The sequence below is a fragment of the Silvanigrella aquatica genome, from assembly GCF_001907975.1.
GTDB lineage: Bacteria > Bdellovibrionota_B > Oligoflexia > Silvanigrellales > Silvanigrellaceae > Silvanigrella > Silvanigrella aquatica.
On the sequence record NZ_CP017834.1, the window covers coordinates 2,103,365 to 2,218,707 of the forward strand.

Annotated in this window: 101 protein-coding genes, 1 tRNA gene and 4 pseudogenes (2 of these 106 running past the window's edge); 47 read left to right on the forward strand and 59 right to left on the reverse strand. The window is 32.6% G+C overall.

Annotation, left to right across the window (positions count from 1 at the left end; genetic code table 11):
• Positions 1-74, reverse strand: the start of a protein-coding gene (locus AXG55_RS08775) for a hypothetical protein (RefSeq protein WP_148697749.1). It extends 574 nt beyond the left edge of the window; only the first 74 of its 648 coding nucleotides appear in the window; its start codon is at positions 72-74; the stop codon falls past the left edge of the window.
• A gap of 238 nt (positions 75-312) precedes the next feature.
• Here AXG55_RS08775 and AXG55_RS08780 point away from each other — a divergent pair, with 238 nt between their 5' ends.
• A complete protein-coding gene (locus AXG55_RS08780) occupies positions 313-1,569 on the forward strand; it encodes a protoglobin domain-containing protein (protein WP_148697750.1) in 1,257 nt (418 codons plus the stop codon).
• On the opposite strand, the gene AXG55_RS08785 is transcribed toward AXG55_RS08780, so the two are convergent.
• The 3 genes from AXG55_RS08785 to AXG55_RS08795 all read right to left on the reverse strand — a co-directional run bounded on the left by AXG55_RS08785 (position 1,562) and on the right by AXG55_RS08795 (position 5,382).
• Positions 1,562-2,020: a hypothetical protein gene (locus tag AXG55_RS08785; RefSeq protein WP_148697751.1), complete on the reverse strand. Its 459-nt coding sequence runs from the start codon at positions 2,018-2,020 to the stop codon at positions 1,562-1,564. The genes AXG55_RS08780 and AXG55_RS08785 overlap by 8 nt on opposite strands.
• Before the next feature lie 315 nt (positions 2,021-2,335).
• A complete protein-coding gene (locus AXG55_RS08790) occupies positions 2,336-4,489 on the reverse strand; it encodes a hypothetical protein (protein ID WP_148697752.1) in 2,154 nt (717 codons plus the stop codon).
• Positions 4,489-5,382 (reverse strand): hypothetical protein, encoded by an 894-nt coding sequence (locus AXG55_RS08795; protein ID WP_148697753.1) that lies wholly within the window; start codon positions 5,380-5,382, stop codon positions 4,489-4,491. The genes AXG55_RS08790 and AXG55_RS08795 overlap by 1 nt, the downstream gene beginning before the upstream one ends.
• A gap of 333 nt (positions 5,383-5,715) precedes the next feature.
• On the opposite strand from AXG55_RS08795, the gene AXG55_RS08800 reads away from it, so the two are divergent.
• The gene (locus AXG55_RS08800; protein WP_148697754.1) at positions 5,716-7,248 is read left to right on the forward strand and encodes a hypothetical protein; all 1,533 of its coding nucleotides are present in this window, start codon (positions 5,716-5,718) and stop codon (positions 7,246-7,248) included.
• A 5-nt stretch (positions 7,249-7,253) separates the two neighbouring features.
• On the opposite strand, the gene AXG55_RS08805 is transcribed toward AXG55_RS08800, so the two are convergent.
• The 7 genes from AXG55_RS08805 to AXG55_RS08835 form a co-directional block, all read right to left on the reverse strand.
• Entirely contained in the window at positions 7,254-8,345 is a 1,092-nt protein-coding gene (locus tag AXG55_RS08805; protein ID WP_148697755.1) for a dipeptide epimerase, read from the reverse strand.
• Positions 8,342-8,623: an HU family DNA-binding protein gene (locus AXG55_RS08810; RefSeq protein WP_148697756.1), complete on the reverse strand. Its 282-nt coding sequence runs from the start codon at positions 8,621-8,623 to the stop codon at positions 8,342-8,344. The genes AXG55_RS08805 and AXG55_RS08810 overlap by 4 nt, the downstream gene beginning before the upstream one ends.
• Before the next feature lie 120 nt (positions 8,624-8,743).
• The gene (locus AXG55_RS08815; RefSeq protein WP_233231100.1) at positions 8,744-10,687 is read right to left on the reverse strand and encodes an Lnb N-terminal periplasmic domain-containing protein; all 1,944 of its coding nucleotides are present in this window, start codon (positions 10,685-10,687) and stop codon (positions 8,744-8,746) included.
• Positions 10,650-11,147: a DUF3015 family protein gene (locus AXG55_RS08820; protein WP_148697758.1), complete on the reverse strand. Its 498-nt coding sequence runs from the start codon at positions 11,145-11,147 to the stop codon at positions 10,650-10,652. Before AXG55_RS08820 ends, AXG55_RS08815 begins: the two co-directional genes overlap by 38 nt.
• A 179-nt stretch (positions 11,148-11,326) precedes the next feature.
• A complete protein-coding gene (locus AXG55_RS08825; RefSeq protein WP_148697759.1) occupies positions 11,327-11,824 on the reverse strand; it encodes a DUF3015 family protein in 498 nt (165 codons plus the stop codon).
• A 107-nt stretch (positions 11,825-11,931) separates the two neighbouring features.
• Complete coding sequence (locus AXG55_RS08830; protein WP_148697760.1) at positions 11,932-12,780, reverse strand: MnmC family methyltransferase; 849 nt, start codon at positions 12,778-12,780, stop codon at positions 11,932-11,934.
• Complete coding sequence (locus tag AXG55_RS08835) at positions 12,771-13,268, reverse strand: Fur family transcriptional regulator (protein WP_148697761.1); 498 nt, start codon at positions 13,266-13,268, stop codon at positions 12,771-12,773. The genes AXG55_RS08830 and AXG55_RS08835 overlap by 10 nt, the downstream gene beginning before the upstream one ends.
• A gap of 124 nt (positions 13,269-13,392) precedes the next feature.
• On the opposite strand from AXG55_RS08835, the gene AXG55_RS08840 reads away from it, so the two are divergent.
• The 11 genes from AXG55_RS08840 (at position 13,393) to AXG55_RS08890 (ending at position 27,578) form a co-directional block, all read left to right on the forward strand.
• The gene (locus AXG55_RS08840) at positions 13,393-13,971 is read left to right on the forward strand and encodes a ZrgA family zinc uptake protein (protein ID WP_148697762.1); all 579 of its coding nucleotides are present in this window, start codon (positions 13,393-13,395) and stop codon (positions 13,969-13,971) included.
• Positions 13,968-14,654 (forward strand): ABC transporter ATP-binding protein, encoded by a 687-nt coding sequence (locus tag AXG55_RS08845; RefSeq protein WP_148697763.1) that lies wholly within the window; start codon positions 13,968-13,970, stop codon positions 14,652-14,654. Before AXG55_RS08840 ends, AXG55_RS08845 begins: the two co-directional genes overlap by 4 nt.
• Positions 14,651-15,919 (forward strand): ABC transporter permease, encoded by a 1,269-nt coding sequence (locus AXG55_RS08850; protein ID WP_148697764.1) that lies wholly within the window; start codon positions 14,651-14,653, stop codon positions 15,917-15,919. Before AXG55_RS08845 ends, AXG55_RS08850 begins: the two co-directional genes overlap by 4 nt.
• Positions 15,916-16,884, forward strand: a complete 969-nt coding sequence (locus tag AXG55_RS08855; RefSeq protein WP_148697765.1) for a metal ABC transporter substrate-binding protein — start codon at positions 15,916-15,918, stop codon at positions 16,882-16,884. The genes AXG55_RS08850 and AXG55_RS08855 overlap by 4 nt, the downstream gene beginning before the upstream one ends.
• A gap of 22 nt (positions 16,885-16,906) precedes the next feature.
• Positions 16,907-17,581 carry a metal ABC transporter ATP-binding protein gene (locus tag AXG55_RS08860; RefSeq protein WP_148697766.1) on the forward strand — a complete coding sequence of 225 codons (675 nt, stop codon included), beginning with the start codon at positions 16,907-16,909 and terminating at the stop codon, positions 17,579-17,581.
• A 68-nt stretch (positions 17,582-17,649) separates the two neighbouring features.
• Entirely contained in the window at positions 17,650-18,498 is an 849-nt protein-coding gene (locus tag AXG55_RS08865; protein WP_148697767.1) for a metal ABC transporter permease, read from the forward strand.
• A gap of 3 nt (positions 18,499-18,501) precedes the next feature.
• Complete coding sequence (gene lysS / locus AXG55_RS08870; protein WP_148697768.1) at positions 18,502-19,995, forward strand: lysine--tRNA ligase; 1,494 nt, start codon at positions 18,502-18,504, stop codon at positions 19,993-19,995.
• Positions 19,996-20,054: 59 nt separating this feature from the next.
• Positions 20,055-22,958, forward strand: a complete 2,904-nt coding sequence (polA, locus tag AXG55_RS08875) for a DNA polymerase I (protein WP_148697769.1) — start codon at positions 20,055-20,057, stop codon at positions 22,956-22,958.
• 1 nt (position 22,959) lies between these two features.
• Positions 22,960-23,820, forward strand: coding sequence for a twin-arginine translocase subunit TatC (gene tatC, locus AXG55_RS08880; RefSeq protein ID WP_233231101.1), 861 nt, complete (start codon positions 22,960-22,962; stop codon positions 23,818-23,820).
• Positions 23,821-24,206: 386 nt separating this feature from the next.
• Positions 24,207-25,631 (forward strand): hypothetical protein, encoded by a 1,425-nt coding sequence (locus AXG55_RS08885; RefSeq protein WP_148697771.1) that lies wholly within the window; start codon positions 24,207-24,209, stop codon positions 25,629-25,631.
• Positions 25,632-26,159: 528 nt separating this feature from the next.
• Complete coding sequence (locus AXG55_RS08890; RefSeq protein WP_148697772.1) at positions 26,160-27,578, forward strand: hypothetical protein; 1,419 nt, start codon at positions 26,160-26,162, stop codon at positions 27,576-27,578.
• A 119-nt stretch (positions 27,579-27,697) separates the two neighbouring features.
• On the opposite strand, the gene AXG55_RS08895 is transcribed toward AXG55_RS08890, so the two are convergent.
• The 10 genes from AXG55_RS08895 to ccsA form a co-directional block, all read right to left on the reverse strand.
• Positions 27,698-28,732: a lactonase family protein gene (locus AXG55_RS08895; RefSeq protein ID WP_148697773.1), complete on the reverse strand. Its 1,035-nt coding sequence runs from the start codon at positions 28,730-28,732 to the stop codon at positions 27,698-27,700.
• Between the two features lie 306 nt (positions 28,733-29,038).
• Positions 29,039-30,424 carry a TIGR01777 family oxidoreductase gene (locus AXG55_RS08900; RefSeq protein WP_233231102.1) on the reverse strand — a complete coding sequence of 462 codons (1,386 nt, stop codon included), beginning with the start codon at positions 30,422-30,424 and terminating at the stop codon, positions 29,039-29,041.
• A gap of 81 nt (positions 30,425-30,505) precedes the next feature.
• Positions 30,506-30,769 carry a glutaredoxin domain-containing protein gene (locus tag AXG55_RS08905; RefSeq protein WP_419248044.1) on the reverse strand — a complete coding sequence of 88 codons (264 nt, stop codon included), beginning with the start codon at positions 30,767-30,769 and terminating at the stop codon, positions 30,506-30,508.
• A 79-nt stretch (positions 30,770-30,848) separates the two neighbouring features.
• The gene (locus tag AXG55_RS08910; protein ID WP_148697776.1) at positions 30,849-31,121 is read right to left on the reverse strand and encodes a BolA family protein; all 273 of its coding nucleotides are present in this window, start codon (positions 31,119-31,121) and stop codon (positions 30,849-30,851) included.
• A gap of 31 nt (positions 31,122-31,152) precedes the next feature.
• Positions 31,153-31,662, reverse strand: a complete 510-nt coding sequence (locus AXG55_RS08915; protein ID WP_148697777.1) for a hypothetical protein — start codon at positions 31,660-31,662, stop codon at positions 31,153-31,155.
• Between the two features lie 110 nt (positions 31,663-31,772).
• Positions 31,773-32,513, reverse strand: a complete 741-nt coding sequence (locus tag AXG55_RS08920; protein WP_148697778.1) for a uroporphyrinogen-III synthase — start codon at positions 32,511-32,513, stop codon at positions 31,773-31,775.
• Positions 32,514-32,526: 13 nt separating this feature from the next.
• Entirely contained in the window at positions 32,527-33,621 is a 1,095-nt protein-coding gene (locus AXG55_RS08925) for a hydroxymethylbilane synthase (protein WP_148697779.1), read from the reverse strand.
• 32 nt (positions 33,622-33,653) lie between these two features.
• Positions 33,654-35,039: a glutamyl-tRNA reductase gene (hemA, locus tag AXG55_RS08930; RefSeq protein ID WP_148697780.1), complete on the reverse strand. Its 1,386-nt coding sequence runs from the start codon at positions 35,037-35,039 to the stop codon at positions 33,654-33,656.
• A 25-nt stretch (positions 35,040-35,064) separates the two neighbouring features.
• Positions 35,065-36,096 carry an asparaginase gene (locus AXG55_RS08935; protein ID WP_148697781.1) on the reverse strand — a complete coding sequence of 344 codons (1,032 nt, stop codon included), beginning with the start codon at positions 36,094-36,096 and terminating at the stop codon, positions 35,065-35,067.
• 24 nt (positions 36,097-36,120) lie between these two features.
• A complete protein-coding gene (gene ccsA / locus AXG55_RS08940) occupies positions 36,121-36,972 on the reverse strand; it encodes a cytochrome c biogenesis protein CcsA (RefSeq protein WP_148697782.1) in 852 nt (283 codons plus the stop codon).
• A 120-nt stretch (positions 36,973-37,092) separates the two neighbouring features.
• Between ccsA and AXG55_RS08945 the strand changes: the two genes are divergently transcribed.
• Both AXG55_RS08945 and AXG55_RS08950 read left to right on the forward strand, forming a co-directional pair.
• The gene (locus AXG55_RS08945) at positions 37,093-37,479 is read left to right on the forward strand and encodes a J domain-containing protein (RefSeq protein ID WP_148697783.1); all 387 of its coding nucleotides are present in this window, start codon (positions 37,093-37,095) and stop codon (positions 37,477-37,479) included.
• Positions 37,480-37,514: 35 nt separating this feature from the next.
• Entirely contained in the window at positions 37,515-38,987 is a 1,473-nt protein-coding gene (locus AXG55_RS08950; protein WP_148697784.1) for a M20/M25/M40 family metallo-hydrolase, read from the forward strand.
• A gap of 80 nt (positions 38,988-39,067) precedes the next feature.
• On the opposite strand, the gene AXG55_RS08955 is transcribed toward AXG55_RS08950, so the two are convergent.
• Complete coding sequence (locus tag AXG55_RS08955; protein ID WP_148697785.1) at positions 39,068-39,388, reverse strand: hypothetical protein; 321 nt, start codon at positions 39,386-39,388, stop codon at positions 39,068-39,070.
• A 272-nt stretch (positions 39,389-39,660) separates the two neighbouring features.
• On the opposite strand from AXG55_RS08955, the gene AXG55_RS08960 reads away from it, so the two are divergent.
• The gene (locus AXG55_RS08960) at positions 39,661-40,872 is read left to right on the forward strand and encodes a hypothetical protein (protein ID WP_148697786.1); all 1,212 of its coding nucleotides are present in this window, start codon (positions 39,661-39,663) and stop codon (positions 40,870-40,872) included.
• Between the two features lie 37 nt (positions 40,873-40,909).
• Here AXG55_RS08960 and AXG55_RS08965 read toward each other — a convergent pair whose 3' ends face one another.
• Positions 40,910-43,105, reverse strand: a complete 2,196-nt coding sequence (locus AXG55_RS08965; RefSeq protein WP_148697787.1) for a UvrD-helicase domain-containing protein — start codon at positions 43,103-43,105, stop codon at positions 40,910-40,912.
• A 298-nt stretch (positions 43,106-43,403) separates the two neighbouring features.
• On the opposite strand from AXG55_RS08965, the gene AXG55_RS08970 reads away from it, so the two are divergent.
• The 4 genes from AXG55_RS08970 (at position 43,404) to AXG55_RS08985 (ending at position 46,321) form a co-directional block, all read left to right on the forward strand.
• The gene (locus tag AXG55_RS08970; RefSeq protein WP_148697788.1) at positions 43,404-43,802 is read left to right on the forward strand and encodes a helix-turn-helix transcriptional regulator; all 399 of its coding nucleotides are present in this window, start codon (positions 43,404-43,406) and stop codon (positions 43,800-43,802) included.
• 285 nt (positions 43,803-44,087) lie between these two features.
• Positions 44,088-44,438, forward strand: a complete 351-nt coding sequence (locus AXG55_RS08975; RefSeq protein WP_148697789.1) for a hypothetical protein — start codon at positions 44,088-44,090, stop codon at positions 44,436-44,438.
• A 36-nt stretch (positions 44,439-44,474) separates the two neighbouring features.
• Complete coding sequence (gene tnpB, locus AXG55_RS08980; protein ID WP_148697790.1) at positions 44,475-44,810, forward strand: IS66 family insertion sequence element accessory protein TnpB; 336 nt, start codon at positions 44,475-44,477, stop codon at positions 44,808-44,810.
• Positions 44,811-44,998: 188 nt separating this feature from the next.
• Positions 44,999-46,321: an IS66 family transposase gene (locus AXG55_RS08985; RefSeq protein ID WP_148697791.1), complete on the forward strand. Its 1,323-nt coding sequence runs from the start codon at positions 44,999-45,001 to the stop codon at positions 46,319-46,321.
• Between the two features lie 27 nt (positions 46,322-46,348).
• Here AXG55_RS08985 and tnpA read toward each other — a convergent pair.
• Together tnpA and AXG55_RS08995 are read right to left on the reverse strand one after the other, a co-directional pair.
• Positions 46,349-46,684, reverse strand: a pseudogene (gene tnpA / locus AXG55_RS08990) (IS200/IS605 family transposase).
• Between the two features lie 264 nt (positions 46,685-46,948).
• Entirely contained in the window at positions 46,949-50,629 is a 3,681-nt protein-coding gene (locus tag AXG55_RS08995; RefSeq protein WP_148697792.1) for a TcdA/TcdB pore-forming domain-containing protein, read from the reverse strand.
• A 93-nt stretch (positions 50,630-50,722) separates the two neighbouring features.
• On the opposite strand from AXG55_RS08995, the gene AXG55_RS09000 reads away from it, so the two are divergent.
• On the forward strand, positions 50,723-51,766 hold the full coding sequence (locus AXG55_RS09000) for an IS481 family transposase (RefSeq protein ID WP_148697597.1): 1,044 nt from the start codon (positions 50,723-50,725) through the stop codon (positions 51,764-51,766).
• A gap of 43 nt (positions 51,767-51,809) precedes the next feature.
• Here AXG55_RS09000 and AXG55_RS09005 read toward each other — a convergent pair whose 3' ends face one another.
• The 4 genes and pseudogenes from AXG55_RS09005 to AXG55_RS09020 all read right to left on the reverse strand — a co-directional run bounded on the left by AXG55_RS09005 (position 51,810) and on the right by AXG55_RS09020 (position 55,788).
• Positions 51,810-52,382 (reverse strand): hypothetical protein, encoded by a 573-nt coding sequence (locus AXG55_RS09005; protein WP_148697793.1) that lies wholly within the window; start codon positions 52,380-52,382, stop codon positions 51,810-51,812.
• Between the two features lie 20 nt (positions 52,383-52,402).
• Positions 52,403-54,406, reverse strand: coding sequence for a hypothetical protein (locus tag AXG55_RS09010; protein ID WP_148697794.1), 2,004 nt, complete (start codon positions 54,404-54,406; stop codon positions 52,403-52,405).
• Positions 54,407-54,646: 240 nt separating this feature from the next.
• Positions 54,647-54,913: pseudogene (locus tag AXG55_RS09015) on the reverse strand (transposase); the annotation flags it as partial.
• A gap of 323 nt (positions 54,914-55,236) precedes the next feature.
• Positions 55,237-55,788 carry an ATP-binding protein gene (locus AXG55_RS09020; protein WP_148697796.1) on the reverse strand — a complete coding sequence of 184 codons (552 nt, stop codon included), beginning with the start codon at positions 55,786-55,788 and terminating at the stop codon, positions 55,237-55,239.
• Positions 55,789-56,127: 339 nt separating this feature from the next.
• Between AXG55_RS09020 and AXG55_RS09025 the strand changes: the two are divergent.
• Together AXG55_RS09025 and AXG55_RS09030 are read left to right on the forward strand one after the other, a co-directional pair.
• Positions 56,128-56,511, forward strand: a pseudogene (locus AXG55_RS09025) (helix-turn-helix domain-containing protein); the annotation flags it as partial.
• A 161-nt stretch (positions 56,512-56,672) separates the two neighbouring features.
• Positions 56,673-57,038: pseudogene (locus tag AXG55_RS09030) on the forward strand (IS630 family transposase); the annotation flags it as partial.
• Between the two features lie 131 nt (positions 57,039-57,169).
• Here the strand turns inward: AXG55_RS09030 and AXG55_RS09035 are convergent.
• From AXG55_RS09035 to AXG55_RS09055, 5 genes are all read right to left on the reverse strand, one after another.
• Positions 57,170-58,273, reverse strand: a complete 1,104-nt coding sequence (locus tag AXG55_RS09035) for a hypothetical protein (protein ID WP_148697799.1) — start codon at positions 58,271-58,273, stop codon at positions 57,170-57,172.
• On the reverse strand, positions 58,260-58,799 hold the full coding sequence (locus AXG55_RS09040; protein ID WP_148697800.1) for a DUF4365 domain-containing protein: 540 nt from the start codon (positions 58,797-58,799) through the stop codon (positions 58,260-58,262). Before AXG55_RS09040 ends, AXG55_RS09035 begins: the two co-directional genes overlap by 14 nt.
• A 25-nt stretch (positions 58,800-58,824) precedes the next feature.
• The gene (locus AXG55_RS09045; protein ID WP_148697801.1) at positions 58,825-59,400 is read right to left on the reverse strand and encodes a hypothetical protein; all 576 of its coding nucleotides are present in this window, start codon (positions 59,398-59,400) and stop codon (positions 58,825-58,827) included.
• Positions 59,401-60,016: 616 nt separating this feature from the next.
• Complete coding sequence (locus AXG55_RS09050; RefSeq protein WP_148697802.1) at positions 60,017-60,424, reverse strand: hypothetical protein; 408 nt, start codon at positions 60,422-60,424, stop codon at positions 60,017-60,019.
• A 390-nt stretch (positions 60,425-60,814) separates the two neighbouring features.
• Positions 60,815-61,483: a lysophospholipid acyltransferase family protein gene (locus AXG55_RS09055; RefSeq protein ID WP_148697803.1), complete on the reverse strand. Its 669-nt coding sequence runs from the start codon at positions 61,481-61,483 to the stop codon at positions 60,815-60,817.
• A gap of 232 nt (positions 61,484-61,715) precedes the next feature.
• Between AXG55_RS09055 and AXG55_RS09060 the strand changes: the two genes are divergently transcribed.
• The 3 genes from AXG55_RS09060 (at position 61,716) to AXG55_RS09070 (ending at position 66,096) form a co-directional block, all read left to right on the forward strand.
• Entirely contained in the window at positions 61,716-63,254 is a 1,539-nt protein-coding gene (locus tag AXG55_RS09060) for a tetratricopeptide repeat protein (RefSeq protein ID WP_148697804.1), read from the forward strand.
• Between the two features lie 61 nt (positions 63,255-63,315).
• Positions 63,316-65,142 carry an acyl-CoA dehydrogenase gene (locus AXG55_RS09065; protein WP_148697805.1) on the forward strand — a complete coding sequence of 609 codons (1,827 nt, stop codon included), beginning with the start codon at positions 63,316-63,318 and terminating at the stop codon, positions 65,140-65,142.
• A 267-nt stretch (positions 65,143-65,409) separates the two neighbouring features.
• Positions 65,410-66,096 (forward strand): hypothetical protein, encoded by a 687-nt coding sequence (locus AXG55_RS09070; RefSeq protein WP_148697806.1) that lies wholly within the window; start codon positions 65,410-65,412, stop codon positions 66,094-66,096.
• A 7-nt stretch (positions 66,097-66,103) separates the two neighbouring features.
• On the opposite strand, the gene AXG55_RS09075 is transcribed toward AXG55_RS09070, so the two are convergent.
• Both AXG55_RS09075 and AXG55_RS09080 read right to left on the reverse strand, forming a co-directional pair.
• Positions 66,104-67,645 carry an NAD(P)-binding protein gene (locus tag AXG55_RS09075; protein WP_148697807.1) on the reverse strand — a complete coding sequence of 514 codons (1,542 nt, stop codon included), beginning with the start codon at positions 67,643-67,645 and terminating at the stop codon, positions 66,104-66,106.
• Positions 67,646-67,691: 46 nt separating this feature from the next.
• Positions 67,692-68,423, reverse strand: coding sequence for an SDR family NAD(P)-dependent oxidoreductase (locus tag AXG55_RS09080; protein WP_233231106.1), 732 nt, complete (start codon positions 68,421-68,423; stop codon positions 67,692-67,694).
• 274 nt (positions 68,424-68,697) lie between these two features.
• On the opposite strand from AXG55_RS09080, the gene AXG55_RS09085 reads away from it, so the two are divergent.
• The 6 genes from AXG55_RS09085 to AXG55_RS09110 are packed head-to-tail and all read left to right on the forward strand — an operon-like array spanning position 68,698 to position 76,427.
• The gene (locus tag AXG55_RS09085; protein ID WP_237244009.1) at positions 68,698-70,182 is read left to right on the forward strand and encodes a phytoene desaturase family protein; all 1,485 of its coding nucleotides are present in this window, start codon (positions 68,698-68,700) and stop codon (positions 70,180-70,182) included.
• Positions 70,183-70,187: 5 nt separating this feature from the next.
• Positions 70,188-70,748, forward strand: coding sequence for a hypothetical protein (locus AXG55_RS09090; protein WP_148697810.1), 561 nt, complete (start codon positions 70,188-70,190; stop codon positions 70,746-70,748).
• Positions 70,745-71,884, forward strand: coding sequence for a polyprenyl synthetase family protein (locus tag AXG55_RS09095; protein WP_148697811.1), 1,140 nt, complete (start codon positions 70,745-70,747; stop codon positions 71,882-71,884). The genes AXG55_RS09090 and AXG55_RS09095 overlap by 4 nt, the downstream gene beginning before the upstream one ends.
• The gene (locus tag AXG55_RS09100; RefSeq protein WP_148697812.1) at positions 71,881-73,935 is read left to right on the forward strand and encodes a squalene/phytoene synthase family protein; all 2,055 of its coding nucleotides are present in this window, start codon (positions 71,881-71,883) and stop codon (positions 73,933-73,935) included. Before AXG55_RS09095 ends, AXG55_RS09100 begins: the two co-directional genes overlap by 4 nt.
• Positions 73,922-75,463, forward strand: a complete 1,542-nt coding sequence (gene crtI, locus AXG55_RS09105) for a phytoene desaturase family protein (RefSeq protein ID WP_233231107.1) — start codon at positions 73,922-73,924, stop codon at positions 75,461-75,463. Before AXG55_RS09100 ends, crtI begins: the two co-directional genes overlap by 14 nt.
• A 34-nt stretch (positions 75,464-75,497) precedes the next feature.
• Positions 75,498-76,427: a class I SAM-dependent methyltransferase gene (locus AXG55_RS09110; RefSeq protein WP_148697814.1), complete on the forward strand. Its 930-nt coding sequence runs from the start codon at positions 75,498-75,500 to the stop codon at positions 76,425-76,427.
• On the opposite strand, the gene AXG55_RS09115 is transcribed toward AXG55_RS09110, so the two are convergent.
• Positions 76,428-77,564, reverse strand: coding sequence for a glycosyltransferase family 9 protein (locus AXG55_RS09115; protein ID WP_148697815.1), 1,137 nt, complete (start codon positions 77,562-77,564; stop codon positions 76,428-76,430).
• Positions 77,565-77,659: 95 nt separating this feature from the next.
• Between AXG55_RS09115 and AXG55_RS09120 the strand changes: the two genes are divergently transcribed.
• The 3 genes from AXG55_RS09120 to AXG55_RS09130 all read left to right on the forward strand — a co-directional run bounded on the left by AXG55_RS09120 (position 77,660) and on the right by AXG55_RS09130 (position 81,140).
• Positions 77,660-79,048 (forward strand): O-antigen ligase family protein, encoded by a 1,389-nt coding sequence (locus tag AXG55_RS09120; RefSeq protein WP_148697816.1) that lies wholly within the window; start codon positions 77,660-77,662, stop codon positions 79,046-79,048.
• Between the two features lie 145 nt (positions 79,049-79,193).
• Positions 79,194-80,822, forward strand: coding sequence for a peptidase (locus tag AXG55_RS09125; protein ID WP_148697817.1), 1,629 nt, complete (start codon positions 79,194-79,196; stop codon positions 80,820-80,822).
• A gap of 66 nt (positions 80,823-80,888) precedes the next feature.
• Positions 80,889-81,140: a hypothetical protein gene (locus AXG55_RS09130; protein ID WP_148697818.1), complete on the forward strand. Its 252-nt coding sequence runs from the start codon at positions 80,889-80,891 to the stop codon at positions 81,138-81,140.
• A 17-nt stretch (positions 81,141-81,157) separates the two neighbouring features.
• Here the strand turns inward: AXG55_RS09130 and AXG55_RS09135 are convergent, their stop codons facing one another.
• From AXG55_RS09135 to AXG55_RS09170, 8 genes are all read right to left on the reverse strand, one after another.
• Positions 81,158-81,829, reverse strand: coding sequence for an O-methyltransferase (locus AXG55_RS09135; RefSeq protein ID WP_148697819.1), 672 nt, complete (start codon positions 81,827-81,829; stop codon positions 81,158-81,160).
• Between the two features lie 96 nt (positions 81,830-81,925).
• Positions 81,926-82,001 (reverse strand) — tRNA-Phe (locus tag AXG55_RS09140).
• Positions 82,002-82,085: 84 nt separating this feature from the next.
• Positions 82,086-83,105 carry a hypothetical protein gene (locus AXG55_RS09145; protein ID WP_148697820.1) on the reverse strand — a complete coding sequence of 340 codons (1,020 nt, stop codon included), beginning with the start codon at positions 83,103-83,105 and terminating at the stop codon, positions 82,086-82,088.
• Positions 83,089-84,249: a hypothetical protein gene (locus tag AXG55_RS09150; protein WP_148697821.1), complete on the reverse strand. Its 1,161-nt coding sequence runs from the start codon at positions 84,247-84,249 to the stop codon at positions 83,089-83,091. Before AXG55_RS09150 ends, AXG55_RS09145 begins: the two co-directional genes overlap by 17 nt.
• 5 nt (positions 84,250-84,254) lie before the next feature.
• Positions 84,255-85,028 carry a TadE/TadG family type IV pilus assembly protein gene (locus AXG55_RS09155; protein ID WP_148697822.1) on the reverse strand — a complete coding sequence of 258 codons (774 nt, stop codon included), beginning with the start codon at positions 85,026-85,028 and terminating at the stop codon, positions 84,255-84,257.
• Complete coding sequence (locus AXG55_RS09160) at positions 85,009-85,734, reverse strand: hypothetical protein (protein WP_148697823.1); 726 nt, start codon at positions 85,732-85,734, stop codon at positions 85,009-85,011. The genes AXG55_RS09155 and AXG55_RS09160 overlap by 20 nt, the downstream gene beginning before the upstream one ends.
• A gap of 8 nt (positions 85,735-85,742) precedes the next feature.
• Complete coding sequence (locus tag AXG55_RS09165; protein WP_148697824.1) at positions 85,743-86,600, reverse strand: hypothetical protein; 858 nt, start codon at positions 86,598-86,600, stop codon at positions 85,743-85,745.
• 8 nt (positions 86,601-86,608) lie between these two features.
• Positions 86,609-88,540: a type II and III secretion system protein family protein gene (locus AXG55_RS09170; protein ID WP_148697825.1), complete on the reverse strand. Its 1,932-nt coding sequence runs from the start codon at positions 88,538-88,540 to the stop codon at positions 86,609-86,611.
• Between the two features lie 249 nt (positions 88,541-88,789).
• On the opposite strand from AXG55_RS09170, the gene AXG55_RS09175 reads away from it, so the two are divergent.
• The 7 genes from AXG55_RS09175 to AXG55_RS09205 all read left to right on the forward strand — a co-directional run bounded on the left by AXG55_RS09175 (position 88,790) and on the right by AXG55_RS09205 (position 94,557).
• Positions 88,790-89,101, forward strand: a complete 312-nt coding sequence (locus AXG55_RS09175) for a hypothetical protein (RefSeq protein WP_148697826.1) — start codon at positions 88,790-88,792, stop codon at positions 89,099-89,101.
• A 21-nt stretch (positions 89,102-89,122) separates the two neighbouring features.
• Entirely contained in the window at positions 89,123-89,944 is an 822-nt protein-coding gene (gene cpaB / locus AXG55_RS09180) for a Flp pilus assembly protein CpaB (protein WP_233231108.1), read from the forward strand.
• Positions 89,941-91,398, forward strand: coding sequence for a TadA family conjugal transfer-associated ATPase (locus AXG55_RS09185; protein WP_148697828.1), 1,458 nt, complete (start codon positions 89,941-89,943; stop codon positions 91,396-91,398). Before cpaB ends, AXG55_RS09185 begins: the two co-directional genes overlap by 4 nt.
• Positions 91,399-91,604: 206 nt before the next feature.
• On the forward strand, positions 91,605-92,138 hold the full coding sequence (locus AXG55_RS09190; protein WP_233231109.1) for a type II secretion system F family protein: 534 nt from the start codon (positions 91,605-91,607) through the stop codon (positions 92,136-92,138).
• A 3-nt stretch (positions 92,139-92,141) separates the two neighbouring features.
• Positions 92,142-92,705: a type II secretion system F family protein gene (locus AXG55_RS09195; protein WP_148697830.1), complete on the forward strand. Its 564-nt coding sequence runs from the start codon at positions 92,142-92,144 to the stop codon at positions 92,703-92,705.
• A gap of 19 nt (positions 92,706-92,724) precedes the next feature.
• Complete coding sequence (locus tag AXG55_RS09200; RefSeq protein ID WP_148697831.1) at positions 92,725-93,219, forward strand: MarR family winged helix-turn-helix transcriptional regulator; 495 nt, start codon at positions 92,725-92,727, stop codon at positions 93,217-93,219.
• Between the two features lie 402 nt (positions 93,220-93,621).
• Positions 93,622-94,557, forward strand: coding sequence for a hypothetical protein (locus AXG55_RS09205; RefSeq protein WP_148697832.1), 936 nt, complete (start codon positions 93,622-93,624; stop codon positions 94,555-94,557).
• A 79-nt stretch (positions 94,558-94,636) separates the two neighbouring features.
• Here the strand turns inward: AXG55_RS09205 and AXG55_RS09210 are convergent, their stop codons facing one another.
• The 7 genes from AXG55_RS09210 to AXG55_RS09240 all read right to left on the reverse strand — a co-directional run bounded on the left by AXG55_RS09210 (position 94,637) and on the right by AXG55_RS09240 (position 102,445).
• The gene (locus AXG55_RS09210) at positions 94,637-95,668 is read right to left on the reverse strand and encodes an ROK family protein (RefSeq protein WP_148697833.1); all 1,032 of its coding nucleotides are present in this window, start codon (positions 95,666-95,668) and stop codon (positions 94,637-94,639) included.
• Positions 95,669-95,801: 133 nt separating this feature from the next.
• Complete coding sequence (locus AXG55_RS09215) at positions 95,802-96,911, reverse strand: FUSC family protein (protein WP_148697834.1); 1,110 nt, start codon at positions 96,909-96,911, stop codon at positions 95,802-95,804.
• Positions 96,912-96,914: 3 nt separating this feature from the next.
• Positions 96,915-98,012, reverse strand: a complete 1,098-nt coding sequence (locus AXG55_RS09220) for a hypothetical protein (protein WP_148697835.1) — start codon at positions 98,010-98,012, stop codon at positions 96,915-96,917.
• Complete coding sequence (locus AXG55_RS09225; RefSeq protein WP_148697836.1) at positions 98,002-98,646, reverse strand: orotate phosphoribosyltransferase; 645 nt, start codon at positions 98,644-98,646, stop codon at positions 98,002-98,004. The genes AXG55_RS09220 and AXG55_RS09225 overlap by 11 nt, the downstream gene beginning before the upstream one ends.
• Complete coding sequence (locus AXG55_RS09230; RefSeq protein WP_148697837.1) at positions 98,636-99,793, reverse strand: beta/alpha barrel domain-containing protein; 1,158 nt, start codon at positions 99,791-99,793, stop codon at positions 98,636-98,638. The genes AXG55_RS09225 and AXG55_RS09230 overlap by 11 nt, the downstream gene beginning before the upstream one ends.
• Positions 99,786-100,775, reverse strand: a complete 990-nt coding sequence (locus tag AXG55_RS09235; protein ID WP_148697838.1) for an amidohydrolase family protein — start codon at positions 100,773-100,775, stop codon at positions 99,786-99,788. The genes AXG55_RS09230 and AXG55_RS09235 overlap by 8 nt, the downstream gene beginning before the upstream one ends.
• 14 nt (positions 100,776-100,789) lie before the next feature.
• A complete protein-coding gene (locus AXG55_RS09240) occupies positions 100,790-102,445 on the reverse strand; it encodes an argininosuccinate synthase (protein ID WP_148697839.1) in 1,656 nt (551 codons plus the stop codon).
• A 445-nt stretch (positions 102,446-102,890) separates the two neighbouring features.
• Here AXG55_RS09240 and AXG55_RS09245 point away from each other — a divergent pair, with 445 nt between their 5' ends.
• Positions 102,891-103,223 (forward strand): c-type cytochrome, encoded by a 333-nt coding sequence (locus AXG55_RS09245; protein WP_148697840.1) that lies wholly within the window; start codon positions 102,891-102,893, stop codon positions 103,221-103,223.
• A gap of 28 nt (positions 103,224-103,251) precedes the next feature.
• Here the strand turns inward: AXG55_RS09245 and AXG55_RS09250 are convergent, their stop codons facing one another.
• From AXG55_RS09250 to AXG55_RS09260, 3 genes are all read right to left on the reverse strand, one after another.
• On the reverse strand, positions 103,252-103,446 hold the full coding sequence (locus AXG55_RS09250; protein WP_148697841.1) for a hypothetical protein: 195 nt from the start codon (positions 103,444-103,446) through the stop codon (positions 103,252-103,254).
• A gap of 26 nt (positions 103,447-103,472) precedes the next feature.
• Entirely contained in the window at positions 103,473-103,982 is a 510-nt protein-coding gene (locus AXG55_RS09255) for a hypothetical protein (RefSeq protein ID WP_148697842.1), read from the reverse strand.
• Positions 103,983-104,058: 76 nt separating this feature from the next.
• Positions 104,059-105,402, reverse strand: coding sequence for a hypothetical protein (locus AXG55_RS09260; RefSeq protein WP_148697843.1), 1,344 nt, complete (start codon positions 105,400-105,402; stop codon positions 104,059-104,061).
• A 227-nt stretch (positions 105,403-105,629) separates the two neighbouring features.
• Here AXG55_RS09260 and AXG55_RS14860 point away from each other — a divergent pair, with 227 nt between their 5' ends.
• Positions 105,630-106,841, forward strand: a complete 1,212-nt coding sequence (locus AXG55_RS14860) for an N-acetylmuramoyl-L-alanine amidase (protein WP_233231110.1) — start codon at positions 105,630-105,632, stop codon at positions 106,839-106,841.
• 9 nt (positions 106,842-106,850) lie between these two features.
• Here AXG55_RS14860 and AXG55_RS09270 read toward each other — a convergent pair whose 3' ends face one another.
• The 3 genes from AXG55_RS09270 to AXG55_RS09280 all read right to left on the reverse strand — a co-directional run bounded on the left by AXG55_RS09270 (position 106,851) and on the right by AXG55_RS09280 (position 111,428).
• Complete coding sequence (locus AXG55_RS09270) at positions 106,851-109,049, reverse strand: glutamine synthetase III family protein (RefSeq protein ID WP_148697844.1); 2,199 nt, start codon at positions 109,047-109,049, stop codon at positions 106,851-106,853.
• A gap of 169 nt (positions 109,050-109,218) precedes the next feature.
• A complete protein-coding gene (locus AXG55_RS09275) occupies positions 109,219-110,004 on the reverse strand; it encodes an RDD family protein (RefSeq protein WP_148697845.1) in 786 nt (261 codons plus the stop codon).
• Complete coding sequence (locus AXG55_RS09280; RefSeq protein WP_148697846.1) at positions 110,001-111,428, reverse strand: DHH family phosphoesterase; 1,428 nt, start codon at positions 111,426-111,428, stop codon at positions 110,001-110,003. The genes AXG55_RS09275 and AXG55_RS09280 overlap by 4 nt, the downstream gene beginning before the upstream one ends.
• Before the next feature lie 217 nt (positions 111,429-111,645).
• Here AXG55_RS09280 and AXG55_RS09285 point away from each other — a divergent pair, with 217 nt between their 5' ends.
• The 3 genes from AXG55_RS09285 to rarD (AXG55_RS09295) all read left to right on the forward strand — a co-directional run bounded on the left by AXG55_RS09285 (position 111,646) and on the right by rarD (AXG55_RS09295) (position 114,598).
• Complete coding sequence (locus AXG55_RS09285) at positions 111,646-112,437, forward strand: S-adenosylmethionine decarboxylase (RefSeq protein WP_148697847.1); 792 nt, start codon at positions 111,646-111,648, stop codon at positions 112,435-112,437.
• 247 nt (positions 112,438-112,684) lie between these two features.
• Positions 112,685-113,623: an EamA family transporter RarD gene (gene rarD, locus AXG55_RS09290; RefSeq protein ID WP_148697848.1), complete on the forward strand. Its 939-nt coding sequence runs from the start codon at positions 112,685-112,687 to the stop codon at positions 113,621-113,623.
• A 51-nt stretch (positions 113,624-113,674) separates the two neighbouring features.
• Complete coding sequence (gene rarD / locus AXG55_RS09295; protein ID WP_148697849.1) at positions 113,675-114,598, forward strand: EamA family transporter RarD; 924 nt, start codon at positions 113,675-113,677, stop codon at positions 114,596-114,598.
• On the opposite strand, the gene AXG55_RS09300 is transcribed toward rarD (AXG55_RS09295), so the two are convergent.
• On the reverse strand, positions 114,584-115,343 hold the 3' portion of the coding sequence (locus tag AXG55_RS09300) for a GNAT family N-acetyltransferase (protein WP_148697850.1). The gene runs 47 nt beyond the window's last position; the window shows 760 of its 807 coding nt (coding positions 48-807); its start codon lies beyond the right edge, outside the window; it ends in the stop codon at positions 114,584-114,586. The two genes, rarD (AXG55_RS09295) and AXG55_RS09300, sit on opposite strands and share 15 nt — an antisense overlap.

Here is a 115,343-nt window from a genome sequence, read left to right on the forward strand (position 1 = left end):
AAAAAGTTTATTTCTTGCCTAAGTTCCGCAAGTATTCCATACAAATATTTCAAATTAATTTCCACTGAATTCATGTCAAATTCTTTCTAAAATTTTAAAATTCGCTTTTATATCGTTTTAAATTCTTAATAGTTGAATATCTCGTCAAAACGAGTTCTGAATAGGTAAAAATTTCCTAGAAAAATTCAAATTTTAACTTTTAATATCTGCAATTATGTGTCAATTTAAAAACTTATAATTGCTTGATTGATTTTTGTCTTTAAACTAATCTATACATTGAATTCATATTTTATTTTCTAGGAATTCTAGTTCATGAAAAACACAGTAGAATTTGAGGAATTTTCAAAAAATTATATTAATGAACATCATAATTCTAAAATCGAGGAAGCATTAAACTTCGATGAAAATAAAAAGATAATTGCACAAAGTTTAAACCTTATAATTAAAGAAAATATTGAAATAGTTGTACAAAAATTTTATAATTTTAATTTAAATAACGCTAGAGCAATGAAATATTTTGTCTCAAAATCTGAAGTTGACCGCTTAGTCGAAATTAATAAAAAATATTTTCCTTATTTATTTTCAGGACCATTTGATGATGCCTACTATCTAGAAAAAATTAAAATAGGTTATGCACATTACATGAGAAATATTCCTGGTAATATTTATTTAGCTTCTTTAGGAAATTTAAAACTTATTTTAAATAAACTTTGGTCAGAAAAAATTTCGGAAAAAGACGATATAATTGAAGCTCAATCAATTACGAGCGATATATTATTTATAGAAATTTACTTTACTCTCAACACATATTATTCTTTTGCTGAATTGAATTTTCAAAATGAAAGGAATAGGGTTAATGAAATTTTAGATCATGTTCAAGATGGATATTTTATTATTAATAAAAATCTTGAAATTGGCTCAGCTGTTTCAAAATCATGCTTTGAAATATTTTCATTAGATATTTCAGGAAAAAAAATTGATCAAGTCTGTATTGATCTTAAAATGTCAAAACATGATGTTATTATTCTTTGTATAAAACAATATTTTGAGAATATTTTTAATATTGATTCTATATTTTCAATGCTTCCCGATATTGTAGAAATTTTCAATGGGAAAACAATAAAGCTTAAGTACACATCAATTTTAGATAAAAATAAAAATCCTGAAAAAATGATTATATGCGCTATTGATATTACTGAACAAATTAAAATTCAACAAAACATAAAAGATACTTATGAAAAAAATTTAACTCTTATTCAAATTATTAAACATAAAAATGAATTTGAAAATTTTCTAAAGTTCATTTCGATTAAAAATATTTTACTTTTAGAATGCGCTGATTCTAAGGAATGTAAAATTTTACTGCATGAATATAAAAATGAATTTTCAAAATTTTTGTTAAGTAAAATAGCTTCTTTTATTAATAATTTAGAATTAGAACTCATTGAAAAAGAAAAAATTGAAAATTTTAACGCAAAGGATTTCTTTTCAATTTCATGCTGCATGATATCGGATATGTTGAAGAAGTTTTTAGAAGAAAATTATGAAGTCTTAGGAATATCTACTTAAAATACATTTTTGTATTATAATTCGTTGCGTAGCAATCTGAATTGTTAATTTGCCAAATCATTCTATTCATCGTGGCGGGTGCATACGCTTGTACTAAAAATACGCACTTTTTTTGCTCTAATGGGCTTATATCTTGAATGTCATTATTTGCTTCTTCCACACCAGAAAAACTAACTATGGTTCTAAAGTTCGCTTGATTTCTCACATACATACCTATGTATTTTATTTGCTGAGGATTTAGTTTTATTTTCTGAGTATCTTTAATAATTTTGCATTTGTCATTATAAAAATTTAAATTTTTTTCGATAAGAGTATTAATATCAATAACCCATTCATTCTCCGATTGATTATTCAATTCATACCACACATGAATATTAGCACAGGGCGGATTTGCTGCAAAAACCTTTATAGGAAACAACAAAATGGCAAACAATTTATATAAATTTTTCATATTTTTTTCCTTATTGAATTTAGACGAAAATTAAAAATAGTTATTTTGAATATAAATATAATAAAGAGTGATAGGATATCCAACAAAACAAACTATACATAACTTATTAATATTGTCAAATATTTTTCAAATTAAAATTTTAAATATTTAATTTATTAGCATACAAATAGTTAATATAAAATATATTTATCTTTAAACATTTATGATAATAATTCATCTATTTGTTACTTTGCATACTGAAGTCCGAAATTTTTTTTCAAAAATAAAAAGCCCCACAATAAAATTGCGAGGCTTTCCTTATAAAATGAGAAGAAATTAGGGTTTTGTTGTCGCTGAAGTGAGTACTTGGATTACAGAGCTGTCCATCCAAGCTGAAAACACATCACTTGGTGTCATAGCACTTGTTTGAGCCGTCTCATTCCAGCTTCCTGCTGTAAGATCTTTTTGCAAACCGTCTAGCATTAACGGACGATTAAATAAAACAGAGGAAGATCCCCCCACTAAATAACATAGACCCGTTCTTTTTGCAGGATTATTGCAATCTTCAAGAGATTTTGGAGCAACATAATAATTAATAGTTGTCATCGTCTTTTCACTCTGGTTTTTGGCAGTATTATACATCCCAAAAATTTGTTCTAATTCGGCTGGTTCCGCATTGGTAAATATTTTTTTAGGAGGAATATTCATACCATTTCCATAGAACATCGCATTATGAACCTGCTCAATATCAGAACCATCATATTTTAATTTCTGCATAGAACCGTTAATCAAATGACTTGTCCAAAGAGCCGCATCACCATGGGCAAGTATACCGCTGCCCAATTTGCTAAGAGGTCTTCCTCCAAAACATTTTTTAGCTGAAGGACTGAAATTGGAGGCAGGATTCCCTTTATTATCCTTTTCTAAACAAATTCCGCCCTTAAAGTTTTTACTTCCAATATCTATATTATAAAAAATATTGTCAGGTTGGAATGCAAAAAACTGCGAGCCAACTGCAGGGACGTTAGACATAACAAGCGGATTTACAAATGCCGTTTGCTCTTCTTGTTCTTTGTAAATGGATTCAAACACAGAATCCATAGCCAATTTTGCTATGAGCGACTGGTTGTAAGGGACTACTTCATCTTGGGTGTTGTGTAGGAAAATAATAGAACCGGGTGCCGCTTTTCTACTCGCAAGAACGCTCGCACTTGATTTTTTAATATCTGCAAAAAATGTGGCTAAATCGAGTCCCTGCATGGCGGAAGGGCTCGATTGCATTGCTGTCAACACATTAGACACATCACTCAAAGCTTTTATATATTTTTTAGCTATATCAGAATTCGCATTTTGAGCAATTTCTACGCCAATTTGTTTAGATACGCCCGCAATATACCCCATTAATTTTTGTAGGGATTCTTTTTGAACAATATCCATTTGAGAAGCTGCTTTAAACTCTTCAAATGCCTTAGCTACATTTTGCAAAGATGTCGGATAATTATATTTGGAATCTCCCACTTTAGTCGCAATAGCTTTACCTATAGGCAATAAAACTTTATTATCTTTACTTAAATTTAAAAATAAATTTTTAACTGCATCTCTGCTTTCCGCATTGCTGTTACCTAATAACGCAGTGACCGCGGCCGTGTCTTTGCCTTCCGTTAAACGATCGGCAAAATAAGCTAATAATGATTTACCATCATTGTTTGGCTCACTAATAGCTGAAAACAAGCTTCCTAATGCATGGGCTGCTGGATTCTCACCTAAATTCGTTAATTTTGTTTGAATATCTAAATTTAATTCGTTCATAGTTCTAGCTAATGAAGCAAAGGTAACAGCCCAATTTTGCATTCCAACAGAAATATAGGGAGCTAAAAAAGCAATATCTGAAGCCGCAAGCCAACCCACGAGTTCCGATAATTCTTTTTGATCTTGACCAATTGGCGCTGTCTTATAATTGGTAAAATAAGGATTCTTTTTGAGATCGGGGATCATAGGAAGAGCATTGTAAGAACTTGTTTCGTTAATATTACCTGCAACCATATATTGAAATAAAATTCTAAATTCACCGACTGTTAATGATGAAGGTGCGTAATATAGTGCGGCGGCGCTAAAAAATACAGGAGGATTTTTCATTAAATTTTCTAAATTTATCCCACTACTCAATTGCTGTTCGAGCATAATACCCGTACGCCCAATAGCTGCTAATAAAGTAGCACCTCCACGACTATCTGCGGCGGCAATAGTTTTAATTCCTGCAACAGGTTTCATTTGCGGAAGATCTGGATCATCGAAATTAAAAGCAATTGATTTTTGAAGATCAGCAATAAATGAAGTTTTATTTTCACCTTTTACTTCAATTCCACCTATTTTAGGATTCATTCCACCGCGTGCTAACTTCGTAATGGCATTGTGTAAGCCTAAAAGAGCATTGACATCATCGTCGAGCGGTGATTTTTTTACACCTTCTGCATTGACCGAGGGAGACATCACATCTCCATTGTAATTGACACACGATCTTTTGAAACTATTTTTTTCTGAGCCACCTTGAGTTGTACATCTCCATTGTAATTGACACACGATCTTTTGAAACTATTTTTTTCTGAGCCACCTTGAGTTGTAATAGAGCAAATTGGTTCTCCAGGAAAGGCGGGAGCGGCTACAATGGCTCTACGTAAATTATTTTGCATTACGGTTGCCATATTGCTAAAAGACAAACCAGCATCACCACCATGAGCATACATCATTAATGGTAATTTTTCATTCTTATTATTTTTTGGTATCGTAACAATGGCAGTGTAATTATGAGCAGAATTATCCAACTTATATGTTATAACATAAGCTGTTCCCTCTGCTTTATTCTTATTTGATATTTTACCATTTAAGGTGCCAGCTATTTGAAATTCAGAATTATGATTTATGCCGCTCAGTGTTTTAATGCCACTGAGATCATTAATTTTAGCGAAAGAAGCTCTTTCAATATAAGGAACAGCTGTTACGTTAGCATTCTCTTTGGTGAGTTCTTCACCCAATAAATCAGATAATTTTCTAATGCTGACAATTTCAGTCGCCTGAGATTTTGTTATATTTTTATTAACATAATCAACAGCAAATTTTTTATTTTCCTTATATTTGTCTCCACCCTTTGTTGGATTAAAATTTGTAGGAGCTTGTTTTAAATTTTCTGTAATTTGTCCACGATTTGATAAAACATCGGGAGCCTCTGCTACGGTATGGGTTCCTATTTGATTTGCTAAAGCATCCCATTTTGTTCCTATATCTGTGCTGTAATCCTGCATATTGGTGTTGCCTTTAAAGCCGCAACCTACCATAGCCAAAGTTGACGCAATACTTGCTACATATATTGCACGGTTTTTTTTCATATGAAACCTCATTTTAAAATGCGCATATAACTATAAATAGCGCTTTAATTGTGCACCATAATTAACTTTTTTTAAATTGTATTGCGTGGAGTTCCTCTAAATTACTCCGCGCCAACCCTCATCTCTCTCACAAAATCAAATAGTTGGCTTAGTGATTTAAGTATACCTTTCAAATATTTTTGGCAAGTCCCAAATAAATTTACTTCGAGTTGCAAAATTTATTGTTAGATGTTAAGAGTATAAACGTATTTACCCTCCTCTCTCAAAATCACAATGGTGGGCTTGTCTCATAAAAAACTTGATAACAAATAAATTGTATTTTGAGGAAGACTTATGTCATTTTACAAAAAATTCCAATCTCCACGTTCTGCATTAAAAAAATTAGGCCTTACTATTCCTTTTTTTTCAATATTAAGTTCATCTATTTATACGAGTTCTTTCGCAGATAACTTAGATTTAATAAATCCCAAATTAATTGCACAAAATAATAATGATATTGATAGCCAAGATAATACTCAACAACAATTAACCGAAAAAATTGACCCTACCGACGAAGTCGCCGGAGGTGTTGGTGAAAAGGGACATAAGGCGCCCAAATACGCAGTACTTCCCACAGGCAAAACACTGCCTAAAGGAATTTTCAAAGTAGACGTTCCCGTAGCCTACACTTTTGGAAACGAGAGCTTTGACAGCAATGGCAAAAGAATAAACATGGGCTTGGACATGAAACGCTGGATGACAGGCATTCTATTACAATATGGACTGTCCAATACGGTATCTGTAGGCGTAGGCATCCCACTTACAGCTTCATACCAACTCGGTATGAATGGCAATTTAATTGCAGCCAATTCGGAAATGTATTCACGTTATTACAACCACGTTTTAAATGATCTTGCCACGCAACTTTCTCAAAATGGAGGGGCACTGTGCGGCGGAAACGCAACTGTATCAAACTGTGCAAATTATATAAATACCGGGGGCAACCTCTCAAACTCCGCATCTATTTACACAACATTACCTACAGGTGAGCGCTTTACATTTAATTCGGCAAGCCCCCTTTCTTCACAAATTCGCAATCTCCTATTGACAGCCTCTCAACCTACGAACGGAGCCACAGGACTTGGTGACATTCAATTCGGTATTTTATGGAGCATTATTTCCGAAGAATCTCCCCTTCGTCACGTTCCCATTTATTTCTCCCTAGGAGGCGGTTTACGCGTGCCTACAGGCAAATTTAATATTGTAAGTGCCATGCGTGCCACAGGTGGTGACGGTACTTTAATTACAGGTGGTGGGACTTACGATGCCATTTTGCGCTGGAATCTCGATTACGTTGCTGTACCAGGCGTGATATTAAGCTGGCAGCATATGGCTGAATATTCCTTTACAAAAGCCAAGTTAGGCAGAACCAGTATGAGTGATAACACCTCATTTAATACAGCCGATCCTAACGTTGACAATGGCTCAAATGGTCATGGAGATGGACAAGGTAACGACCTTTTATTCTGGAGAAAAGGCTTACACCATATTGGATTTATCCAAGCGGCTTGGGGTCTAGGAAATGTTTCCAATGACCTTAAATGGTGGGGATTATACACACAAGCAAAATATAATATTGCCGCTAAATCCTATTTAAATGGACAGCCTATTTATACATTTGGCGATCAGTTTTATTTAGGTGACTCCAGCATGCACCCTGATCACGGTTATGAACAATATTATTCCGCCGTCGTCGGAACAAAAGTAAGCGGGTTACCTTATCGTATTCCTGGAGAATTTAGTGCTGAATTTGAATATCCTGTCTATGGATTTAACCGAATGGTAGCACCTATGAATACTAAAGGAACATTTACAGTTTATTTTTAAATAAGTTAACGGATTAATTCGAAATCAAGAATTTCTTTTATTCCTAACCCAGGCGAATCAGGTAACGTAAGAGTATTCCCATCAAGATAAGCGCCTCCCACAACGGGATTTTCTGCTAAAAGTGCGGGCGGATCTAAATCACACCGCACAATTGATTTTTGCGATGCCGCAAAATGCGCGGCCGCTGTTACGGCAATTTGACTTTCCAACATACATCCCACAAGACATTCAATATCTGACGCTTCTGCCACATGAAGTATTTTTATCGCATTATAAATACCGCCTGCTTTAGCAAGTTTGATATTTATTAAGTCGGCCGCTCTATATTTTGCAATTTGAAAGGCATCGTACGCTGAAAAAACGGATTCATCGGCGAGGATATCAGTATGAACATTTTCAGTAACGTAACAAAGATCGGATAGTTTTTTTGCTTTCACAGGCTGCTCGACAAATTCAATATTCAGTCCCAAATCTTCAAACTTTTGTATCATACGCACAGCATATTTCGCAGACCAAGCCTGATTGGCATCGACGCTTATTTTAACTTTATTTCCTACCGCCATACGAACCGCTTTAACCCTGTCTAAATCTTGCGCAGGATTAATACCCAGTTTCAACTTTAAATCGGAAAATCCTTCTTCAAGTGCAACAAGAGAATCGGCGACCATGACCTCTGGGGAGTTCACACTTATAGTGAGACACGTAAAAATCAAATTGCGGTATCCACCAAGCAATTTATAAAGTGGTAAATTTAAAGACTGCGCATAAAGGTCATATATTGCCATATCTACCGCCGCTAAAGCAGAGGTATTATGAACAAGACCTGAGTGCAGTGAAGTCATTATTTTTTCAATATTAGAAATGTCACAACCGATAATTTTTGGTTTTAAATTTTTAAATAAACAAGAGACAATAGAATCGCAGGAATCACCTGTGATAGCGACGGTAGGAGCAGCACTGCCAAAACCAATGAAACCCGATTGGGTTATCAGTTTTATAACGATGTCTTCAGCAAAATAAACCGTACGCAAAGCTGTTTTAAAGGGCTTTTTAAGCGGTATTTTTATTTTGCCGATTTTGACATCAACAACTTTCAACCTAAGCCATCCACACGTTGCCGTAACTCAAGCCCTGTTTTCCAGAAAGGAAGTTTCTTTTCTGGTACCTCTATCCTTTCACCTGTTTTCGGATTACGCCCATCGTAAGATTTGTATTTACGAACAGTAAAAGCGCCAAAACCGCGGATTTCAACACGGCCATCCTCAGTAAGTGCCTCAGAAATTGTATCAAAAAACATGTTGATAAGTTCTTCTGCCTGAGGTGCAGTAACATCTGCCTTAGAAGAAAGGATTTCGATTAGTTCACTTTTTACCATAAAAGGGACTCCAGTCAAAACGTGCAATAGGAATGGGATCTGTTAAGATCCCGCTTACAGTATATGGAATAATCATTCTCATAGAAATGAAAATTTTTCAAAGTTTTGGCACCCAAAAAATTAAAAAAAATGCCAAAAAATACCGGCACCCACTCGCCAGTCACTATTTGCTACGTTATAATTATAATATATTTTAGATTCTACGTTATTAAAAGCGAGTATTGACAAGGATGTCTCTAACATAAAATGTCTGCGCCATTTTGAATATTGAACCGAATAACGATTCATCCAATCTTGGCTTGAAAAAATAACCAATCTATTTGAAGGGCGTAAAGCAATACCCGAAAAAGTACCAACCGAGACTTCAAAGGCATTTTCATTTTGGTAAGCAAAATCGATTTGAGGCAGGGCAAAAATCTGAATATTGTCATATTGGATAGCAAAACCAGTTCCGCCTTTTGCAAAATACCTTTGACACGCGGCCTGATAACCTGTTTTGCTACAATCTTCATCCTGTTCTATAGCGACATTTAAATTCCAAGCAAGAGGGAATAAAGGAGGAGAAAGAGCTGGTATAGATATAATATCAACAGCGTCTAATTTATCAATATACAATTGATTTGAAGGGAACTCATAACGTAACAAAGTTGACAAAAGTTTAATTTGAGACTCTTTGGAATAACCCAACGAAGGGTCCTCTAAACTATGCAGTACAGGGCGCATTTCAAGATTTAAGGCGGTTCCTGCATATTTAGAATGCGAAAGAGATAACCCTAACCGCGCACCAGGAACCCCTTTATCAGGTCTTGCATTTTCAGGCGGAGAAATTTGTAAAGGTGTAGACACAACACCAAGAGATGCACGCGCGCGTAACAATTGCTTCCGAAATAGGGGATACGTTTTAGATTCTTCAGTTCCTGCAAGATTTTCTTTATAATCTATATATTCAGAAATAGCATCTAATATTTTTGCTGCATTTTCGACCGATGTCTGCGCTTTTAAAGCGGCAAAGCCTAATGACTCATCAATAATTTTTGCAAATAATTTTTGCTCCATTTCATTGAGCAAAGAAAATCGATATTGAAAACGATTTGCGGAGGAAGGACGAAATGACACATTTTTTATGATACCAGGATAGCTATAAACAGCTTTTACTGTATCAGCGGGATTCACCCAGAACCAAAATTGACTTGAAAAATTAAATTTGTCATTTGCCGTATCAAGCAGGGCAAGCAAAATAAAGGAACAATTTTCATCAAAATAAAAGTAGTCAATGCGATTGTTACCAACTTCCCAAAGACTTAAGATCATATTCTCTGTTTGCTCTTGGGTTAGATTTAATTCATATTCCCATAAATCGCGACTTTCTGAGTTATTGTATTCTTGCACCTTAACAGAGTAAGGTAACAAACTAAATTTCCCCTCAAAAAAACCCGTCAAACCTTTAATTGTGTATAACAATGGATTTTCTGTATCAGGATTGGCTGCAAAATTAACCCCTGAATCAGTTAGAGGATCCTCTGAATTTGTAATTCGTAAAAAAGTATGACCAAACATGCTAGAAGGACTATTCATATAAAAAGAAGAAAATATAAGAACCACGCCTTTGGGGTTAATAACTTTAAGCCAATCATTTAAATTTTGGCAATGCGCTTCAGGGAGTGTTTTCATATTCTCGTCTAAATAATATTTTAACCATTTGAGCCTTCGAGGAAACTTACACTGAGCAGACAGATCTGCTTTGCTTTCATCAAAAAAGGCTTTAATTGTTTCTTCTAATTCGGCTTGTGGATTAAACTTTCCTTCATTTGATAAGTAAAATTCTTTTCCATCCACGATCCCACGAGGCGTTGTAAAATACTTTTTTTGATAAAAAAGTATTTTACGCCACTCTGATCTCTTTGCTAATTCTAAACTGCGTGATTTTTGGATAAAATATTCAATGTCAAATTGATTTGAGCTCTTTTCTTGAGCAAATATACTTAAAGGGAAAAGTAATAAAATGACAACAAGTACATTCTTACTATTAAGAACTAACTTTACAAGATTGAGAAAGACCCTCATTTTTTTGCAACTCATTATGAATATTCGTAACAACAACAGCAGGATCGTTTGAGTTAAAAATGGCATTATAATTCGCTTGAACATGAGCTCCAAAATTATGATACGTAGACCCATTACAACCCATAACAGAAGCAAGACCTTTTACGGTTTCCCCATTTCCTTGTGCTGCTTCTCTTTCTAATGAAGATAAATTAGCAGCTACAAAATCTTTTTGTTTTTGACGTTGCGAAAAAAGACCTGGCGCACAGTTTGAAGTACCTGATGTGATTCCAAAAGTTTGTGTTCCCGAAGAACCATTCGAAGTAGCTGCAAATACTTGCTTCCACCAAACTTCTTCAGAGAAAATAATTGAACCTAAACCACATCCTGCAGAACCTACAGCAAATGACGATTGAGAAAACCACATGCTAAGAGCTGCCGTTCCTAAAAGAACATTCTTTTTAGATAGAATTTTTTTCATTGAAAATACTCCTTTTCAATCCATTAGAAAAATCGAAGTTTCTCTTCGACTGAAAAATAATACATTGTTAATCGGAGCATTCAATACCTTGTATGATTTTTTTATTTTAAATATATTATCTAAAAAATGTGAAATGAATCGCAATTAAATATTTTTTAGGAGGGCTTATTTTAAAGGAACTAAATATTTATAAGTTTACAAGATTGTGAAAGAGGAGTGTCTTTCTGTAATGCCGATTTTAAATTTAATAGTATTTGATTTGCATCATTAGAATTAAAAATTTCTGAATATTTCTTCTGTGTATAAATACCAAAAACTTGATTTTGAGAATCATCACAACCCAAAACAGAAGCCAAACCGTTCAATGTTTTTCCACTTCCCTGCGCTGCTTCCCTTTCAATGGAAGTTAAGTTTGCCACAACATAATCTTGCTGTTTTTGCGCATCACCAAATAATCCGGGAGCGCAATTAGATGTTCCCGTCGTGATTCCAAGTGTTTGAGATCCAGTCGAATCATTTGTTGTTACGGCTAGAATTTGTTTATACCACTCATTTCCTTTAAAAACTATAGAACCCAAACCACATCCCGCCGATCCCACAGCATGCGCACGAAAGGCAAGAAGAGCAAATGCAGCCACTATTGTCATAAAAAGTATATTTTTCATAATATTTGACATTTTAAGCCTTTCTAAATTTTAAAAAATATAAATATTTTAAGTACACACATATAATTGTATGGAAGGATTATAAAAATAAAATTTTAAATGTCAAAAAAATATCAATCTTAAATAGGAAACCACTGCGGATGGGAGTTTAAAGCTTCAAGAATAGTTTGCTGTGAAACTTCCGACTCAACAGAACAAAATTTCGCTCCCGAACGATAAAAAGTAGTTTGCCAAGAAAGAGGAAGAGGTTCTTCCAATAAATTTAAGGATGACGCGGCAATTGTTGATTTTGCTTTTTTTCCGCTTAAAGGGCCAAATCCCACAAAAAATCCTGCTGCGAGCATGGCGGCACGAACACAGGTTGCAGAAGAGTAAGTAATTAATTTTGACTTAGGATTCATATGGTTTTTTAAATTTAAAAAGACTTCATATGTCCAAAGATGGGGATGACTGGCAGGAGAAAAAAAATCGTAGCAAACAATATCTGCAAATGGAAATTTGCCCTCGAAAATCTTTATAGTTTTAACAAAATCACCTTCTATAAATATCCATTCGAATTCTCTGCCATCATCTAAAAAATGCGAAATATGATTTTGTTCAATACATTTCTTTAAAAGTATTTCAAATTCAAAAGCATAAGGAAACAGTTGAATATTTTTTAATAAAGCGATGAGTCCCTGTTTTTCTAAATCAAAACTCACTATTGTTAATTTAGGAATTTTTTTGTTTTTTAAAAAGGCATTATACATTGCTATGATTTGCGCGCCACATCCCATTCCCAAATCATAAATCACAATGTTTTGTGCAAAATTTTCAATGGATGAAGATTTCACATACAAATTATAAGCTTCTTCATAAGGCCCTACCTGACCGTGTAATATTTCATTGGTTTCAATATGTTTGAAGGTGGGAATTCCTGACGCAGTTTCTGCAAGAACATATTGATTACCCTGTTTATTTACTGACATGAGTGACACATCCCATCAATTTGAATTCTATTTTTAGCCGGTAAAAAATAAATCTTATTTTTAATATACTCATATATTTTTAAAATATCATTCCCATCAATATCAATTTCTGTAACTTTTCCACAGTGAATACAATTTAAAATAATATGATTCGAATTCTTTTCACAACTTGTTGTACAAGGCAGATAATCTCCAGAAGGAAAAACCTGATGAATTAAATTTAACTGTATAAAAGTTTCTAATATGCGGTATACTGAAACTTGATCTATTTTATCATCATTGTTTTGTAAAACATATTCATAAATATTTTTTGGTGACAGAGGAACAGTTGCTTGCGCAAGACATTCTATGACAGCAAGACGTGGCCGCGTTATTCTACAATGAGCCGCTTTTAGAGCATCAAATGCAGCATCTTTAAATAATTTACCATTGCAATATCCTGAATGGTGAACATGTGCCATCTGATGATGATTTTTATTACATTCCATTTCACAGCCTCCTTGAAAATAGAATTCTATATACTCTATTGCAAAAAATTTGCAATTATGCAAGACTCTGCTGGATGTGCTAAGTTAATTACTTTCATCCGCTTATCATTTCAGGAGAGTTGCTATGAACAAAATTATGACCCAAGTGAGCATTGCTATAACCCTTATTTTTTCGTATCCACTCGCTTGGTCCCATGGCACTCATGAGCATGGAAATGCTAAAATTGATATTGGAGTTGAAAATAATACCGCGAGCATTCATCTCGAAGTTCCAGCCATCAGCATCTATGGTTTTGAACATGAAGCAAAATCAGAAAATGATAAGAAAACAGTGGAAGCTTCTGTTAATAAAATAAGAGATAACATCAGCCAAATGGTAAAACTTGATTCTAATTTAGGATGCACTTTTACAACAACAAAAATAGACCCTTTTGTTAAAGATGATGATGAAGACAATGATGAAAATAAGCTAAAATCAGCACAAAATACCTCAAACGTAAAAAATGACAAAAAAGAAGCGGAGCATGGTGAATTTAAAGCTGATTTTTCTGTAAAATGCACAAAAAATATATCAGGTACAAAAATCACCTTTGGATTTAAAAAATACTTTCCCAGTATTCATAAAATTAATGTCCAAGGAATTAGTAGCTCAACACAAAGTGCCGCTAAAATTTCAAATGATAAAGGCTTCATCCAATTATGACTCAGGTTGTATCCATAAAAAATTTAAAATACTCTTATAAAAAAGGACATCCTATACTTGATATTGAAAATCTTGATATCAGTGAAGGGGATCGTCTTTTTTTATATGGACCTAGCGGATGCGGCAAAACAACATTATTAAGTATTATGGCTGGAATTTTACCTGCAAAAGAAGGCTCTCTTAAAATATTTAATACAGAATATGTTGGCCTAAAACCCTCAAAACGCGATCATTTGCGTGGCACACAAATGGGTTATATTTTTCAAATGTTTAATTTAATACCCTATCTCAATGTGAGAGATAATATTTTGTTACCTTGTAAAATTAGCCCTGCACGAAGAAATAAATTAACACCCAAAGAATTAAATGAAAAATGCCACGAATTGGCTCATAATCTAAAAATTGATTCACTTCTTCATAAAAAAGTTACTGAAATATCTATAGGACAACAACAACGTGTTGCAGCGGCAAGAGCCTTAATTGGGTTTCCTAAATTGATTATTGCCGATGAACCTACAAGTTCTTTAGACACTGAAAATAGAGAGCAGTTTTTGCAAAACTTATTTACTCAATGCGAAGCACAAAAAACAACACTCATATTTGTAAGCCACGATAAAGAACTTAAAAAGTTTTTCTCTCATCATATTTTATTACCAGAAATAAATAGAGTTAAACACTTATGATTATACATTTAAAAATTGCTTTACAATCTCTATTAAATAGAAAAATGACTTTTTTACTTACCATTTTTTCTATTGCCATGAGCATCATGCTTTTTTTAGGAATTGCTCGCATTCGCCAAGGTGCTAAAGAAAGCTTTTCTAACACAATTAGCAAAACAGATTTAGTTGTTGGTGCCCGAGGAAGTGGTATTCAACTACTTTTATATACCGTTTTTCATATGGGTAACGCTACAAATAATATTTCATGGTCTTCCTATGAAGAAATTAAAAATTACCCCGAAGTAAAATGGACAATTCCTTTTTCATTAGGTGACAGCTATCATGGTTATCGTGTTGTGGCGACGGATCAAAATTTATATCAACATTATCGTTTTTTTGGTGATAAAAAAATTCAAGTTGCTCAAGGCGACATTCCTGACAACGTCTTTGATGTGGCCTTAGGCTGGGAAATGGCTAAAAAAGAAAATTTAAAAATAGGTGATCCAATTCCTTTGACTCATGGCATAAGCACAGGTCCCGGAATTATTGTTCACAAAGACAAACCTTTTACCGTTGTGGGAATTCTTAAAGAAACAGGAACACCCTTGGATAGAGCAGCCTATATTACTTTAGAAGGTATGGAAGCTATTCATATCGATTGGACAAATGGAGCTCCCCCTATTCCTGGAAATGAATTATCAACTTCACAAATAAAAAAAGAAAATATTAAAGTAACGCAATTAACCGCCTTTTTATTAGGAGCAGAAAACAGAATTAGTGCCCTCGGCTTGCAAAGAGATCTCAACAACTTTAAAAAAGAACCTATTATGGCTATTATTCCTGGCGTGGCCTTAAGCCAACTTTGGGAAACAGTAAGTTATGCTGAGTCGGCTTTACAAATCATTTCTGTTTTTGTTGTTGCCATTGGTTTAATTGGAATGATGGTTTCTATATACACATCACTTGAAACACGACGACGTGAAATTTCAATTTTACGCGCTGTAGGAGCAGGTTCTAAAGCCATTGTATTTTTGTTAATTTCAGAATCATTAATTATAAGCGTTTTCGCTTGTATATTAGGATATATCTTATGCTATGGAGCTATATTAATTGCGCGTCCTTTCATCCTAAATGAATTTGGAATTTTAATTCCTAGTATTTCTTTTGAGGTTAATGAATTTTATTATCTTTTAAGTGTTATTATTTTTTCTTGTATTATTGGCTTGGTGCCCGCTATTAAAGCATACAAAAACTCTTTGCATGATGGATTAAGTGTTAGGTTATGAAAAAGTTCTTTTCTCTTTCAATTGTTGCCTGTGTCTCTTTATTTGGATTTAAAAATATTTCATATTCAAATGAAATAAAATCATCATCTCTTAAAATAGAAACTACCATTCCCTATTTAAAAGATTTAGTCTCAAAAGCATCTTGCGATTCTAAATCTTTTCAGGTTAATAGCATTATCTCTATGGGAAATGATCCTCATACGTTTCATATTACACCCGCCAATCGCGTTGCTATTGCAAAAGCTGATATCATTGTTCTTATTGGTTCTGGACTTGAAAATTGGCTTACTAAAATAAAAAGAACAAAAAATCAAACTTGGCTTAACGTAACAGAAAGTATGATTTTACGTAAATTAAGCGAAAGCGAAATGTCCTCTCACAATCATGACCACGATCATGGTCATGATCATAGTCACGACCATGATCATCAACATTTAGAATATGATCCCCATATTTGGCAATCGCCCTCTTTAACTAAAGAAGCCTTATTAAAAATTTCAGCTACTTTAATTAAATTAAAACCTGATGAGAAAAAAAATATTGAGTCTTGCACACAAGATTATATTAAAAATATAGATGAAAACATTGTTGAATTAAAAAAATTATCCCAATCTATTTCTGAAGAAAAAAGAGTGATTGCAACAAATCATGATGCCCTCGGTTACTTTGCAAAAGAATTTGGTTTCAAAATATACAGCATTGTTGGTTTATCTGACGAATCTGCCCCGACGGCAGCACAATTAAAAAAGATCATCTCGCAATTAAAAAAAGACAAAATAAATACAGTTTTTCTTGAATCAACAGGAAATATGCGCAATATTCAGACCGTCGCTAAAGAAGCAAATGTTAAAATTGGTGGTACTTTGTACAGCGATTCTTTAGGTGCAAAAGATTCTGGCGCCGAAACCGCACCCGATATGTGGCGCACAAATATGAATACCATTGTCAGCGCCCTCAAAAAATAGCATTGAAATTGTTGGAAAATATATGAGTTATTTAAGTTGGAATCAATTGGTTGTGGGTTATTCTCATAAAAAATGTCTTATAAATCCTTTTTCAGGAGAAGTCACGCAGCCCGGTATTTACGCTATAATGGGTCAAAATGGTTGCGGAAAATCCACTCTTCTGAAAACTTGGCTGGGACTTCTGCGACCTGTTTCGGGCTCAGTGTATTTAAATGATGCTCCCATTCCAACGGAACACAATATTTCACAAGGTATTGCTTATGTTCCCCAGTTTCATGCTGTAAACCGGTATTTTCATATTTCTGTACAAGATTTCATTAAGCAAGGGCGCGGCCCACAGTATAAATTTGCCGAAAATGATTACCACGAAATTACCAATTTGCTTTCGGAATGGCAGCTTTCGGGGTATGAAAATCGCAGTTTTCACGAAATGAGTGGCGGGCAAAAAACCCGCGTTATGATTGTCAGAGCTATTATTTCTAAACCTAAAATCCTTTTTTTAGATGAACCCCTCGCAAGTTTAGATATTTGTTGCCAACAACAACTGATGGATACACTGGAAGAACTCACACAAGCTCATAAAGTTTGTGTATTTATTGTAGATCATCATTTAGAAAACTTTAAAAATTATTTAACAACACGATTTTACTTTACAAGAAAACATGATCAAGAAATTTCATCAGTCATTTTAAAGTAACTTCCCTTTGAAATTTATTTTCAAATTACATTTGTTATTAAAGATTTCAATTATAAGGCAACAAAAATATGTTTCAGGAAATGCCGGCATTTTTTCAAATATTTCAATACAGTTTTGCACAAATTGCTGTTATTGCAACAATACTTATAACTTTAATGTGCGGTTTTTTAAGCCCTGTTGTTGTACTGAAGCAAAGAGCTTATATGGGCGATACCCTCTCCCACCTCGTCTTTCCTGGTGTGATTGCGGGCATCCTCTTTTCGAACTACACCGATTTTCCTTTTTGGATTTGTATCCTTTTAGGAGCCATCGTAACAGCTCTGTTAGGAACTTTTATCTCCGAGTGGATTTTAAAAAGCCTGAAAATTCCCCCTGATGCTTCGGCAGTCATATGTCTCACTTCCTTTTTTGCCATGGGAATTATTGCTATTTCAAGCAACCGGGACACCCGCCTCGATCCTGAAAGCATCCTATTCGGCGATGTGCTCACACTATCTTGGCGTGATGTTGGCATTCTTGCCGGAGCTTTAATTTTTGTAGCAACAGCGATTTTAAGCTTAAAAAAACATTGGGACGCATGGTTATCCGATCCTGAATTTGCAGAAATTGCAGGGTTCAAAGTAAAAACTCTCGAAAAACTTTTCCCAATCATGATGACCTTTGCTATCCTCTCTGGACTTTTTGCAGTGGGCGGGTTGATGATCTCGGCTCTTTTAACTTTACCCACAATAATTTACCAACCACGTAGTGTTTTTTCTCCCATTGTTGTTTTATTAAGCCTTATTGGCGGACTCCTTGGGATCCTGCTGGCATTCAGTTTCAACTGGCCCGTAGGACCTAGCATTGTCATCGTGGGGTTTGTTTCTATTTTAGTAAAAACCCTTGCAGTACGTCTGCAAGAAAAAAAAGGGATTTAATTTATGTCTGATAATATTTTTGAACTTAAAAAAGCAAAATTTTTGGAGCAGCGTGAAAAAGGAAATCTTGCTGATTCCTACAATAAAACTCACACGATTGAAGAAGTCGCAGCACTTTCCGAAGGTACTAAAAACATCAGTACCGCAGGACGCATTGTTGCTATGCGAACCATGGGTAAAATATTATTTGCACATATCTATGATTTTAGTGGAAAAGTCCAAATTTGTGTCCGTAAAACCGAAGAAGCTCCCGAAGTTTTTGAAGAGTTTACTGCAAATGTTTCCATTGGTGATTTTGTAGGTGTAGAAGGTGAAATGTTTGTTACCAAAACAGGGGAACTGACATTAAGAGTGGGATCGTGGAAATTATTAAATAAATGCTTGCGCACATTACCTGAAAAATATCATGGCATAGAGGACATAGAAACCCGCTATCGCCAAAGATATCTCGATATTATTATGAATAACGAGTCAAGAGATGTTTTTAAAAAACGCTTTGAAATTGTCAAAGCTTTACGCCGTTACCTTGAAGACAGCGGTTATCACGAAGTCGAAACTCCTATTTTACAAACAACCCCTTCGGGAGCTTTGGCAAGACCCTTTTTCACACATCACAATGCCCTTGACATTGATTGTGTGATGCGCATTGCCTGTGAAACTTATTTAAAGCGCTGTATTGGTGCCGGCATTGATAAAGTTTATGAATTTGCGCGCAGCTTTAGAAATGAAGGAATTTCAGCAACTCACTTGCAAGATTTCACTATGCTAGAATTTTATGCGTCCTATTGGAATTCAGATAAAATGCGCCTTTTCGTCGAAGGCATGATGCGTAACCTTATTGAAAAGATTTTTGGTAAAGTTCAAGTGAAATTAGGTAACAATGAAATTGATTTTTCAGGTGAATGGCCTGTTTATGAATATTCCTTTTTAGTACAAAGAGATTCGGGAATTGATATTAAAAAATACAATACAAGAGAATCCTTAGCGGAACAAATTAAAGCAAAAAATATCCGCTTAGATGACGATATCAACACATTAAGTTGGGCAAATATGGTAGACTCACTGTATAAAAAAGTATCGCGTCCCAAACTCATTCAACCTTGTTTTCTTGTAAAATATCCTGTGGAAATGGCTCCTTTAGCAAGACGTAACAGCAAAGAACCACAATATGTCGATTTCTTCCAATTTTTAGTAAATGGCGTAGAACTTGTTAAGGCTTATTCTGAGCTTGTTGATGCCATTGATCAAAGAGAGCGTTTTGAAGAACAAATGCAAGCCCGTGAACACGGTGATGACGAAGCAATGCCCATTGATGAAGAATTTTTAACAGCAATGGAACATGGATTTCCTCCAATTGCTGGGGTAGGCATTGGCATCGATCGCCTCACCATGATTTTATGTGGCTGCGAAAACATTAAAGATACAGTTCTTTTTCCATTATTACGCCCTATTCCAGCAGGACATCAAGATTCAGAAGCAGAACATGAGAAAAAGTAATTTGTTACTTTATTAAACAAAAATTTTATTTTCTAAAATAAAATATCTAGGACTAAAAAATGGAAAACGCTAAACAACGCCTTTTTATCATCGATGGCATGTCACTCCTATTTCGCTCTTTTTACGCAATGGGTTCACGCTTAACCGCTCCTGATGGCACGCCCATTGGCGCTGTTTACGGTTTTCTAAAGGTTCTCATCAAAATATTGCGAGAACAAAATCCGACACATTTTGCAGTTTGCTGGGATTTAAAAGAAAAAACATTTCGCCATGAAGTTTATCCTTTATACAAAGCAAATCGTGGAGAAACTCCTCCCGAAATTATTCCGCAAATTTCTTTAATTCAAAATTTAGTAAAAGAAATGGCCATTCCTTCTTTTGCCATACCTGGATTTGAAGCAGACGACGTAGCGGCAACCCTGGCCAAATATTTTGAACATTATGGCGAAGTTTATCTTGTCACTTCTGATAAAGATTACATGCAAATTATAAATGATAAAATAAGTTTATTTTCCTTAAAAAAGGGAGATGAATATGACATTGTCAATATTGATAAAGTTATCGATTACTTTGGAGTACCTCCCGATCAAGTCATTGAAGTCCTGGCTTTAACGGGTGATGCTGTAGATAATATTCCGGGAGTCAAAGGAATAGGCGATAAAACAGCAGCGAAACTCGTTTCTGAGTTTGGTAGTATTGAAAATATTTATGCCAATATTGAAAAAATTACAAATAAAAGAGCAAAAACAGCCTTAGAAAATCATAAAGAAGACGCACTCCTTTCACGTTATCTTGCTACAATTAACAGCTCTATTCCAATGAATATTTCAGAGTTTTCGTTACGTTATAATCTTGAAAATTTAAAAGTAAATACAACGGCCAAAGCAAGTCTTGAAGCTTTGAGAATGCACACTCTTGTTAAAAATATTTTTACTCAAACCACTTCTTCTTTAAAAAAGACAGAAGAAAAGAAGGATGATAAAAATGAGAATCAACAAAGTCATTCTCATTTATTTGAAGTTCAAGAATATCAGAATAAATTTACATCAATAGAAAATGTACCAAGTAAATTAAAATCTGAAGATGACAGCAAATGGAATAAAAAATCTTATTCCCTTGTGAGAACAAAAGAGCAATTAACCCAGGTTTTTAATAAAATAACAGACCCCAAATTAAGTTTTTTCGCACTTGATACAGAAACAACAGGCCTTGACATCATGGAAGATATTCCCATTGGTGTTTCGTTGTGCTTTGAAAAAGGTTCTGCCTATTATATTCCAGCTCATGAAACTCATTTGCAAGGTGGTACTTTACTTACTTCAGAAAAAAATTTACCAGAGTACACATCTCAAGATGTCTGGGCAGGACTTCAAGAAGCGCTCTTAAAAAGAAAAGCAACCTTGGTTGCTCATAATTTAAAGTATGATCTCCATATGCTAAAAAATAGGGGAATAAATTGGGGAGAATCCCCCATGTGCTGCACCATGGTTGCGGCATGGTTATGCAATCCTGCCGAAGGAGGATTTAGCCTCGATTTATTAACTCTCAAACATTTTGAATTTCAAAAAATTCCAACGAGTTCCCTTATTGGTAAAGAAACGGGACGATCTTCTATGCTCGATGTTCCTTTGCCCGATCTCAGTGAATATGCCTGCGAAGACGCCGATGCCACTTACCGACTTTGGCAATTTTACCAAGAAAAATTAAAATCAAATTCAGACTTGCAAAAATTATTTTTTGATATGGAAATGCCTGTTTTATTATTACTCAATGAAATGGAACGAAATGGCGTGCATATTAATTCTGAGTATTTAGGTGGATTAACTGCTGAAATACAAGAAACACTTATGAAAATTGAAAATGAAATTTACTCTAAAGTTGGATTTCCATTTAAAATTACAAGCCCAAAACAGCTTGGTGATATTTTATTTGATCATTTAAAAGTTCACGAAGAATTAGGATATACTGGAAAACTAGCACGCACCACACAAGGTTACAAAACAGACGCCGGTGTTTTAGAGCAATTTGAAGATCATCCTATCGTTGCTAAAATTCAACAACATCGGGAACTTTCTAAATTACTTTCAACCTATGTTCTTGTGTTACCTAAATTGGTAAAAAAGTCCACCGGCCGTGTGCACACACATTTTAATCAAATTGGAACCGCTACAGGAAGACTTTCCAGCTCCGATCCCAATATGCAAAATATACCCGTAAAAAGTGATTGGGGTAAAAAAGTAAGAGCTGCATTCAGTCCTTCAAAATCAAATTCAACCATTATTTCTGCCGATTATTCTCAAATTGAACTGCGCGTCCTAGCACATATTTCCAATGATAAAAATATGCTCTCCGCTTTTCAATCAGGAGCTGACATTCACCGCCAAACGGCGGCACAAATTCTGGGAAAAGAATTAGAAGAAGTCACCCCTGAAGAGCGTAACAAAGCAAAAGCAATTAATTTTGGGATTATTTATGGGATGGGCGCACAACGCCTTGCAAAACAGCAAAAAATTCCACTTGCTGATGCTAAAAAATTCATTGAACGTTACTTTAGTAATTTTTCTGGGGTTAAAAAATATCTTGATGATCAGCGTGCCCAAGCTCATTCAGAAGGCCTTGTCAAAACTTATTTTGGACGTATTCGCCCTATTCCTGCCATTCTTTCCAAAAATCCTCTTGAAGCAAAACTTGCGGAAAATATGGCCATCAATTCACCCATTCAAGGAACTGCCTCTGATATTATGAAACTCGGCATGCTTGCCGTGCAAAAAATGATGAAGCAAAAGAATTTTAAAACCAAACTCATCCTTCAAGTTCATGATGAGCTGGTCTTAGATGGCCCCCTTGAAGAATATGAAGAAATTCATAAAATTGTAAAAAAAGCCATGGAAGAAGCTGTTCAATTTAAAGTTCCCATGCTGGTCGAAGTGGGGCATGGCAAAAATTGGCTGGAGGCAAAATAAAATGAGCCGCATGGGATTCAAGCCTTTTCAATATATTTCTACTATGTTTAATGCGGGATTGAGACGGAAAGCAGAACGTGAGGCCGCATTATCTGGAAATAAAACAGAAGCTCAAATGTCTCTATTTGAGCATATTAAAGAACTCAGAAAACATGCTTTGAGAAGTGTCATTTGGTTATTTGTTTTTTCAGGTATTTCTTTTGCTTTTATGGAACCATTATTGCATTTTTTAAAAACTCCATATGAAAAGGTTTTACAAAATTTACACGATCAAGGGGTTACACAACAGCTTTCTTCTATAAGCATTTTTGAAGTGATCACGGTCAATTTTAAAATCTGTTTTTTAATTGGATTTTCCTTAAGTTTGCCTTTTATAGCAAGGGAAATATGGAAATTTATTGCTCCTGCACTTTATGAAAAAGAAAAACAGATTGCACGCCTCTCTGTTATTGCCAGCGTTACTTTATTTTATGCTGGGATTTGTTTTGGATTTTTTCTAATCATACCTTACTTTTTCTCAAATGCTTTAAGCTGGGCAAGCCAATACGCTCAAGTGATGATCACCTATGAAAACTATTTCAATTCTCTCATCACAATGATGCTTATTTTTGGTGCTGTTTTTGAAGTGCCGGTTATCCTTTCTTTGTTAGGCTTAGCAGGAATATTACCCTCAAATGTATTGATCAAAAATAGGAGAATTGCTTTTTTATCTTGCTTTATTATTGGAGCCATACTTTCTCCTCCTGATGTGATCAGTCTTTGTTTGGTGGCTATTCCAATGTATTTTATGGTTGAAATATCAATCTATATTATTAAAAAAATTGAAGAAAATCGCTCCCCAAAAAATGAGATCACTGTTTAAACCTATTCCAAATTAAATTAATTTATAATTTCATAATATTACGATCATAAAAGAAGAAACCTAAATTATTAAAATTTAATTACAAATTTATTAAATTAAAATGAAGTAAAAAATTTTAAATTATCAATAAAATTAATTTAAATTTATTTTATTGTTTAAAAAATCTTATTAGATAAATAACTTAAAATATATTTCACAAATAAAAATTTTCATTTATATACTATTATTTCAAGATATTTATAAATAAGCTGTCTATCTAGCCAAAAAAATCCGTTGACAAAAAAAAATCATTCATTTAATTTACCGCAGAGTACTAGTTTGGTGTAATTTTAATTCTACTTTACTAATATTTACATACATTTTTTCAACCCCAAAAGGAGTTATTTGTGAAAAAATTATTACTTCGCTCTCTTGCTGTATCTGCATTATCACTTTGTGGCAATAATGTTTTTGCTCAGGAAGTTGCTGAACTAGAGGAACAAAAAACAGCTCTTGATACTAATAAAACTTCAGGCTCTGAACTTATTTCCGAAGAACAAATTAAAGCCATTAAAAAAGAAGTCGCTAAACAAGACCCAACTAAAAATACCATTACTCTTTTTGGTGTAGCGCAATTTAATGCCAATACCAGCAACACACAACGTCAAAACACTCCTGACTTTTCCGCAAACCGCTTACGCCTTGGTGTGAATGTTTCCGGAGGCATTGCATCTGGTAAAGCCGAACTCGAATTCAGTGGCAACCAACAATCTACTCAAACTGCAACATCAGGAGTAACAAGCGGCGACTCAGGCAATGGCGGCGTAAAAATTCGCCAAGCTCAATTAAATCTTGATGTTTTAACTGTAAAATCTGAAGAAAATACTTACAAAACAACTGTTTCTTTGGGTGGTATCCGCGTTGGCGGTGCCGATTGTACAGGACCCGACATCGTCTGGGGCGCTTCCGGTTACGGTCGTCAAGATGGTGCTTATTTAACTCAATCTCTAGAGTTTGGAAAAGCGGGATCTCTTTCATTAGGCCTAGGTGCTTTTAATAATATCAATGCGTTTATGAATCCCGCATATCCTAGTTCAGGTACAGGCTTTGGCGGCTGGGGTGTGAATTCAGGTGCATCAATTGCATCAAACTGGGGAAGTCCTTCTTTTAATGGCGCATTAGGTTATTTAGGCAACATAAATGCGGCATATAATATTGATGAAAACCAATCTTTAAAAGCATCTTTCTATTATGGAACCCAAGAAAATGCTCCTGCAGGTCAAGACTCCTCTGGAAATATTACAAGTGCAAGAAATGTGGTTCACACGGAAAGCAACCTTGTATACAATCACAAAGGAATTTTTGGTGACAAGGGTGTTCTCTCAGGAAACGGCATTTCGATCTTTTTTGAAAATGATGATGTGGGAGCAACACAAGTCGCTAATAAATCAAATGGCTCTGTAAGTTATGCACCTACACTAATTTCAGGCACACAAAATGCACTCGATGATTCACAAAATACTTCGATTCTAGGATTGACTGTATCCGCTGATTCCGGAAATTACCTCACAGGTATGCTTCAAAAAGGAGATAGACTCACATATGCTGCTTCCTATGTCTCTTTAAACACGATCTTTGGTAATTCGAATTACTCCCAAAACTATGTAGCAAACCAAGCTGCTGCTTCTTTAGGATATGCTGTCAATACTTTTGAAACCGCATTTAACATTGAATATACCAATTCAAATAAAACAATATTTTCTGATGCCACAGGGAAGTTGAATAAAAATAATGCTGTCAGATCTTACATTACTGCAGCGTATGTATTTTAATTAAATTAAAATAGAATCATTTATAAATCCTTTATTAATTTTTTAATAAAGGATTTGTTTACAAAATTAATTTATAAAATCAAAAAAAAATAACTGGTCATTAAAGTTTACCATTTTTAGATAAAATGCCTTAAAGCAAGTCAATTCCATAATTTGATTTATTCATAAATCCTCCATGTTTTTTTTAAAATATTTTTACTTTTTATTTTAGTGTGTTATATAAAAATCGGGAATCCACTAGAAGCGCTCATTTGCTGATTAATTATCACTATGATATTAGCTACTATTATTTAATAGTTTTTTATTTATTAGACATAATAATAACTAATTATTTATTATTATTATATAATTTATAAAACAAAATTTTAATTAAATTAATTTATAAAATCCTAAAATTTAAAAAATATGGTCGCGCAGTTGACAAATAAAACACGCTAAATTATCTTCGAAAAGTATTATTTTAGGGTATATTTATGTTTTTTTGTATATGCTCACATACAGTTTATCAATACTGAAGGAGTCCTATTTGTGAAAAAGTTCGTATTCCGTTCCCTTACTGTTTCTGTATTATCCCTTGCAGGAAGTGCCGCATTTGCACAAACAAATACAAATAATGTTGATGCAAAAGAACAAAAAGTTGCTATAGATTCTTCCGCCACTTCGGGCGGCACTCTTTTTAGCCAAGATCAAATCGATGCGCTCAAAAAAGAAATGGAAAAAAAAGATGTTACTGAAAATAAAATAACCGTCGGTGGTTTAATACAATTAAACGCCAATACCAGTGATTCGCAAAGATCAAGTTCACCTGACTTTGCAGCACAAAAAATACGTCTTGGTGTCAATGTCAGTGGTGGCATAGCTTCAGGGCAAATAGAGTTGCAATTCGTAGGTAACCAACAAAGTACACAAACCACTTCAAACAGCATAACAAGTGGCGATCAAGGCAATGGCCAAGTTACCATCCGTCGCGCTCAATTAAACCTCGATGTGTTAACTTTAAAGGGGGGGCAAAATACCTACACCACCACTCTTTCCTTAGGCGGTATTCGCATGGGTGGCGCTGATGGCACAGCCCCCGACACCGCTTGGACCACAAACGGTTTTGGGCGCCAAGATGGTGCTTACTTAAAAGAAACTCTAGAATTTGGCAAAGCTGCTAAAATAGAGTTGGGCGCAGGAGCATTCAACAATATCAATACCTTTACTGTTCCCACATACCTACAATCTGCAAATAATAACTCTGGATTCACGGGTTGGAAATCATCCTCTTCGGCTATCCAAGCGAATTGGGGTAACACCTCATTTAGCCAATCCGTTGGCTTTGCGGGGCATTTAACTGCTAATGTAAATATTGATGACGATCAATCTGTTACAGTGAAAGCGCTATACGGAACCCAAGGCAACGCTCCTTCAGCTCAAAAATCTGATGGAACTCTCGACTCGGCTCGCGATGTTTCCCATACAGAAGCCTCTCTTGTTTATAATCACGGCGGTATTTTTGGAAGCAAAGGCGTCGATTCTGGCAACGGTATTGCAGTATGGTATGAAAATGACGTCGCGGGCAGAAAAAAATCAGCAGCCTCAAATAATAGCGGTGATTTTAATTACACCACGGGTACTGACGACTCACAAAATACCACTTTAATTGGCGTCTCCGTTGCGGCAGACTCTGCAAATTACCTCACAGGAATGTTGCAAAAAGGCGATAGGTTAACTTACGCTCTTGCTTATGCAACTTTCAATGCTCAATTTGGCAGCGCTACAACATCCCCAAATTATACAGCAAGCCAAATTTCCGCTGCTATAGGCTATGCAGTCAATACATTTGAAATTCAATTCAATTATGACATTGACTCATCAGATACTAATATTTTTGCAGATTCAAAGGGCGTCGTAAACAAAAAAGATGCTCAAAAATCCTACTTCACCGCGCTTTATGCATTCTAATTTAACTAGAAAAGCATGATAATTGCGTAACAGCGAGAGAGGTTCACTTGACCTAAAGTCGGTGAACCTCTCTTTGTTTTTAGCTATTTGTCACAATTACTTGATCTTGCAACCTATTTTTAAGGCATTTTGTCGACTGAAAATGGCTTTGCAATGTGATCAGCGCCACTATCTTCACATGAACTTAATTTTCCATCAGGATTTACGGTACATTTGTAAATTTTATCATCCCCCGAACTTGCTACATAAGCAAATCCATTCACAAACTGAACATTTCCTCTTGGTGCACTCAATTTATTTGCGCCAGAATTTTGGCATTGTCCTAAAGTACCATTATCTAGGAGCGGGCACTTGACAATGATATTTTCATACGTAGCAGTTACGTAAGCAAAATTTCCGTTGAATGAAATTGAATGAGGGCCATCATATCCAATATCTACTTTATTGCATTTTTCAATATTACCATTTGATTTTTGATAATCGCATATAAGAATACTTTTATTCAAAAAACTAGCAATATAAGCCTTGAATTCCTTGAAAGTAATATTTGTAGGATATTGTAATAAAGAACTATTTATTCTTGAATCACGGCAACTTGTCAAAGTATTTGATACTTTGTCAATCGAGCAAATCAATAATTTATCTGCATTTGAATCTATTATATATGCTTTATTATTAAATATTTTTAGTCCTTCGGGACCATTTAATGCTGTTAGGCCACCAGCTTTTATACACGAACTGATACTGACTGAACTTGAATCATATTCGCAACTTGTTATATAGCCTTTAGTTCCTGCTGCAATATCGTTGGGAGTACCGTGCCTAGTGATATATACATGCTTCTCAGAGAAACCAACTGCATCTGCGGTTGATCCATAGCCTGGTTTTTGTGTATCATTGCAATTGCCAAGATGACCATCATCATCCATTTTGCAAACGGTTAATGTTGCTTTATCTCTGTTTGTAATGACATAGTAAGGATTATTACTATTTTTTATAACCGATGCAACGTTATCGTCTGCAGAACTAATTGAATTTGATACTTTATTTTGCTCAGGAAAAAATATTGGATCTGCTAAATTTTTACTCAGCCCACAAGATGTTAATATTAATAATAAAGATAAAGTACAAGATACCTTTAAAAAGAAATACATAACTGACCTCCGCCAGTAAAAAATAACTAAAAATATCAGAATTAAAGCCTAGCTAAATTTTCTAACAACGAATATTCTGATATTTAATTATACAATATTATTCATTACATTATAGTTAATATTACATTAAATAGTAACTCATTTTTGAAATAAAGTGATTTTTGTTTACTTAATTTGGGTTTAAAAAATATATTAATGTCGCAAAATGACGCTAATCATGTTACTTTATTTTGATAATATTCTTCACTGAAAGCAATCTTATGCGAAGGAAATAAATTTATAATAAAAAAATAGTTATTAAACAAATCAAATCCCAAGACAATAAGTAAACACATCGTGTAATTGTGAATGCAAAAAATCATAACCATTTTTAGTCGCTTTAACAGGCTTGGCGTGTTGCCCTCCAAGCAACAATTCTTTACCCATTTCACCAAACAGAGTTTCGACAAACAATTCGGGAATACGCAAAGAGTTTGGTCTATCTAATGTTTGAGCGAGCATTTCAGAAAACTGCTCATTTGTTACTGTATGAGGCGAAACCGCATTGACGGCTCCTGTTACTTTATTATTAGCCATGGAAAATAAAATCAGGCCAAGGACATCCATAATCGAAATCCAGGGAAGCATTTGCCTCCCAGAACCAAAAGGTCCGCCTAAATACAAACGATAAGGGGTATAAAGTTTTTTAAGCATTCCCCCAGAAAGAGATAAAATTGATCCAAAACGCAAATTAACAACACGCATTCCCGCCCTTTCAGCGCCACGAGATGCCTGCTCCCAATCTTTTGCCAACTGAGCTAAAAACCCTTCTCCTAAGCGAGAATCTTCATGTAAAATATCGTCATAATCACGACTACCAAATATACCAATGCCCGAAGCGGAAATAAAAGTAGCAGGAATTTTATTTAATTTTGCAAGTTCCTGACAGAGAGCCGATGTAAAATGCACCCGGCTTTGAATTAATTCTTTTTTGCGAGAATCACTCCATTTTTGAGCGGCAATATTTTCTCCCGCTAAATGCACGACCGCATCGAGTCCTTCTAACAAATTAGCATTAATAAATTGATTTTTTTCACTGTCCCAACCAACGTATCCTGGTATTAGGGGAGAATTATTTCCGCGGACAAGTTTAAGAACAGTATGCCCACCCGATGTTAAAAAAGGAACAAGAGCACTGCCCACCAAACCCGATGCACCTGTTACTAAAATTTTTAATTTTTTTTGCGAGTATTTTGAATGTAAAAATAAATCATATTTTAATGTCCGATGTCTATAAGTAAACAGTCGACTTAATTTTTCTTCGACGAATGATCTGCCAATAAACTTAGAAACAAAATCAAAAGGCAAACTATAGTGAATTTCATCAATCATTTTTGATTTTGTTTCATCAATTTTTTCAAATTTATGCGTGTGCTTATAAAAGTGGAAAGGACCTTTTATTTGGATATCTTCAAATTGTTTATTTTCAATATAATTTTGATGCTGCGCATGAAACTCCATGGGAATAATTCCAAGCATAGATTTTAATTTAACAAAATCTCCGTTATGAATGGAGCCTTGTCGCGAAAGAATTTGCGTAGGCATCCAGGGAGGTAACAAGCGTTCAAATGCACCTTCACGTGTGTGCCATTGAAATGCTTCTTCACGTGATACGGATAAATGAGAACTTCTTGAAAAAGTATGCACCAACATAAAAAAAACTCCTGATAAAGTCATCTCGTTGAGTTTATCAGGAAGTCTATAAAATCCAACTGAATTCAAGAAAAAAAAGAATTATTTTTGAATTCCTAATTTTTCATGTAATTCACCAGACTGATACATTTCAACAAAAATATCGCAACCACCAATAAATTCACCTTTAATAAATATTTGCGGAGAAGTTGGCCAGTTATTTATTTCTTTTAATGTCGACCACAAAAGAGGATCGCTATCCATATCATCAGATTTAAAAGGACGACCCAATTCATTTAAAGTACGAATGACTTTTGCAGAAAAGCCGCAACGTGGCGCTTGAGGAGAACCTCTCATATAAACCATAATTTCGTTATTTTTAACGTCTTCTTCAATTTTTGATTTCCAATTCACTGACACTGATGAACTCCTATTTACAATTAAATTAAAATGGCTTTGCTGCCATTTTTTGTTTTTCATTTTCCCATTGTTGACGCGTAAAAGTTTTAATTGTCAAGGCGTGAACTTCGCCCGTATTCATTTCATTTTGGAAGAGCTCCATAATCATACGGTGCCTTTTTAAGGCAGCCTGACCATCAAAAGCATCGGCAATAACAACCACAGAATAGTGATCGTTTCCACCAGAAAATTCGCTGACAAGACACTCAGCGCCTTGAATTCCACTTTCAATGCGTTGTTTCACTTCATGATTTAACATGCAAAAAAACCCTTAATAAAATCATCATAAATTAGGGATGAGTAGCAACCACCAAACGCAATGTTTGAGGTATTGTTCCACAGCCCGAGACTAAAAAAGAGCTCAAATAATTTTGGGCTACCAACTCAGGGTTTACAAGTTGTCCATCATTTACGCAACGCCAAAATACACTGTGGTGATCATTTTGTCTGGGCTCAAAATCATAAGATTGATAGTTTCTTTCACTACTCAAATGCACCTGCACAGTCCGAACGCGCACTGTTTTCCCCTCTAACGAAACAATCATTTTGTCCCCGCCTTTTAAAATAATTAAGCCAGGACGTGGTTGACTTGTTTGAAAAATATGGAGGATGTCGTTAGGTTTTGTGGCTTCAATAAGTTCGTTAAAATATTGAACATATTTCATAAGAAGGTTACAAAGTTCCTCTAGAAAAACGCTCACGGAAAAATGTATCATTTGATGGGCATGTGAGGGACTGAGTGCTTTACCCAGGTTTATCCTAGCAAGATTTTGTATCCAGAGCTTTTCCGACTGCTTCATCTTAGATTACCTCAAGTAAACCTGTTTTCTTGTGATCAGGAATACCTTTCCCTTAATTAAAGTTCCATTCTTCTCTAAAGTAAGAAATAGAACCCTTCCTAAAACTGACATTAAGATATATCTCTGTCAATTAAATTTAGCTTCAAAAGTGCCTCTCGTGCAGATTTTTCCCACGTAGAAAAAAAGAGAAATGGAGGTAAGTTATGCGGGGTCGTTACATTAAAAAATGTAATTAGTGATTTGACCACCAAATTTACAATGTAACCTGAGCGACAATAAAAAACAAATTGAGAATCTAATAAATTCTCATTTTGAAACAAAACAGTTAGATATTCATTTACTCTTTTAATTTCTAAATCAACGAGAGTATAAAGTGGAACAATTTCATAAGTGAACAGGTTATGAGAAAGGAATTCACTCAAAATTTGTTTTGATTTTCCTATTTCAGAGGTAAATATAACAACATGAGAATTATGTTTTAAATTATTTTCCAGTTCTGATAATAAAGCAAAAAGACCCTTTTCATTTTTAGGATAAATGACTTCCTTTACCGCTTTTTGCACGAATAGGGGCAAAACCTTTTTAATATAGGCTGCTGTGCTTTGACCAACCGCACAAATGCGATGACACATTAAATTGTCAATTTGCGTATCAAATTTTTGGTATAAAAAAGAATTCACAGCTTGTTTACTTGTAAAACAAGCTGTGAATTCCTTATTTTGAGGAATATTCCAGCTTGATGATATAAATTCAGCTTTTGCTACCGGAAAAAAAATATTTGTGCTTTTTTTAGGAGAATCTCCTTCTAAACCACATTCTACAAAAATTTTTTTAATTTTTTTTCCGTTCATACAACAGTCTTATTTAAGAATTAAAATTCAGTGCGCTCACTTCTAAAAATCCTGCTGCGATTAACCGCATTTTCACGCTTTCACACAAAGAGGATTGACATAGTTTTTCAAAATATTGAGAATAATTAAACAGACAAGATTCCCATAATTTTTCGATCTGCAAAAACTCCTCGGCAGAAATCGTAAATACAGTTTCTTTATGAACATGATTGCGTCCACATATCACATAAATCTGTTTATCAATAAAATGAACTCCAATGGAAGAATGACAATCTCCTCCTAAAAGAGCAAGAATCATTCTTTCTATTCCTGCTGCAACACAGGCTTTAGGGCAATTTAAATTATGCAATGAAGAATGCCATGTCTCTTGCTGTTGCATCACTTCAACCGCGATCACTCCTTGAGCCGTTGCCGGAATAAATTCATGCACAGGCAAATAAAACATTTCTTTATTATGAAATAATCTCAATCTTTCTAAACCCGCTTCTGCTAATATAATAGCAGAAAACTCGTCATTTCGAACACGTTTTAAACGTGTGTCCACATTACCACGTAATATTTCAATATTTAAATGTGAACCAAATACTTTTTTAAGTAACATCTGTCTTCGTGTACTTGTAGTTCCAATGGCTTCTTGATTAAAAATTTTAGATTGCAGTAATATTTTTTTTAATTCTTCAAAACTTAAATTATGAATTTCTTTTTCAAAAATAAATTTTTCTTTTATTTCTTTAATTAATTTTGATGATAAAATAAGTACATCCCTTGCACCGGCACGAGGTAGTAATGTCATAATTTTTAGGCCGTTTGTTTGTGTGACGGGCAAATCTTTCATGCTATGAACGGCAATATGGGCTTTTCTCGAAAGAAGAGCGTCTTGAATTTCTTTAATAAATAAACCTTTTCCTGTTGTTAAATGATGTGCATCGGACATATCATTTTCAAGATGAATATCTGCTAAAGGAATTTTTTGCATTTTGTCACCCGTAGTCACCAAAGGTAACAATTCCGATACCAAACCCTGCTTTAATAACAAAGATTGAATGGTTTCAGCCTGCCAAAGAGCTAATTTACTTTTTCGAGTTGCAATTTGAATTGGAATAGACATAAAGGAAAACTTTCTCAATTTTCGAATCGTGATTAACTTAAATTCATTTTATTATTCTTCATAGGAAGCTTAAATAAATTATCTTCTTTTTGGATGTTTTCAGGTAATAGCGGTTGTTCTGAAAGATTAAATAAAAATTCGAGTAAATCGCCAACTGTATTTTCATCATTTTCAATTTTCATATTATTTTTTGCTAATGAAGCCGCATAGGAAACAATTTTTTTTGCAACCGCATCGGAAATCACTTGAGGTTCAATTTTTTTACCGTTATTTATGTCACGCATATAACGAGAGACTTCATAATCCACTACATTTTTAACCCAACTGTGAAGCCGTCCTACATTTGCTAAGTTTTCTTTTTGTTTGCATGTAAAAATATAATCTTGTACTTCCTCTTCAATTATATTTTCAGCTAAAAGGGAAGCATGTTTTCGCATTTCTCGATTTTTTTCCATTACAGAATCGAGATCATCAACATTAAATAAAAACAAATTATCCCAATCTGAAATAGCAGGATCAATTTTTCGAGGAACACTAATATCGACCATGACCGCAAGTTTACCCTGACGTTTTTTCTGATAATCTTTTAAATCTGATTTTTGAATAATATAATGATTTCCCGATGCTGCCGTAATGCAAATATCAAATTCATAAATTCTATTCAGAGCGTCATCTAGTTCTAATGGCCAAGCATCTCCCAAATCGAGAGCCAATTTTTCAGCACGCGCAAACGTACGGTTGGCAATAAAAATACTTCGTGCTTTAGAAAATATAAGATGCTGCGCTGTGATGCGCGACATTTCACCGGCACCAATAATAACAATTTTTTTGCCTTCAAAACTTTCAAAAACACGGGAAATGACATCAATAGCGGCATGACCTATTGAAATCCCATTTTTACCAATGTCTGTTTGCGTGCGAATTTTTTTTGCCACACGAAAACAGCGATTAAACACGGGACCCGCTAAACTTTGTGCACTTCCAAATTCCACTGCTTTGACATAGGCGTCTTTAATTTGACCTAATATTTGCGGTTCGCCAAGAACCAGAGAGTCGAGGCTTGCTGTCACTTTAAACAAATGACGTAAGGCATGGGCATCAAAATTAATTTTAACGTAACTTGTAATTTTATCTAATTTAATTTGAATTAATTCTTTATTATTTTGAAGAGATAATTGAAATAATTCATAATAAATAAAATATATTTTTTGCGCATCTAGTTTTCCAAAAAAACAAATATCAAACCGATTGCATGTACTTATTATGACAAACTCAATGACGTTATCAGGTATTAGTTTTTTTAAAATGGTATTTAAATTTTCAGACGTCCCCACAGCAGCCCATGCTTCGCGCAATTCTACAGGACATGTTTTATAATGCACTCCGCAGTATGAAAAGAAAGGGGTTGATGATGTCATATAAATTAACCACCTGTTACGTTATTCATTTTAAAGAAGAAGAACATTCAAAAGCTAAGGGCGTCGCAAAGAACTCATGCCTTTTTTCAAACGGAATATTTCTGCCCAACATCACCATCAACTTCACACTGGTTGCCTCAAAGGTCATATCGTGTGCAGAAATAGCTCCCAATAACGCAAATTTTCTTCCATTTTCATATAGTTCTAAAGAGACAGCGCCTGATTCACACTGAGTTGAAATAACAACAGGAATTTGTCTATCCAACGCTTTTTCACACAAATCAAGCCAATGCTCACTTGCAATCGGCAAATTGCCCGCACCAAAACCTTGAATGATAATTCCATTGGTGGAAGACAATAAGGCATCACAAAAAGCGCGAGTAGGAACCGCTCCTGGGACACAAAGTAACGACGTAATATTATTATTTGCTAAGGGATTAATAACCGGCGCATGTCTTTTTGCTTCAGGTAAAATTGATTTTAAGACTTTGGAATTCAATTTCATATTGACACCAAAACTTCCAATAATAGGAGCATTATAACTACGGTAAGCATACAAATGTTCATTACTATATTTTGTAGCACGTGTGGCACGATGTACTTTGCTATCAAAACAAATTAAAACTTCAGGAATACCACGTGTTGCTAATTCAACAGCATCAATCATATTCATGCGCGCATCACTGCGTAATGCGGTTAAAGGGCGCTGCGATCCTGTAAAGACAACGGGTTTTGTCAAACCTTCTAGAAAAAAGGCAAGAGCTGTTGCTGTCCACGCCATAGTATCAGTTCCGTGAATGACAACAAATCCATCAAAATCCGACCAATTTTCCTTTATAGTTGTAGATAATAACTTCCATAATTCAATATTGGCGTCGGAGGAATCAATATTGCAAATGACATTCAAATCAATTTCTGCCAGAGAAGCTAACTCAGGCACACTAGATAAAAGACTGTCAAGCAAGTGGGGAGATTGCTTGGAAGCAGAATGTCCTCCTCCTCCTAAAACCATTGCAAACGTACCACCTGTATGGAGTATAAGAACTCTTTTTTTCATAATTTGAATAACTCTTCCCGATAATTAAAAGTACTGCCAAATTGTACCAAATAATCCTAATAGCAGGAGTATCATGCCAAAAATTGCTAACTTAGCACCTTTTCTTCCGCGCCATCCCCAGAAGCTCCTGCCAAAGATCGTCATCACATACCATCCCCAAACTAAAAATGCCCATAAAATTTTAATAAAACCGACTTGAACAGCAAATGTTCCGATAAAAATCAAGGCCAGACCTGAGAGAAGACTGCACGTAATAAAAGTCAGACCAATAAGCGAAGAACGTTCAATGAGTTTTTCTAAGGTAGATAAACTGGTATGTGATGAATTTTTATCCCATTTTCGTTTTTTTAAATTTTGATAGTCGCGCAAATATAAAAGTGACGCGCAAAAAGATGCCACAAAAATAGCCTCTCCCAAGGCCGCTGTCCCTATGTGAAAATAGACAAGCCAATCGACGGATGTGGCACGGTACAAAGGTTTGGGATCGACGAAAGGAGTTATGGTGACCATCAAAAAAATAAGAGCGCCCATTAAAAACGAAAAAGAAGGCAAACCTTCTTTACCCCGATCGATCACAATAACAGCCAATGCTAAAACAAGACATATGACCGTGTACACTTGTGTTGTGATTGAGTTCAGCGGCAAAATAAATTCTAGGGTTCCATAAATAATTGTAAATATCGTTGCAAATCCAAATAATATACGAGCTAAATTATGAAACATTTCAAAATGCTTTTTTTCACGAGCACGCAGGCTTAAAGTATAACCAAAACTTAAAACCGCAAATCCATAAAGAGTGCTCATGGCAATACGTGAGACGGCTTCCAGCATGAAGATGTTCTGTATGAGATTCTCTTGAAAAGAAAGGTTTGGCATGTCAGTATTTAAATCCTTTTAATTGATTCTGAAAGGAAAATGGCAATTTATGCCTTCCTTCAAGCAGCTAAAAAGCACATGGTTCTCTAAGACATATAACAGCAGGTGATTGATTCCAACATGGAAGACGATTTTATTGACGACAGCGTTTTTGAAGCTAAACGCTTAGAATATGAAAAGAAAAAGCAAAAAAAGCAAGAAAAGCAGCAACGCCTGGAATTAAAAAAACAGGTGCTTTCCGAATTGCAAAATTTACTGCATAAGCAAAATCAAACAGATTCAGACGATTTTGAAAGTTGCTACCAAGCTTCTCTTGCATTTAAACCAGGAACAAAAAATTGGGCGCGCGCCATTATGAATTTATCTGAAAATATTGAATTGCTTGAAATTCGCAAAAAATATATAAAACTCGCTCAATATTGGCACCCGGATAAAAACAATGATACAGATAACGAAGCAATGAAGTACTTGAACGAAGCATGGCAAATATTAAAAAAAGAATGTTAATTTTTAATTCTGATTCGCAAAGGAAGTTTAAGAATATGACAAAACACACTCATTCTCCCACTTGCGGCTGCAAAAATGAAAAAGGAGCACCCCTTTTTACCACAGCTCCCACTTCAACAACACAAAAAGCGCTTGATTATTTTGAAGATAATATTAATAAAGAGCTTGAAAACTTGAAAAAACTTGTAAAAATTCCCAGCGTCAGTCTTTCTGGTTTTGACGAAAATGATGTTAAATTAAGCGCCGAAGCAACGGCAGAGAATCTGCGTCAAGCGGGATTAGAAAATGTGGAAGTTCTTGAACTTGCAAAAGGAGTACATCCTTATGTGTATGCTGAGTGGATTCACAAACCCGATGCTCCCACATTGTTACTTTATGCTCATCACGATGTGCAACCGCCCGGGCGCGATGAAAAATGGAAATCAAATCCTTTTGTCCCCACAGAAAAAGAGGGAAGACTTTATGGCCGCGGTACCGCCGATGACAAAGCGGGAATTATTGCACACACAGCCTCCATTGCTGCTTATTTAAAAACAGCGGGCGAACTTCCCGTTAATGTCAAAGTTATTATTGAGGGAGAAGAGGAAATTGGCAGCCATAATTTGGCAAATTTTGTTCGTGCACATAAAGAAAAATTAAAAGCCGATGGCATTATCGTAACAGACTGTGCCAATGTCGACTCCGGTATTCCCAGCATCACAACAGCTCTTCGCGGATTGGTTGCTGTTGATATTGAAGTGGAAGCGCTAGATCATCCTGTGCACTCCGGTTTGTGGGGTGGCATTTTACCTGATCCCGTAATAGCACTAACCCATATACTTGCTTCCTTAAGCGACCCAAAAGGAAATATAAAAGTTAAAGGAATTTTAGATGACATTCTTCCCCTCACAAAAGAAGAAAAAAAGAATTTTTCTTCCTTAAAAATGGAAAATATTGCCCGCGGCGCCACAGGACTTTTGAAGGGACTTCCCTTTGCTGTGGAAGAAAAAGACTTTGCCGAATATCTTTGGCGCCAACCCTCTTTAAGTATTAATGCTATTCAAAGTGGAAGCAAAAAACTTGTCAGCAATATCATTCAAGATGCCGCTTGGGCACGCGTGTCTATTCGCATTGTTCCTAATATGAGCCCCAAAGATGTTACTGATAAATTAACAAAACATATTGAAGAACACTGCCCTCCCGGATTCCGCCTTAAAGTAACTCCCGAAGCCGGAAGCAATTGGTGGTCCATCGCCGATCCCAAAGCCGACGTCTATCAAATTGCCGCTCGTTCTCTTGAAAAAGGTTACGCTCATACGGCGCAATTTATTGGTTGCGGGGCGAGTATCCCCTTTGTACAACCTTTATCCGATGAATTTGGTGGCATTCCTGCTATTTTAGTTGGCGTTGAAGATCCCTATACCAATGCCCATTCTGAAAATGAAAGTTTGCTGTTAAGTGATTTTAAGAAATCGATTTTAGGTCAAATTCACATGCTTGGGGATTTGGCGAAGTATAAAAGAATTTGAGACCAGCAAAGGAAATTTTAGAAGAATAGAAATGATAAAAGAGTTTTTAATCTTATTTACTTATCAATTGTATTTAAATTTCATCCCGCTTTTCTAAGACAATTGCAAGGTAACACAGAGCAGTATTGCCCCCGATTGCAGTCCATAAATTTTTTTACAGGATTTGGATGTTCACCTACTGGGGTAGCACGAAAACTTTTATGCCCATGTTTATTTGTCATATAATGAATATTTTGGGTTTTTAATTCATAAACATTCCCAATTTTATCTTCACCAGCTCTTAGTTTTCTTGGAAATTTAACATCACCATCAAGTAATTTGCCATCTTGAAGCAATTGCGCTTTGTAAAATACCGCTTCATTTTCATCTTCTTCAATATTTGTAATCATAACCTGCATCATTAGAAATCTCCCCTTTTTACCTCCTTACAATCGGCATCATTTCAAAATAATTTACAAAAATTTGTAAAATTAAATTTAATTTTTTAAATATTCATGCAAATTTTTAAATTAAATTGCGGCAAAAAAATTCTATTATCAAAAGAAACTTTATCAAATTGCGTTATCAAAAATTATATGAGATGCTTCATTTAAAGTAACTAAACACAATTTATATTTTCTCAAAAATTTGAAATTTTGTTCTAATTTTCTTGGGAATAAAAGGAGTCATGCCTATGATTAAAACGGTGGGATCACAAACTTTCCTTGTCTCAATTTCCTTTGTTTCTTTACTAAACCTCCCCGCATTTTCTTATGAAAGCAATAATTTAAACACATCAGCTCAAAGTAACAACTCGCAAAGCGCGACTTTACGGAGTCCCTCTTGCTCTCCCAATGATGTGAGTGATATTAAAAATGCGGCTTCACTAAAAGCGAAAGAAACCTTAAGCGGAAATACTTGTTCCGTTATTTACGAAGTGAATAAAAATCCGTCCTATTATGAATATGCTTTCACAACAAGCTCAAGCCCCTATACTTGCCGTCTCGCAAGTACGGCTTATATCGTATCTGCCACAAGCACCGCTAACGCATCTGTTCCCTTGTTAAAATGCGCCAAAACTCCTCCCGCTCAAGATAAAAACAAATGGGATACCTATTATCAGAAATACAATACATACAGCGCCAAAACAGATGAACTTCTAAAAAAATGGAATAATTTACCAAAAATCCAACTGTATCCTCTTCCGCAAAGTCCTCAAGCGGCAAACTTTAATGCAGCCATTTATACAACATACACCTACGTAAAAAACACCAGTGGAAGCTTGCCTGCCGGAGTTGAAGTTTGGTTTACAAATGTGGAAGAAATGATGACTGTTTGTAAAAAAATCCCAAATAAAGATAAGTTAACAAGTGAAGAACTCAGTTACCGTTTTAGCGAATTATTAGGACTTCCCCCTGATGCCCCTAGCGACTCCGTCCATTCCTTTGCTTTTTTGAGAGTTCCGACAAATCAAATCAGTGGTGAAATAGATTATAAAGGCGATGCCAAAGTGTTTAATAGTTACAAAGGAGCAGGAGTTTTCAGGCCTTGCGCATCGGCTTTAACAGATACCGGTGATAAATTGTGCAATAGCATAAATACCATGCCTACAAATGCCAATGCCTTAAATCAAATTCTAACTAAAGATGATAAAAATCCTGCCAATAAATTACTCGATAAAAATGTTGCCAAATGGCCTGGCTATCAATTTTCCAAAAGATTTTTTAATGAAGATGGTTGGCCGCACTATCCTTGGACAGGCCGAGGCTACACCTATGATTGGGGAATAAATAGCAATAATAATTATGGACTCTCTGAATATGTCATGGAACAATTTACGCAATATTATGTCTACAATACAAAAAGTATTGCCGACTTTGTGAAAAACTGCTCCGATACGCAATAAATAATTTATTTATTATCTAATAAAATAATATTAAAAATTATAACTCCAAATCAATTACGCTAAGAGCTTCATCCCATTCTTCTTGAATTATTTGCACAGGCTTGAAATCTTTCTGTGATAAAAAACGTTCCACAGGTTTCCAAAAATAAGGATCATTTAAACAAGAAAACAGCGGAGTCGCTCTCCCCTCATGCAGGGCTAAAAAATTTTCCTGAGCTCTTGTTATAGCCACATACATCAGACGACAGCTATCTAAGTCATTTGGCCAATGATTTTCAGAAGCATCTCCAACAATAATACTATCAAATTCAAGACCTTTTATTTGATGAATATTTGTTATAGTCACTCCTTTTCTAAAAGAAAAAGTATCTCTCTCCCCTTCCCTCACTTCAATTTTCTTATGACGTAACAAATATTTTAAGTCATTTAAATAATTTTTAATTATATTTTTATTGCGGAATACGATACAAATATGAGCATTTGGACATTGCTCTACCCGTTTTATAATAAAATCAATCATTTCTTCTTTCAATTGTTTACTAGATTGAACAGATTTTATTTTAGGATAAATTCCATATCTTCCTTGTAAAATAGGCTTTGATCCAATGACAGAGTCAGCTAGCCACATAATAGGCAAAGTAGAACGATGCCCTACTTCTAAACGTGTTATTTTAGCATTATCGATATTCAATAATTTTGCAATTTCATCCCATCCTACAAAGTCTTTTTCGGGAGCAATTTTTTGATTAATATCACCAACAATTGTAACACCTGTCCTTGAAGTTACAGACTCCAAAAGTACTAGCAATTGCATTGCTCCAAAATCTTGCGCCTCATCTATAACCAAATGATCGAATTTAAATATTTCTTCTCCAAGAATACCATAAGGAAGTCCTCCACGCTTTAATTGAACTAATCTTAATAGCAATGCATAATCATCAAACTCAATGTATTTTCCAACTTTTGCACTACTTGCTTTATCTTTTGTCTGGATAATTTTCTGTCTTAAACCAACACTTTTAGCATTTTCTTCTGTTAAGTTAGGAATACATTTCATCAACCATTCCCAATGATTTAATAACTCAAATAATTCCTCTTTATATAAAATAGATTTCTCATAAATATTTTGTAAAACAATTTCAATTTGAGATAATCTATTTATTTCATATTCGTCTTTTTCTTGTGCTATTCTATATTTAATATCCTTCCTAAATTCGATAATATCTTGGACATATGCTGTTGTGCTTCTTTTAAATTGATGTCGAATTCCGTCTATATCATATTCCTTAATTTTATTTTCAATAAGTTCCCAAACTTTTTTTGCTTTTGCTTTTACAAAGGCTTCCATCAATTGTGAAATACCCGCATGAGATTTAATAAGACCTAATTTTTTATTATCATTAAATTGAGCCTTATCAAATAATTCTTTTAAATCAAAATAGCTTAAAGGAATTAACTGACCTTTAAATACACTCTCCAGCGCCAATTTTGCCCATGTGTGAAAAGTATTAATTTCAATTTTATCCTCTAAATTCAAAGATTTTAAACTTTGACTAACAAAGCATTGCAAAGCTTTGTTAAACATAACTACCAAAACTTTTGTTTTTTTATGATGTTCCTGAATTTCATTTTCATCCCTCAATAACCAAGCCACTCTGTGCAAAGCAACCGAAGTTTTTCCTGAACCCGCACGCCCTTGAATTATAAGTGGTTCTGAAGTTTTTTGAGTGATTAACTCATACTGCTCCGGGGTTAATAATGAAATGAGATCGGAAAGGCCTTCCTGTTGTGGCTTCGAAAAAGTAACTTTTGTATTATCATTATTTTGATTTTCATGAATATCTACAAAGGTACCATCATCCAAACGTATAATTTTTGCTGTACCTTTGAAATCATTCCAAACAAGAGATTTTAAATAACCTGAATACCCCTCTGCTGAGGCATATGCCGTTACGGCACCTTGAATATTACGATAAGGCGGTTCTAATTCAATTTCCTCACCAATTTCCAATTTTTGATAATAGTATTTTGCAATTGGATGATGCCAGTCAATAATTTTTTCATTTTTATCCGCATGTACCCCAATGCGGAATTCAAAATTTTCATTTTTATTTTTAAAAGAAATATAACCAAACCATGGAGTATCTAAGTCTAATTTTGGCGCTAATACTTGAAATTCATCGTTAACTCGCTCTGCAATTTTTATAGGCTCTGTTTCTTTGCATAAAGTCATTTTATCTTCTCCTTTGCTATTTTATCTATGAATTATTAAAACTAAAAAAATATCTATTAAATACCAGGTGAAAATTGATGCTCCATAGAATATCTTTTTCAAAGGTAACTAATAAATGCATCTATCTCCTAAAATGTGATCGTTTAAACTTAGCAAATTTATTTTTTGTTGTGAAATAGATATTGTTCTTATTTTATTGAAAAAATCGCTAATATTTTCAATAATTATTTTTGATAAACTTATTGTCAATGTAAATTATTGTCAATGTAAATTATTGTCAATAATAAGGAGCTTTGCTGTGATAAGAAAAGTCGAAATCACAAGGCAAGCTGAAAAGTTCTTCAAGGTTCGCCACAGTACAGGAGGTAACACCGCATTGAGTCCTAAAAATAAAAATATCCCAGCAAGAGAAGGTCTCAAAGACATCATTGAAGATACAAGTTTTGGTGAGTTCATAAAAAGCATTCGCGCATGTGACAAGATTTCCCAAACCGAACTTGCGAAGCGAATGAAGGTAACACGCCAATTCATCAATGCTGTTGAGCTTGGCAAATCTACAGTAAGCGTGTTACTTGCAACTCAAATAGCAACGACTCTCGGCTACCCCCAAAAAGTATTCATTGAAATCCTTATTAATGACATGCTTAAGAAAGCGGGTATTAATAAAGTTGTTGTATTTAAAGAAAAAGAGGCATGAAGTTTTTCAGTATGCAACTCTGGTATTTGCAAAATTGAAATATTATTTTCTTGAATTGGATTTAAGATGAAATCTAAATTAAAAGATAAAAGTGAGATTAAAGACTCTAATACAAAATTCTCGCAACCCAAATTTAAAAATTTGAACATGTGCGCTTAAGCTGCCAATATGAATGTTGAAGATTTAGAAAAAATTTTGAATATATCATGTCCTTCCGAAGACTTTGCATGAATAAAAAATGGAGCCGAATTAAAACCTCTTTTGGGAAACAAAGGAGGTTTTTTAATGACTGAAACAAAATTATCACTTGAAGAAATCGTATTTGAATTTGACCTGTGGAGAAGTAAAAAGCAAAGTAGAAATGAAAAAGTTCCTGATGAACTTATGTCATTAATAAGTCATATTAAAGATGAATATCCACTCACTGATATAGCTAAAAATTTAAAACTCGGTTATCACAAAATCAAATCATATTTAGATGAAATTGAAAATAATTCCATTGAAAAAAATGACAATATTTCATATTTTAAAAAAGTTATTCCTGAATCTATAATAAATGATTCTCTTTCTAATAAAGTTGATACTAAAATGGATAGAAAAATAATTGTAAATATAAAAATGCCTAAGTGGATATGAAATTACAATATTTCAGCCAGAATAAAGGAACATTCCATGATTAACTTTATTCATGGGGTAAACGTTATATTTATTCAAAAATCAATTGATTTTAGAAAAGGAATGGACTCTTTATCTTCATATTGTAGAAATATATTAAAAAAAGATCCCATGTCAGGTTGTATTTTTGTTTTTAGAAATAAACAAAAGACATGTTTAATAATTTTATCTTATGATGGACAGGGCTTTTGGTTTTCAACAAAAAGAATGTCTCAGGGAAAATTTAAAATACCAAGCACCGAAGAAGATTGTATTGATATGGATATTAAAAAATTACAAATTCTTCTGCTAGGTTGTGATTTAGATAAAGCAATACCTCTAGAAGAAAGTTGAACAACAAAGAATTGCATGTACTAAACTTCAAAAAATAACATTTGGTCCTCAGAGCGAATCTTTTCTTTTTGATTTCAATGAAAATATTGAAGAATCTGTAAATAATCAAAATGAATCTCAAGATGTTAATGATAATCAAACTAAAAAGAAAAAATCTACGGGTCGATTAAAGCTTTCAGACTTAAAAAATGCTGAAAAAGGTTTTAATAACTCCCGAAGATATAAAACAATGCCCTTCCTGTAATAAAGAAACTTTAAATCAGGGATATACAGAAAAACAAACTCTTGTATTAGCTATGCCATTATTAAAAGTTAAGGTTTTTCATATGCCCTCTTTGCGTTGCTCCTGTTGTCAGCATGTAGAAAAAGCGGCATTACCTGAAGAATTAAATCCGCAAAATAAAATTGGAAGATATCATCATTCTGCTGTTGCCACATTAGCTTCATTTCGTTATCAGTTTGGAATGCCTGCCTATCGTTTTGAATTTTTATCTGCTCAAATTGGAGCTAAAATTCCTGATGCCACGCAATGGGATCTTATGGAACACGCTGCTAAAAAGTTACGCCATTTTTACAATTTTTTAAAAGATTATTCTGCAAATCAAGCTCAAGTTCTTCATGCAGATGATTCTCCTTTTCTTGTTGTTGATTTAAAAAAAGATTTAAAGAAACAAAAAGAAATCGCTATTTTAAATTCTCAAAAAACAAATGGTATGTCGACAGCTACAAGAACAACAAATATTACAGCTTTATTTCCTGAAGGAAAAATTGTTCTTTATTTCTTTGGCTCAGAACATGCTGGTAATAGACTTTCTGTTTTTTGCAATCAAAGAACGAACTCTGAAAAAGTTGTTATTATGACTGATGCTTTATCTGCTAACACTAAAAATGTCGACGAAAATAAAGCCGATTTTTCTTTGTGCAATGTTCATGCCAGAAGAAATTTCTATGACTTAAAAGAATATTATACTGAAAAAATTGATAAAATTCTTCTCCTATATAGAGATATTTTTCTGAATGATCGGAAATCAAAAAAGAAAAAACATAATCCTACAGAAAGATTACTTTTTCATAAAAAATATTCTTTGCCATTAATGGAAAAAATACTCCATATTTGCCAGTCTGAACTCACAGAAAAATTTGTCGAGCCAAATTCAGTATTGGCTAAAGCTTATAAATATATTATTCGACATTTCAAAAAACTGTGTGCATTCTGTGAAATAAAAAATGCGCCACTTGAAAACAACCTGAGCGAGCGAATGTTAAAAATTGCAATTCGCTATAGAAGAAACTCTCTTTTCTTCAAAAATCAAAATGGAGCCGATGTCGGCGCTATAATGACTTCAATTTTAGCCACAGCTCATGTCAATGAAATAAATTCTATTGAATATCTCACTACTCTTCTTAATAACAGCAAAACTATTATGAAGAATCCTGAAAATTGGCTTCCTTGGAACTTTAAAAATAGCTCTGGCATATCCAGCAATATGGATTCTACATTGTTGAATTGAACTTCTTCAAACTAACTTGTCGGAAACTCACCGAATATCTTCTTTCTCTTGATTCTTAATATAATCACGAACAATTTTTTCATCTTTTCCAACTGTAGAAACAAAATATCCACATGCCCAAAAGTTTTCACCAACAAAATTTCTTTTTCGATTTGAAAAATTTCTTGCAATTGAAATAGCACTTTTCCCTTTCATAAATCCCACGATATCTGAAACAGAATATTTTGGTGGAATTGCAAGATTTTAAAATATCTCTCCTATATTCTTTCGCAAATCTCCATAAATTTTTTTCTTCCTCCATTTTGGAATAAATACAAAATGATATTTGCAATCCCATTTTGTATAACTTAAACTAGTTTCAATAAAGCTTTCTCCATAGTGATACTTTGAGCGGTTTACTTTGGAGATTTCTATTTGAATGCAGTAAAAGTCAAAATTTGGGAGTCCCACAGCAAAGCTGGGGGTTTACCTTTGTTAATTAATAGTTGAGAAAGTGTCTTTGAAAATTGAATAAATAACTCCAATTTGTTAAATAATTTTTGCGAAAAAAAAAGTAACAAAGGAGCTACTAATGGACTGGCAGAGCCAACTCATCAAAATCTATCTTACTACCTGCAATTTCTTTTCTCAACTTTCTAAATTTACATAAGAGATTTCAGAGATATAGCTCTTTTGAAACAAATAATTTACAGGGACAATGTAATAACTTTCATAATTTTTAGTAAGAGGATTTTTAACAAATAGAATGATATTCTCTTTTAGTTTGATAATGTAATCTACATTTTTTAAATGACTTTCAGGTATATTTAAAAATAAGTTGTTCATGTAATCCGATTTTAAAAGCTGATAATGAGTATTTAAAATGTCATATGTGAAGTCATTTTTTAAGAAATAAATGTATTTGCTATGATTGTCTTCTAAAATAAAAGCACCAATAACGGACAAAGCATATTTTTCATTTAATTTATTTTCAATAATATAATTTTTTGCACTGGATTGATCATCTAAAGAATTTGGTTTCAAAATGTTACCTTTTATATCTACAAAACGAATGTCACTAAAAAAGTGGGCAGAGTGTATATTTTCTTGTTCTATAAAAGGATTTGTTGATTCTCCAAAAGCAAATAATTTCTTTTCCGATGTATAAGGAGCATTTTTTCCAAGCCAATCAGCTACTCCCCAGTATTCATATTCTGTATTTTCATTAGAGATTTTATTTGTTCTAGAGTCAAGTTGTTTTAGAGAAGATTGATCTTGTGTTAAGAATAAAGTTGTCGCATTTACATTGCTATAAGCATTGATTAGTTTTGTTCTTTTGTTATTTAAAAAATGTCCAAAATCGCATAATGTTTTTTTTAAATTATGGACAGAATTTGAAATTTCTGAGCATGTTTCTTTATTATTTGAATTATTTTCATTAAAATGTCTTAAGAATAAAGCCATTTTTTTGTTTGAATTCATGTTTTTAATCATAATATTTTCTTCAATTTTTTCAACATCATTCCAAATTTCTTGTTGGTCGTACTTAAATTTAATTTTATTATTCTCTTCTATAATTGTAAAATTATTTGGATTAATATATTTTTTATCTATATAAGAATATTTATTTAATTTATCGTTATAAAAATAATATCTATTATTATGAATGTGAGATTCGCCAATTGCGTGTCTATTTATATTTTGTATATAAATTTCTTGATTTATTTTATTAAATTCAGCAAATTCTAAATCATTTATTAATATCGAAATTTTATTATTTTCTGTTTGAATGGAATTTAAAACTGATTTTAAATTTCTATCAATATTTTTAGATAAAAATCCTTCTTTAATTCCAATAATAGATGATTTAAATTCTTTTGTGAATTCATAAATATATTCTTGATTTGAAAATATAAAATTGTTTTCATTTATAAATTCTTTTTCAATATCAGGGAAGTTAAATGTTTTATATGTTGTTGTTTTGTTTGAATCTACTTTTATAATGTAAAATTTTGCGCCTGAAATAAAATAATAATTTGAATTTAAATTTTTATCATAAAATTGTTGAATTATTTTTGCATTTTTGTCATTTTTAACAATAAATTCTTTATTTTTAATTAAATAAAACGAATCTGTTTTTTGTTTATCTCGGGATAAGATTCGAATAACGGAGATGTTTTTTAAAAATTCTTTATTCGTATTAATAAAATTGGTGTTTTCTATGCAGCCATATGAGTTTTCTATGCAAAAAATTTCTAAATTTAAATTAGAAAATTCATCATAATAGTAGTTCATCTCTGCATCAGTTTCAGTAAATTTTATAAATAATTTTTTATTATCAACAATAATATCTTTTTTTGTTTTTTTTAGTATTTCATTATTATTTAAATATAATTTACTTTTATCTTTATTTGAATATATATAGTCATTTCCTATTTTTCCTAATATCATTAAATCACTGCTATCTATTCCCGTATATAAAGTCATATCATTAGAGACATTGTAGAAAATAGTTTCTTTGTTACTTGTAGGTGTTTTCTTGTAATTAACAATTTTTATATTTTCATTATTGATGTTTAATAAATTTTCTATATTATTATATTTATTTAATAAATCTTTTATTTCGTCAATATTTCTGAAATTTTCTGCATTCAGTTCACGGTTTATAAATACAGGAGTTATTTCTATACGAATGAAGTTGTGATAAGCTAAATAAGTAATTCCTGTTTTGTCGTGGATATATATTTTTTCGGGCATTTTGTTTTGAAATAATATAGAATGATTTTTTCTTTGATTACTTTCAAAATAAATAATGTTTAAAGTGTTATTATTAAATTCAATCGAATCAAATTTATTGTCAAAATGAAAATGCCATGAATTTGTTTCCAAAGGATTAACTTGGTACTTAGCCCATTGCGATAAAAATAAATGATAGGAGTTTTTATTTTTGCTTTCATCTGGTAGAACATCAAATATATAATTTATTTTATTTTTTGAACTTTCTTGTATCTCTGGAGTTATAAAATGAATATCTTTATTTTTTGAATTTAATTTAATACTAATATTTGTCTCATTTGGATGAAAAGACAGCTTCCCTACTGCCTGATCTCCTAATCCATGCATGAAAGTATAGCGGAAAATAAATTTTGCATTATTTTGAATTTTATCAACTGCTGAAAATTCACCATCATTTCTGTCTATATTAAAAGGTACAGGCGTAAACTGGTACAAAATTAAATTTTGAGCTTGATTTGGTAAAATTAATCTTTTCATTTGATTTATTGGAAATGTGTATTCACTTTTGATCTGTAGAGCTTCTCTTATTTTTACTCTTTCCTCTGTATTTTTAATAAACTCAGGATTTGGCGCAAATGAATGATAATAATATTTTCCATTTTCATGCCTTGTTATCGGATATGTTAAATGATCTCCAAATGTGATTTTATATTCATTATTTTTCGTAAAATCGATTTCTTTAATAACTATGTCTAAATGTTTACTTTCAATTTTATCATTATTTTTAATAAAATCTTTTTGAGCTAACGAAACAACCGTATTATTTGTATCTGGATAAAATGTTTCTGAATTTATAATTTTGTAATGGTTATTTTCATAGTCAAGAAAATAACTAGCATATTTTAATGCTTTATCAATTTTACTACCTACAAGTTCGGCGTAAAAACTTATACCAACGGAAAGCCCCCCAAATATTTCTCCTAATCCGCTTAAGAAAATACCTGCTGTTTCTGCAATAGCAATACTTCCTGCTGTTTTTTCAAGCGCAAAACCAGCTGTCATAAAACCAAGTGAAGTGCCATCAAGAGCTAGCTGCGTTCCATATTTTGCGGTTTCGGCATTTGTCTTAGCATAGAGAAGTTCTGTGCCATCAAAAATAACATTTACTATATTTAGAGTTGAGCCTATTATTTGAGATAATTTTGTTAAAGTTTTGAATGAATTTAAATTTTGAAATTCATTGCTTTTTAGAAGATTTACAACATTTGCACTTTTTTCCACACTATCAATAATATCAAGCGATAATTGTGTGAGGTTAGAATATATATGAATTTTAACTATTTCATCTAATGTTTCGTTTGATGTAATAAGTTCGTTATTATTTTCACTTTTACTAAAGTAATCAATAATGTTTTTAATTAAATAAGCGTGAGATAAACCGATAGATGGTTTAGAGATATTAAAGTACGGATCTCCACCTATTGTAGAATGATAAAAACTTTCACTTTGATCATCAAGAAAAATTTTAAAATCATTTAAATTATCAAGTTCTGAAAGTGAAAGTGAATTTATGTGTATTAGTTTGGATTCCATCTGACAATCGTAAAAAAATAGGTTACCCTGTTTTGAAGAATTTCAAGTTTCAAAACAAATAGCTCAAAGAGCAAATCATTAAGGGTAACTTATATGCAGAGTAACACAAAAGTTATACGAAATAAACTTGGTCTATTAAATTTAGCTCAAGAGCTAAAGAATGTATCACAAGCATGCAAGATGCTCGGTTATTCAAGAGATACTTTTTATAGATATCGTGATCTCGTAGATGAAGGTGGAGAAATTGCACTTCATGATAAATCAAGACGCAAACCCAATTTAAAGAATAGAATTGATGATGCTACTGAAATAAGTGTCGTGCAAATGGCATTTGATTTTCCTGCTTATGGCCAACTTAGAGCCAGCAATGAACTTCGTAAGAATGGAATTTTTATATCTTCAGCTGGTGTACGTGGAATTTGGCAACGACACGGATTAGAAGTGTTTCAAAAGAGATTAAAAGCATTAGAAGCTAAATCAGCAGAAGCAGGAATTGTGTTTACCGAAGCCCAGATTGTGGCTTTAGAGCGAAAAAAATTTGATGATGAAGCTTGTGGAGAAATTGAAACAGCACATCCAGGTTACCTTGTATCCCAAGATACATTTTATGTTGGCACCTTAAAAGGTGTAGGTAGGATTTACCAGCAAACAGTTGTTGATACCTATTCCAAAGTGGCTGTAGCAAAACTTTATAATACTAAAACTCCTATTACAGCTGCTGATGTTTTAAATGATAGGGTATTACCTTTATTTGATAGTTATAATGTGCCTGTATTAAGAATGTTAACAGATAGAGGTACTGAATATTGCGGCAATAAAGAAACGCATGATTATGAATTATTCCTTGCCATCAATGACATTGATCATACAAAAACAAAAGCAAGGCATCCCCAAACAAATGGAATATGCGAACGTTTCCATAAAACAATTTTAAATGAATTTTATCAAATAGCTTTTAGAAAAAAGATTTATAATAGCATGGAGGAATTGCAAATAGATCTTGATAATTGGTTAGAAGAATATAATTTAAATCGTACGCACCAAGGTAAAATGTGTTGTGGAAGAACGCCAATGCAAACTTTCCTTGACGGAATACCAAAATGGAAGGAAAAAGATATTGGATTGAATTTTAACTGACAGACAATTTCATTTTTGGGAGTCTTTTTAAACAGGGAGATTGTCAGATAAAATACCATCTACTACAATTTATGCTTATTGAATATTTTTTTTGTGTTATTTTATTAAAGACATCGATATTTTTATTTATCAGATCTAATGAATTTAGAATTGGCTTTTCTTCTGGTAAAAGTCTTAATTTTTGAAATGAATCTTTAAATTTTTTTGAAGTTTCATATGCCTCAATTTGAATTTTATTTTTTAAAGATTCGAATTCATTTTCAAATGATTTTTTAGATTCAAGATAAAATTTATTATTTTTTAATGATTGATATTTATTAACAATGAGTTCTAAGTGATTTAACATTTCATAAATCATATTAAACTTATCATACATTGAAGAATCTTCTTCTGAATTTATATTTTTAAAATATTTATAATATTTATAGTATTCTAGATCGGTTAGTTTTTCGTCGAATGATACTTGCGCATTTTCAAATTCGGAACAAGCAGAAATACTAGAAAATTTGTTTGAAATAATGTCATAAGTTTTTATATCATTTTTATGATTATCTTTCGCACATGATATTGTAATTAATGTAATTATGGAACTAACTATTATATTTTTTTTATGCATTTTATTATCCATGTATTTTCTTAATTATTGGCATTAAAATCATTTTTGTAAATAAAAGTCTGTAGATCTTTATTTAATGTATAAATATTTAAATCAATTTTAGGTCTTAAAATTTTAAACAAGGAATATGCATTTTTACAAGAAGCACATGTATCAAGTGATGTATAAATGTTTAGGGTGCCTTCTATATCTTGATTTAAATTATAATAGTTTAAAGATTTAAAATTATCTAAATCAAAAAAATATTTTGCTCTTTGAGTTGTTGATCTTCTATCTGGGTCATTTTTTGTTATAAAAAAACGCTCGTTAATCAAATAAGTTATATCCTCTGGGTTAGGAATGGTTAAGTTGAGAAGTTCTTCAAGAATTTTAGCTTCAGCATCGGAAGATCGTGGCGAGTTGCCAATTTCTTTTTCTCCTTTTGTGTTTATGTAAGCTCTTTCAATTTCATGATCGATTGAATTTTGGTGAATCATATTAAGTTCACTATATTCTTTTTCTTTTATTTCAAGTCTTTTTTTTGCATTATCTATTCTGATTTGTCTATTTTGAGTATTTTGGTTATCTTCAAAACCTTTTATTTCCGCTTTTATTTCAATAATATTTTTTTGTAAGTTAGCTAACTTTGTTTCATAGCTTCTAAGTTTTTCAGGATCTTTAGGCTCAAAATAAGAAAGTTTTCTATTTTTCGGATTTTTTAGGTTTACAAAATACAGTTCATTTTTTTTATTATAATTTTTACTGAATTCAAATTCGCCACTAATAGAATAAAATTGAATTTTCTTATCCGCTTCTTTTTTACTTTCATATGTCGCATACGAAAAAACTTTAGCATCTAAATTATCTTTTTTTGCTGCATTTATTACTTTTGTTTTTAATGAATTTAAATTATTACTATGATTTTGATCGAATAATAAGTTGTGTTTTTTTCTAATAAGTTCATTTTCTATAAATTTAATATTATCCTGATATTCTTTGGTATCTTTGTAATTTGGTTTTTTAGGGATTATATTAATGATATTTAAATATTCATTTTGAAGATTTTCTTCTAATTTTTGAATAGAATCATAAATTTTTTTAATTTCAAATGAATTTATTTTGTTTATTAATTTATTTATTTTTACCTTTGATTTAACACTTTGATAATATTCTTTTTCTAAGTGATATTTATTAAGTTCATTTTTTGAGGATTCAAGTGTATCTAAGTTTTGCTTAATTTTTTTAATTTTCGTTTTATTATTTTCTATAATAAAATTAAGATTATCAATAGCTGCAACTAGCTTCTCTTTTTGAGCTTCTTCTGTATTTATTTGATCATCAATAATATCATTAGATAATGTATCTAATATATCTTTTAAAAATACGAAATTAATTTTATCTTTTAAATTGTTTTTAAGTGCTGTTTTGCTTTTAAATGGAAAATTATTTTGATTTTTTATAGAATTAATATTCTCAATTGCTTTCAATATTTGAGAGTTTTCATTTAAAATATCTTCTTTTAATTTTTCTTCATTTGATACTTCATTTTCAATTTTTCTATCAATAATAATTTTATTTTTTTCAATTTCAGTTTTTAATTCTTTTATAATTTTGTATCCACTGTAATTTTTAGAATGCTTGGCTTCTAAAATTGTATTTTGATTTTCATAGATTTGATCTATTTTTTTCAAATCATTTGTTTTATTAGTTTCTAATTGCTCGAAATATATTTCTCTGAGTTTATTAATAGCATCAATATAAATTTTAAATTCAACACTATCTTTAATAATTACTGGTGTTTTTGTGATTGTATTGTTTTCATTGGATGAGATTTCTAATGAAATTTCACTAGAATGTATTGAATTTTTAAGGATTTCTTGAATTTTGCTCAAATTTTCTTTACTTATTGAGATATTTTTCTCTGCTATTTTTTTACTTTTTAAACCAAAACAACTAAACATGGGGTAAGCCGTAATACTTGGCAAAAGTGATGTAATAATTAAAAATTTTCTTATAAGTTTTTGATTTCCTGGGCCATGTTTCATTGAAGTCTTTCCTAAAATTTATCAAATAGAATGCGATTTATACTTATTTTATGATATTATTATGTTTTTTTATTAATTTGAAAATAACACGAATCATTTTGTTAAAAACAATTTTTGATAACATAAATTTTTAGAATGTAAAATTTTATTTAACATAAAATAGATGATATGGATTTTAAAACTATTAAATATAATTTTGATTGATAATTTAACTATGGAATCTAATATTAGGGCGTGTCCTCATTTGAGTTTAACCCAAATAAATGTGCACGCTAAAAAGAGCATGGCTCTAAAGTTACGAACCATTTTTTCATAGCGCGTCGCAATACTTCGAAAATGTTTAAGTCTTGCAAAGAGATTTTCTACACGATGACGAATTTTGTAAAGATGTGCATCAAATTCATAGTTTGTCTTGGTGCTATTGGACTTTCTTGGAATCACAGGATTGATATTTAAACTTCGCAATTGTTCCCTGAGTGGATCTGAATCATAACCTTTATCTGCAATTGATACGATGATCAAGGAGAATAAAATGCATTCTTTTATTAAAAAAGAAATTCCAAATTTAATCAGTTATTAACTAAGTTAATTTCAATGTTGTAATATTTACCTGTAGAAACTAAAGAAATCCTAGGGAAGGGAGCACAGTCAAACAATTTACAAACTCAAATTCTCTTTGTTTGTGATCTCTTCCCCCCCCCCTTGATAGTCCGGATAAGTTGAGTTATCCGGAGTGTTGGCAACAATGTAAAACCGCAGAAATCTGACAATCAAAGCGCGTTTTTTTGCCAATGCAAATCGCTTCACTTAAAAAGTAAGAAACTTCTTTCTTACTTTTTAAGTGATTTTAAGCGCTCTTCTTTTTCCTTGTAAGAAAGATAACCCACTTCATCAATGGCAAGTAAATCAGGTTTAGAATATTTTTCCAATTTTAATCGAATTGCCCCCCTTAATTCTTCTGATAATAAATCTTCTAGCATGTCAGCGGCTTCGACAAAAACGGAACTATAACCCGAGCAAGCGGCTAAATGTACAATATTTTTTGCAATAGTTGTTTTTCCAACACCGCTACTACCAATTAAAACAATATTTGTATGTTCTTTAATAAATTTTAAATTGCAAAGTTCAAGAATTGTTTCTTTATCAATTTTTTTAGGCCAATTCCAATCAAAGTCTTGAAGAAGGTCAAAACTTCCATATTTTTTTAATTTTGTACTTTTTATTGCAGAATTTAATTTTCGCTCACTTCTTTCTGAAATTTCCCATTCTAAAAACGTGTTAGCTGCCTTTAACAAATCCTTATTTGTATTGATATCTCCTATATTTGCAAGCATTCCATAAAAACGATACAGTTTTATATATTTTTCTAAATCATTTAACATTTTTTTATCCCTGCTATTTTGTCGTAATGACTTGGCTCATGATGTTTAACTGTAAGACGTCAAAGCACCCTTTTCTTTACCCACAAAGCTTACAAAATTCGAAGGGCTAAATTTTGCTACGAGTACAATACTATAATATATAATATATAATATATAATATATACTTCCGCAGCAGTAGAAGTGAGAATTTATTAATTTTTTGACAAAAATCAAAAGAAGCCGTATATAGCCCTTCCGATTGATGGAGGGCGTAATGACTGTTTCTGTTTACTTTGCTGAGGCGTTGTTGATTTACTTAAAAAAGTTCGATTTACAGATCCTAGACCATTAGTTCAGAAAAAAGCAGAAGCGCTCATTTTGCACGCACATAGCATACCAATTAAAGAAATTTCAAAAATATTAGGTTCTTGTGAAAATACAATTTGTTCTTATTTTCATAAATTTAGGAAGAACGGAATTGAAGGTTTACTTGAAAAAAAAATTTTAAAAAGAAAAAGTGAACTTTACAATTTTCGAGAAATGATTGAAGAAGAATTTCGCAAAAATCCTCCGCAAACTTCAAAAGAAGCCGGTAAACGCATAGAAGAACTTACAGGTGTGAAACGAAGTAACACTCAAATTAAAGTATTTATGAAATCACTTGGAATGGCTTATAGAAAGACCGCAGTAATTCCAGGAAAAGCGGATATTATTCAACAAGATATATTTAAAAAAAAATACTAGAGCCAATAATAGATGAATCAAGAAGTGGGAAACGAAAATTATTTTTTATGGATGCAGCACATTTTGTATATTGAGCATTCCAAGGATATTTATGGGCATTTTATTGAGCATTCCAAGGATATTTATGGGCATTTTATTGAGCATTCCAAGGATATTTATGGGCATTTGATCGGATGTTTATCAAGACAGGAAGAGGTCGAGAGCGCTTTAACGTCTTAGGGGCATTTGATCCTATTTCTAATAAATTAATAACAATAGAAAATGAGATTACGATTAATGCAGAATCTGTTTGCAAAATATTGCACAAAATAAGATATCAATGTGGTTCAGAAAAGATAAGTATTGTTTTGGATAACGCAAGGTACCAGCATTGTAAACTTGTTAGGAATCGTGCATCACGACTTGGAATTGAATTTATATTTCTTCCTCCGTACTCTCCAAATTTGAATATAATTGAAAGATATTGGAAATATGTGAAGAAAAAATGTTTAAACTCAAAGTATCACATGAATTTTTTTTTTATTTAAAGAGGCAATTAAAAATAGCTTGCATAAAACAAATTTTGATAAGGAAACTAGAGATGAGCTTATTTCATTAATGCAGTTAAATTTTCAGGAATTCAAAGAATCTCAACTTCTAGTCGCCTGAGATATAATCTTTATTTTAATTTTTCTGCTAGGTCAAAATGTTCTACCTTTTCAATTCTATTGCTACGGATTCCTCTTTTTAAAAAACCAGTTACTTTAATATATGCACCAGTTCTATAAGCTTCAATGGCAATTTCATGTTGCTCAGAATTCAATATTACTTTTGCAAATAGAATTTCATCATCATGAATAAACTTGATTGTTACATCTCCTGATCTTTTATTATCATCACCTATTTGTCCATCCAAATTCTCAACTGTCCCATATATAGCATGGTTTTGAGATGGTGGGGTAGGACGCAGCCTTGCCTCAAGACGTTCAATTTGAGGTATAAGATCTGGCTTTAGAATAATAGATTTTAAAACGCTCTTATCTGTTTGTTCTAAATTAAGTGCCCAAAATGCTGAAAATTCAACTTCATCTTCCAAAATATTTCGAATAGCACTACAAAAGTTTGAGCTTAATGAAACTGGAATTTCATTTTCATCATTAGCATTGGAAGCAAGCTCTTTGATATCTCTTAATGATTTCATAAAGCCAATTGTCGCCATGCGAACAAAGGGAATTTCTTTTACAGAACCTGCTATTTGTACATCATAATTTACAGCATAAATAGGACATGAAAGTTTGATAATAAAACTTCCTTTTTCTGTTTGCTCCATTTTGCAAGCGTCCATTAGTTCATTTGCTTCAGTCCTTCGAAGTTTAGCATGATGTTTTTGTGGAGATAAAATACTGCATGCAGAGGCAATAATGGCCTTTTTAGTTGATTCCATTGTTTGAAGTGCTCTTGAAAAAGGGATCTGGTATTCATCTTTCGTTTTAAGTTTAATACGGATAATATCAGAATCAGCCGAACGCCAATCATTTATAATTTGTTCATAAGATCTATTTTCAATGGAAGATAATTTTTCAGCAAGTTGAACTAGTAGCTGTGAATAATCATCAAGACCCGTACTTGTAGGAATTTGTAATTGTCTATTTTTAAAATTGCTATTATTATAAAGTTCTATGCTACGGGTTTGAAGCTTATTTTCAAGTTTCCAACCGTGTTGTTTAATATATGCAATAATATCTTTTGGATAAATACCACTGATTTGATCATAGTTGTTCATATTTGATATTTTCCTCTATTGAAAGTTTGATCATCAATTCTTTTAAGCTTTGGACTGTTAGAAGATTATTTGTTGGTATATATATTGTTTGACTCGTTGCATTTTCGCTTTCAGGAGCACTATATAGGCTTACCCAATAAGCAGCATTTTTTAATATAAGTTGTTCTTTTGTAATGTGAAGCCACTCTTCTTTATTTTCAGGAAGCAGCAATAATATTACAATTTTTGGATTGCCTGTAAATACAGATCTTAATTTATCGTATTGTTTAATACCACGAAAACTATAAGCAATTTTATCATTAATTATTTCAATCTTTTTAATTGTTGCTTTAAGTTGAATATCAACAGAAAAATCATATAATTTAGAATCGGGAGCAAGTTTATCACTATTTCTAATTGTGACATCAATTCCAAGATTATCTTCTAATCGAGTGGGAAGAGAACAGGTAAAGCCTGCTAATGATGCTACAGCATGTAAATATACGTAACTTAATTCAGATTCAATATCATTAGGGTTTATTGTCATTATTTCTTATCTTTCATCCTTAAAATCAAAATAAATTTGCTGTAACCATATCGATAAATTTTTCTAAATCATTTTTATTCTTTAAGTTAATCGTTACTTGGCTTTCCCCAGCTTCATTAAATGCGACACGACAGTGAAACCCAAGAGCTTCTTTAATTTGTTTTTCTGCTGTCATGGCTTCAATTGCATTTGTCGTAACGCTCACAGCACAGGGAGCTTCATTCTCTACGATGGCCTTTTTATTCAGCTTCTTCTTTTTCAGTTGCCGTTCTTTTTTGGGCAATTTAGGTTTGCTCCCTAAGCCTTCCTTTGCCATCCTGAGGACTTCAGAGCGGAGGAGTTTAAAATAATTTTTTTCACACGCACTCCGTTTTGAAGCAAAACCATTGATTAAAATTCCTCTTGTAAACACTTCAGGATTTTCTCTGATGACTGCTTTTAGTTCCTCTGGAATACGAGCAAGCCAAATTGCCCTACTTACAACCTGGGCAGGGGCTCTATGTTTAGTGGCAATGCCTTGCACAGGCGTCCCCGAAAGAAGCTCTTTTCTCCAATGAATTCCATTTTCTAATATTTTAATTCCAGCACATCCCTTGCTCATTTAATCCCCCTAGAATTTAGATGAACCGCCAAAATTATTTATTGTCTGTGTCAGCCACTTTGGAAAAATCCCTAAACTCCGAGTCTTTTTTAAGTCTTTTGACCCTCTCATCATACAAGAAAGATATGCAATGACAAGAAAAGTAGTCATTTTCTTTTTCCAAATTTCCTTCTACCTATGATTTTTTTAAGAGGAAAATGTTAAAAAATTCGCACTCTAATTATATTTCGAACTTTACTTATATTTGAATACTTCTAAGGTTTTCTTTATTATCATAGACAATTTTAGATATGAATTCTGGTAGCAGTTGCGAGCTCGAATGGCCTTATATTGGGAAGAGCTCGTTTTTTACACGGCAACGATATTGCCGTTTCTACTGGCTTTATATGCTTTTGAAATCTGAGGGATTGGTAATAAATGTCTCGATTTAAAAAATACTGTCAATAGAGCAGTACTCTTTGGTAATTTAATTTCACATTAACATAATTAAAAATATTTACTCATAAAAATAGTTATAAGCCCAATAAGAATTTTATTCAAATTTCTATTGGACTTTAATTCAATTAATTATCATATTTTTTTTAAAATAAAATTTATCAACTAATAAAAATTAAAATTATTTTTTAAATAGTCTCACAGAATCTTCAACCTGACCATTTTGATCTATTCTAAGCAAACGAATATATCCATTTGCTTCTTCGCCTAAATTATGCACAACTTCATAATTGCTATTTTCTAAGAAATAAAGTGTTGTCATATGATCTGTTGCCACTGGTTTAACAACCAATCTTCCTTTTGTTGAAGTTGTCGCCATTAATGTACAACCTTCAACACGCCCTAAGTAATTAAAAAAGCATCCATTAAGATTTTCTGTAATAGAAACGTTTACTTTTGAAGTAACTTGAAGACTATAGGTACCTTTTCCAACAACATAATCACTTTGCCAAGTTGTATTTGCTGGTAAATTATGAGCAAAAGCAGATGTAGAAAATAAAACTAAAGATGCATAAGCAAGTTTTTTCATATATATCTCCTTTAAGAATATATTTGTTTAGTTACAGAAATTTGTATCTGTGTATTAAAATATTTGTTTTTAGAAGTCAATTATTTATTAAACTGTCTATTATTGAAATAATTTTGGTTATGGTTTTTTAATTTTATTTTTTTGAGCATAAAAAATCTTTGTTATTAAAAAATAATAAACCTAATTAATATAATTTTTTGACTAAACACAACTTAAAATTTTAATAAATTGGAATAAAAATTTATTTTATAAATTTTTATTCCATTATTTAAAAAGGGAGTGAATGTTATTTGCAGATATGAATGAAAACAAATAGCTTAATATAATACTTTTAGAAGCGTTTGAAAAACATATAAATAATGGCCAGTTAATTCAATTAACAATCTAGCCTCAATTAATATAAATCCCACTATAAACATCAGTGGCTCTTTTTTCCACATCTTTTAAGACATATTCTTCATATTGTGAGTCATCTAAAATATTTATCTCTTCTTTTTCGGGAATTTTTTCAAAGTGGACGGTAATTTCTGAAAAAGGTAACGGAATTAAAAATCTATCCCAAGAATTAACGCGAATTCCTTTTGGAAAGCCAAATATTCTTCCTTTTAAAACATGGGCGTGAATAAAATACAGAGGGCCTTCCACGGCGCGGGCACAGCCTATAATTCCTCTTTTGGGGACAAAGGGGGGGCCTTTAGGGCCGTCAAAGGCGAGGCCTAAACTTTTACCTAGCTTGCCCGCCTGTTGCAATTCGAGTAAGGCCTTTCTGCCACCACGGCTGGAAGATCCGCGGATCATTTCAAAGCGTCTTTTTATCAATAACTTAGCCACCAATTCCCCATCACTACTTAAGCTTGAAATGAGGACAACATTGGGACGATCTGCGGAATCCACGCCCACAAAGCAGGCAAGAATGGCATTGTGTGGGCAGCAAAACACAACATTTCTACCACTTTTCCAAGTATTTTGAACTTGATCAAATCCAATTAATTTTATTTTTGTGGTTTTTACCAACACAAGATAATAAAGATATCCTAAATAAAACAACAAAGTGCGCATAGAACCTACTTTCTAAATTTCAATCATGTCCTATTGAACTTAAAAGAATCAATTGGGCATAAGCCACAATGTATAGCCTATCAAGTGCCAAATTAAAATAAAAAAACCAAATAATAACAATTATTTATTTTAAAAATACATTGAAATTCAACTAATTCAAAAAACCACCGATAAACGGCAAAGTTATTGTCAGCTTCGCAACACAGTGATCGTGTTGAGGAAGGATCATTTTTTGAGATATACAAGATTAATTTATATCACATTAATGGGCTCACTTACCCTACCGCATTATGCATTTGGGAGTGAAGCAGGGAATGTTGATAACACAAAGCAAAATAAAGTTACAAAATTTAGCTTTGATTCTTCTTTAAAACTTTACAAGGAAGCACGCGAAATTATCGTGAATGCGTTGCCTGGCGAACAAGATAAAGCGGAAAAATTATTAATAGAAAGTATAAGACAAAATCCAAATAACATTGATTCCTATATTGAAATTGCAAAATTAATTCAAGTTCAAGTTGCCCAAGGGAACAGACATCCCTATGAATTACAAAAAAGCATTGAATTAATTAACGAAGCTTATGCAATTGCTCCCGAACGTCCGAAGTGTAACTTTGCAAAAGCAGAAGTCCTTTATTATTCGGGACAATCTAAAGCAGCAGAAGATTTATATGCGGAGATTTTTAATAAATATCCAAATCATCTTGATACGTATATTGAAAAAGCCCGTATTCTTTCTGATAAATCACCTCAAGAATCCTTAGATAATGTTGAATTAGCCCTCCGCAATGGCGCCACCACAGACGATATTTCTCAATCCGCAACCACAGCGTTATTAAAAATAAATACAGCAGAATCTATAGGAAAATCTTTAAAAGAATTTGCTAAAAAGCACCCCGATAGATGGCTTTGGCACAAAGCAGCGTTAGCATATGCAAATACTAAAAATTATTCTGAAGCCACAATGGCTTTTGAAAAAGCAATTGCTTTAGGTAACGATATAGAAGCAAGGTTACAACTCGCTGTTATGCAATATAGTTATCAAAACAAATTTAAACCCGCCTTAGAAAATTTAAATAAATTACTTATCACCTTATCTAAAAGAAAATATATTACACATTCTGCAAAATCTTTAGTTTATGCTCATATTTCCATGGCAAACTTTAAAAATAAAAATAAAGAAGATGCTGCTCTTGCGGCGGTGTATACAGCTCAAACAGGATTTGATAATAAACAGTTTTATGCTTCCTTAGTAACAGAATATAAAAAATTAAATTCACTTTATATTTTGGAAAGCTCATTAAAATATTTAATGAAGGAAGAACCTGATTATTTATTATCCTATTCTATTTATGGTGAAATTTTTAGAAATAATAAAAAATACGATGACTCTATTGAAATGTACAGCAAAGCTATTGCATTAGACAACACTAAAGATGACCTTTACGCAGAAAGAGCAATTACATTTTATAAAAATAATAGTTATGTAAAAGCTTTAAATGACTTTGAATCTGCATTAAAAATTCATCCTAAAACAGCCATATACATTTATAACAAAGCCTGTATGCTTGCTTTACTCGGTAAAAAAAGTGAAGCTCTGCAAAACTTGAAACTTGCTCTTATTGAAGATAAAAATCTAATTGAACTTGCGCGATCAGACTCTGACTTTGCCACTCTTAAAGCAGATACAGAGTATTCATCTCAATTTGCTTCCATAATTTTGGGTGATTCGGACGATAAATGGTTTGCAACAGAAAAAGACCCTGATTAGAGGATTTTTAAAAGAGTCTTATTTTGCAAAAATTTAAAGTAACAGCTAGGAGAACTTAAGAATGGCAGCAGCATCTAGCGCTTTTATGATTGACAGAAGAGAAATTGAATTTGTATTATTTGAATATTTAAAAATTCAAAAATTATTTGATCTTCCCTATTATTCTGAGCACTCCATTGATTCTGTTGGAGAAATGCTCACTTCTGCAATCTCACTCTGTAATCAACATTTAGGTCCCCTAAATAAAGTGGGCGATCGTGTGGGCTGCACTCACAATAAAGAAACGAAAGCCGTAACAACACCTCCTGGCACAAAAGAAGCTTATAAACAATTTGTGGAAAATGGTTTTCTCACTCTTGCCGACTCCGAAGAAGCGGGAGGTATTCAAGCCCCAGGCGTGATTGCCTCTGTGTTTATGGAAATATTTTCGAGCGCCAATCAAGCCTTTACCATGTATCCGGGGCTGACAAAATCAGCATCGCACGTCATTCAACACTTTGGCGAAGATTGGATGCGAGAAACCTGTATCCCTAAAATTGCTTCGGGATCATGGACAGGAACTATGTGTTTAACAGAACCCTCTGCCGGAAGTGCCGTGGGTGATTTGCGCTCCACAGCAAAACGCGCGAAAGATGGTTCTTTTCTTATTAAAGGCGTGAAACAATGGATTTCAGGTGGTGAAAACGATTTCACAGAAAATATTCTCCATTTAGTTCTTGCGCGTATTGAAGGAGCGCCCGCAGGAATTGAAGGTGTGAGTTTATTTGTAGTTCCTAAGTATCGCATAGATAAAACATCTGGAAAAATACTAGATAAAAATGATCTTTACTGTATTTCCCTAGAAGAAAAAATGGGAATTCATGGAAATTCAACCTGCCTCATGGGTTTTGGAGATAATGATAATTGCCAAGGCTACTTAATTGGAAAAGAAAACCAAGGTATAAATTACATGTTTTTAATGATGAATGAGGCGCGCATTGGCGTGGGTCTACAAGGTTTAGGCCAAGCTTCCGTTGCCTTTTTAAATGCAGAATATTATGCCAAAGAACGTATACAAGGCGTAGATATTGCCGCCAAAAAAGATGCTAAAAATCCCGCTCGTATTGCTATCGTAAACCACCCCGATGTCAAACGGATGTTACTCAGACAAAGAAGTATCGTCGAAGGCATGCGTGCTCTTTGTTACACCACAGCACTTATGCATGATGAATCAGAGCATGGAGCAAACGATGCCGACAAGAAAAAGGCGCATGGCTTTTTAGAATTACTGACTCCAATTATGAAAGCTTGGTGTACGGATATGGGCTTTTATTCCATTATTCAGTCCATACAAACCTTTGGAGGATATGGCTTTACCAAAGATTATCCTGTGGAACAGCTTTTAAGGGATTCTAAAATCACTTCGATTTATGAAGGTACCAACGGCATTCAAGCTCTCGATCTTGTTGGACGTAAAATGCGAATGGAAGATGGCGCAATTTTCGCGGCATGGCTTGGAAAACATGGAAAATTTGTGGAGAAAAATAAAGATCATAAAGCACTGAGCGCAGAAATACTTATGCTCGGTGATTATGTGGGCAGAATAGGCAAAGCTGCGATGCATATGGCTGAAATCGCTAAAAAAGGTAACAAACACGCCGCCATTTTAAATGCTTACCCTTATCTTATGGCATTTGGTCACACCATTATATGTGGGATGTTACTTGAACAAGCGGTTTTAGCTCATGAAAAGCTCACGGCAGGGAATGTTTCCGCCGGAGACAAACGCTTTTATAGTAACAAAATTAAAACAGCAAAATTCTTTACCCACCATGTGTTACCGGAAGCGAAATCTTATATTGCAAATGTGATTTCTCCCGATGTCTCCTGTTTGGATTTTGAATTTTAACACCATGTTATCATTGAACTTCAAAGTTTATCTTACTTATTTAGATTCATAGTCTCCTATGAATCTTTTCTCATTTTATAAAATTAATTAACTTTGAGAATATGGAATAAAAGCGAAAATAACTCTTTTAAAAAAAATTTTACCTGTTATAAATTTTGAGTCAGGTGAGATTTTCTCTGTTACTTCATAATATCAAATCTGTCACTTTTACCCATATTGTTAATTTATAAGAATCTTGGCCATTCCTTTTTAAAATAGAGAGTTTTTATGTTTTACTGTAAAGTTAAATTCATTCAAATTGCTAAAAATTCATTAAAACCTTATTTTTTTGTATTATTCGCACTTTTTATTTCCGCCCATGCTCATGCCATTAAAAAATCAAATTGGTATGAATACCATCCTTTTTTATCTGGCGGATTTAAATTTAATGAATATAAAATATGCAATGAAATTATTCAAAAATGCCCTATTGAATCTGAAAGTCCATTTAAAGATAAAGAATGTGTGGAAAAATATCTTAACAAAATAAAAGAGTGTGAGCAGACAAAACGCCTCCTCACATTAAAAGATTTTTCTTATGATAGTTTAAAAGTAAAATCATTTGGCAAATTCACCCTTATTGATTTTGTTTCTTTAGGTGATGGTATGGATTCTTATTATATTATTTCTCCAGCTGGTTATTTGGTTGAAACAGCTGTAAATCCATTAGATTTTAATAAAAAACTCCAATCACACCATACTTTAAATTCAAATTTAGTATTAGATTTTGAAGAACCGGTTATGCAGTCAAATAAAAATGGAAAAAAAGTTTTCACCTCTATATTAAGTATGCGCAATTGCGTTGCGTGTGAAACAAATCTTTGCGCTAAAGTTCAATTTCATTTTTCAAGTCCTGGTATTCCCTTATCAATTCAAGCGCAGGAAAGTAATCAGTCTTGTATAGTTCATGATTGAAAAAAAATTATTTTAAATTAGAAAACCTCTGATTAAAAGCTCTTTCCCAAGCAATAATACCGCTTAATGAACTTGAAACGACTCCCTGTCCTGGAAAAACAGAATCTCCTACAATATATAATTTAGATATTTTATTAGGATGCTTAAATTCACTCGGTGTTGCAGGAAAAATCATGTTATAGGAATTTGTTATAAAACCCCCAACTTTCCCATCGGAACGTAAGGTATATTTTTCATAGGTTTTAGGGGTTGCAAATTCGCTCTCTATAACTTTAATTTGCAGAGCATTTTCAAGACGTTCTCTTAATTTTTCATGGTATGTTGTTTTTAATACCTCATTATATAACTTTATGTCCATATGAATCGTTGCAGTAAAGTGTCTTAAATGATTATTTTCTTCTGCTTGATAAACAGATAAATATAAAGAACTGTTTAATTCTATTATTTCATTATGACTACTAAATATCTGATGATACCAGGGTAATTGAGGAAAACTCTCCTTATTTTCAAAATAACCATAGAGAGCGCAAGCACCCCAAGACTCCTGCTTCAGCAGTTTATTTTGAAGTTTTTTGGTAAAAGAATTTTTTTCATTAAAAATTTTTAAAATATTCCACAAAGTCAAATTTAAAAATAGATTTTTTTTCACTAATATTTTTTTATTTATATGATGTCTTTTGTCATAAACATCTAATAAAAAACCTGCGTCAATTATTTGAATAGATTTAAGTTCATGTCCATAGGATATTTTTAATCCTTTTTTTTGAATTTGTAATGACAATTTATAAAAGTAAGTGCGCATACCTCCTTGCAAGCGATATATGCCGTATCCTAATATACTAAGCCCCATAATTCCAAATAGAGAGGGTACTTTCTTCATTTCATTTTGAACAGTATCAAGCAATAATGAGTTTATTACATTTTTACTTTTAAAATGATGATTTTTAAGACCCATTAATTTTGTGAGCATATTAAAATTCAAAAATGTTAAAAATAAAATTGTCAACTTATTTTTAATTTTTACAAAAATCTTAATATTTGAAAATAACTCTAAAAAGGAATACATTGGTATTTTTGGAATTTTTCCTAATGACTCCCAAAGTGGGCGTGTTACATTATTTGAAAATAAAAATATTTTTTGTAACACATGCTGTTCATCATAATTTAACTCCCCACTTTTAACAATGACATTAGATTCTGAATCTATGGACACAACAGTTTTGTCATTGGGAAAATGAAAATGAATATTTTCAATTTTATCGAAGTGCCATTCAGAAGTCGCATTTTCAAAACCAATTGAAAATAATTTACTTTGCAGTTCTCCTTCATGAAGCGCAACAAGCTGCGTTGCTCCCACATCATATAATGATTTTGGATGCCCCCTAGCAAAGTAACCCGCGCAGCCCCCAGGAGAATCGTGCTGTTCAAACAGCGCATTTTTTTCATGAATTTGCGAAAGAGCAACTAGTTTTGCCGCAGCCAATCCCCCTGCACCTGCGCCGATGATCACATTGTCATAGACCTCTATTTCGGGATTTAACTCATTCATAAATTGTCTTTTTGTTACTATAAAATTTCATGCAGAAAGAATTTCCTTATATTTTAGGAGGCGTACGTACGTGAGATAGTCCTCCATCTACCGATAGAATTTGACCTGTGATAAACGAACTCTTATCACTTAATAAAAAGGAAATAGCGTTGGCAACATCGATAGGTTCTCCAATTCTTTTGATAGCATTTAAGGTTACTGTTGATTTTACAGCCAATTCATTTTGCACTAAAAATTTAGCCATTTTTGTATTTGTAAGAGAAGGAGCAATACAATTGACCCTTATTCCATAATTAGCGTATGTCATAGATAAACTGCGCGTTAAAGCTTCTACAGCGCCTTTCGCAGCAGAAATCGCCTCATGATTCATCAAACCCACCTGAGCCGCCACAGATGAAATTAAAATAATATTACCACTCTTTTGTTTTTGCATAACTGGTAAGACATTTTTTAAAGCATAAAAAATACTATTTAAATTGAGATCAATTACTTTATTCCAATCATCAATTTCCATATTATGCAATGGTTTTAAAACAATGGAGCCAATGAGATGCACATATTCATCTATACGCTGATAATTTTCAGTAATATTTTGAATTGCACTTTTTATTTTTTCAGGATGAGTCGCATCAGCATAAAAAACACCTTCATTTTTCATGCTATCTTGCTGCTCGCGAACAATTTGAACAATTTTTTTATTTGAAGATTCAATAGAAATTAACTTTTTACTAATTTCTGAATTGCCGCCATTAATCAAAAGAACTTTTTCATTTTCCATGAAGTTTTCCTTTAAAAAAAAGTAAAAATGAATACGTAGCACACAGATCATATGAAATTACATTTAATTTCGATAAGAGTAAACATAATAATAAAAAAATTATAATTATATTCTATATTGAAATAAAATTTTAAGATTATGGGTTATCATTTAAAAAAAATAAGTTTTGTAAAGTTAATTTTCAATTTCTTGAAAATTTTTTTTTATTATGTTACATGTAAAGTGTGTATTTTTATAAAATTAAATTAGGAGAGCAAAAATTAAAGTAGCAGTTATTGGCTCTGGGGTTGGCGGCTTATCTACCGCCGCACTTTTAGCAGCAAAAGGCTTTAAAGTAGATGTATTCGAACAAAGTAGCCAATATGGAGGTAAAATGTTTCGCTACACAAATAGCGAAAGCCTCTCGTGGGATACGGGACCTACTTTAATTTCTTTGCCGCAAGAAATTACCAAAATTTTTCAACTTTTACAAAAAGAGCCACCACAGCTCATTCCTGTAACTTCAGGGTGCCGCCTTGTGTTTTCAGATGGAACAGACTGGACTTTGCCGGCAGGTGAGAAAAATTTACTGCAATACTTTAAAGAAAAAGATTATCAACTCTTCGAAAATTTTTCACAAATTTTAAAGATATCCAGTAATATTTTTGATTTTGCTGAAAAAAATATTTTTCACACCGATCCGCCTTCCACAATGAGCCTCGGAATGAAATCACTCTCCTCAGGATTATTTTTTCGACATCCTAAGGTAACTTTAACACCTTATACGAAAGTTGTTGATTCATTAATTTCTAATAAAAATTTAAGAGAATTTTTCTATCATTTTGCCAGTTATGTAGGAGTAAATCCCGATAAAGCGCAAGGTGGTATCCTGAGTATTGCCCATGTCGAACTCAATTCCGACATTGTGTTTCCCGCAGGTGGTGTTTATACAATTGCAGACAAACTCTACAAAGCAGCATGTGAATACAACGTTAAATTCTATTTCAATACCGAAGTCGTTGAGGCAAAAGCACACCCTCATGAGGACTCACCCCGAAGCTGGAATATTTGTTTAAAAAACAATAATGAAACAAGCTTTGCTTCCTACGACATTATTGTCTCAAACTCCGATCCCTTCGTAGCTGCAGAAAAATGGCTTTCTAATACACAATTAAAAAATTATTTTAGCTCCTACCTTAAAACAAATTCATTACGACCATCGGAAAGTCAGTTTGTGATTTTATTTGATTGGAAAGATGCATCTTCTCTTGTTCATCATGTTAAAATTTTCCCAAAAAGTTGGCGCCAAAGTTTTATAGATGTATGCGAAAATTTTAATTTACCAGAAGACCCTTGTGTTTACTTAGTTTGGCCTCATGCAACCGATAAATCAATATCACCGCGTATTCTTTATATTTCCGCCATGGCTCCAAACAATTTATCAGAAATATCTTGGAACCAGGATTTTTGTGATAAATATTCCGAAAAAATTCTTGATATTTGTAGAAAAAAACTTAATTTATCTTTTAAAGGAACGGTATTTAAAACGATCACTCCCATAGAATTAGAAAATCGAACGAGAAGTTTTAAAGGAGGAATTTATAGCGCGACATCATCCGAATATCAGCCTATGTCTTTTCACTTTTCAGGTCTTACTAAAGTACCAAATATCTATTTTGTAGGAGCGGGAGTTCACCCTGGTGCCGGAGTCACAATGGTCATGAAGTCAGCTCATAGAATCTCGAAACATATCATCCAAAAATTTACTAATTGGAAATGATTTATATGCAAGAACTAAAGATTTTAGCCTGTATTTTTTTATTTATATTCATTACCATAGCTTCAATAGATGGCATCTATTTTCATCTCTATAAATATAAACTTTTTGCAATAAAAGAAAGTAAAAAAGAACATTTATTGCACACGGCAAATTCTTTTTTATTTCCCTTCACTGTTCTTTTTTTATTTTTAGATACTTTTCAAGGTCTTTATCTATGGATTGGAATTTTTTTAACATTATTAACTTTAGTTATCGAATTTTTAGATGTTTTTGAGGAGAATAAAAGTCGCAAAAATCTAGGTGGACTGACAAGCTTAGAATATTCTATGCACTTTGCTATGTCGGGTTTAAGAGCTACATTTACAACGCTTATTTTAGTAAGTAAGCCACAACAACATTGGTCTATTTTCAAAAATGGATTGGCTTCAGAAATTCAATTAAGCGAATTCGATTACACAAAATTTATGGTTTATCCAATTTTTGTAATTGGTATTATTGTTTTTTTAATTCACTTTTCTCTCATATTTTACAAAAATGACTCCATTAAAGAGATAAAAATGATATGAATTATTTGAAAAAAGAAATATATTATTCCGATTTTGATTATTTTTTAGTGAAATTAAATAATTTAATTTCCCATGATATACATACTCATTTTTCTCAAAATAATCCTTTAGTATTTAAAGCAATTAAAAAAAGCTTGCTTAAAACAACGGAATCAGCTTTGTTATCAGAAGCTAAACGGATACGTCCTATGATCTGTTTTTGGTTGTTCCGGAATTATTATTTAAATGAAAACTTTACAGTAAATCTGTGCGATCTCACAGAACATGATAAGCACATTTTAAATAATGTAACTCAAGTGGCACTTGCAGTTGAAATTCTGCATTGCGCCAGCCTTGTTATAGACGACATTGAAGATGGAAGCACCGAGCGCCGCGGCAAAAACTCACTCCATCTTGAATTTGGTATACCACAGGCATTAAATGCTGGAAATTGGATGTACTTTCTTGCTTTAAAACAGTTGCCCGAAAATTTAAAAAATGAGGCTGTTGATACTTTATTTGACTGCCATATTGGTCAAGCCCTCGATCTCTCTAACATGGATAATGAGATTCCTCTTCTTCAATTTAAAGAATGCGATTCTTTAAGATGGGATTATTATCATAAATGTGCCACGTTAAAGACATCAAGATTAATTGATTTTGGAATTGAAGGCATGAATAAAATTTTAAATCTGGACAAAAAAACTTCTGCTGTTTTGGGTAAAATCTTTAAAAACTATGGAATTATTTATCAAATATATGATGACATTCGAAATTTCATACCTCATGTCAACAATGGAAAATTATATGAAGATTTAAACTCAGGTCTGAGAAGCGCTGTTGTTCTTTCATTTTTAGATGTATTGACAGATGAAGAAAAAACGGAAGCACGTAATGAATTTGAAAATAATAATTTTCCTACTTACTTTTTATCACACACTAAAAAAACATTAGGATTAAATAATTGTTTTTTAAAAGCAAAAAAATTATTAGAAATAAATAAATTCGATTTAAATTCAATTCATATTCAAAATAAATCTAAGGAGTATTTATCAAAAATTATAAAAAATCCATTTGATGAAATTGAATCGCATATATTCTCTATTATTAATAAACATTATCATGAACCTCTCATGAAAGAAAATGTGGCACTATGAATATTCTAGAGATGAAAAATTCTAAAATTTTAAAAATCGAAAATCAATCTCCTCTTATATTTTCAGCAATGAATGAAAAAACGCAATATGAATGGTTTTATATTGAAATTTTTCATGAAAATTCACATATTGTTTGTATTTTAAGTTTAAATGATTGCTTTGAAATTAAAGGCGACAATCAACAAGTTCCTTCCGTTTATATAACATGGCATCAAAATAATTCTATTACCGCATATTCTTATTCCTTTTATAAAGGCAATGAAAAAGAATTATTTATAAGTAAAATAATATCCTGGATTAAAAAAGAAACCCCCTTACTTGATTTATGGATTCCAGATCATTCTCTTGAAAAATATATTCATTTTACTTTGCAACTGCCAATTGATATTCAAGAAAATGAAAATTTTGACAGCCTTAGGTTAAATGAAAAAGGAAATCATTTTTGGCAATTTTTAAAATATGGCAATAATGCTCAAGGTGCCATAGAATTATTTACAATAAAAAATAATAATTCTCTCGCTCATAAAGTAAAACGCTTTTCCGATTTTTATGATTACCCCTTAAAATATAAGTTACAAAAAAACCAAATAAAACGCTGTGTTTTTCAAAATGCAACTATATATTTTGATCATAATGCAGGTTTTGAATCATTATACAATTTAAAAGATCATTGGTACTGGTGGCATGCAAAACAAAATGAACAATATGAGGTAGCTTATTATTTTCCTAAACTGTCTTCTATGTATTATGTTTCAGGAGGCAATAATACGTTAACAACACAAATACTAGATGCTCAAGAAAAGAATGTAACACTTAAAAAAGCGCTCTCTATTTTTGGAGTTTCTTATCCTAAAAAAATTAAATCATTATTATTTAAAGAAATAACTCATCATAAATTAATAGAATCAGCACCTTTTTATTTAAGAAGATCCACTTCAAAAAATTTAACATCTACCATTGAAATTTTAAATCCAATAAAAATCAGTCATAAATTAAACCAATTTTTATTATCATCACGTAAAATCTATATTATAGAAGATATAAAATCACAATCTGACTTAAGTAGTTATTATTCTTTTCAAGATATATGTAAAAATATTACTTGGGCAAATGGAAAATCCTTTTATATTTCATCACTTGTCTTACCATTTGAACAAAGAAATAATGCTTATTTTATATATACGCTCTGCCGTATTATAGATGATGCTACAGACGAAAAGAATTCCTTTATAACTAATCAAAAAAAAGGTGTCAATTTTTCAAATCAATTATTAGATATTCTATGGTCTGAAGATTATGAATTTCCAGAAGAATTTATTAGTAATTTAACCAATCATATATCACATTGCTTATTTGCTGTTATTGATATAAATTCAGCGCGAAACTTTATGAAGCAAGCAAAGATGTTAATTGAAAGTCTAAACATTGAAAAATGTTACTTTCAGGAACTTCTTGAAGGTCAGCTCATGGATGAGAATTTTTCACAACCCTCAACCATTACCGAATTTAATTTATATTGCTATCGCGTAGCTGGAGTTGTTGGCATCATGATGGCTAAAATCTTTCAAACTCCAGAAAATAATGCGGCTCTATTTGCTGCAGAAAAACTGGGTCTTGCTATGCAAATTACAAATATCTTGCGTGATGTTAAAGAAGATTATGAAATGCAAAGAGTTTATATTCCACAATCTCTATTTGAAAAGTTTCAGCTGGATGGCTCATCTCTATTTTCTTCCAATCACATAGATATTGAAAATAAAGCAAAAATGGTGCATGAATTATCTAATATTGCTATTTCATATTATCGTATCTCTTTAGATGGTATTAAATACATTCCTTCACTTAGAGCAAAAATATGTGTTAAATTAATGATCGCTGTTTATGGCTCTATTTTAGGTCGAATTCTTATCGATAAAAATATTATTTTTAAAAAACGCGTTGTCATTTCTCATTTCAAAAAAATAATTATATTTTTAAAAGTCATTTTTGGTTTGCATCCTTTAAAAGTTGCTAAATTATTAAATGAAAAGGATATTTATGAAAAAATATGATGTTGTTGTTGCAGGCGCAGGGTTTGGCGGATTAGCAAGCGCGCTCACATTACAAAGCATGGGGCTCTCTGTAGCTCTGATAGAAGCACTCGATAAAATTGGTGGTCGCGCTTATGTTGAAAATAGCAAAGGATATTTATTTGATCGAGGACCTTCTATTATCACAGCCCCCTTTTTAATTGACGATATTTTTGCTATGTCTGGTATAAATCGAGAAGATTATTGTCAATTTGTTCCTGTAGATCCCTTTTATAAAGTTGTTTTTCACGATGACACAAGCATTTCTCATTATCATTCCGAAAATAAATTTTTAAATGAAATACAAAATATTTCTCCTGAAGATATTGAGGGAGTCAAATCTTTTTTTGATCAAGCGGATAAAATATTTCAAAAAGGTTTTATTGAATTAGGCGATAAAAACTTTTCCAATCCCTTTAGTATGCTCGGAGTGGCGCCTCAGCTTTTAAAATTAAATGCCATTCGTCCCGTATATTCTATGGTTTCCCGATTCGTAAAAAGTGAAAAAGTGCGACAATTTTTAAGTTTTCATCCTCTTTTAATCGGTGGTAACCCCTTCCGCGCATCTGCTGTTTATAGCTTGATCAATCGCTTAGAAAGAGCATATGGCGTTTATCATCCCATAGGAGGAATGCACGCTCTTGCCACCGCATTTCATAAACGATTTTCTGAATTAGGCGGTGAAACTTTTTTATCTTCACCAGTAGAAACTGTAATAAAAAATAACAATGGTTTATTTGAAATTATAACGCAATCTAAGCACTTTGAATGCCAAAATTTAGTCGTCAATGCCGATATGCATCGCTTCGTAAAAACAGTATTAAAAGGTGATGCTTATCCTAGAAAACTTTCTCGTAAATTAAATCGCGCTGATTTAAGTATGTCCGCATTTTTAATGTATTTTGGAACAAATAAACAGTGGCCCGAATTGTGCCAACATACCATTGCTCTGGGACCTCGTTATAAAGAACTTCTCGACGATATTTTTATTAAAAAAGTTGAATTTGAAGATTTTAGTGTTTACATTCATATTCCCACTCGCACCGATGCATCCTTAGCCCCCGCAGGAGGAGAAGTTATTTATGCACTCGTTCCGGTTCCTAATCTTTCCAGCAAAACCAATTGGGAAGAATACAAACCTATTATTGCGCAACGCGTTAGAAAATTTTTAGAAGAAAAGTTTTTACCTGGTTTAAATAATTCCATCGTAACAGAAAGTATATTTACTCCACTTGATTTTGAAACTACTCTGCGCAGTCACTTAGGTAACGCATTCGGATTGGAACCGTGGCTCATGCAAAGTGCGGGATTCCGCCCTTCAAACTCCTCTCCTGAAATTGAAGGGCTTTATTTTGCAGGTGCCAATACCCAACCAGGAGCAGGTTTACCAGGTGTTATTTTAAGCGCAAGGATCACTTGCCGCCTTTTAGCAAAAGACATTGGGGCACAAAAAATGCCCGCGTTGCTTGCAAAGCTACCTAAAACATTTTCTTACGTAAATTCCATTTAAGTCATTTCAAACTCATTATTATAGAAAATGAATTATGAAAACAACGAAACAATGTCCTATTTGTCTAAAATGTGATTCTCATTTTTTAATTTCAACCCAAGCCCATATGCAAAATGAAAAAAAAATTTTTTCATTTGATAAATGTAACTTTTGCGAATCCATTTTTTTAATAAATCCACCAAATGAGGAAGAAATTTCAAACTACTACAGTAAAGAATACTTTCCTTATTTAAGTGAAAAAGCTTGGGGGAAATATTCTTATTTTGTAAAATTATGGGGCGATAAATTGAATAAAAAAAGAGTTCAATTTGTCATAAAACAGTTTAAAAACTTTACCCCTGAAACACAGATTATAGATTTTGGCTGCGGCAGCCCTACCTTTTTAAAAAATTTAAAAAATAAAACTCAATCGCATTGCATTGGCTTTGATTTTTCAGACAATGGATGGAATCAAGACAAAGAAAATTTTAAAGATCTTGAACTTATATCAAAAGATTTTAAAAGCATTTCTTTCTTAAAAAAATTTAATATTATAACCATGTGGCATAGCTTAGAACATCATTTTCATCCTAAAGATCTCATTTCTCATTTTTATAAATTAAGCTCAGAAAATGCTTTATTAATAATAGAAGTTCCCAATTATAACTCTTTGACTCGATTTATTCAGAAGGAAAATTGGGCTGGATTTCACACACCAAGACACAGTGTCATTTATACTCCACAAACACTACAATACTTACTTGAAAATGAAGGATGGAAAGTTCAAAAAATTTATAGGTATGGCACCTTAGACAGTTATACCTTATGGTGGCTAGGAAAATTAGAGAATTTACAAAAAAATAAACACAGTGATTTGGAAAAATTATTTTTACATTTCGTTTTCTTTAAAATTCTTTATTTTCCCTTATTTATTTTTGAAAAGTTTTTTAATTTTGGAGTGATGACCTTAGTATGTAGGAAATAATCAAATAAAACTTTTTAACTCATAAAAAACATCGTCCACAGTTAAATCTTCTAAGCATTCTCTTTTCAAAAGTTTACAAGTGTTGCTCGAGCATTGAATACAACCTTTGTTACGTTGCAAGGCGCGGTGTTTTTCATAATTGGGATGACACCAACTTAAGGGAACAGTGGGGCCGTGTAACTCTAATGTGCGTGCGCCCGATGCGACAGCAACATGGCTCAAGCCGTTGGAGTTTCCAACCCAGAGTAAGGCTTTTTGGGATAAAACGCCGGCCTCACGAAGATTTAATAAAGGCGGAAAATGACTTAATTGGGGATTCAGCCCCTTTTCAGTGAGCTTTTTTTGTAAAGAATGATGCAAGCTAAGGACAAACTCATCTTCCCCAGGCCCCCAAAGCCAGACAATCGCAATGCCGCGTTCCTGAATTAATTTTAAGCCTAAATTCACAAAATGTTCTCCAGGCCATCGGCGCACCGCATGACGATGAGTCGGACTTAATACGACGAAATTTTGAGTTTTATTTTCATTATTTTGAGTATTAAATTGAAATTCAGAATAAATCCAATTTTCAATTTTATTTTTATTTTCATCAGAAAGAGGAAGCAAAGGATTTATTTTTAAATATTGAGCTTGATCGTATTGAATTCCCAAAGGCTCTAGTAAATTTAATCGCGCATGACCTAAGTAACCCTTGTCCAATTTTTCACGCGCTAATAAATTACTGTAAATAAAATTGCGAATGGGATTAACGGCAAAACTTATTTTTCTAGGAGCTCCCGTAAGCCATGCCTGAATCGCAGTACGAGGATTGTTCATGGCATCGATCACAATGGAATATTTGCGATTTCTGACTTTAAAAACAAAAGAAATAGATTGAAATAAAAACTGTAATCTGTGCTTAAAAGCTTGATAAGGAGAAACCCGAGGCTCTTTCTTTTTTTTCCAAATGGGGTAATAGAAGACATTGCTTAAATAGGGGTTGCCTTCAAGAAGTTGTCGCGCCATGGGGTGCGCCCACCAGTCAATTTGAGCGTTGGGATAATGCTTTTTTAAGACTTCTGCTAAGGGTGTCCCTAACAAGACGTCACCCAATTGCCTTGGCAGAATGATTAAAATTCTTTCTTCTTTTGCGCTCATTTTTTTACCCCCTTGACATGGCAGTAAAGCCAAGTGAGGCTTAACATGTAAATGATAAATTGCAAATTTTTTTCTTCAACCTTTAGGACAAATTTATGGCTTTAAATATAATTTTCTTTATTTTACCGTTTCTAATGTATTTAGGAATTGCCTTACAAGGTGCCTCATTTTATGTTATTTGTATACTTATTCCTAGCTTATATTTTATTACAAATAAAAAAGAAATTCCAAAATTTATCACTTCTATTGCTCTTTTTCTTATCGCACTCCATATTATTTTTCCCATTACAAGCTTAATGAATTACATTTTTCCAAGTTCTCTTTTTCCTGATTTTACTTATGAAATTGAACTCAAGTGGCCAGGAATATTGCTCAGCAATTTTCCTTCTGCTTTTTTTATTGGTAGCGCTATTATATTATTATTATCTTTATTTAGCAAAAAAAATGCGAAATCGTCACATAAAAAAACATCCGCATCACTAGAAATCATGCCCCTTAAGTATTTCTTATCGGGATTACTACCTGCCTCCATTTTATTTTGCATTGCTCTAATTTATCAATCCTACTCTGGTATCGACTTCCGTTCCTTAAGAGGTGGCATCCTTGCCGATACAGAGTTACTTGATAACGGAAAATACCGTGTGTATGGCTTTTATGGTCACCCCCTTACCGTTGCCGGCGCCTGTTTAGCTTATGCTTCCTTTGCATGGACTCTTTTATGGCAATCTATTACTCATAAATCAAATGTAAAATTTCATTTTATTTCATTATATCATAAAAATTTCTTTCCACAAATCTCACTCGCCATCATTACTTTTTGTAACTTTTTTATGATTATCTTAAGCTCTGGAAGAACTGCAGCTATGGCTTGTATCTTTATACTTATTACTATTCCATGCATATTATATATTCGTAAAAAACCTATAGTCACTTTATCTGTTACATTAATTGTTGTAATTTCAAGTTTTTTTATAGCAAAAAATGCGGGCTTAATTGATAGAATTAATCTTACTACAACTTCTGTTACCCAATCCCATTCTTTGGATAACGGCAATTATCGTCAATACTTTTGGAAGGTCTATACCCAAATGTTTCTGGATAAGCCTTTTGTGGGGCAAGGAAATTATTGGATAAAAGCAGGTGTAAGAGAAAAATATTATGACAAAATGGGTTATGGAGATTTGACTGAAAAGTACAATGCTCATAATAATTATCTCGAAATATTAGCTTGTGGAGGCCTTCTTGCTGCGACTTGGATTTTATTTTTTCTTATTAATTTAGGAAAAACTTTAACTCAAAAATTAAGAGAACAAAAAGGAGCTTACGTATATTTACCTTTTTGCTTCGCCGTTGCAATTATTTCAAATTTAATTCATTCACTCACTCAAAATGTTTTTTTTGATTCCTCTGTTATTTATATTTATTTAACTTTACTTTTTGTTTTAATATGGCAAATTTCTGCTAACGAAAAATTAAAAACATAAAACCTACCAATATCCTTTTCTAATTATTCAATATTGACAATACTAAATTAACAGATTAACTTCTGCATTGAAGTACCGGTAGTTCAATGTCTTAATCAAAAAAATTTCACAGATATTATTATTCATAAATATCAGGAGTAGAGTGATGTTTAAAAAAGTTTTTTTGCGGAAAATTCCCATTGCTATCGCACTTGGAATAGCATCAACAGCACAAGCTGAAAATGAAATTAATTTAGAACAGTTTTTAATAGATTTTTATAGTAATCCTATTGAGACAATGAATAAAATACCTCCTAAATCTCAAATTTACCGATCTCAATCAAATTCACCGCAATTTTCACAAGAAGAAATTACATCACAAAATTTTATAGAAAAAAAAGATAAGATTAGAAGTAAAATTATTCGAAATGGGAATAAATCAAAAAAAAGGATTTCTCCCTACTCTGCCTATTTAGGAAATGATAATCCACAAAATTTGATTGATAAACCAGAGAATTTTATTGATAATATTTATGTTATTGACTCTAAAAATATTGCTTCTGCAAGACTCAATTTTCAACCCTGGTCGGGAAGTTATTGGCCACTTTCAGAAGCCTCTATCGCAAGTCGTTACACCGACCTCAATAGGCCCAAAAATGATGTTAATAAATATTCCGAATATATTTTACAGCAATTTCCTGCAGAAAACTTAGTCTCTGAAGGAAAAACAAATTCACTCTCACCTGCTGAAAAATATGATTTATTGATGAATGATAAAAATTATACTTTGACAAATTCCATATTAAGTGAAGTAAAAAACTATGGTAAATTTGAAGGTTGGGAAGGAATTTGTCACGGGTGGGCTCCTGCCGCCTACATGTACAAACGTCCTATCCGCAGTGTCTCCGTTGCAAATGCAGAAGGAAAATCAATCACATTTTATCCAGCTGACATTAAAGCACTCACTTCGTTACTTTGGGCAAACTTAAGTTACACAAGCAAATTTGTCGGAGGGCGCTGCAATGAAAAAAACCCGGCACGAGATGCTAACGGACGCATTCAAAGCCAAGATTGCTTTGACACAAATCCAGGCTCTTTTCATTTAGCGCTGGTTAATCAAATTGGAATCAACAAGAAATCTTTTGTCTTTGATGCCACTTATGATTTTCAAGTTTGGAATCAACCGCTTGTATCTTATTCATACTATTATTTTAATCCCCAAACCGGTCAAGCAAGCTCTAAGAGCTCCGATGTCATGATTAAAGCTTCCGATTTCAAAAGAGATCCCTTTAAATCTTATCGCTCCCAAAATTCTTCCTTTATTGTGGGTGTCAAAACAAAAGTCGAATATATTGGTGAAACCTGGCAAGACGCTTCAACCCGCGATAATCCAAGTCGAGATAGCGTTGTGGCAGTTGAATATATTTACGATTTAGAAATCGACACCAGCGGAAAAATAATTGGTGGTGAGTGGTATCAAACTGCACATCCCGATTTTATGTGGACGCCCACAAGCAATTCCGATATTACGACAAATCTTGTGCCAAGCCCTACAAATTATAATTATGAATACATATTCAAGTACCATAATTATATGTGGAATGAAAATCCCACACGCCCTGTTTCAGAATGGACTTACTATTCCGCTTATGCCGCAAAGCAGAGACGCGTTCCCCTTGAAAACATCATCCGTAACTTAACAGCTTGGGCCTCCATGGAACACGGCGGAGAAGCACCAGAAAACTGTAAACAACCTTGCGTGCCAAGTATTTATAAATGGCATAACTATGAATAACATTTTTCATGATAAAATTTTTTAAGCAGAATATCTTTCATTCTGCTTAAAAAAGGGAATAAACTTATGAGTTCTAAATCAGAAAATGCACCTCCTGACCTTGAATCTCTTGCTAAAGAATATGTAAATTCAAAAAAAGAACTACAAGAATTCACAAAAGCAGAAGAGGGTCCTGTGGAATATAAATGGGAATTGGTATTACGAGAAATCATAAGAAAAATGAAGACAGGTCACATTGAAAATAAAGACAGATTGATAACTATCAATAAAAAAATAAAAGATTATGTCGAAGAGTTTTTTTCAAAACATGCGAATTAAATAAACAGCAGTACAGATTATTTTTTCACAGCAACCATCATCCCTTCACCTGTTGGCAAAAAGGTCGTGACTAAGTTTTCACTTGCAGCGCACTTTTGATTAAATTCACGCATGGCAAGAACTAAGTTCCCTAATTCACCTTGTGGCAACTCTTCTTCACCAATAAAACCAAAAACAAAAACATTGTCTGCAATTAACAGCCCCCCTGTCCTTAAATTCGCAAGAGCCCAATCAAAGTAATGGGGATAATTTATTTTATCGGCATCGATAAATATCAAATCAAAAGGACCTTCTTGATTCAGCGTAGGCAGAGTTTCTAGCGCTTTACCAGGTATAATTTGAATTTTATCTGCCAAACCCAAATCATGAAAAACCTCGCTTGCTACAGAGACATGATGAGCACTTTGCTCGCATGTGTATAGTTTCCCTTCTGGAGGCAAGGCATTTGCTAAAAACACCGCGGAATAGCCACATAACGTGCCAATTTCAACTATTTTTTTAGCCTGCACAGAACGAGCAAGCACCTCAAGATTACGCCCATCTGTAGGGACAACTTGAAGGGGCGGAGTCCCGCGTTTTTTAGCAATTTGTAGGGTATGCTGCAGCTGTGGTGCTGTTTCGATTTGAAGAAGGGATTCGACATAGCGAGAGACCGCTGGCGACATATTTGAATAAGACTTAGGACGCATATTTAAACCTTATTTCTTTAAATGAAACCAAGCTTATTTATATACTATTTAATTCATTTAAAAAGGAAGATAAGAAAAAAAGAGAAGAGAAAAGGATGGTGGCACCTCCCGGAATCGAACCGGGGACACGTGGATTTTCAATCCACTGCTCTACCGACTGAGCTAAAGTGCCAACCTTTGGTAGGACTGTGACTAATACACGAATGCAAGATCAGTCAAGCATCCGAGCAAAGTTTTTTTCATTTTTTTTTAATGCTTACTTATTGATCAAAATTTCACCTCGTATGGCCGTTTCTTGAGCTATTTTGATTGAGGAATAAGCAAAAACCGTCCCATGAACCATTTTTTGGGAAGCTTTTAGAATGCTGTTCACTTTAGAACAAGCAATAGCCTCTTTCCCCACTGCCAGGGATGCGGCAATTTCTGCTCCCTTTGCAACCGTACATACCGGTAGAGCCGCCCCTGTGGCTAGACAAGTGGCAACAGCTTCCGCTAAACACGCAGAAAGTTGTAGTTTCGCAGCATCCAGCGCCGCACGAGAAAACTTACCACCGAGAGCATCCCAGTCACAATGAGGAGAAAAGGGTTCCATGTAACATTTTGTATTAAAAGATGCTGTATCAGGAATAAAAAGTGAGGCTTGATTTTTAGAAAATAATATCCCACCAGGTGAGAGCATATAAGACACAGCCTCTCGGGAAGGCTCGGAAGAACGCTTTTCCCAAAGAAAGTCCTGTGGAGGTACATAAATAAAATTCCCTAGATATGTCTGCTGCACCTCCTCAAAAATAGGTGCCAAATGTGAATTTAAGCTTTCATAGGCACTTCCCGCGGCGCATGTTGTCAGCTCAAAAGAGCCCTCTTCTTTTCCCACCACATCAAACAGAGCATCAAAAGAACAATAGTTTTTATGAGAAGAGGACAATGCCTGCTTTAGAGGTTTTTTATCGGCAAATACCCCTCGTTTCATATCGACACTGCTCTGAAAGGCAGAACTGGGATTCAAAGCAGCAAATGCAATAGAGTTCATAAGATGAGAGGATGAGAAAGATCCGCTTTCCCAAAGCCCTTGCGAACGCTCTTCCTGGAAAAAAGAAGCCTCAGAAACCGCCAAAGCAGATTGAGTCATTTCATCGCTAAAACCTCTTATTTGTTGCTGAAATAAAATAATAAATCCTCCTAAAGCAATAAAAAAAAGAGGTAAAATAAAAATCATTTCCACTAAAGACTGTCCTTGCTCCGTATTTTTATTTTTTATTTTAGAAAAATTCTGCATTTTTATTTTCCTCCTGAGAAATAAGAGGCGTCCATTTGGGATAAAAAAAAGATTTGATAAATTGTCCCTCAGATAAAGAACATTGTGATATATTTTCAAAGTCACGTTCTTTTAAAAAATCACCGTTCCAATTATTATTTTGTGTACATATAAAATAAGGATGAGTTATTCTAAACTTAATTTTTTTTGAAACTCCTGAAAGTAGGGTTTTATCAGACAAATTTAAATTTTTAAAAAAAGGTATGATATCAAGAAATTTTGCAATAACAGTAAATTTAGGGTTTTCTTCTATTGAATTTACTGAATAAAATAACGTTGATTTTAAAAATTCAAATGAATTTTTAGGATTGACATACCAAATACCATAAAATTCCTTTTTTAACATCACATCAAAATTTTTATAACTTAAAATCGTATTAGTTTCAGAAGAAGACAATAAAGAAAAAGAAACATTTATAGAACCAAATAATTTCGGCACATGTTTTATAACACAATTCTCTTTTTCAAGATAAAATCGATAAAGATGTTCAAATAAAAAAATATTATGAAAACCCGGTTTCTTATAATATTTTTCCTGCGTTTCGAGAGCAAAACAAAAAGTATTGGCATTGCTTGCGGGGATAAAAAAAGACTGTAACTCCTGGGGTAACAATGCCACAATTTTTTTATTTTTTTCATGCAATGATTTTGCAACAAATAATCCACGAGCCGTTTGATTTTGTAATGAAGTATAAAGAATATTTATATTTTTAGAACTAACTGAAGATAAGTAACTTTCTTTTGACTTCATTTTCACAGTTTTCTTTTTATTTAAAACTCCATAGGTATCCCAATAAGGCTGTGTAAAACCAACATAAAGTCCGATTTCTGCTGCTTCGGCAAAAGCATTTTGTGCGACTGCAAGAGAAGCTATGATGTTTTGATTGTTCATAGAAATTTGATTCAGCGCATGCGCAACCAGGGAAGCTTTTTTTAATCCTTGTTCGCGCACCTTTTGAATTTGGGAATAATTTTTAAAATATGCTTCTGCAAAAAAAAGAAAATAAACACTACATAACAGTGTAAAAATCAAAAAGATAAGACCTGTAACCAGCGCTTGGCCTGACTCGTTATCTTGTTTATGCTTAAAATATTTTTTTTTCATAAATATCACTCAATTCGTTTCTTTAAAAATGATGACAAATCTATTTTTTCTAGAGTGTTTAAAACATCATCTCGATATTTTTTTTCAATCCCAGGATAATTTTCTGGTATGACCATTCCTTTTTCAAATAAAGCTGTAGACACTGGCCAAGGAAAAAATGCGGCTGATCGCACCCGAAACCAAAATAAAGGCGTAAATATTTTTGAAGAAGTATACTGCCCCAAACAGTTACGTTGTTCCTGCTCCTGTCCTGCTACTTTTTTTCCAATTTCAGGTAATTCTGTACGATTTCTTTGAAAATTTCTAAAATATCCCGAAAATAATACGGGAAAACAAGAATTTATTTTTAAATAGACACCTGCTGGATTTTTATTATTTTTATTATTTTCATTAATAAACATGAGATCTAAAGATATTTTGTGTTCCTTTAAAAATAAGAACGGATGTGATTGTGATGCTATTGACTTATCAAAAGATAAAAGAGAAGTATGAAATTGTTGCAATTTTTTTTCAATATCGGTTTTTATATTCGCGATTAACAGGCTCCTATTTTCATTTTCTGTCGAGACTTGTCCCTCTCTTTTTAGAGAGAGATGTGAAAATGAAATTTGCCTTACAGCATCTGCCGTAATGGCCTGCAAATAGCTTTTAAATGCCATAAGACGCGTGACTTCAATTATGGCATAGGAACAAAAAATAAGAAGGAGTATAACAAACATATTTTCGACTAAAGCCTGCCCTGATTGATTATTCATATTTTCATTTCTTTTTGTTATCATATTTATTTTTCTTATTTTTACTATTCATTTTTAAAAAAAACTCAGTGTCTTTATCAATCTTACTTTTTTTGTCATTTATTTTATGATTTTTATATGAATTTTTTCTTTTAGAAATATAAATTTTTTCTGGATTATAAGCTATTTCTTCAATATTATTTAAATCATCACTTATTTCCTCTTTTATATTTGTCTCTTTATAATTTCTTAACATATGCATATAGCCAATATATATTTTTCGTTGCGTCAGATATCTATCCTGAACGAGACTCACATCTTCATAAATAACATTACTTTTAATTAAAAAAAATGGTATTAAAAATATCATAATAATTATGATTATTATTTTTTTATTTTTTAAAAATATAATTTTATTTAATTTAAAAATAAATTGAAAAAAAACTTGACTCAATAAGACATTTTTAAACCCATGAAATCCATAAGAAAGAAAACAAAAAAAAGAGCTCTTCCCCATTTTTTCATATAAAATATATGACTCTAAATTTTGATTTAAAATAACATAAAAGTCATTTTGAAATAAAAAAACCTCATTATAAGTTACAATAAATTTTTTATCTGAATCCATAATAAGCATTCTATCATTTTCTATAAATTTAAAGTTGAAGTTGATATTTAAATTTAAAAAATCATTCATTAAATATTCTTTCTTATTTTTAAAACAATAAACTATAGTTGAATTATTCTTCATAAAACTCTCTAATTTAAAACTAAATAATTGCAAATACTTTTAGAATGAGACCTATTTAAGACAGGATCAATTTGAGATTTTGGCGCTAAAATAAATTTTACTTTATCATTCATAAAATAAGCATCCACATCTTGGAAAATTATGACATGATGAAATAATTCAATTTTAAATATGGAATAAGATTTAGAATTTTTATTGATACATGTTTTTATTGGAAAAATACCATTGACAGAATCATTCTTATCAATAGAAATTATTTTCTTATAGGGAACAGCTAGATATTGTTCTGAACCATGTCCTTCATTTATATTGTCCATCATAGCAAGAAAACGGAATTCATTGATGCCTTTTATACTTGGAATCACATCTTCATAATATAAATTTTTATTTTTCAATATTTTTTTAGATAAGGGCATATTAAATATAATATTCTTCCATTCGTTATTTGAAACCTCAATTTTTTTATTTATTATTAAATTTTCCTTATAATAATCGATGATAAAAAATTTAAACAGGATGACTGAAAGTAAAAAAAACAACCCTATTCTCTTTATTATTTTAATTTTATTAAGATTTATTTGAAAAAATAAATTACTAATTTTATTGATTATTAAAATTAATAAAGAAATAAAACTAAAAAAATATGACGCCATTTTTATAAAAAAGATGTTTTTTAACTCTATCCTCATATCTGGAATTTCAAGATAATTTTTTAATTCTATTTTATATGAAAAGTAAAAAATATCACTACTAAAAAAATACATTTTACTTTGCATCCCATAGACTCCTCTCATGGGATGAGATTCATCAATATTACAATAACTAAATTGCATAATAGAACGCTGAAAGTCGTAAATTAAATACATATCTTTCCTCAATCTAATAAATCACCTGATATAAGTTTTTTGTAACTCGAAAATTTATTATCAATAAGTTTTTTTACATCTCTATCTTCATCCATCAAGTCATCACGAATGGCGGAAACAGCAACCCATAATTCTGTTTCTGCATCTTTAAATTTTCGACTTTTAAAAAGTTCTCCAATAATGGGAATGCTTCCTAAAATGGGAAATTTTTCGACACTTTTAGAATTTTTTGTTTGAACAAGCCCACTTAATATTGCATAATTTTTATCTTTTAAGACAATATTTGTATTGATTTTTCGGGTGGTAAAACCAGGCACATTTTGATAGGAAAGTGAATCGGCAATATCGCTTACCTCTAAATCAAGTTTTAACCAAATAGAACCGTCATTTTGAACATTTGGAGTAACATGAAATAAAATTCCGAAGGGTTTAAAGGTAACTGAAGAACTGTTTCCAATAGTCGAACTAGAAGTGCTGACAATAGGAACTTCACCACCTGCTAAAAAAGAAGCTTTTTCACCAGAACGAGTGATCACAACGGGTTTTGCTAAATTTCTGGCGAAGGCTCTCTCTTGCAATGCTTTTAATAAGGAAGTCAAAGGTGCTATTTGCAAGGAGGGTTGCGCCAAACTCGATGATAAAACAGAAGGTGCAAAATTTAAGGTACCTGAAAGAGCTTGATTCATACCGGGCTGTTGAAAACCAACTCCCAAATGCTCTGATTTTCCAACCTCTATAAATTCAAGATTAACTTGGACAACGGTACTTTCTCCAGACATAGTGCTTGTGGCATCGAAAATTTGTGGAATAAGGGCGCTTAAAAACTGCCACGCTCTTTGCTTGCCTAAAGGTGAAGTCGGAACTCCTGTTAAAGTATACAAACCACCCCGATTTATAATTTTAAGATTTTTTTCACCAAATAATTTTAAATCAGATTGAACCGATTTTATAACCTCATTTTCAATTTTTTTAGAATAACTAAATGCAGGAAAAAATGAATTTGAATGCGCCGCAACGGCATTGACTAATAGTCGAAAATCCTCAATTGTATCCAAATTTCCTAAAATAATTATTTTTCCATTTTTAATTTGTGTATGAATACCATGAATACTTTTTAGCGGGCGTGAAATTGTAATAAGTGAAGGAGAAGCCGAGTCGCTTTTAAAATCTTGATTCATGAAATTGATATGGTTATTAAAGTCAAAATTTTCATTTCCGACTTGAATATGCCATTTATTTTGCTCTCCATTGGGATAAGCAATTGTAATTAAAGAAACTCCATTTTGTTTTGGAATCATTTTAATTGAGTTTGAAACACCAATTCGTTGCACTTCAACAACATCCGGATCGGAAATTTGAATTGTTTGTGGAGCAGATCCTAAATCAAGTGTTTTTTCACGACCTATAGATAATTTTAAATTATCTTGACTATAAGCTGAAGTAATAAAGAGGAATGCTAATAAAACAAATAATAGAGAATAAATTAATTTAAAATTAACAAATATTTTTAGAAACTCACTTTCAAATACTCTTACTTTTTTATTCGTAGGCATAATTTGTCTTTCAAATGAATAATAATGTAAAATTTCGCTATTTACTTCAGAAATGTATTTCGTACCAAATGGCACTATAAATAAACAATTTTTAGAAATTATTTTGGGTAAGCATATTAAATTCTTTTTTTTATCGAAACAAAATACGGCAATAGAAAAATTCATATTGAACGTATGAAAAAAATATTTATTGGAATATATAATTCCATTATTTATAGGTAAATTAAAGTGATTTAACAATCCAGTGGAACGAGCAAAATTTCCTCGTGGGAATAATAAATGAATTTTGAAAGATTCTTTTTCTGCATTTAAAAAATAAGCACTCTTAATTGGCTGACTTAAGATGAGTAGTGCCTGTTTTATTTGTTTTTGAATAACTAACTTCATAATTCCTCATTTTGCGAAAATGGAAAAATGACATGATTCAAGAGCTTCTTGAAGAGACCTTATTCAGACATTCTCATTTATTTTATATTATTAATTTTATTTGTATTTTTTGTTATTTAAGAATTCCAGTTTGCCTCAATTTTTAAAATTGTAAGTAATTTCAAAGAGAGTCAGAGTGATACAAAATCCGTTTTCATTGCCTGAAAAAAATTTTAAAAAACTTTAAAGCAATATCAAAAGGAGAAAAAAATGTTGCCTAAGAATAAAGTTACCCCTTTCAATTCTAGAGAATTAGGGCAAGGTCTCACAGAGTATGCCGTCATTTTATGTCTTATTGCCATAGCTTCTATTGCGGCAACCGCTTTATTTGGTGGTGCCATTAAAGCTAAAATCAGCTCTTTAGCAGGTGCAATCGCAGGACAAGACTCTAATTTAGTTATAGAATCAGAAAAAAAAGCCACCTCTGCAGCTAAAAAAGCTCTTAAAAATGCATCTTCTGTAACTGGCAATACCTCTATTAAAAAGGATGAAGACATTTTTGATACTGAAACTTTAGAATAACAATTCATGACGGTAAATAGTATGAGTTTTGAAATCCAATGGAAAGAAAATGAAAAACAAGAAAATCAAAATCGGGATGAATCTAAAAATAAATACTTAATTGCAGTGACTTTAGCATTATTTATAACCCTTTTTCAATTTTTTTTATTCAAATCTATCAACTATTTTTCCAACAGCAGTATAAATCATAATTTATACCCTGTCTTAGTTGCAAATAAAAATATTAAATTAGGACAATTGATTGCTGAATCCGATTTAAAACTCATTGAAATGAATTTAGGGGAAAGTAAAACGCAATTTATTTTAAATGACGAAATAAATTCCTATATTGGCAAAGCTGCTATAGTTCCTTTAAATGAAAATACCCCTTTATTAAAAAATTCATTCATGAGCGCATTTCAAAAAAATTCCTTGCCTGATAAAATTCCTGTGGGTAAAAGGCTTTATGTTTTAGACTTAGATTTTGGATCCATAGGATCATTATTGCGCGTAGGAGATAAAATTGATCTCATTGCTTATCTTGATATTCCTAAATTTGGTAAGGCAACAGAAAACATATTAACCGACGTCCAAATTGTAGGAATTGGAGATCAATTAGAAGAGAGAGGAAAATCACGTCATGCTAATTCGATTAGTTTTTATATTTATCCTGAAGAAGTAAAAATAATTTCATTTATGAAACAATATGCAAAATTTTCTGTTTCTTTAAGAAATCCGAATGATTCTTCTTCTCAATCAGGTGAAGCAATGACTTTAAATAAATTCATTGAAGATGAAAGAATTCAAAAAATCATTAAAAATGATTCCTTTCAATTTATACAAGGAAAAAAAGATCACCCATGAGCTGGCTCTTAATCGATAAAAAATCAGAAAAAACAGCGGAAGTATTTGATAATAGAATACTGACTATTGGGAATACAAAAGATTGTGATATTGTTATATCAGAAAAAGAAAAAGTACAAATTTATTCTCAAATTTTCTTAGAAAACGGTTTTATATTTCAGGAGAACTTCAACTCTAAAAATGTTTTTTATTTAAATAAAATTTTTTTATTTCATAATCATAAATTTGAATTTAAATACAACAAAAAAAACAATTTCATACTACCAAATGAAAATGAAATATCCTTCATATATCATTCTGAATTATTCAAAAATACCCTGAATTTTGTGCAAAATGAATTTTCAAAAAATCAAAAATTATTGCTTTTACCAAAGCAGGAACAAGAAATTTATTTTCTGCAAGAAGCATGTCATTATTTAAATAAATTTTATTGGGATGATAAGGATATTTATAAAAGCGAGCATCGTTTACATTTTCAAAAAATCATTTGGTGTCTTTGCTCTCAAGCCTTTGCTCAAGGAGTCTTAACTTTATTATTATTGGATGATTCCGTAACTGAAATTATGGTCAATGACGCTCAGCGTATTTATTTAGAACGCAATGGCACAATTTCTTTGTCCGATTTAATGTTTGACAATAACAATGCACTTATGGCCATTATTGAACGTATGTGCAATCAAGTAGGCAGAAGAATCGATGAAAGCATCCCCTTTTGTGATGCGCGTCTGCCCGATGGCTCCCGCGTTCACGCCATCATTCCCCCCTTAGCATTAAATGGTCCGTGCCTAACCATCCGCAAGTTTCCAAAACAATGTTTTTCTATAGAAGATCTGATTGCTAAAAAATCAATATCAGAAGACATTCTTCCTATTTTAAAAGACATTATTATTTCACGAAAAAATATTTTAATTTCAGGAGGAACGGGCACGGGAAAAACAACTTTACTGAATTGTTTAACCACCTGGATTCATCCCAATGAACGCATTATTACAATTGAAGATTCCGCCGAACTCAAACTGCAACAGCCCCATGTCATTCGATTAGAAAGCAGAAAAGAAAATATTGAAGCAAAAGGGGGCGTGAGCATCCGCGAACTTGTCAAAAATGCGCTTCGCATGCGACCCGATAGAATCATAGTAGGAGAGTGCCGCGGTGGCGAAGCATTAGACATGCTACAAGCTATGAATACGGGACATGATGGCAGCATGACAACGATTCACTCCAATTCCGCAGAAGATGCTCTCCGCCGTCTTGAGACGTTGGTTTTATTTGCTTCTTCCGAGCTTCCTTCACGAGCCATTCGCGAGCAAATTGCCTCTGCGATTCATTATGTCATTCAATTAACTCGGAAGTCTGATGGGCATCGTTGTGTGACTTCAATTCATCAAATTGTTACTTTATGTGAAAGAACTCATAAATTTATTACAAATTCTCTATTTGAATGGAACAAATGACATTTATATTAATCATTTTTATTATTATATTTTACACTTTACTCATATTTATTTTACCTAAATCCATGAGTATAAAATATAGTTTATTTTTTTATTTTTTAACAAATCCACTTTTATTTTTTATCTTTCCATTTTGCAAAAAAAAACTCATCCAAATTAAATTTCTATTCATTGAAAATATAAACAAGAAAAAGCAGATAAAAGAAATGCCAAAACTGATTGAATATTTTATTTCATATCTTAAAGCTGGGATCCAAGTTCCTTATTGTCTTAATCTTATTTTAAACAAATACAAATGGTCTCCCCCCATACAAAAGACAATCTATCAAATCATTACATTTTATAACCAAGGTATGTCTTTAGATTCTGCTGTAAAAGCTCGCATTATTTCATTGGGAAACCATAAAGATCATTATTTTATGGTTTATTTTTTAACATCCCTCAGAGTAGGATACAAAAGCGGTGGCAATATGATCTCCACTCTTGAAAATGTAAAATCGAAAATTGAAAGCAACATTCTGTTAAAAAGAAAAATAAAGTCCACTACAGCTCAAATAAGATTACAGGCACTGATTATAGCAATGGCTCCTTTAATTTTAGGTATAATTTTGTGGTTTATAGTTCCTTCCTATATTTTGTTTTTTTTCGAAAATGCGGTTGGCAATTTACTCCTTCTTATGATGATATTTTTAAATATGATTGGGTTTTATTTTCTAAAAATGATTGCAAGGATCGCATGATAAATGTATTTTATAGTCATTTCTTTTATATTAAATTTTATAATTTTAAATTATTTCAAAATTGATTTAAAATTAATCAATCTAAAACCTCTTCAAAGCAGAAAAAACCAATATGTATCTATGCTTTTTGCGACTGCTGATTTTATTGATACTATCCTTTTACATCTTGAAGCAGGAAGCAATATTTTTCATTCCTTTAAAAACGCTACGGAAAATTCTTTAAATGAAGATCTCAAAAGAAATGCGAAAGAAACACTCATACTCTACTCTATGGGTTGTTCCTTTAGCGATTCCTTAAAAAATTCAATAAATGAAAAGAGCGACCCATTTTACAACGAAATGGTTGAATGTATTCATTTATCATTACTACTTGGTACGACTTTAAAAGAGAATCTCGTTCAATTATCCGCAAGTTTGAGAATTCGCGCCCAACTCAGCATCGAAGAAAGCATGTCACAAGCCCCTGTAAAAATGATCTTTCCACTGGTTTTCTTTATTTTTCCAGTTATATTTATTCTTCTTGTTAGTGGCTTCATTCAGGACTTCATAAGTACAATGCGTTTTTAATAATTAGTCGGAGAAAGACATGGACAACCTAGAATTACCAACGAATGATAGGATATCGGAAATCCCAAAATTTAAAACGGATAATTTAAGTCTCGATGCCATGCTTGAGTTCTATTTTATCGATACCGTAAATCTTTGGAGAAATAAATTAGACGAATTGGGAAAAGAATACGATTTGAGCAGGTTGGAACGGCGTATTCTCGTCTATATTGGTAGAAATCCCGGAATTCGCCAGGCCGATCTTGCTCTTATCATGGATGTGGAGCCACAAAGTCTCACCCGTTCTTTAGAAAATATGGAACAAAAAAAATGGTTACAAAAACAAGATGACAACAAAGATAAAAGAGCAAAAAGTCTCCATTTAACAGATATGGGAGAGCAAAAACTTGAAGATGCCTTTAAAATCAGTGAATGTATCCGTCCAAAAGTTTTAAGAAATCTACAAGAAAATGATAAAATTATTCTCACCAAAGTATTAAAACAAATCCGTAAAAATCTTGAGTCCCTCATTTAAGTAATAATTTAAAAAAAGATAGGATTCAAATTCTTCGTCTTTATTTTAATTGAAATAAAAATTTAAATTATGTGATTTTATCATTTCAAATAACAGTAATATCAATATAAAAAAATTTTTATTACATTTCTTTATGTTTTAAAAAAATAATAATTACTATTTAATCATCTCCATTTATTACTTTAATAAATAATATTATCTAATTATTACTACTCACTTATGCATGTTTAATAAAAATAAATTAAAATTAATCTTGAATTTAATTTTTTATTTAATTATATTTCACATTGAGTTTTTTGTTTTATTTATTTTTTTTATTGTTTATAAATATTTAATTTATAAACAATATCTATAAATTTATTTAAAATTTTGAGTCACAAAAAAACCACACGGGAGTCATTCATGTCCTTTTTGTTTTACGGAAATAGATTAGCGGATGAAACTGAATTCAAAGATTTCCCCAAAGATATATCCTGTTATAAAAGCATAGGAGGAAAAAGTTCAGGAGCAAATACGAGCGGCATTGCCACAGGAGTCTACGCGGTAAATGTAAAAGGAAAAGAATATAAAGTACTTTTCAAACAGGGAAGAAATGATGCTGAATCTATTTGTGAATTTCTTGCGCATAAAATTTATGAATTAATTATTCCAGGTTATTCATCAAAAACAATTTTAGCTTTTGAAGAAGAATCTTCAAAAAGTAAATTTGATTACTCAAATAGACATAAAAATATTTATGTTGGATCTGTGTTTTTTGAAAATTTTATGGAAACACATAAATTAATTGGCTTTAAAGAAAGACCCTTTTTTTTACAAACATTGCATAATAAAAAAATAAGCCTTTTTATTGATATGTATAAAGATAAATATAATTTAGAAAAAGTAATCGCAACAGCTCTTTGGCTTGGAGATTACGACGTTCATATTGGGAATATTGGCTCAGCTATTATTAACAATAAAACATCCATTGTAAAAATTGACCATGGCTGGAGTTTTGCACAGTTACAAGATTACCCAAGTAGAAAAAAAACGCCATGGGCTTTTTTAAATGGAATAGGAAAACCAACAAATCATTTTAATGATTACAATGTAAATGGTTTTTATTCGAGCCCCTCTTTTAAAAGGGCCATTGAGGAAATTAAATCTATCGATCGAGTCACTATAGAGAATACATTAACAAAAGCATTCTATAATGTTTACCCATTTTATCAAAATAATAAAATATTTAAAAGTCTTTGTAACTGGATTGGATGCCCTTCAAGTAATTTAACCGGAGCCTTAATTGTCGAATATATCGTACGAAAACTAATTAGAAGAAAACTCACCCTCAACCAATAAGTTTGTCATAGTATCGATAAAGTAATGTTGAATTTATCTTTTTTAAAACAATAATGTTTGAATCGCATCAAAAATAGGATTAAAAATGAAGACTATTTTGATCTAAAACAACCAACGCAGCACCAATAGCGCCCGCGGAATCCCCAATTTTATGTTTATAAACAGAGATGGGTTGTTCCGGTAGGTAGGTATTTAAACCAATTTTTGCTTCAAGGCCTTCATAAATTATATCTTGTAAGCTAAGTCCTCCGCCAAATACAAAATAATGAGGATCGAGCATACAAGATAAGGAACCAAGAAATAAAGCCAAATCGGATTTATAACGTTTTACAACAGCAAGAGCGATGGGATCCTGTGCTTTGTACAGCTCAAAAATTTCAGAGGCGCCGGGACGTTTTTCGATTTGAGAATAAATGCGATTATTCAAAGCGGATTCTAATGCAGGGCCACATAAATATTGTTCTGCACATCCCGCGCGGCCGCAATAGCAAGGATATCCTCCCGAATAAAGAGTCATATGCCCCACTTCACCCGCGCCGCCACGTCTTCCTGTAACCACCTTACCATTGACAATAATGCCGCCACCAAAACCGGAGCCTAAAATAAGCCCCACGGTGACTTGTTTATTCACAGGAATTCCCGTTTTTTTAAAATAATCTAATCCGGCACCACACAGAGTTTCTGCCAGTGCAAAACAATTGGCATCATTTTCAGAAATAATAGGGAAAGATACTTTTAATTTATCGCGTAGATCTTGGTGTAAATTATGACCCACAAGAATCATAGTGTTACTTGATGTGACGATTTCTGTTTTGGGATCGACAGGACCTGGAACACTCAATCCAATGCCGGATAAAGAATGAATATCTAAATTTTTTTCAGCACAAACTTCTTTGGCAAGCAAAGCCATTTTATCGATTATTTGCTCATAGCCATGATGTCGTTCCGTAGCAATTCGTTTTTTAAAGAGGACAAAACCTGGCACAATTTCACCCGTTGATTTTTGGAATTCAAACGAGGAAAGAAAAGGTTCATCCTTTTTAAGCTTGCCAATATGAATCAACATAGCTTCCATTTTTGTTCCACCAATATCAAACCCAATAAGATGCATAATCACGTCTCCAACAGAACAAGCAAAAAATAGAAATTGTAGCTTGCCATACTTAGCGCAGGAATATCAACTTAGAAGGCAAATAAAATAAACTTAATCTATAATATGAATGTCTGTAAAGAAGCGCTCTTAATCAGCTACTATAATATTCTAATATTGTATTTATGTCTGCATTCATAGACTTAACTTCTTGTAAAAGTCTTTGCAATAAGGAGCGGTGTTTGATCATTTCAAGGGATACGGTTTTTCCCGGATGTTGGTAAAGAAAGTGCATAGCTTCATTTTCAAGTTTTGAGAACAGTTCCGTATCTTCTCCCATTTGTTTAAGCTCCAGAGCTTTGTCTTTGGAAAGAGGCAGACGTGCCACACATACTCTAAATAAATTCTGAATAGAAATAAGCTGCTCAGTCATGTAATAAATTGATTCTTTTCTTTTTTCAAAAGAATTAACACGTAAGGAATTATAAATTGTTAATAACGAATAATGAATTCTTTCTTGAGATAAAATAAATGCCTCATATTCTTTTAAAGGATAATTATTTGGTCCCAGCTCATGATTTATTTCAATAATTTTACTCCGAGCATTTTGATTATTTGTCGCAGATAAAACTTTTTGCGAATAGACTTCATCATCCTTAATTTTTCCCTCAATCCAATCGATTATATCCTGAAATAAATTTTCTGTTTCTGAAACAACATTTACTAAATTTACTTTAAATGTTTTTCTTGCAAAATCAGGCCAAAGTAACAATGATCCTAAAGTACCAAATAAGGCACCAATTGCAACATCTTCTATGCGCAATAAAGCAAATTGATCACCATCAGGAAAAATAGTGGAATAAAAAGAAATTAATCCAAAGGTAAAGAAAAAGACAGTATAAGTATAAGAATAAGCGGTATAGACTGAATTATAAATAGCAAATATACAAGAAATAAGAAGAAGAAAAAAAGATATAAACACATTCCCTGATAAAAGAATAGTCACAGCAAAAGCAAGAGCACACCCTAATACCGTCCCTAGAAGTCTTTGTTTCACTCTTAAAATAGTGGCACCAAAATTGGCCTGAAGACAAACAATAGCCGTAATTAAAACCCAACCAGGAAATTCAATATTCAACCATTTTTCATTAATAACAAGACACACAACAACGACAACACCCGCTCGCCAAGCTTGTTTTATTTCAAAAATATTAAAATCAAATAGAGTTTTTATAAAGTTTATAAAATATTTAAAAACAAACATTTTTTACTCTTTTTGACATAAAAATTTAAACTCAGAATTCAATAAACTAATATTATCTTTAAATTGAAAAGCACTAGAAAATATTTCATCGAACAATTGATCATGCGCATATTTTTCACTTAATTTCTCAATTTTTTTGTATTCAATTAAGGCATCTAAATAAATTTTTTCGTAGAGATATGACAATTCTTGAATGGTAAAACTTTTTCGAATAACGAGAAACTTCAATAAATCACTGTTTGTTTTATTCATTGATTTAAATATACTTCTAACAATGGGCTCATATTCTAAAGGGACATCTAATACCCGAATTTTAATTGAAATTCCAACAATGGATTCTAAAAATCTCTCAGTTAAGTTTGCCACTATAAATAAAGAAAACAATTGATTTCTATGATGCAATCTTTCCTTTTGTCTATAAAAATCGATTTCTGTCATCATCAAACGTAAACTTTGAATGCGTGAAAAAATTTTTTCTCTTCTTTTAGTAAGTAACTTAATAGATTTTGGCGATTTATTAAAAGTATATATTTCAACAGTGTCGATGTAAAAAACCAACTCACGCAAAATAGATTTAATTTCAAACAAACATTCTTTACGTAACCTCGGCCTCAAAAAAATAGCACAAATAAAAAAAGTAATAGTTAAAGCAACGGTATTCATACAAACATCGACAGCAACATCATGGACTGTTTTAATTGACAAAATGGAATACATAGGTATCAAATAAATCCATAATGAATATGCTGAAGAAATGTTATAATACATAAAAATATATATAAAAAAAGTCAGTATAAAAATATATATACAAATCAAAACAAAAGATTTTGAGTAGGGATAAGCAAAAATAACAGCTGAAGTTGAGATAAAATAAGCTAAAAATAAATTAATTTCGAAACGCCAATAATGGGAACGGGTACAGGCTTGCGATAAGCCAAGCACAGAAACTCCCATAAACATCATACGATTGTCTTGCACAAAAAAATAAATAATGGCAACGGATAATAAGGCAAGACAGGTTCTCACCCCTTGCATAAAAGAGCGATAATCTCTTTCCCAAACAAGCAAACACTGTTGGTACAAAGAATTATTATTCATCAAGTTGTGTTAACCACTCCATGATCATTTTCATTTCACGACCCGTGATAAAATCTTTTGCATAAGCGACATCAAATAAATCTGTCGTCTTAAATAAACTTTTACATACTAAATTTTTTGAAAAAAAAGCCTCATTGGATTTTTTTAAATTATGATTGGAAATACTTATGGCAACCATAGATTTTACATATTCTGATTTTAAATGTTCCGCTGCTTGTAAGAGACTTCCGCCTGTTGTGATCATATCATCAACCACAAAAACCAAAGCATTGGAAGGCATAGTGCCTTCAATAATAGAATTTAAACCATGATCTTTAGGCTTGCTTCTAACATAGACAAAACCCGCATTAAAATATTCCGCAAGGGCATAGGCAGGCGCTATACCTGCTGTTGCTGTTCCTGCAAAAACAAGGTTGGGACTGTCGAGCATGGAAGAAAATTCTATTTTCAACATTTCAGCCCATTTGCTAATCACTTTTTTACGAAGAGTCGGATGCGAAAAAATTTTACGATGGTCTATATAAACAGGAGATTCTTTCCCACTTGCTAATTTAAACATAGGGTTCGTACTGATTTGCAAGACTTTCGCTTCAAAAAACCCGCGCACAATTTCGTGGGTTTCAGAATCAAGAATCATGAGAAGGATCCTCCAATCGTTTATCAAAAGGGACTTGAAGCGCTTGAGCTATTTCCGAGGCTAAATTTAAGTTCCACATCATGCCTGTTGCGGCTTGCACCACATCGGCTCCTGCTTGCAAATAGGCTTGAAACTCCTTGGCACTCACCACACCTCCCACGCCCACAATTCCCATTTCCTTTTTTTGAATTCCGAGTTTTGTTCTTGTTTCTGCAATTAATGATACCATAGATAGCCCTTGCTCAAATATTAAAGAGCCACAAATCCCGCCAGATAAGGATCCACCCAGAGCCATTTGACCCTCTGGATTTCGGATATTTGCGGAAACCGTATTGATAGCACTAATGGCATCGAGAAAACCTACAGATTCAGAAAGAAACATGTTTGTTTCTTTAGCTGACAAAACTCCAATTTTGGCGACGAGTTTTATATTGGCATTGAGCTCATTTAAAACCCGACGAGCGCATTTTACCGACTCAATTGCGCTTGGCAAGTCTTTATAAAGTGGAGAGTGAACTTCATTAGGACAACTTAAATTCATTTCTATTATTGAAAAACCAGTATTATTAAGACATTCTGCAGATAATTTTACGACTTTTTCAATATCATTATAAAATGCTATTTTTGTTTCTTTAGTTGTTAAGTTATTTTCTCGAGAAGCCTGAAAACTAAGAACAACATTATATCCAGGCATATCATTCCAAGTTTTTAAAGATTGAAAATCGGCATTCCATCTATCTTCAGATTGGCTTGGTACACCAAATGAATTTGAAATGGAGATTTTCTTATTTAAATAATCCTCTTTTTTAAAAGGAATTCCAATGACTTCATTATTTATTTCAGCAAAAAGAGAAGAGCTATCTGCGTGAATTGCTAAAATATTAGGCCATTTATTACATGGCCATACACGGGATCTAACTGTTTTATATACAGGCAAACAAAATCCAGCATGAAGTGCGGCCTTCACATAAGAAGAATTTAACAGCGGACCTGCCGCAACTCCAAATGGAATATGTAGTGGAATTCCTAAAAATTCATAACGTGGTTTTTCTTTATAAATTATTTTGGGAAATTTATTTTCAACAAGAAATCTAGCGTCAGGCCCCTTGATATAATTTTCTTCATAACTTGCGCTAGCGTTATACATATGAGTCAAGCCCCAATACTTTTAATCCATTTGTAGTTGCTACTTTAACCAACTCATCCATTTCATAAAAATGAGTTGATTCTAACAAAACACGCAATTCTGTTAACATACATCCATCTGCGTAAGGTTTATAAATATCGCAAATATTATCTGATCCCAATGCAACCATGATACCTGCAGGAATCATTTCATCAATGGGAGTGACAGAGTTGTGCGTCGGAGATAAAACTTCAGTACGTCTGCTATCAATCCAAGCCGTAGGACACGCCACAAAACTTAATCCTGCATCGACACACAATTTAAAAAGTTCTTCACGATATTTTTTGGGATGTGCTGCTATGGAAATACCATGAACGGCTGTTACTTTTCCTTCTAAACCCCACTGTATGACTTTACGAGCAAGCAACTCTGTTTCTTTTTCTTTTGCCGTGTTTAATTGATCGACATGAATATGAACTCTTTTATTTGTTTCTTTAGCTGCTTTTAATAAAATATCAATATGCTCTGCTTCATTTCCTGCATCAGCACCAGGCAAGCCACCAATAATATCGACATGCTCCAATGATTTTTCAAACCAATGCCGAGCCTCTTTATTTACAACTCCTTTTAATGTTTGACATGCAAGAAGAAAACGCATTTTTAAGTTTTTGGATGCATATTCTTGAGCACGTTTTGCCGCTGCAATAGCACGATCTCCTGCCACAGGATCGCAATCAATAAAGGATAAGCAGTGGCGCACCCCTTGCTGATTTTGCATTCTTAAAGCCGCTGTAATATGTTGAAAATAGATTTCTTCAGATGCTTGGCATTTAAATTTATCAACTAACTTCCATTTTTCTTGGAGTTGACTATTGATATTCCCTTGCGTATTAGAAAAATCTTCTAATGAAACAGAATAGGCACGGTCAAAATGCGCGTGCGCATTTACAAAACCACCTTGGCCTTGAATTAAATTAGAAATTTTTGATAAGGGATTCCACATGAGCTAAACTCCTCTTAAAGCAATGCGGGTTTGATATTAGAATCTGTTACTTTAGAAAAACCTGCTTTAGATGATTTTGCCATTTTTTCTACCGTCACTTTAAATACTTCATAATCGGTAATAAGTTGAACTTCATTTTTTACGCTCCAACTTCTAATCTGTTTTCCATCAATTTCTTCACTTATTTGCTTTGATGGAGTTGGAACATTTACAACGAGATCAAAACGATTTTGTTTTAAAAGATCTATTAAATTCGGTTTATGACTTTCTTCATTTGCTTTGTGAACCAAAATACTTTTCACACCACATTTTGCGAGATAAGCATGTGTTCCCTTAGTTGCAAATAATAAAAACCCTTGTTTATGTAAATTTGCAATTAAGGGTGCGAATTTTTCTTTGTTTTCATCACCACCTACAGAAACAAGCGCGTAACGCTCTTTTTCTTGAGAAAGACGCATTTGCATTGTGTAAATTTCTGTAAATCCGGCAGATGCATTTTGATTAAACGCATTACTCTTCATAAATGTGGCTAATTTTTCATCAAAAATACTATTTGGCGTTTCAACAGCCACAACATCAGCACGACCTTTAAATAACTTAACAGTGACAAGTCCTGTTACTTTTTCATTTATTTTTTCGATAAAGGCATTTAAATCATCCATTAAAGGTTCGTGCCATAGCGCGCCATAGCAAAGATAACCCCATTTTTGATCCACCAAAAGTTTAAACTCGTTTTCCTGACGTGTGCAGACAAACTTCTCGAGTGTTTCATGGGCACGAATAATCGCATGAGCTGCGGGAGACTCATAGACACCTCTTACTTTTAATCCTACAACCCTGTCTTCTAAATGATGAGTTACACCCACACCATGAAGTGCCGCGACCTTATTCAGTTTCAGAATAAGCGTTGGCAAGTCCATATCTTCCCCATCTAATTGAACGGGAATTCCTCTTAAAAATCCAATTTTAATAAGTTGTGAGTCATTTTGTGTGTTTTCAATGGTTTTACAGACTTGTAAGATGGCAGGAAGATTAGGAATGAGAGATGGATTTTCAATTTCTCCACCCTCTGCTGAAACACCCCACATATTGTCGTCATAACTATAGGGAGAATCCTTAGTTTGTTTCACCGGAATTTTATGAATGCGCGCATACTCGAGCTCTTCATCTCGACCCATGCCCCATTCTCTAACGGGCGCAATGATTTTCATTTCAGGCGCTAGGGTCAAGACGGTGCCTTCAATGCGCACCTGATCGTTACCTTTACCTGTGCAACCATGCGCAATACAATCACAATTTTCTTCGCGCGCAATGTCCACTGCAATTTTTGCCAAAAGAGGGCGCCCTAAAGGAGTGGCTAAATGATAGTCTCCTTGATAACGCGCATTTGCTTTAATTCCTTTTGCTAAATAGTGATAAGCAAATTCTTTTTTAGCATCGATAACATATGCTTTTTTAGCACCTAAATTTAACGCTTTTTGACGAATTTCTTCTAAATTATCAGCTTGTTGTCCTATATCTATGGTTAATGCAATAACCTCGGCATGGTAGTATTCTTGAATCCATTTCAACATGACAGATGTGTCAAGACCACCTGAATACAAAAGAACAACTTTACGAATTTCTCCTTTACGCCCTTCATACGATGCTACTTTAATATAATCTGTCATTTAAAACTCCTTTTTAATGTAAAACTTTTCTATATTTTAAGTAAAGAAAAAAATTAAGCCAAAAAAAAAGCCCCGCAATGCGGAGCTTTAAATAAAAATATCAGATTCTTCTAACCGAAAGAGCTATTTTAAGTCGCAAAATATCAATTCGCATTTTTAAACCTTTAGCAAGAAAATCTCAAAAAATCGTCCGTGAGTACTTATAAGATTTTAAAATTCGTGTCAACGAAAAGCTTTCAAAATTGGAAGAATTCTTTAAAAAAATTTATAATTACATGATATTAAATATCTTTCGTCAAGCCCTTGGCAAATTGAGAATTATTATCCATATCAATTTTATTTAGTTAAAAGAGATTTCATATGATAATAAAATATATTCACTATAAAAATCATTTTTTACAGAAGTTTGGTTTTTGTTTAAGCCGTTCATAAAAAGGAGATCCCTATGTTGCCGAAAAAAGTTGCTCTTTTTCTTGCTACTGTGCTCTATTTTTCAAATGCCCATGCGGCAGATGGTGCCAAATTATATAGCGAAGCCTGCGCAAGTTGCCATGGTGACAAAATGGATGGCAATGGGCCTATTGGAGCTGCTTTAAAACCCAAACCAAAAAGTTTAAAGGGATATACAGTGGCACAGCTCATCCAAGTCATGAAAACAGCAAAAAAAATAGATGGTGATAAAGGGGAAATTGCCTTAATGGTCGGCATCAAATCACAATTAAAGAATGATGAAGAAAGAAAAGCTGTAGCCGATTACATTGTTTCTAAATTAAAATAAGTAACAGTTATTTTTTACTTATTATATATTATTCTCTTATTTTGAAATTATTAATTTTTAAAATTGCTTTATTTATTTTATTTAATTCAAAATCAGTTATTTTTTTAGAACAGATCATATATCGTTTCTCTCCAAATTTAACATCTAATAATTTACTTTTTTTTAAATTAATTACATCACGTGTTCCGTTATTTAAAAGGTAAGTTGCTTCTTCTTCAGTCATTAGCATATAATCAGAATGATTATATGCTATTTTTTTATCATACTTTCTTGATCAGTACTAGATTGCTCTACATTATTATTATTTTTTTTTAATAATTCATCTATATATTTTCCATATGATAATCCAACTTTAGTTAATAAAATTAATTTTTTATTCATAAGTAAATTTTGCAATTTTAATGGCTCATTAAAATTATTATCATCTTTTCTAAAAATAATAACTGTACCTTTTTCTTGATATAAAGGTATGGAAATTTTTGCAATTTTTTCTCTTTCACTATTTTTATAATTGGCGGCCAAACATATTTTTTCTTTATTTTCAACAATCATATTTAAACCTCTTTGCAAAGGAATATTGATCATTGAGAACGGCATGCCAGATAACTTTTCAATTTTAATGAGAATCTTATCTAAAATACCGTCTTTTTCATTTGTATGATATGGAGGCCTTATCTGATAAACAACTGAAATAGTTTCAGAATTTGCACATATCTGATATAATAATAGAATAAAAAAAATAGTTACATTTTTTATCAATGAAATTTCATCCTTTCTTATGGAATGGATGCATTGTAAAGTAGTTAAAAGTAATATTTATTTTTTATACAAAGCATCACTCTGGAATAACAGCCAAGCTAGAACCAAATTGATCTCCATCATACAATGTAATCCCATCTGCAGATAAAGAATCTTTGTTTTTACCACCCAATAACTCAACACAATTTTTTCCATTTAAATCGCATCTATAAACGGCACCTGTTCTTTCCCCTGAGATATTTTTTCTTCCCATGGCACCAATGAATAAGTAATCATCTGTTAAAGTAACACTTGATCCTAAATAATCATTTACAGATAATGCCAGCGCAGTCACACTCTCTTTGTTTTCACCACCTACAATTTCAACGCAATTTGTCCCTTCAATACTACACTTAAATACAGTTCCAATATCAAAAAGAGCGGGATCGGTTCGAGGTATTCCATTTCTACCTAAAGCCCCAACAAAAATATTTGACGCATTTCCAGTTATACTTGCTCCAAAGCTATCATTGGTAATGAGTTTTAAATATAAAGCATCAATAATCTCACATTTTTTGAATGATAAGTCACATTTAAGCAAACGTCCATTCCCTTCATTTTTATGAAAAGCACCAATAAATAAATGATTTTTTGTCGCAAAAATGGAAGATCCTATTGCATCATTTTCTTTAAACATATTATTTTTTTCACTGAATTTATTTTTACCTGCGAAAATTTCACTACAGAATTTTTCTGATAAACCACATTCAAATATAGCACCTAATTCATCTTTCGTTTTTGAGTCTCTCCCCATGCATCCAACATACATTCTGTCTTTCATGACTATCAAACTTGATCCAAAATTATCGGTAGGGTACAAGTCAATGTTTTTTTCTTCGTTTTTATTAAAACCGACCTGCCCACCTATAAATTCAAAACAATCTTTACCATTTAAATTGCATTTAAAAATAGCACCAATATCTTCTTTAAAATTGGCGGCAGATATACTTCCTGCATCGGCTGCTTTTTTATTATTTCGACCCATAGATCCGATATAAATATTTGATTTAGAAACTGCAATACCTGATCCAAAATTATCTGCTTGATACAATGTCACTTGTTTATAATGTACATCACTGGGATCATCAAATTTTTTATTGCCACCTAAAAATTCTTCACAGTTTTTTCCGTCTAAATTGCATTTAAAAACAGCTCCCTTCCCAAATCTTCCTTTCGCCCCAATTAAAAGTGAAGCTCCTGAGCTTTTTGAATTTACATTGGAGCCATCTTTTATTTCAGAAGTAGCTGAGGTTTTCTGTTCTAAATTTTCTTCTTCTCCATAAATTTTACTTGTTTCTAAAATATTTAAAAAAGACAAATTAGCCAATAAAAATCCAAATGTTGATAACTTCAAAATGGAACTTGAATGTTTACTTTTCATCCTCAACCTCTCCTAAAGTGACAAGAGCTCCTAACAAGACAATTCGAATTGATTTTTTATGTATTATAACTATCTGTTTTTTAATGTTTATTTGCAAAGTTAAAGCGCCAAAAGCTTCACACATACAAAGCCGTTATATAAATGTCAGAATGATTAAAAAAATGTATATTATTATTAAGAATATACATAATTGTTTTAAGGAAACAAGACATAAGGAACATTTCCAAATGATAAAGAAATTTATTATTTCCTCATTGATTTTCTTATTCTTTATGGGATGCAAAACAATAGCAAATAATGCTCCCGCAACAGAGAACTCTAAGGAAACAAAGGCAGAAGCTCCTACCGCTAAAACTCCAGAAGTAGAACAAAAACCAGTTTATGATGATGTTATAAAATATGAAATTAATGAAGATTACATTACAGACGATGAATATCCTGCTCGAATCGAAAAAGAAGGAATTAGTGCTCTCGTTTTTCATTATACCGCACAAAATTTTAAAAAATCTCTTCGCTCACTCACAACAGGAGGGAACAGCTCTCATTGGCTGGTCCCCACAGACGGTAAGACAATTTATAAAATTGTCAGCGAGGACAGAAGAGCGCGTCATGCAGGATCAAGTTTATGGAAGAGTAGAAAAAACGTCAATGTTATTTCAATTGGAGTGGAGGTTGTTAATTTAGGTTTTAAATGCAATAATTTCAGAAAATACTGCAAAAAAGACTATTTAACTTGGCTAGAGTTTCCTGAAAAACAACAAAAACTAATTGTTTCTTTAGCTAAAGAAATTCAACATAAATATAATATTGATCCTCTTTGTATTGTAGGGCATTCCGATATTGCTGTAGATAGAAAACTCGATCCAGGACCCATTTTTCCTTGGAAAAAATTAGCTGAAAATGGTGTTGGTGCCTGGGTTTATGACAATGAAATTCAGCAACAAGTTGACAATGTAAATGCAAATATTAAAGATAAAATCTCGAGGTTACTCATACAAATTAAACTTTATGAATTTGGTTTTGACATAAAAAGAGATAATGGATCTAATAAATACATACAAAATAAAATCGCACAATATGGCTACAGTTTTAAAAAAACACCAATTGCAGATCTTGTTTCTTTAAATCAGGTAAATAAATATGGGAATAAAAATCCAAAAAATAAAATTTTTGACGAAAAAAAAACGGACTTTGCCATTCAATCCTTTTTAATGCACTATATGCCTGAGGTTTATTTAAGCGAAGTCAGCGATGATGAGTATACTAGTAATGATGATAAACACGACAGAGAGCATTCACCAGATAGCAAGAACGATCAAGCTGCAAAAAACAAAGCACAATTTAAATTTAATATTGATAATACAAGATTGTTTGCAGCACTTCAAGCTTTACTTGTAAAATACCCAAATAAAGCAAGAAGTTCTTGCGGCTTATATTAATTAAATATCCTACTCCATCCCAAAAAGCATTTCTGAATATTTGGGATAAGGCCACAAGTCATGAGGGACTAAACCTTCCAAAGTATCTACTGCTTCACGTAAATTTTGAAGTTTTAACATAAAATGAGTCGATATTATATGACTTGTATTACCAATATTATGATGCTCAAGAGCATCGCCATCACTGATTTTTTCAAGCTGTGTTTTCAGTGTTTCCAAAGTACTGACAACATGACTTACCGCATCACTAAAAGTTTCAACAACTTTTTTTGCTGGTGAAGGAAGATTTAAATCCGAAGCCATTTTTACATTTTTCAATAATAATTTGAGATAAGAAAAGCACACAGGAAGAACTTGAGTTTGAGCCATTTCAATTGCACAATTCACTTCTATTAAACACTGTTTAACGTAACGCTCTTGTTGAATAGCAAGACGACTTAATATATCATCATCGTTAAACACACCTGCCTTTACTAAAAATTGAGTTTTTTCTTTATTTGATAATACCGACAGAGCTTCAGGTGTGTTGGCAAAATTTGATAAACCTCTTTGCAAAGCCTCATCACGCCATTCGTGCGAATAACCATTACCTTCAAAACGGATTTTTTTTGTTTCTTTAATTACATGTCGCAATATCATAAGAAGATCATTTGAGCTGACTGTGCCATTATGTGCTTTAGCTTCTAATTTTTTATTTAATTTTGCAAGTCCATCGCACACTGCTGCATTAAGTATTGCAGTAGGATAATTAATGGAGCCACTGGAGCCAACAGCACGAAATTCAAATTTATTTCCTGTAAAAGCAAAAGGAGAAGTACGATTACGATCGGTATTGTCTTTGGCGACATTTTGAATATGGGAAAGACCCAAATCAATCATAATCTTTTCCGCATTTATTTTATCATTATTTCCAGTTTCAATAGCATTTAATATTTTGTCTAAAGTGTTACCTAAAAATATAGAGATTATGGCAGGAGGGGCTTCATTGGCTCCTAATCTATGATCGTTTCCAGCCGATGCTACAGAAGCTCGTAACACTTCGGAGTTATCAAGAATTCCTTGTAAAATTCCACATAGGAAAGTTAAAAATACTAAATTTTCATGAGGAGTTGCTCCTGGATCAAGTAAATTTCGTCCAGAGGAATCAGTCATAGACCAATTGACATGCTTGCCACTGCCATTCACACCTGCAAAAGGTTTTTCGTGCAACAAGGCAACTAAACCATGTTTTAAGGCTATACTTTTTAAATATTTCATAACAAGTTGATTGTGATCGGCAGCAATATTTGAACTTTCATATATAGGAGCAATTTCAAATTGTCCAGGAGCCACTTCATTATGCCTTGTTTTTACAGGCACACCAAGTTTATAAAGCTCCACTTCCAATTCATTAAAAAAAGCCTGCACACGACTTGGAATATGTGCAAAATAATGATCTTCTAATTCTTGTCCCTTAGGAGATTTGCGTCCAAAAACACTACGCCCAGAAAGAGAAAGATCAATTCTTTTCATAGCCTGTTTTTTATCGATAATAAAAAACTCTTGCTCAGGCCCTACCGAAGTTGTAACATGGGTTACTTTTTTTTCACCTATAAGATGTAATGTTTTTATAGCTTCAATTGAAAGCGTATTATTAGAACGTAACAAAGGCGTTTTAAAATCCAGAGCTTCTCCATGATAACTAATAAATACAGATGGAATGTAAAGTGTTTTTCCATTTTCTGTTTCCACAATAAACATAGGACTTGAAGGATCCCAACCGGTATAACCTCTTGCTTCAAAAGTGGAGCGTATACCACCAGAAGGAAAACTAGAGGCATCAGGTTCACTCTGCAACAACTCAGGTCCTGTAAACCTTTCAATAGGATTCCCTTCTTTATCAAACCATAAAAAGGCATCATGTTTTTCAGCTGTGGCACCTGTCTGAGGTTGAAACCAATGGCAATAATGGGTAGCACCTTTTTCCATAGCCCATTCCCGCGCGGCTGCGGCCACCCTCTCCGCCAAAGAGGAGTCTATTTTCCCGCCAATTTTCATTACTTTTTTCATAATTTCAAGATCATGTGCTGATAATCTTTTGGCCATTGCACGTAAATCAAAAACATTTGAACCAAAATATTCAGCAATACGAGATTGCCTACCCTCCGCATTTTGAGGACGTTGAATTTTTCGTATCGTAACTGCAGAATAAGAAAATAAATCAGACATGTGATGTGACTCCATAATGCAATTGAAAATCCTATATTTATTAATTTTAAAAATTTAATGAATATATTTTTTTAATGCCTCTCTGTCTTGAGATTTTGAAAATGAATAAAACTATAAACAGCATGACATCAAACATTATTAGCACAAATTGTATAAAATCAAAAGGAATTTATGAATTTTTTGAAGAATAACGCATCCAAAAGAATATGGGAACACGTGAAGGAAATAGAACTATAAATATAAAGGAAAGAATACCACCTAATAATAAGGATTCCGAAAGTGCGGCACAGATTTTTGTTTTTTCAGAAACACGAACCGTTTTATCTTTGGCATTTTGAATAGAAATACCGAATAGCCATCGACCTAAAGTCGACCCTTCAAATCCTAAGATCGTATATTGAAATAAAAAAACCATGAGAGCCATAAAAACCCAAACTTGTAAAGAAAATAAAAATGTATATATAAAATTTATATCTAAAGTTACATTAGAAAAATATTTGGCTATTGCTGGAGAAATTTCAAAAAAACCTTTAGGTATAAAAACATAATTTACGCATAAAGAAATAATTAAAAAACAAAATCCCAGTAATGCATCTACAGTCCATGCTAAAAATGCAAAAAAAGGATGAACATAATATTTTGTATTTTTTTCATGAGTATTATTTTCTTCAATATTATTTAAATTATGAACTGTATTTGATTTTGAAATTATTTCTTCAGAAGCTGTTACATTGGGAGTAACAATTGCATTCTTTATAATAATATTTTCTGATATAGTTGAATTATCATCAATTTTATTATTTACATTTTCTGAATAATCTAAATTTTGTTTTTCTTGCTTAATTTTAAGACTGATTCTTTGTTGAATAACATCCCCACCAAAACCAAAACCAATGTGAAGTGGTTTTATTTGAGATTTTGAAGGTGATATATAATTCTCTAAAAAGAAACTCATAAAACTTCCTCAAGAAAAAGATTTAAAACTGTTGTTCTTATATTTTCTTCTGTGATACTGCCAAAACGTTCTGTCCAAACATTTATCGGAAAAATAGCTTTCGCCATGGTGCGGTGACCACCCCCATTTCCCGAACCACTGATAATTCTTCTAACAACATCACCAGCATTTTTTACATACCCCACGTTACGGACACTCATCACAATGTTTTCTTGATAAATCCCAGCACAAACAACCCATTCTATACCTTCAAATTGTAACATAAAGTCGGCAACTTGAGGAATGAGATCTTCCCTAACAACAGAACCTAGATAACTGACTAATAATTTGTCTTGGGAAGCCATTGTTAAAAGAGCATGTGCTAAAACGGGCGCAAAGCGCATAGGTATTTCTGGTTTTTCCATGCGCCGTAATAAATTATAATTAATATCTGGATATAAGGAAACAAAGGCATATAAATCAGCATCGATCACTTCTCGATTTAAATGCAAAGTATCTGCTTTAATTCCATAAAGTAACGCAGTGGCTAATCTTTGCCCAATATTTACAGCTCCTGCGCGTAAATATTCGGTCATAATTGTTGATGTGGCACCATATTTTGAACGAATATCGCAGTAAGCAGCAGAAGAATAATTTCCAACCATGGGATGATGATCAATAATAACATCGACACGAGAGAGGGGTACTGTAAAATGACCAGGCTGAGTATCAAGTAAGGCAATTTTGTCATAAAGGGAAAGATCTTCAGGTTTGATGGTAATCACTTCAAGATCAAGTAGTTGCATCATAGCAATATTCTCGGGTCTCGTGACTCTTCCAAAACTCAAAAAGGGCGTAGACGCTTTGTTACGTCCGAGAAGACATCTTAACGCCAATGCCGAGGCGAGGGCATCGGGATCAGGATCGGGCTGAAGTAATAAACCAATTTTCTCGCCCTTACCTAAGATATCTCGAATCTCTTTAACGCGATGGGTGCTTTCAATATGCCGTAGCTCCGCACTGATAGGCCGGCTTAACAGCTCCGTCCACGAAAGGACAAGCTCCCGATCGTTTTCCACAAGCTTTCGAGGAACAACTCCTGGATGCCCTACTTGAAAAGACAAAATGCGCGATTCGGGCAGTTCCTCAAGGATAAGCTCCCGGACGTTTAAGTATTTTTCATTATCTTTTAGTGACATTACAACACATATAGGATCGTAAGCGCGCCACTGCGCAAAAAAAGAAGCTTTGGTAATATCACCTTTGACGAGGATATGATCCTTTTCAGTGGCATCTTCGCAGGCTTCTAAAAGAGAAGTTTGCAATTGATTTTGCTTATTTGGCACCCAAACCTTAATATCCATACTTTTTTGAATATGTACCAAAGTTGAGGTTAATTCGGGATCATCACAAATTACCAAAAAAAGTCCGCGCTTGAAATCCATCTAAAACACCTTACTAATTGATTTTATTAAACTTATAAAACCAAAAAACTTGAAAAATATCCTTGCAAGACGGGCTATGCTACAATATTTTACCAATAAGTTTGTGAGAGGAAAAATACCGTTGCATTTTCCACTCTACACTATATTGCATAATATCTGTTGGATCAGATAATTTGCTGAGGTTCACACAATAAGCAGAACTCATTGAGGACATAAGATGACAGAAATACTTGGTTTTAACAACCTTACCAAAGCTTTAAGCTTCAATCTTTACGACTTCGCAGTAGCTCTCAACGATGAGGAAAGAGCTTCCTATATTCGTTATATTGACGAAAAATACTCCGCAAGACAGATTGAATCTCAGCTTATCCGCATCGCAGAAATTATTGATGCCGAAGTATTGAACGTAAGTTCAAAAGATTTCGACCCTTATGGCGCAAGTGTCGTTTTGCTCATGAGTGACATGAAAGGAGACCAAGCAACGAAAGAAGCAAACATGCATTCTTCTGTAAATAAGTCCTCCAATCTCATGGCTCAATCTACCGTTTCTATCCATTTAGACAAGAGCCATATCTGTGCCCACACCTATCCTGACAGTCTCGATCCCTCGGGCGTTTGTAGTTTCCGCGTAGATATCGACATTGCAACTTGCGGCAGCATTTCACCTCTATATGCTCTGGACTTTATGTTTAAGGCTTTTGAAACCGATGTGGTCTGTGTCGATTACGTTGTACGCGGTTTTGCACGTAACAAGCGTAACGAAAAAATATTTATGGATCATGAGATGAACAGTATTACTCAATATGTCTCTCCCTTAATTTTAAGAGATTATGATACGAATGACATAAACTCTCCAGAGCATCATACCTATCAAACCATCTTCAGTCGTAAAGAACTTGATGAGAGTTGTTACTTTAGAAATCCGCGCACCGTTCCTGCCAATGTGGCATCGGAAAAAATGGCACTCATTCGTAAAGAAATGGACTCCATTGCGCGCTTTAAAAAGTAACGAATAAAGTAGTCATCTTTAAGTTTGTAAAAAAAAAGTGCATTTTTAAAAAATGCACTTTTTTTTATTTTTACAATTTATTTAAAAATAAAAAAGAATTACACAAGCTATTTCATTAAATTATTTTTAAATGCAATATTGCATTTATCAAATAAATAGTGCACGATAAAAAAATAATTATTTATAGTTTTCTCAAAGTCCTAGAACTGCACAATAGTTTTGAAAAGTTAAATAATGGAGTTGATATATGAAGTTTCCATTTCATTCCCAATCCTCTGGTACTATTTTTGTAGTTGCAGCATTGTTAACTTGGGGTATTAATCCTATTTATTTTAAATCTGTGCAAAATGTTTCTTCGGGCGAAATTTTATGCCATCGTATTATCTGGGCGGTCGTTTTTTTATTATTTTTTGTTTTTTTTAAAAAAGAATTTAATAAAATCTTAGAAATTTTTTACTCCCCTCGTAAATTACTCACGTTAGCTCTGACAGCAGTGCTGATTTCATCAAACTGGATCACATTTATTTGGGCTATCTTAAATAATCATCTTATGGAAGCAAGCTTTGGCTATTTCATTTCACCTCTTTTTAATATTTTATTAGGTCTCATATTTTTGAAAGAGAAACTCAATACGACTCAAAAGGTTTCACTAATCATTACATTTGCTGCTATTGTAAATCAGTTTACACAAATTCATTTTACCGGTTTAACACCATTTGTGCCTATTATAATTGCAGGATCATTTGGATTCTATACATTGCTCCGCAAACAAATAAATGTAGAATCAATTCATGGATTTACTGTTGAAGCTCTCTTATTATTTCCACTGGCAATGAGCTACATTGTTTATTTAGCACATAAAAAAGAAATGATTTTTGGAAGCTCATTTGAAATAAGTACCTTACTTATATTTGCAGGAATATTAACTTCAATTCCCACAATTTTATACGTAGCAGGTTCTAAACTTCTCACTTTATCAAAGGTAGGATTCTTACAATATATCTGTCCTACTGCTCAATTTATTATTGCCGTATTTATTTTCAATGAGAAAATTAACTCTCATAGTTTATTAACATTTGGATTAATTTGGACAGCACTTATTTTATACATTTCTAATTGCATATGGTGTTTACATAAAAATAGATCTATTATAAGAGGAAGAACATATTCAAAGATGAAAACTTAACATTTTGATTCTTTGCTAAAAATTTTATGTAGACGGGAATTTAAACTATTTATGCCATTCAATCGTTCGTCGCAATCTGCCGGGATTATTCTTGTTTTAATTTCTTTTCTTATCTGGGGTACAGCACCGCTCTATTTTAAAAGTGTAGAGACAGTTTCTCCCCTTGAAATATTATGCCATCGCATTATTTGGTCACTTCTATTTTTATTAATTATAATAATTTCGAAAAGAAATTTATACAAAATTTGGGAAGTATTTAAATCTCCTAGATTTTTATTCATTCTCATAACAACGGCAACACTGATTTCCCTTAATTGGCTTGCTTATATTTGGTCCATAGTGAATCATCATTTGATGGAAGCAAGCTTTGGTTATTTTATTTCACCTATTTTAAATGTCATTCTAGGAATGATCTTTTTGAAAGAAAAACTAAATAAAGTTGAAATAATTTGTTTTTTGATGACATTAATAGGCATATTAATTCAGTTTTATGAAATGGGTATTCGTGGTATGGGCTCTTTTATTCCCATTTTTCTTTCATTATCCTTTGGATTTTACGCACTTTTAAGAAAAAAAGTCGCCATTGATTCCTTTACGGGTCTTGCTGTAGAAACTCTTTTACTTTCACCCATTGCCCTCTCATATTTAATTTATTTAGCAATAAATAACCAACTTTCATTTTTCACAAGTACTCAAATTAGTATATTATTGTCATTAGCGGGAATTATTACATCGGTTCCCCTTATTTTATATGTTGCTGGCAGCAAAAATATGGCACTTACTAAACTGGGCTTTCTCCAATATACAAGTCCTACAATTCAACTCTTTATAGCAGTTTATTTATTTCATGAGAAAATCTCGCTAAATAAAATGATAAGCTTTAGTTTTGTATGGTTAGCTTTAATCATTTTTCTACTAAATAAATTGAATATCACAAAACATTATAAGAAATTTGTGACATCATTGAAAACCTGAACCTTCATATTCGTAACAAGAATATTCTCCTTGTTCCATAAATCCTAAATTTTTATATTTCATAGCAATTGATTTTAAATCTAAATCAAATTTTACTGATGCAACTAAACTCAAATAATTTATGTTATTTTCTTTTGAATAATTCATAATAAAATTCAAAATTTTTCTAGCATAACCTTTTTTTCTAAAATTAGGATGTGTAAATATTTCACATATACCACATATATTATTTTGAAAATAAATTGAACCAATACATACGGGTTCATTTGCTACATTCAAATAAAAAAAATGATAGGGTTGTAAATTTGAATAACCCAATTCTCGAAACACTTTTTTGAAATAACCTCTTGCACAGGGTTCAAAATCCTCAATGACATCCAAAAAAATATCCAGTTCAAGATCACATGTAATTTTTGATATTTTTATATTTTCAATATATTTATCAAAATAAGTAATTGATTTTAAATCTGAAACCATATTAAAACGTGAATTTTTCTTTATAAAACCTAATGAATTTAATGTAAATTCAATGTCCTGTGTGGAAAGATTCATTCCAAACCAAAGCGCAAAAGGTTTAGGATAAAAAAATTCAATAATGTGTCGCAAAGAATTTTCAAAATAAATAGGATTTATTTTTTTTATCCAACAAATATTAAAAAGAGAACTATGATATGGAGATTTTGCCAAAATCATTTCATCTGTTTCTAGAAAATTACATTTATCAAAAACTTTAGGAATATAGAAA

Coding starts and splice junctions, on each gene's coding strand:
- AXG55_RS09215 (WP_148697834.1), bottom strand. CDS start 96,911: ATGTTTGTTTTTAAATATTTTATAAACTTTATAAAAACTCTATTTGAT.
- AXG55_RS09010 (WP_148697794.1), bottom strand. CDS start 54,406: ATGAAACATGGCCCAGGAAATCAAAAACTTATAAGAAAATTTTTAATT.
- AXG55_RS09075 (WP_148697807.1), bottom strand. CDS start 67,645: ATGAATGAGTTAAATCCCGAAATAGAGGTCTATGACAATGTGATCATC.
- AXG55_RS09000 (WP_148697597.1), top strand. CDS start 50,723: ATGCAGAGTAACACAAAAGTTATACGAAATAAACTTGGTCTATTAAAT.
- AXG55_RS09035 (WP_148697799.1), bottom strand. CDS start 58,273: ATGAACAACTATGATCAAATCAGTGGTATTTATCCAAAAGATATTATT.
- AXG55_RS08965 (WP_148697787.1), bottom strand. CDS start 43,105: ATGACTTTATGCAAAGAAACAGAGCCTATAAAAATTGCAGAGCGAGTT.
- AXG55_RS08915 (WP_148697777.1), bottom strand. CDS start 31,662: ATGAAGCAGTCGGAAAAGCTCTGGATACAAAATCTTGCTAGGATAAAC.
- AXG55_RS08820 (WP_148697758.1), bottom strand. CDS start 11,147: ATGAAAAAAATTCTATCTAAAAAGAATGTTCTTTTAGGAACGGCAGCT.
- crtI (WP_233231107.1), top strand. CDS start 73,922: ATGAAAAAATATGATGTTGTTGTTGCAGGCGCAGGGTTTGGCGGATTA.
- AXG55_RS09260 (WP_148697843.1), bottom strand. CDS start 105,402: ATGAAAAGTAAACATTCAAGTTCCATTTTGAAGTTATCAACATTTGGA.
- AXG55_RS08900 (WP_233231102.1), bottom strand. CDS start 30,424: ATGTTGGTGCATACTTTTTCAAGAAGTTCTCATTTATCCGTATCACGT.
- AXG55_RS09065 (WP_148697805.1), top strand. CDS start 63,316: ATGGCAGCAGCATCTAGCGCTTTTATGATTGACAGAAGAGAAATTGAA.
- AXG55_RS08895 (WP_148697773.1), bottom strand. CDS start 28,732: ATGTATTTCTTTTTAAAGGTATCTTGTACTTTATCTTTATTATTAATA.
- AXG55_RS09170 (WP_148697825.1), bottom strand. CDS start 88,540: ATGAAGTTAGTTATTCAAAAACAAATAAAACAGGCACTACTCATCTTA.
- AXG55_RS09020 (WP_148697796.1), bottom strand. CDS start 55,788: ATGTTAAATGATTTAGAAAAATATATAAAACTGTATCGTTTTTATGGA.
- AXG55_RS08910 (WP_148697776.1), bottom strand. CDS start 31,121: ATGTTAAATCATGAAGTGAAACAACGCATTGAAAGTGGAATTCAAGGC.
- AXG55_RS08800 (WP_148697754.1), top strand. CDS start 5,716: ATGTCATTTTACAAAAAATTCCAATCTCCACGTTCTGCATTAAAAAAA.
- AXG55_RS09280 (WP_148697846.1), bottom strand. CDS start 111,428: ATGGATTTCAAGCGCGGACTTTTTTTGGTAATTTGTGATGATCCCGAA.
- AXG55_RS08955 (WP_148697785.1), bottom strand. CDS start 39,388: ATGATGCAGGTTATGATTACAAATATTGAAGAAGATGAAAATGAAGCG.
- AXG55_RS08925 (WP_148697779.1), bottom strand. CDS start 33,621: ATGTCTATTCCAATTCAAATTGCAACTCGAAAAAGTAAATTAGCTCTT.
- AXG55_RS09110 (WP_148697814.1), top strand. CDS start 75,498: ATGAAAACAACGAAACAATGTCCTATTTGTCTAAAATGTGATTCTCAT.
- rarD (WP_148697848.1), top strand. CDS start 112,685: ATGAAGTTTCCATTTCATTCCCAATCCTCTGGTACTATTTTTGTAGTT.
- AXG55_RS09275 (WP_148697845.1), bottom strand. CDS start 110,004: ATGAGTTTCTTTTTAGAGAATTATATATCACCTTCAAAATCTCAAATA.
- AXG55_RS09225 (WP_148697836.1), bottom strand. CDS start 98,646: ATGATTCTTGATTCTGAAACCCACGAAATTGTGCGCGGGTTTTTTGAA.
- AXG55_RS09190 (WP_233231109.1), top strand. CDS start 91,605: ATGCCAAAACTGATTGAATATTTTATTTCATATCTTAAAGCTGGGATC.
- AXG55_RS09235 (WP_148697838.1), bottom strand. CDS start 100,775: ATGTGGAATCCCTTATCAAAAATTTCTAATTTAATTCAAGGCCAAGGT.
- AXG55_RS09200 (WP_148697831.1), top strand. CDS start 92,725: ATGGACAACCTAGAATTACCAACGAATGATAGGATATCGGAAATCCCA.
- AXG55_RS09005 (WP_148697793.1), bottom strand. CDS start 52,382: ATGCATAAAAAAAATATAATAGTTAGTTCCATAATTACATTAATTACA.
- AXG55_RS09045 (WP_148697801.1), bottom strand. CDS start 59,400: ATGAGCAAGGGATGTGCTGGAATTAAAATATTAGAAAATGGAATTCAT.
- AXG55_RS08935 (WP_148697781.1), bottom strand. CDS start 36,096: ATGAAAAAAAGAGTTCTTATACTCCATACAGGTGGTACGTTTGCAATG.
- AXG55_RS09160 (WP_148697823.1), bottom strand. CDS start 85,734: ATGAAGAATAATTCAACTATAGTTTATTGTTTTAAAAATAAGAAAGAA.
- tnpB (WP_148697790.1), top strand. CDS start 44,475: ATGATTAACTTTATTCATGGGGTAAACGTTATATTTATTCAAAAATCA.
- AXG55_RS08905 (WP_419248044.1), bottom strand. CDS start 30,769: ATGGTTTATATGAGAGGTTCTCCTCAAGCGCCACGTTGCGGCTTTTCT.
- AXG55_RS08830 (WP_148697760.1), bottom strand. CDS start 12,780: ATGTCAGTAAATAAACAGGGTAATCAATATGTTCTTGCAGAAACTGCG.
- AXG55_RS09250 (WP_148697841.1), bottom strand. CDS start 103,446: ATGACTGAAGAAGAAGCAACTTACCTTTTAAATAACGGAACACGTGAT.
- AXG55_RS08995 (WP_148697792.1), bottom strand. CDS start 50,629: ATGGAATCCAAACTAATACACATAAATTCACTTTCACTTTCAGAACTT.
- AXG55_RS08835 (WP_148697761.1), bottom strand. CDS start 13,268: ATGGAATGTAATAAAAATCATCATCAGATGGCACATGTTCACCATTCA.
- AXG55_RS09285 (WP_148697847.1), top strand. CDS start 111,646: ATGACAGAAATACTTGGTTTTAACAACCTTACCAAAGCTTTAAGCTTC.
- AXG55_RS08975 (WP_148697789.1), top strand. CDS start 44,088: ATGACTGAAACAAAATTATCACTTGAAGAAATCGTATTTGAATTTGAC.
- AXG55_RS08810 (WP_148697756.1), bottom strand. CDS start 8,623: ATGGTAAAAAGTGAACTAATCGAAATCCTTTCTTCTAAGGCAGATGTT.
- AXG55_RS09145 (WP_148697820.1), bottom strand. CDS start 83,105: ATGCAGAATTTTTCTAAAATAAAAAATAAAAATACGGAGCAAGGACAG.
- AXG55_RS09135 (WP_148697819.1), bottom strand. CDS start 81,829: ATGCGTCCTAAGTCTTATTCAAATATGTCGCCAGCGGTCTCTCGCTAT.
- AXG55_RS08850 (WP_148697764.1), top strand. CDS start 14,651: ATGATTATACATTTAAAAATTGCTTTACAATCTCTATTAAATAGAAAA.
- AXG55_RS08945 (WP_148697783.1), top strand. CDS start 37,093: ATGGAAGACGATTTTATTGACGACAGCGTTTTTGAAGCTAAACGCTTA.
- AXG55_RS09210 (WP_148697833.1), bottom strand. CDS start 95,668: ATGCATCTTATTGGGTTTGATATTGGTGGAACAAAAATGGAAGCTATG.
- AXG55_RS09125 (WP_148697817.1), top strand. CDS start 79,194: ATGTTTAAAAAAGTTTTTTTGCGGAAAATTCCCATTGCTATCGCACTT.
- AXG55_RS09245 (WP_148697840.1), top strand. CDS start 102,891: ATGTTGCCGAAAAAAGTTGCTCTTTTTCTTGCTACTGTGCTCTATTTT.
- AXG55_RS09040 (WP_148697800.1), bottom strand. CDS start 58,799: ATGACAATAAACCCTAATGATATTGAATCTGAATTAAGTTACGTATAT.
- AXG55_RS09230 (WP_148697837.1), bottom strand. CDS start 99,793: ATGTATAACGCTAGCGCAAGTTATGAAGAAAATTATATCAAGGGGCCT.
- AXG55_RS09175 (WP_148697826.1), top strand. CDS start 88,790: ATGTTGCCTAAGAATAAAGTTACCCCTTTCAATTCTAGAGAATTAGGG.
- AXG55_RS09050 (WP_148697802.1), bottom strand. CDS start 60,424: ATGAAAAAACTTGCTTATGCATCTTTAGTTTTATTTTCTACATCTGCT.
- AXG55_RS09195 (WP_148697830.1), top strand. CDS start 92,142: ATGTATTTTATAGTCATTTCTTTTATATTAAATTTTATAATTTTAAAT.
- AXG55_RS09165 (WP_148697824.1), bottom strand. CDS start 86,600: ATGTATTTAATTTACGACTTTCAGCGTTCTATTATGCAATTTAGTTAT.
- AXG55_RS09155 (WP_148697822.1), bottom strand. CDS start 85,028: ATGATAACAAAAAGAAATGAAAATATGAATAATCAATCAGGGCAGGCT.
- AXG55_RS09055 (WP_148697803.1), bottom strand. CDS start 61,483: ATGCGCACTTTGTTGTTTTATTTAGGATATCTTTATTATCTTGTGTTG.
- lysS (WP_148697768.1), top strand. CDS start 18,502: ATGTCTGATAATATTTTTGAACTTAAAAAAGCAAAATTTTTGGAGCAG.
- polA (WP_148697769.1), top strand. CDS start 20,055: ATGGAAAACGCTAAACAACGCCTTTTTATCATCGATGGCATGTCACTC.
- AXG55_RS09080 (WP_233231106.1), bottom strand. CDS start 68,423: ATGGAAAATGAAAAAGTTCTTTTGATTAATGGCGGCAATTCAGAAATT.
- AXG55_RS08845 (WP_148697763.1), top strand. CDS start 13,968: ATGACTCAGGTTGTATCCATAAAAAATTTAAAATACTCTTATAAAAAA.
- AXG55_RS08790 (WP_148697752.1), bottom strand. CDS start 4,489: ATGTCTCCCTCGGTCAATGCAGAAGGTGTAAAAAAATCACCGCTCGAC.
- AXG55_RS09150 (WP_148697821.1), bottom strand. CDS start 84,249: ATGAAAAAAAAATATTTTAAGCATAAACAAGATAACGAGTCAGGCCAA.
- AXG55_RS08780 (WP_148697750.1), top strand. CDS start 313: ATGAAAAACACAGTAGAATTTGAGGAATTTTCAAAAAATTATATTAAT.
- AXG55_RS09100 (WP_148697812.1), top strand. CDS start 71,881: ATGAATATTCTAGAGATGAAAAATTCTAAAATTTTAAAAATCGAAAAT.
- AXG55_RS09115 (WP_148697815.1), bottom strand. CDS start 77,564: ATGAGCGCAAAAGAAGAAAGAATTTTAATCATTCTGCCAAGGCAATTG.
- AXG55_RS08815 (WP_233231100.1), bottom strand. CDS start 10,687: ATGAGGGTCTTTCTCAATCTTGTAAAGTTAGTTCTTAATAGTAAGAAT.
- AXG55_RS09240 (WP_148697839.1), bottom strand. CDS start 102,445: ATGACAGATTATATTAAAGTAGCATCGTATGAAGGGCGTAAAGGAGAA.
- AXG55_RS09130 (WP_148697818.1), top strand. CDS start 80,889: ATGAGTTCTAAATCAGAAAATGCACCTCCTGACCTTGAATCTCTTGCT.
- AXG55_RS08795 (WP_148697753.1), bottom strand. CDS start 5,382: ATGAAAAAAAACCGTGCAATATATGTAGCAAGTATTGCGTCAACTTTG.
- AXG55_RS08840 (WP_148697762.1), top strand. CDS start 13,393: ATGAACAAAATTATGACCCAAGTGAGCATTGCTATAACCCTTATTTTT.
- cpaB (WP_233231108.1), top strand. CDS start 89,123: ATGAGTTTTGAAATCCAATGGAAAGAAAATGAAAAACAAGAAAATCAA.
- AXG55_RS08860 (WP_148697766.1), top strand. CDS start 16,907: ATGAGTTATTTAAGTTGGAATCAATTGGTTGTGGGTTATTCTCATAAA.
- AXG55_RS09185 (WP_148697828.1), top strand. CDS start 89,941: ATGAGCTGGCTCTTAATCGATAAAAAATCAGAAAAAACAGCGGAAGTA.
- AXG55_RS08785 (WP_148697751.1), bottom strand. CDS start 2,020: ATGAAAAATTTATATAAATTGTTTGCCATTTTGTTGTTTCCTATAAAG.
- AXG55_RS09095 (WP_148697811.1), top strand. CDS start 70,745: ATGAATTATTTGAAAAAAGAAATATATTATTCCGATTTTGATTATTTT.
- ccsA (WP_148697782.1), bottom strand. CDS start 36,972: ATGCCAAACCTTTCTTTTCAAGAGAATCTCATACAGAACATCTTCATG.
- AXG55_RS09090 (WP_148697810.1), top strand. CDS start 70,188: ATGCAAGAACTAAAGATTTTAGCCTGTATTTTTTTATTTATATTCATT.
- AXG55_RS08950 (WP_148697784.1), top strand. CDS start 37,515: ATGACAAAACACACTCATTCTCCCACTTGCGGCTGCAAAAATGAAAAA.
- AXG55_RS08855 (WP_148697765.1), top strand. CDS start 15,916: ATGAAAAAGTTCTTTTCTCTTTCAATTGTTGCCTGTGTCTCTTTATTT.
- AXG55_RS08920 (WP_148697778.1), bottom strand. CDS start 32,513: ATGAACGGAAAAAAAATTAAAAAAATTTTTGTAGAATGTGGTTTAGAA.
- AXG55_RS09070 (WP_148697806.1), top strand. CDS start 65,410: ATGTTTTACTGTAAAGTTAAATTCATTCAAATTGCTAAAAATTCATTA.
- tatC (WP_233231101.1), top strand. CDS start 22,960: ATGAGCCGCATGGGATTCAAGCCTTTTCAATATATTTCTACTATGTTT.
- AXG55_RS09270 (WP_148697844.1), bottom strand. CDS start 109,049: ATGTCTGATTTATTTTCTTATTCTGCAGTTACGATACGAAAAATTCAA.
- AXG55_RS08865 (WP_148697767.1), top strand. CDS start 17,650: ATGTTTCAGGAAATGCCGGCATTTTTTCAAATATTTCAATACAGTTTT.
- AXG55_RS14860 (WP_233231110.1), top strand. CDS start 105,630: ATGATAAAGAAATTTATTATTTCCTCATTGATTTTCTTATTCTTTATG.
- AXG55_RS08960 (WP_148697786.1), top strand. CDS start 39,661: ATGATTAAAACGGTGGGATCACAAACTTTCCTTGTCTCAATTTCCTTT.
- AXG55_RS09205 (WP_148697832.1), top strand. CDS start 93,622: ATGTCCTTTTTGTTTTACGGAAATAGATTAGCGGATGAAACTGAATTC.
- hemA (WP_148697780.1), bottom strand. CDS start 35,039: ATGACATCATCAACCCCTTTCTTTTCATACTGCGGAGTGCATTATAAA.
- rarD (WP_148697849.1), top strand. CDS start 113,675: ATGCCATTCAATCGTTCGTCGCAATCTGCCGGGATTATTCTTGTTTTA.
- AXG55_RS08825 (WP_148697759.1), bottom strand. CDS start 11,824: ATGTCAAATATTATGAAAAATATACTTTTTATGACAATAGTGGCTGCA.
- AXG55_RS09120 (WP_148697816.1), top strand. CDS start 77,660: ATGGCTTTAAATATAATTTTCTTTATTTTACCGTTTCTAATGTATTTA.
- AXG55_RS08985 (WP_148697791.1), top strand. CDS start 44,999: ATGCTGAAAAAGGTTTTAATAACTCCCGAAGATATAAAACAATGCCCT.